This is a genomic window from Williamsia muralis (assembly GCF_051487485.1).
GTDB lineage: Bacteria > Actinomycetota > Actinomycetes > Mycobacteriales > Mycobacteriaceae > Williamsia > Williamsia muralis_B.
Genome location: NZ_JAHVCV010000001.1, coordinates 570,566 through 684,319, shown reverse-complemented (window position 1 = coordinate 684,319; position 113,754 = coordinate 570,566). Strand labels below are relative to the sequence as shown.

The following is a 113,754-nucleotide window of genomic DNA, read 5'->3' as shown; positions in this document are numbered from 1 at the left end:
CGGAGGAACTGGCGACCCGGCGACCACCAAGGCCCGAATCCCGCCGACACCCTCCGACTTCGGCCACAACCTCCGGTTGCAACCGGAGGAAGTGAGTGAAACCGGAGGAACTGGCGAACCGGCGACCACCAAGACCCGGTCCCGCCGACACCCTCCGACTTCGACGGAGGAACTGGCGACCCGGCGACCACCAAGGCCCGAATCCCGCCGACACCCTCCGACTTCGGCCACAACCTCCGGTTGCAACCGGAGGAAGTGAGTGAAACCGGAGGAACTGGCGAACCGGCGACCACCAAGGCCCGGTTCCCCACCGACCCCCTCCGACTCCGGCCACACCCTCCGACTGCAACCGGAGGAAGTGACAGCAGCAGGAGGACCTGCGGCGTCGCGGGGCGGCTGTGTGCAACGGTATGAGGATGGGAACGGTCGGGTCCACGCCAGTTGTACTACGCCTCTGGCGCACAACGTGGTTGCGGGCCGCCGTCATCGGTCTGGGCTTCGGATTCGTCGCGGTGCTCGGCTGGTATTTCATCACTCCCGGGATCACGGAGTCGTCGACCAAGGTGCACCTCCCGTCCGGCCGCGACCTCGCCCTCCACGTGCCGGGGTGGGTCTGGCTGATCCCCGCTGCCTTCGCGATCTGCGCGGGGCTGCTCGGCTGGGCCACAGAGCATTTCACCGCGCGACTCGGTGCGGGCACCCGCAGCGAGGTGCGCAGCCTCATGATGGTGGCGGGTTGCACGCTCGGTGGCGCAGCCATCCTGGCGACGATACGGCTGGTCCCTCACAAGGCCGTACTCGTCTCGGGTGACGGTCAGCTGCCCGACATCGGCTTCGGGTGGGCGTATGCGTTCCCCGTGGCAGGGTTTGCCATCGGGGTGATGCTCGCGGGTGGCATCCGGCATCCCGACGAGGACGACGACGTGTGAAGACCGTTCAACCCGCAGGTACCGGCGTGGGTTCGAGTGAGTTGCCGGGCGGTATGTCCGCGCACTTGTCGGGCGCTTGCACGCCTCGGAACCGTTCCAGCAGGAACACCGCCGCATCGCGCTGGAACTTGACGTACGCCTCCCGGTGGTCGTCGCCGTCGTAGACCCGGTAGTCCACCGACACACCCCGCGCGCAGTATTCGTGAGCAAGGCCCCGCACGTCTGCGGTGACCATCACCTGGTCACCGGTGTCGTCGGCCTGTCCCACCGCGATGAACATCGGCGCCCGCGGCGTGCCCGAGCTGCCCATGATGTTGTCGTTGCTCGCCTCCACCATCGACGGGATCTGGAGCAGGGAGGTGTTCGGGGTCTTCACCATTGCGGCGTCGGTCAGGCCCGGGTAGTTGTGCGCGAAATCGGCGATGCACAAGTCCGACACCGTGTTGACCAGGCGAGCACCATATGGCGAGAGGAACGAGTCGGTGTCGAGGTCATAAGTGCGGCTGTACGCACCGACCAGAGCCGGGATGACCCCAGCCCAGTCGGCGCCCCCGCTGACGTAGGTGAGGTTGTGCGCCATGTTCACCGGCAGGCCACCCGCGGCGGCCGACACAATGTTCAGTTCCGGCGAGTAGGCCGGCGCCACCTCGGCTCCCCACTGGGTGGGCACCGACCCACCCGAGTAGCCGATGAGTCCGACCGGTGTATCCGGCGCGAGCCCGAAGACCGACTCGGTCGCCCGGATCCCGTCCAGAGCGTTGTATCCGGACTGCCTGCCGACAGTCCACCCCTCTTGCAGGCCTTCGTAATCCGGCACGCTGACGATGTGGCCGGTGGCAAGGTAGCCCGCGATCACGGTCTCGGCGACCTCGGAAAGCATGTTGGGTTCGTTGCCACGCAGCGTGTACGAGGGATCGCACTCATCACCGAGGGCGTCATAGGCGACGTGATAGGAGATGATCCGCGCATCGGGTTGGGCTTCGATCGGGCGGAACATGGTGGTCACGGCCGTGCTGGGTTCGCCGTACTGATCGGTGGAGCGGTACAGCGCCTGGGTTCCCGAAATCGGGGTCCGCACCTTGCCGACAGCGAGTTTGATCTCACGCGTGCGCAGAACCGTGCCGGGGCGCAGATCGTCCAACGACTTGGTCCAGCTGTAGAACGCGTCGTCGGACGGCGACGAATTACCACCGCCTCTGACCGAATCCGACACCACGACGCCGGCGAACAGCAGCACCATCACCCCGAGCACAAGGCTCACGGGGGATTGCCGACCGGGCTCCCCACGATCTGAATGCAATCGCATGTGGGGGACTCCTTTGCCGGCACGTGCATACGCCGGCTAAGAGTTAACCAGATCACCGCCCGTCACCTGGGAACAGCTCTCCGTTCCGCCGCGGGTGGACCGCAGGTCAGATCGGCATCAGGAAGTGCTTACGCGGCGACCGCAGGATGTGCTTGTCCTTCAGCTGCGCCAACGCTTTTCGCAGTTGCAACCGAGTGCTCGACGGATCGATCACGGCGTCGATGTAGCCCCGCTCGGCGGCGAGGTACGGGGTCGCCATCATGGTGTTGTAGAAGTCGACGAAGTCCTTCCGGATCTTCGAAGCCTCTTCCGGCGTCGCGTTCTCGGTCTGCCGCCGGGTCAGGATGGTGGCCGCGGACTCCGCACCCATCACCGCGATCTTGGCCGTCGGCCACGCGAAGTTGATGTCGGCGCCGAGCTGCTTGCAACCCATCACCGCGTAGGCGCCGCCATATGCCTTGCGCAGCACCACGGTGATCTTCGGGACGTCGGCCTCCACGTAAGCGAACAGGAACTTGCCCGATCGCCGGATGGTGCCCTTCTTCTCTTCCTCGACGCCCGGGAGGATGCCCGGGGTGTCGACCAGGAAGATCAGGGGGATGTTGTACGCGTTGCAGATTCGGACGAAACGAGTGGCTTTCTCCGACGAATCGGTGTCGAGCACACCGGCCATCACGCTCGGCTGATTGGCCACCACACCCACCGAGATACCGTCCACCCGCGCGTAACCCGTGATGATGTTGGGCGCGAACAATTCGGCGACCTCATGGAACGCACCATCGTCGAACACGCGCAGGATGATGTCGCGCATGTCGTAGCCGGTGTTGTCGTTGTTCGGCATGAACGTGTCGAGTGAGAGGTCACTTGCGGTGATCTCCGGTTCCAGCCCGGGATTGATCACCGGCGCCTTCTCATGGCACGAGGACGGCATGTACTCGAGATAGTCACGCACCCATTCGAATGCGCTCTTCTCGTCATCGGCCAGGTGATGGATGTTGCCCCATTTGGACTGGTTGTACGAGCCACCGAGCTCCTCGGCCGTGACGTCCTCACCGTTCACCTCACGGAGGATGTCCGGCCCGGTGACGAACATGTAGCTCTCGTCCTTCACGCCGACGAGGATGTCGGTGTTCGCGGGGGTGTACACCGCGCCACCCGCACACTTGCCGAGAATGATCGAGACCTGGGGCGCCAGCCCCGACAACAAGTCGTTGCGACGGCCCATCTCGGCGTACCAGGCCAGCGAGGTGACCGCGTCCTGGATACGGGCGCCTGCGGAGTCGTTGATGCCGACCATGGGGCAGCCGATCTTGCCTGCCCACTCCATGATGGCCGAGACCTTGCGGCCGAACATCTCACCGACCGTGCCGCCGAACACCGTCTGGTCGTGCGAGAACGCTGCGACCGGACGGCCGTTGACCAGGCCGTGCCCGGTCACCACGCCATCGCCGTAGCCGCTGTCCGCGGCGCCGGGCATCTTGGCGAGTCGGCCGAACTCGACAAAGGTGCCGGGGTCGAACAACATGTCCAGTCGTTCACGAGGCGACGCGATGCCTTTGGCAGCCCTCTTCGCGACCGCCCGCTCGCCGCCGGGTTCTTTTGCCGCCTCGAGCTTCTCGCGAAGTTCCTTGAGCTTGCCGGCGGTGGTGTCAGTCAATCTGGGTCACTTTCTTGCGAGCTCTTCCAACCGTGCGGTCAGATCGGCACCGATTTTTCCGATGTAGGGTTCGTCGATGATCGCCAGGTGATCGCCTCCGACGTGGATGATCTCGAGATCGTCGACCACCTCTCCCCATCTTCCGTCTTCATCGATCTTGGCCCACTGCGGTTCGAGTTCGATTGCGCCATCATGCATCTTGTCGGCCCGGTAGAGGACCACCTTGCCGTCGAAGCGCGTCGGTTCCACCGTCGACAACGCGCGGTTGTCGAGGAAGCTGGTGCGCTGATGTTCGATGATGCCACCAGGGATCTTGGCGTCACTCATCGCCAGCATCTCCATGATGATCTTGAACTGGCCGTCGTCGTCGGCCTCCACCAGGCGGTCCATCGGGATCGGCACATCGTCGAGACCGTAGGTGCGCTTGGCGAAGTCCAGGTACCGCTCGAGGCGGGCCCTCTTGGTCTCTGGGGTGTCCTCGACCGGTTCGGCCGGGCGCACCACATCGATCAGGCCGACAAACGAGACCTCTTCCCCGGCTTCGACGAGTACCTGCGCGCATCCGTATGCCAGGGCGCCGCCGAGAGACCAGCCGACCAGCACGTACGGGCCGGTGGGTTGGATCTCGCGCAGCTTCGGGTAGTACTGCCGGACCCGTTCTTCGATGGTCCCCTCGACGCGGTCGAATCCGATGACCGGGACGTCCTCGGGCAGTCGCTTGAGCAGTGGCTCGTACGCGGCGGTGGAGCCACCGGCCGGGTGGAACACCAGTACCGGTGTGCGGTCTGAGTTCTCGGGGGTCCGGAGGTAGCGGACGAAGCCGTCCACCAGCCCACCCTCGAGATGCTCGCGCACGTAGTTCGACATCGTCTCGATGTTGTCGGCATCGATGACGTCTTCGATGTCGAGCTCGCCGCCCGCACGTTCGGACAACCGGGCCGTCAACTTCTCTGCGGTCTCGTCGTCGAGCACCGGGAGGGGGTTGAAGATGCCGCCGGCCGACTTTCCGGTGACCACGGCCCACACGCCGAAGGTGAGACGCTCGGCGGCATCTCGCGGTGGGACGTCCGCACCGGCCGCGGCAGCGACCGCGGCCGCGTTCTGCAGGTTGGCCTTCGGCTTGTCGGCCTGGGCTTGTGCCGGTGCCGGCTGAGCCGGAGCGGGCGCCGAATCCGCGGCGGCGACAGCCTCTGCGGGTGCGGGTGTGTCGAGAGACGCTTCCGCTCGGGGCTCGACGGCCTGGGGCTCGTCGGTCTGGGGCTTGTCGGTTTTGGTTCCCTCGGAGTTGATCAGTTCGGCCAATGCGGCGGTGTCCAATTCACCCTTGCCCGCTGCATCGGCGGCCAGCGCCTCCACCTCGTCGCGGTGCTCCACGGCGTAGGTGACGAACTTGACCACATCTTGGAGGTTGGCGTCGCGCATCGCCTGCAGTTGCAGCTGCGGGATGTCGAACTCCCACTCCGCACGGTTCTTGATGCGCATGGCCATCAGCGAATCCAGGCCCAGCTCGATCAGCGGGATCTCACGAGGCAGATCTTCGGCCTCGTAACCCATCGACTCTGCGACGATCTGTGCCAGCCGGTCATCGATGGTCTCGCCGGAGGCCGGATCCCACCGGGCGCCGATCTCATCGCTGATCTCTGGTTCGGTCACCAGCGTGTTGTCGACGAACCCGGACTGTTCGGCCGTCACAGGAGTGGCGGGGGCCGTCTGAACGGCTGCGGGAGCCGCTCCGTCGGAGACCACCACGGCGTCGAGCAGCAGCCGGAACGAATTGCCTTCGGCAGCATGCACTTGCAGCGCACCGCCGCCCGGGTGAGGTGCCAAGGTGGTGGTCAGCGTCGAGGCGCCCACCGGCTCACCGTGCGGGAGCACCGCCGTCACCTGCACATCGGAGAGCACCTGCGACGCAGCAACTCTGACGAGCTCGGTGAGGTCGGATGCCGCCGAGGCAGCGACCTGCCAGACGTGGCGACCGTCGGGGAGGGCCACATGCGATCCCGGAATCCTGGAATCACCCGATCCGGCCGAGATGTTTGCGGTCAGCCAGTACGGCTTGCGTTCGAACCGGGTCCGCGGGATCTCGGCGAAATCGCCCTTGCCGAACAGCGATCCGACGTCGACGGCATGACCGTGAACGTAGAGCTTCATCAGCGCGTTGATCACGCCGTGACTCTCGTCTTCCTTGCGGCGCAACGTCTCGATCAGTTCGGCGTTGTGGATGCCGACCGAGAAGGTCACGGCGGCAACGGAAATCAGTACCGCGGGGTTCGGCGACAGTTCGAGGAACGTGGTGTGCCCGTTCTCGACGGCCTTGGCGACGGCCTGGGAGAACCACACGCTGTGCCGCAGGCCCTTGGTCCAGTACTCCACGGCGTGCACCGGCTCGCTGCCCGGCCGGTAGAAGGTCTCGCGGTCGACCGAGCTGTAGAAGCCGATCTTCGGCGATCGGGGCTCGATGCCGGTGAGCTCGTAGGCGAGTTCACCGAGCAACGGGTCGGTCTGAGACGTGTGGCTGGCACCCTTCGTGGCGAGTTTTCGCCCGAGTTTGCCCTCGCTCTCGGCCCGCGCCACGATGGCGTCGACCTGCGGTTCAGGACCGCCGATGACGGTGTGGGTGGGTGCTGCGTACACGCAGATCTCGAGATCGGGGTAGTCGGCGAGCACACCGGTGATGTCATCGGCGCTGTACTCCACCAGCGCCATCAGCCGGATGTCGTCGCCGGTCAGCTGCGCCTCGGCCTCGCCCATCAGTCGCGACCGCTGGCAGATGACCCGGACGGCGTCCTCGAGGGACAGACCACCCGTGATGTAGGCGCCTGCCGCCTCCCCCATCGAGTGTCCGACGACCACACCGGCATCCGCACCATGGTGGCGGAGCAACTCGGCCAGGCCGATCTGGATGGTGAAGATTCCAATCTGAGACGTCTCGATCTCGTAGGCCACCGAATCGTCCAGGAACTGCTCGACGATCGAATAGCCGAGCTCCTCGACGATCAGCTTGTCGACCTTGTCCACCGCCGCGGCGAACACCGGATTCTCGGTGTAGAGCTGCTTGCCCATCTTGCGGTGCTGCGAACCGAAACCCGACAGCAGCCACACCGGCGACGCCGAATCCGGTGAGTCACAGGTGAATACGAGCGGACTGTTCTTGTTGTCCGCGACCGCCCGCATGCCCTTGAGCGCATCCTCGTGGGTGCGGGCCATCACCACCGACCGGGTACGTCCGTGGTTTCGGTGTGCCAGGGCCCGCCCGATGTCGGCAAGCGGCGTGTTCTTAGCAGCGTCGGTCTCGAGCCAGTCTGCGAGGTCGGCGGCGGTCTTGCGACGGCGCGACGGGAGGAACCCCGAAACCACCAGCGGGACAACCGAACCCTCGGCTCGGCACGGCGCGAAGCCTTCTGCCGGGTCCTCCTCGGATTGCGGCTCTTCGGTTTTCGCCGGTGTGGCCGCGAGCTGGCCCAGCGCCGCGCGTTCGGCCTCGGTGAGGAACTCGTCGAGGTCATCGTCCTCGTCGAGGAAGTCGGCGACCGTAGCCTGGGCGGCAACCGGCTCGTCGATGACCTCGGTGGCGGGTTCCCTCAGGTCTTCTGGCGTGACCTCTCGGACCACCACGTGGGCGTTGGTGCCGCCGAACCCGAATCCCGAGACACCCGCGATGGCGCGGCCGGAGTACCTGGGCCAATCAGCGGGCTCGGTGACAACACTGAGCCGCAGCGCGTCGAACTGGATGTACGGGTTGGGGCCCGCGTAGTGCAGCGACGGCGGGAGCTTGTCCTCTTGAAGAGCAAGGATCAGCTTGATCAGGCCTGCGGCACCGGCACCGGCTTCGAGGTGGCCGAAGTTGGTCTTCGCCGAACCGAGCAGTGTCGGCTTGGCCGCATCGCGCCCCTTGCCGAGCACACGACCGAGCGCGTCTGCCTCGATGGGATCGCCCAGAATCGTTCCCGTGCCGTGCGCCTCGATGTAGTCGACGTCGCGCGGATTGATGGCGGCGTCAATGTAGGCGCTGCGCAGCACCTGAACCTGAGCTTCGGGATTGGGGGCGGGCAGACCGTTGGAGCGCCCGTCGGAGTTGACGGCCGATCCCGCGACCACCGCGAGCACGTTGTCACCGTCGCGGCGGGCATCGGAAAGTCGTTTCAGCACAACGAGTCCGCCGCCCTCGGCACGGATCATGCCGTCGGCATCGGACGAGAACGCCTTGATGTAACCGTCTTTGGACTGCACACCCACGGAGTCGAACCCCAGCGTCGCGGCCGGGGTGATCAGCATGTTGACGCCGCCCGCGAGAGCGACATCGGATTCGCCGCTGCGCAGGCTGCGCACTGCCTGGTGCACCGCGACCAGCGACGAGGAGCATGCGGTGTCGAGTGCGATGGACGGCCCGCGGAAGTCGAAATAGTACGAAACCCGTCCCGCCACAATGGAAGTGGAGGTGCCCGTCAGCGCATACGCGGCGGTTTCGCCGGCACCTTCGGGATCGGAGACCGCCAGCATCTGGTAGTCGTTGGTGGAACTGCCGATGAACACACCGACCTGGCCGCCCTTGAGGTCACTGGCCGGGATGTGCGCGTGTTCCAGTGCCTCCCAGGTCAATTCGAGTGCGAGGCGTTGCTGCGGGTCCACCATCTCGACCTCGCGCGGCGACATCTGGAAGAAGTCGGCGTCGAAGCCCTTGACGTCGTCGAGGTAGCCGCCCTTGAGGTTGGCCTCGTCGAGCACCTTGGCGATCCGCGGATCCGACTTGAACTCTGTCCAGCGATCCTCGGGCAGGTCACTGATGCCGTCGCCGCCGTTGATCAGCAGGTCCCAGGTGGATTCCGGGGTGTGGCCCGCTTTCGGGAAACGTGTTGCCACACCGACGATCGCGATGTCGTCGTTCGGGTCCCGCGTGCGGTTGTACAGATCGTCGTCGTCATCGTCCTCGCGGCCCGCATCCGGGTCGCCTTCGATGATGCGCTTGGCCAGCGACGCGATCGTCGGATGCTGGTATGCGACGGTGGCAGTGAGGATGATGCCGGTCTTGTCCTCGATGTCGCCCGACAACGCAACCGCGTCGCGCGAGGACAGGCCGAACTCTTCCATCGGCCGGTCGTCGGAGACCTGGTCGACCGGCAGTCCGGTCGTGTCGGAGACCCACTGTCGCAGCCACTCCCGAAGCTCCGAGACCGTCAGGTCACCGGCCTTCTCGTCGTTCTGCCGTTCTTCGCCCGAATCGGTCGACGAACCCACCGGCGACACATCCAACTTGCCGTCGCCACTACTGTCACCCGGACCAAAACTCGACCCCGGCAACTTGTCCTCGGAGTTCAGGGGCTCATTCGTCGAACTGTTCAGTTCAGGCATCGGGTAGTCCAGACTATTGATTCTCGTGTGGCGCATCGGGGAACGCCGTCTGCTGGTAACCACCGCGCAGAGTTCCGTCGATGTACGCCGCCTTACATGCCCGTCGGGCGATCTTGCCGCTGGAGGTACGTGGGATCGAGCCCGCCGGAACCATCAGCACATCGCGTGCCATCACGCCGTGTCGCTGGGCGATCGTCGCGCGCACGGTGTCGGCCACCTCTTGCGGGTCGACCTTCTTGCCCGGTCCACGCTCGGCGACGATCACCAGCTGCTCGGATGCGTCGTCCGCGTCGAACTTGAGTCCGCTGGCGGAGTTCTGGAACACCACCTCGGGCAGTTCGTTGGCAGGCACGGCGAACGCGGCAACGAAGCCGGGCCGCAGAGCCGGGCTGGCTTCCTGCGCCGAGAACTCGAGGTCCTGCGGGTAGTGGTTGCGGCCGTCGACGATCACCAGGTCCTTGACCCGTCCGGTAATGTACAGCTCGTCCTCGAACCACACGCCGTAGTCGCCGGTCTTCATCCACTTGGCGCCCTGGGGCGAACCGGTGCTGTGGCTGCCTTCGGGCAGTGGGGCCGCGAGGGCGTTGTTGAACGTCTCCTCGGTCTCCTCCGGACGACCCCAGTATCCGTGGCCGATGTTCATCCCGTGCAGCCAGATCTCACCCACATGGCCGTCGGCACGCTCGGTGCCGGTCTCGGAGTCGACGATGACGGCCCACTGGCTCACCGAGACCTGCCCACACGACACCTGGGCCACCGCGCCCGGCGCATCCTGGTCGACCAGCTTGAAGTGGCCCTCGTTGAGTGCGGCGCGATCGACGTAGATGACCTTCGCCTCGTTCTCGCGCTTGGTCGACGACACGAACAGCGTGGCCTCTGCCATACCGTACGAGGGCTTGATGGCGGTCTTCGGGAGTCCGTACGGACCGAAGGCCTCGTTGAACTTCTTCATCGAGCTGACCGTCACCGGCTCGCTGCCGTTGATCAGGCCGATGACGTTGCTCAGGTCCAACTTCTCACCGGGCTTCGGGACGCCACGCACAGCGGCGTGCTCGAATGCGAAGTTGGGGGCGGCGGCGAACGTGTCGGCACCATCGGCGATGGCGGCCAGCTCCTTGATCCACCGGCCGGGCCGCCGGACGAACGCCTGCGGACTCATGATGGTGATGTACTTGCCGCCCAGCGCGGGCAGGATGACCGTGAGCAGGCCCATGTCGTGGAACATCGGCAGCCACGTCACGCCGCGCGAGTTGTGGTCGAACTCGATCGCATCGATCATCTGCAGTGCATTGGCGGCCACCGACTCATAGGTGATGACCACGCCGGCGGGCACCCGGGTGGAACCCGAGGTGTACTGCAGATAGGCCGCATCGTGGAGGGCCGGTTTCGGCTTGACCCACGTGTCGCCGACCGAATCGGGGACCGCATCGACGGCGATGACGCGAGGGCGTTCCTTCGCAGGCAGCGGCTTGAAGAAGTCACGGACGGCCTCGGCCGATTTGGTTGCCGTGAGGATCACACTCGGCTTGCAGTCGGCGAGCACCGCGGTGAGCCGGTCGGTGTGACCAGGCTCGTCCGGCGAGAACAGCGGAACCGCGATGTTGCCCGCGAACAGCGACCCGAAGAAGCCGATCACGTACTCCAGCGACTGCGGGGCCAGGATTGCCACCCGGTCGCCCGGCTGCGTGACCTGCTGCAGCCGCGCGGCGATGGCACGAAGCCGCTTGCCGAACTCGGCCCAGGTCAGGTCGATCGGCTCGCCGTCGCGTTCGCGGCTGTAGTCCATGAAGCGGTACGCGAGGGTCTCGGCCTGCTCGATGACATTGCGTTCCACGTAGTCGACCAGCGTCACGTCGTCGTCGAAGAACAGATTTCCGTTCTCGTCCAAGAACTGGTCAAACTCGTTGTTCATTCGTACTCCTGATCGCGACCTCGACGCCCCAGACACAAATCTGGTCACCAGCCCTGCGTGACAGTGTGTCCGCGGGGTGATCCACCTTGTGTTCGGCTTGCGTCACCTGTGAACGGTCGAGCTCAGCGCGCGGCACCATGTGCTTCATCGATGCCACACGCCTCGTCTCCAACAGCGTTCCCTACTTTTCTTGTCAAGCCAAATAGGACTCGCGGTCGCCGCCGACCCGAGCCAAACCTTCCACATCTTACCGGCCAGTACCACTCGCCTTGGGTACGGGTCGTGAGACAACCTACGCTTTCGCGACCACGAATGTGGCTACTCGCCCTTGAGTATCGGAATGATCGGTGCGAAGGCATCCATCTGCGTCGGGAACACCCCGACATACGACATGGACGTTCGCCTGCGCACCTCGCGGATCTGGTCGGCGATCTGCTCGAACGACCCGAAAGCAAGGTACGGCGAGGCCAGGATGTCGTCGACCGACAACTTGACGTCCATGGCGATGTTCGGCGGATAGCCCTGGTCGAGTGCGGCCAGCGCCATCTCCGCGGTCGCCTCGCGATCATCGGTGATCACAATCGTGGCGATGGTCCAGTTGAGTTCGATCTCGTCGAACCTGTCGCCGGCCGCCTGACGGATGCGGTCCACACGTTCGATGGTCTTCTCCATCGTCATGTCGGACAGCCGCAGCCGGCCGTCGGGCGTGGTGCCCGTCGCGACCGAGATGATGTCGGCGTGCTTGGCGGCAAGCGCCAGCATCTTCGGCCCGCCGCCGCCGACCGCGATCGGAGGCCGGGGACCCTGCCGCGGACGGGGACTGCCGACCAGACCCTTGATGTTGTAGAACTCTCCGGAGAAGTTGACTTCTTCGCCGCGCAGGAGTCCGTCGAGGATGGTCAGCGACTCATCGAGCCTGCGAATCCGGACGCCGGGCGACTCGAACTCGATACCGGCCTTGTCGAACTCCTCTTTCATCCAGCCCGCGCCGATCCCCAGCTCCAGGCGACCCTTGGACAGCACGTCGATGGTGGTGGCCTCTTTGGCCAGCAGGGCCGGGTGCCGGTATCCGTTGGCCAGCACCGAGGTGGCAAGCCGGATCCGGTCGGTGGCCTGGCTGAGTGCACCGAGGGCCGCGAGCGGCCCCACCTGGTTGCCCAGATGGTCGGGCACGGCGAACGTGTCGAATCCGTACTCTTCGGCGGTCTGCGCGAGTTTGACGAACTTACGCGCCCCACCCTCGTCACGGTTGCCCTCGCCACCTGCTCCGAACCGGAACTTACGGGGGCCCGGTGCGGCCTCGGCTGAAGTCATCGCAAGTCTCCTGGTTGTCGAACATGCCCGGTGGTCGTCGCCCATGCCTTACGGGCCCGGCTCGGCAGTAGACGATACTTCCGCACCTGATCAGCGCAAAATGCGCTCGATCCGGTCCGGCGGGCTCATTCGTGCTTGGGGAAAGGCGCCTTGTCGATCACGTCACGTGCCCAGTCCGTCATCCACTCCGTGGCCGGCTCACCGTCGTCGCTCCAGTACCGAGTGGTGTTGTACATCGCGTGTACCGGGTTGTTGACGGCACCCATCAACTTGCTGATGCCCTCGATCGGGTTGGCGATGGTGGGTGCATCACAGATCAGATCGCCTGGCGCACAAAGGGAGTACGTGCGGTCGGTGAGCTCGCCGAACCCGCCCGGGCGTGGCCCGGTCAGGTCGATCCCGGGAATCGGGAGGATGTCGAGAGCAATTTCCGCACCGACGCCGGGAGGATTGGGACCTACCGTCTCCACCTGATTCGGCTGACGGCGACCGTCGGCGATCAAACCGACGCCCACCACGAGATCGGCAGCAACCGGCCCTCGACCGTTACCGATCTCACCCGCGATGTCACCTGCGATGACCGCTCCCTGCGAGAAGCCCATCAGGACGAAGCTCGTGAGCGGACACTTCTGGTTGACCTCGGTGATCTTGGCGCGGGCCTTGCTGGTGCCCTCTGTCCGTGAAGTGTTGTAGTCGATCTGTCGGTCGGTCAGCACGGTCGGATTCCGGAACTGGGCCACATACGGCACCGTGTAGACGTCGGCCCGCGAGCTGTCGAACTCCTCTGCGAGCGGCCCGGACACCTTGAGCATCAACGAGTTCGGGTTCGCTGTCGGATTGTAGGGGTCGTCGTTCGATGCCGACTCCCACGTACCGGGCACCACGATCACCTGGACGTCCGGGCAATCGGCGGGCTGCGCGGTGGGTCGAGGCGCAGCCGACGACGGCGGCGCCGGTGAGGGCCCACCCGGTTGGCCCGGGTCGGGCCGAAGCAGGTTGATGATCAGGATGATCACCAGGATCACCGCGATGACGCTGAGGATCCCCAGGCCGAGGACGACGAACAGCAACGTGCGTCCCCGACTTCGCTTCTTACGTGTCATGTCGGCCGCTTTGTGGTTGTCATGTCGGCGACCGTCAGCAGTATTCGGCTTCGGCGGCCTTGATCACCTTGTCGGCGTTGGCCTGCGCCTTGGCCTCGTCGGTGGTGCCCGAGCCCACGAGCGGTACCACGATCACCTTGATGTCGGCCGGGCTGGCGCCCTGCTCCTTGCCCTGGCAGACCGCGGAGGCAGCACTGAGCGCGATGGCGTTGTCGGGGTCGTTGGGGAACTCGACGCCCTGCTTCTTCAATTCCGCGAGGTAGTCCTCGGTCTTGTCGTTCTCGTCGACGCCTTCGGGCACATTCGCCGAAGGCGGACCCGTCTCGGGAAGACCCTCGGTGTCGTCGGGTTGCCCGTCGCTGCTTGCCTCGGTCGACGTGGCCGTCGAGGCGCCCGACGACGGCGCAGCGCTGCTGGTGGCGCTCGCCGTACTACTGGTGGTGCTCACCGAATCAGTCGGCGCCGACGCGGTCGAATCGTCGCCGCAACCGGTGGCGAGCGCTGCGGTGATGAGCAGCGCGGCACCCGCGGTCACAACCCGAATGATGTTGCCTGTCATGTCACTTCCTTGTGTCTTCTCGCCGGGCGACACGGCGGGGTCCGGTGAGCCGGCGGACCGAAAACGCTCCGCCAGGCCGACCCGGACACCCCGCGCTGCGCGCCGGAATTCGCGCTCTGCGCCCTGAATACCTCCGCAAGGCTACAGAAGGCACCTGAGGAATCACTTGGCGGTGACGACCCCGTTCACGACCTCGATGGCGCCGCGTTCGAAGTTCACCCGGTAACCGCCGGTGATGTTCATCTGGTCGCTGACCGGATAGCCGAACTTGCCGTTCTCGAATCCGGCCTTGCCCCACGCGTCATAGATGGGTCCGAGTGGGATGGCGAAAGCACCCTTGGCCGGCGTCCAGTAGATGTTGCCGCCGTCGAATGCGTTGAACCGTCCTCCGTCGCGCAACCCGATCTCGTTGGTCTTCGGGAATCCGAGCCAGCCGCCCTCGAAGTCGAGCGTGGCGTACTTGTCCATGATCTTGCCCTGGACCGAGTGGGCACCGTTTGCCGGAGTCCAGTAGTAGCCGCCGACCTGGAATGCCTGCACCCGACCCTTCTTGTTGGGTGTGTCGATCTCATCCCCGGTCGGGTACTTCAGCGGTCCACGTTCGTAACCGGCCTTGCCCCAGTCGGCCAGGATCGCGCCGCCGACGGCATGCGCGCCGGTCTTCGCGGTCCAGTAGATGTTGCCGTTCTGGAAGCGGTTGAAGCGTCCGATCCGGTCCGGTGTCGCGAGTTCATCGCTGGTCGGGAACCCCAGCCATCCGCCCGGGCCTCCGGCAGCCACGTACGCGCCGCCGATTCCTCCACCGACAACCTTGGCGCCGGTCTTCGCCGACCAGATGATCCGGCCGTTGCGGAAGTCCTGCGCGCGTCCACCCGGCACGTCGTATTCGGGGGTCAGGCACTCTTCGAGCGCCTTCTTGTTGGCCTTGTAGACGGGTGCGATCGCGCCACCGGTCGAGCACGCCGGCCTGTCGACCCCGAGGCCGAGTGCACCTGCGGCCTGCGGCCACGCCTGCTGCATCTCGAACTGCCAGTACGGCCACGTGTGGGTTCCGGACGCGCGGTAGACCGCCTGCGCCGGGACGCCGAGCTGGTTCAGCTTGCTGGCGAACTGCTGCGATGTGACACGGGACAGCACCTCGAGGCCCACGCCCGCGTAGTTCGTCGCGAGGTACGGGATGGTCGACGGGGTGTCGTACTGACCGACCATGCCGTTACCGGACGAGACGTACAGGCTCACGCCCTTGAGCTTGTCGGCCAGCAGGTACGGGTCGTGTTCTTTCCACGCCGGGTTGGTCGGCGGTCCGAACATCTTGCTCGAGTCGTATCCACCGGCGTCGTTCATCGCGAACTGCACCGCCTGCGGCATCCCGAAGGAGCTGAGCTGCAAGATGCCCGAGAACGATGCGGCGAACTTGAAGAAGCCCGGATTGCGGCCGGCGAGCATCATCGCGGCGCTGCCACCCATCGACAGCCCTTCGACCCCGCGCACGTCGGTGGAGCGCCACTGATTCTCGAGCAACGGTGGGAGTTCCTTCGTCAGGAACGTCTCCCACTGGTAGTTCTTGCCGTTGTCCGGCTCGGCCCAATCGGTGTAGAAGCTGGACTCGCCACCAACGGGCAGGACAACGTTGACGTTCTTGTCCTTGTAGAAGTCCTCGATGTTGGTGTTGATGACCCAGCCGTTCTGATCTTCCTGGGCCCGGAGTCCGTCGAGCATGTACATCTGCGGGAACTTGTTCGCCGGACGGTAGTTCCAGTCGCGGGCGAGCAGCAGCTGAACCTGGATGTTGGTGCCCATCGCGGGCGAGTACACCCACATCGCCACGCGGCGGTCGGAGTACCAGAAGGTGTTGGTGATCTTGACCCCTGGCACCGGCGCCGGCGCCTGGAGAGCGGGAGCCTGCACAGCAGGCGCCACCGGACTCTGCGGTGCTGGGGCGGCGACCGCAACGGTCGAGGACATACCCAGCACTGTGCACACGGATACCGCGCCGGCCATCAGTCCCAGTGCGCCGCGCACAAATCTCTGCCGCATGTACCTCTACTCCTCAAGTCACCGTCACCACTGTGGTCTTGCTCTGCTGCCCTTTGTCACCCGGACGAAGCCCGGATCAAGGCGGACCGGCAGACAAAAACAGAACGTCCTACGTGTTTCTTACACGTAGGACGTTCTGTTTTGAGGTTGCCACACCTGTGACAGGTGTGAATTTTGTGACTAGAGGGATGTCACCACGATTATCCGCGGAACCAGCCCTGCTGCAGTGCTCGCCACATCATGTCCTGCCAGTAGCCCCACTTGTGGGTGCCGGTGACCGGGTAGTCGGTGGTGAGGTTCACGCGGTTCACGAAGGCCTGGACCTCGAACGCGCGGGTCTGGGCGAGCGACAGCACCTCGAGCGGCACTCCCTGCACGATGCTGACCGCGTTCTCGTTCTGGTTGTAGCCGCCGGGGATGCCGCTACCCGACGCGACGCGGACCTTCAGACCGTGCATCTTGGTGATCTGCACAAACGGGTCGTTGTCGTACCAGCGCGTGCTCCACGGAGGGCCCCACATGCTGTCCGCGTTCCACGGTCCGCCGTTGGCATCGAGCAGCGCGACGCGGATGGCCGACTTCATGCCCGGTGCCGACAGGTTCAGGTAGCCCGACATCGAGAAGGCGTGCGAGTAGTTCTGCTTGTTGTTGGCGCCGATCACCAGGGCGGCATTGCCACCCATGGAGATGCCGGCGATGGCGTACTTGCCGCCGGGGCCGACGCGGAGGCCGCGTGCGTCCATGCCCTTGACCAGGGTGTTGGTGATGACGCAGTTCCACATGTACTTGTACGGCTGGCCGTTGAAGTTGCTCGGCGCATTCCAGTCGCTGTAGAAGCTGGCGGGTCCGCCGACGGGCATGACCACGTTGACGCCACTGTTGACCATGTTCTGCACATTGGTCTCGTGCTCCCAGCCGCTGACGTCATAGGTGGCGCGCAGGCCGTCGAGCAGCACAACCGTCTTGTAGTTGCCGGCCTTGGACCAGGACCGGACCTTCACGGACGGCATCCCGCAGCCGTCGACGTTCCATTGCTGGAATCCGTTACCGGTGCCCCAGGCGTTGGCTGTGCCGGTGCCGGCAACAACCCCGACTCCGGCAATGGTCGCCAGTGCGGCGAAAGCAGCGATGAGGCGTCTGCCCATCCCCACTCGCCTCGACGGTGTGCTTACGCGCATCGAATACAACTCTCTCTCTGTCCAGCAGCGGGGCCTTGTCTGGTTCCATCTCGAACCACGGCCACGAGGGTCTTGAATCGGCACCAAAATTTTCAGGTGCCACACAGCTTGGCGGTCATCTGGCGATGCCGTCCTGCAACCGAACGGAGCCTATTAGATGCATCCCCTGCTGACAAACCCTGTGACCGGATCCACTCCAGCCTGGGTTGGCCACTTGACCAGGCCAAATCCGTGCTCTCCCTAACTATCGGACATGCGAAACGCCGCGTTACACATTCGAGACCTTGGCTTTTGCGGTTTTGCGGGCTCGGTGAGTTCACCCGCCGTCCGACGTCGATTCTCAGGGAAATCTCAGAATAATGTGGGCGATTGCACAGCATGTGGGATTCCTACCGGGGGTAGAGCGGCGGCGGGATGGGTAATTTGCACCGCTGCAGTTCGTACTCGGGGATCCGATCGATCCGGTAAGAGGTGAAACCGGCCGCCTGACGCAGGTTGTGCTTGAAGCGGGCGAATGACCACGGCTGGGAGTACGAGGCGATGAGGTCCTGGGTGGGTTTGCACGTCAGCGCGACCTTCGCCTGTTGCACGTGGTCGGCATCAAGATTCGCCGGCAACACCGGATACCTCGACCACGCGCCGGACTCGGCGATCACCCATTCGTCCTCGAGGTCTTTGTCGTGTCCGATCCGACCATCCGGAAGCCGGTCCGTGTGCGCCGCGATCGGGTACGACAGGCCCATCGGGTCGGTCACCCGCACATCGAGCGGCGCGTTCATGCTCGTCATACCGAGGTTGAGGTAGAAGACCGTGAGCTGTTTGGGGACTCCGGGCGGTGGCGGGACGGGTAGCGGGTCGAAGTACCACTCGTCGTAGTTCGGCGACGCCAGCAACACCCCACCGGTGTCGCTGTGCTCGGCGATCTCTTCGACCATCGCGCGGATACGCGGGTAGTTGAGGTAGTCGGCAGCCGTGACGGGGTGCTCCACCCCGATGTTCTGTATGTAATAGCGCCGCTCGTCGACAATGCCCTGCCTGCCAATCTCGGTACCGTTCTTCATCCCGGCCACATGGGACGTGGAAGCCGCCCAGACCACCGTGGTGATCCACAGCCCGGCCATCACCACTGTGCCGACCCAACCGGCGAGGTGACCACGTCCGACCCCCGCGGGCAGCGCGATCGGGATCACCATCACCGGGAGCATCAACAAGAAGAGCGGGACCAGCAGCACTCGGGCGTGCATGAAGTCGCCGCCCTGACGTACCCAGTAGAAACTCTCGAGCAATCCGCAGACGAGGATGAGTGCCACCACCGCCGCGGGGCTCTGCAGTCGGCGACTCCAGGCGCCGGCACGATCGCGCCAGCCGGTCTGTGCCGGGTTCTTCGCCAGATCGACTTGGCCTGAACGTGATCCGGAGTCCGGCACCTGCACCCGCTGGGTCTGCAGGTACCAGGCGAGACCCGCCGCGACCACTGCGACCACCAGCGGAAGCAGAAGTACATAAGGACTGAACATGTTGCCCAGGTATTTGAGGCCCTGCTCGTACTTCGACCCCGAGGCGTCTTTGGCCACGGCAGTGTTCGGAACAAGAAGGCCGTAGTAGCCCATCCGGAAGATCTGGTAACCGACCGGAACCACCGCGGCTGCAGCGGCAAATGCGAAGCGCATCCGCCACGTCATCGGCGCACACACCACAAGCAGTAACGCGAGGCCGCCGACGAGGGCGAGTTCGGGACGGATCAGCGGGGCCAGGCCCGCGTTGAAACCGAGCAACAGGGTGGTGACCACCTGTTTGCGTCCCTGAAGGGTGCCGCGATCCGGGAGAGGCCGTTGACTCCAGGCGACCAGCTGGCACCACAGGACCGCTGCCCAGAAGATGCAAAGGGAGACCTCGAGACCGCTGGTGGCGAAGTCACGCGCAGGCGGGAGCGTGATGTAGACCAGCGCTCCAAGAGGCAGCAGCAACATCCAGCCGGGGTTGACCGGGCCGGATCCCTTGCGGATGCGATAGAGCCGACCGGTGCCGTACATGGCGATCGGGACGGCCGAGATGGAGAGGACCAGGGCTATCCACAACACGACGTACTCGGTCTGGGCGTCGGTGATCCAGCTCCAGAACCAGATCAGGTACGTCCACACCGTCGACGTGTTGGCCTCGACACGCTCCCCCTCGTTGAAGACGGGTCCGTTGCCGGCCAACAGGTTGCGGACGGTGCGCAAGACGATGAGACCGTCGTCGGCGATCCACCGGCGCTGCCATGCGCCGTAACCGAAGATCGCGCCGACCACGACAGCACTGATCCACAGTGAAACGGTGGCCGGATTGACGCTGCGGCCGAGCACGCGTGGTTCAGCTACCGGCCGATTCTCAACTGCCGGCCGGTGTTCCGCTGATGGCCGCCGTTCAGCTGATGGCATAGACCGCGACACCCACGCATACTATCCACGCGATTGCCAGCAGCTGGAGAACACGATCGCCGAGCGCAATTTCTTCGGGTTCGCCCGCTTGACCACCGTCGACGTCCACTGCGTATCGCAAGATGGCGATGGTGAAAGGCACCATGGACAGCGCGTACCAGACGTTGTCGTCGTGGCCGCCGTCCGTGTCGAAGGCCCACATGCCGTAGCAGAGCACCACCGCGGTTGCGGACAATGTCCAGACGAAGCGCAGGTAGGTGGTGGTGTAGTACTCGAGGCTCTTGCGGATCTTCGCGCCGGTCCGTTCGGCGAGCTGCAGTTCGGCGTACCGCTTACCGGCCGCCATGAACAGCGAACCGAAGGTCATCACCAGCAGGAACCACTTGGACAGACCGTTGGGTAGATCGGCGGCCACGCCACCCGCGACCGCACGGAGCAAGAAGCCCGACGAGACGATGCAGATGTCGATGACGGGTTCGTGTTTGAGGCCGAAGCAGTAGGCGAGCTGAATGGCCATGTAGATGCCGATGACCACCGCAAGCTGCCAGTTGGCCAGGAACGAGATCCCGATCGACGCGACACCGAGCACGACGGCGAGCACAAACGCCAGCTTGACCGGGACCACCCCGGCCGCGATGGGGCGGAAGCGCTTGGTGGGGTGATTGCGGTCGGCTTCGACGTCCAGGGCGTCGTTGACGAGGTAGATGCACGAGGCGACCAAGCAGAACGCGACGAACGCGATGGCCGTCCGCGCGAGGATGTCGGGTTCGTCGACCGCTCCGGCTGCCACCGGTGCAGCCAGGACCAGGACGTTCTTGACCCATTGCCGCGGGCGGACAGCCCTCACCAGACCGGTCGCCAGATTCTTCGGCGGGCCGCGCACCACGTCGTGCTCGATCGGCTCCTCGCTCACAACATTCCTCGGCTCTCTGTTCTCGTCAGTCTTTCACCGGCACCGACCGCGGCCGCGCAGGCGGCACCGATCAACGCACCCCCGATGACGTCGGTCGGGTAGTGCACGCCGAGCACCAACCGCGACAGCAGCATGGGCGGAACCAACGCAGCGGGGAGGGCGGCAGGAGGCAATCCGGCGGCGCGGCCGATGAGGATGGCCGCGGCGGTGGTCGATGTGGCGTGGCTGGATGGGAAGCTCAGCTTGCTGGGCGTCCCGACCCCGATCTTCACGTCGGCATGATCGGGGCGCTTGCGCCTGACGATGCGTTTGAGCACCACCGAGGCGGCATGGGCGCCGAAGGCTCCGACACCCGCGGCCACCCACAGGTTCCGACCACGGTCGTCGCCGCGGATCTGCGCGATGGCGGCACCTGTGCCCGCGACCGCAAGCCAGCCCAGTGAGTGTTCACCGAAATGCGACAGTGCCCGTGCCGAAGCCACGGCACCCGGCTTGTCCACGAACACATTCTGTACAGCCACAAGGACTTTGGTCTCGCCACTCATCGGCGCGAACGCCGCGGGATACGTATCAGTCGATTCCGAAGACACGTTCCCAGCTCTCTTTGCTGACCAGGTCGGCTTGGGCAGATCGGTACGTCTCCCGCATCTCGGGGAACCGGGCCTTCAGCTCGCGAACCAGGGCAGCTGATTCCTTTGCCAGCGCGACCATCTTGTCGCGGTCACGCTGCCGGTAGACCACTCCCCGACCGTCCGCGGTGGTGACCGTGACCCCGTCGACCCGGCCGAGACTGAACCAACGGGCCTGCAGCGGTGGATAGTTGGCCTGCGGCACCTCGTGATGGCGAGGATCGGCCGGACGCAGATTATTGACGATGCTCGCGCTCAGCGAACGGATCTTCGCCACCGGGTTGAGCGGGATGGTCATGCCGTACGCGGTGGCCTCACCGGTGGTCGGCGGTAGTTCGGTGGCCGAAGGCAGCACCACCGCATCGGGGTACTCCTTGCGCATCGCAGCGATCTTGGGCAGCGCCGTCGGCAACAGGTCCCGTACGTGTTCGGGGCCGGCAAGGAAGTCGCGGATCGCCTCGTTCTGGATGGCGACCGTCGAATACTCAAGGCAGAGCAGGTGTTTGGCGGTTGCCTTCGCCATCGACTTCAGGATCCCGGCGATGGACCCGTCGTGGTGGATGGCCGCGACGACCAGGCGGTTACGCAGATGGAAGTACGCCTGCCAGTCGATGGCGTCGTCTTTGTCGCTCCAGGCCATGTGCCAGATCGCGATGCCCGGGATGGTGGCGGTGGGATATCCCGCCTTGCCCGCGCGGAGGGCGAACTCCCAGTCGTCCCACTTGATGAACAGCGGCATGGGCAAGCCGACCTTCTCGGCGGCCTCCCGCGGGATCATGCACATCCACCAGCCGTTGCCGTCGACATCGATGCGACGGTGCAGGTTCTTGGAGCGGTCGCGGTCGCGCAGCGGGTATTGCGCGAAGTCGTGGTCGTAATCGACGTAGGGCGCGCTGGTCCACATGAAGGTGTCGTGGTTGATCACCTCACCCATGCAGTGCAGATGACTGCGGTCCTGCAGATTGAGCATCTGCCCACCGACGAGCATGGGCGACTTGGCGAATCGGGACATCGCCAGCGCACGCAGGATCGAGTCGGGCTCGATGCTGATGTCGTCGTCCATGTACAGGATGTACGGACTGTCGGTCAGCTTGAGGGCCTCGTACATGATGCGCGAGTAACCGCCCGAGCCGCCGAGATTGCCCTGCTTGAACATGTGCAGCCGGTCGCCCAATGCTGCTGCGGCCTCGGCGAATCCGGCCTCTTCGGTGACCAGTTTGGTTCCCTGGTCCGGCATCATCACCGCATCGATGACCTCGTCGACCAACGGATCGGAGGTCAGGGCCCGCAGGGCATTGACCGCATCGGTGGGGCGGTTGAAGGTGGGGATACCAACCGTGACGCGCTTGGTGTCCGGACCGACGGGAGGATCGATCGGTGCGTACCAGCCGGCCGATGTCACCTCGACGTCGGTGTCCGTGGTGACGTCGAACCAGATCCATCCGCCGTCTTCGAACGGCTCGAGTCCCACCTCGAACTCGATGGCGCCCTTGCCGTTCTCGTCGACGGGCACCAGATTGCCGTCGACCGCGATACGCGAACCGTCGACCTTGGAGCGATAGACGTCCACTCGACACTTGCCGACGAGCTCGATCCGCAGCACCACCGACTTCAGGACAGTCCACCGACGCCAGTACGAGGCGGCGAAGGCGTTGAAGTAGGTCTCGAAGCTCACCTCGGTCTCGGCCCCGAGCACCACCGATGTGCGGGTGGGAGCGTGTGCCCGACGGGCGTTGCTCGTGGCTTCCACCAGGTACAGCGAACGCACGTCGAGTGGCTCGCCCTGGCGCGGCAGGATGACGCGTTGCAGCAGGTTCTTGGCTGCGTCGTACGTCTGCGGATTCTGTGATTGCTCGGCTGCAGTGGTGACTGTCAAGAGTTACCCTTCTCCGGTGGGGTCGAGCCGGCCTTGGTGGAGCCCGGCTCCGCCTCTGGCTGCGTCTCCGCCAGCGGCGCACCGGTTTCGAGATGCGGCGCCAACGTGTTCTCGTACATCGTCAGCGCACTCGCGATGGCCATGTGCATGTCCAGGTACTGATAGGTGCCGAGCCGGCCGCCGAACAGCACCTTGCTCGACGCGGTCTCGCGTTTGGCCCGGGCCCGGTAGGCGTTCAGCTTCTCGCGGTCCTCGGGGGTGTTGATCGGATAGTAGGGCTCGTCGCCACTCTCGGCGAACCGGCTGAACTCCCGCATGATGACCGTCTTGTCGGCCGGGTACTCACGTTCGGGGTGGAAGTGGCGGAACTCGTGGATGCGCGTGTACGGCACGTCGGCGTCGTTGTAGTTCATCACCGGGGTGCCCTGGTAGTCGCCGGTCTCGAGGACCTCGGTCTCGAAATCGAGTGTGCGCCAGCCCAGCTCGCCGTCGACGAAGTCGAAGTAGCGGTCCAGCGGGCCGGTGTACACAACAGGCGCGTCGGGGCTCTGTGCCCGCAGCTCGTCGCGAACATCGAACCAGTCCGTGTTCAGCCGCACCTCGATGTTGTCGTCGGCAGCCATGTTCTCGAGCCACGCGGTGTATCCGTCGACCGGAAGTCCCTCGTAGGTGTCGTTGAAATAGCGGTTGTCGAAGGTGTACCGCACCGGCAAACGCGCGATGTTGGCCGCCGGCAGCTCGGTGGGGTCGGTCTGCCACTGCTTTGCCGTGTAGTGCTTGACGAAGGCCTCATAGAGCGGACGGCCGATGAGGCTGATGGCCTTCTCTTCGAGGTTTGCGGCCTTGTCGGTCTCGATCTCGCTGGACTGCTCGGCGATCAGGGCTCGCGCCTCGTCCGGCGTGAAGTACCGCCCGAAGAACTGCGACACCAGGCCGAGCCCCATCGGGAACTGGTAGGCCTGCCCCTGGTACATCGCGAAGACGCGGTGCTGGTACCCGGTGAAGTCGGTGAACTTGTTGACGTAGTCCCACACCTTCTTGTTCGAGGTGTGGAACAGGTGGGCACCGTATTTGTGGATTTCGATACCGGTGGTGGGCTCGGGCTCGGAGTACGCGTTGCCACCGATGTGCGAGCGGCGGTCGAGAACCAGGACGCGTTTGCCCAGCTGGGTCGCGGCACGCTCGGCGATGGTCAGTCCGTAGAAGCCCGATCCGACGATGATGAGGTCGTAGCCTGAGGTGGTATCGGAACTGGAGCTGTCGGGGGTCACGGGTGTTCAGCGTAACGGACCGGCCCCGCAGCTCCGACCCGCCACGGGCCATGCACGGACAACAAAGCGGGTGTTCTGGGGAACATTCCGGGGTCCACGGCACTCCTATCACCGACCAACATGCCGCGCGCCGCCCGCGCAGCGGCACCCACGACCGAGGAGAAGTACCGTGACCAGCCCAAACGACCCGCTCAGCGACATCTTTTCGCAGATCGCCGCCGACGACGCGGTTGACCCGGCGGTCTTCGACCAGAGTCTCGAAGCCGCCTTCGATTACGACGGTTCCGGTTTCGACGAACTGGTGCCCGACAACGACGACAGCTCCACCGAGGGTGATGTCGCTGTCGGTATCGATGGCGGGGATGTCGACTCCCAAGGAGATGTCTTCGAGACCGACGACGCCGACCTCGACGGCGATGCGACCGACTTCTCCCTCGGCCCCGACCTCACCGACGACTACTCCACGGGCGACGACCTCGCCCTGTGAACCCCATGTTGTGCCCTTCTGGCGACCAAAACCCCAGGTCGAGTCCGCCATAAGGGCACAACATCGGGGAGGGGGTGGGGCTAGCGCAGGTGGTCGATGAGGACGTCAGGGTTGCCCTGCGACCACACGGTGACGATGGTGAGGCGCTTGATCCGCCAGATGTCGCCGTCGCGGACAAGCTCGGCGTCGTATTTGTTGCCCATCATCACCTGGTCGGTGGTGTGCCGAGATGGCCCTTCACCCGGGCGGAAATGCTGGGCCATCGCGTAGCAGTTCAGGGCGGCACGGTCACCGTCGACGCGAACCCGGAAGTTCGACAGTGCGTGCATGGTGTCGAGAGGTCCCATCGACATCAGCAACATCCCGACCACCGACTCGCGACCCTCGATCGGCGGGAATCCACTGTCCTCGTCGCCGACCTGGCTGACGTCGAACAAGACGTCGTCGGTGAATGCCGACTCGAGCAGACCTCGATCGGCGGCGTCGAGGCCGAATGCGAAGCGATTGAGGGCATCCTCGGGCTCGGCGGTGGCAGGAATGGTGTCGATCGTGGCGGGGATTGCCTCAGGCATCTTGCAGAATCTCCAGCAGTTTGGCGCGAGCCCGGTTGATCCGGCTCTTCACAGTCTGCACGCCCACCCCCTGCTGGTCGGCTATTTCCTGATATGAGAGATCGCCGAACTCACGCAGCACGATCGCCTCACGGAACTCGAGCGGCAGCGCGGCCAACGCGGTGCGAACCCGGTCGACGTCGGTCACCTGGGCATCGATCCGGGGCGCAGCCGACTCGAACTCCGGCGGACCGTCTGCGGAGGTGTCGAGACGCTTGCGGATCACCGCGAGTGCGGCGTTCGCAGCGATCCGGTACATCCAGCTGGTGAACTTCGAATCGCCACGGAACTTGCCGATGTTCTGCCAGGCAGCGATCAGCGCGTCCTGCAGGGCGTCCTCGGCATCGTGACGGTTGGCGGTGATCCGTAGGCAGACGGCCCAGATCTGGTCGCGGTTGCGGGTAACGAGTTCGCCGAAAGCCGCCTGGTCGCCTTCTTGACTGCGTAGTACCAGGTCACGCTCGCTCATGTCGGTCACTTGATAAATGTCGCAGACACCCCGGGATACGGCAGAGTTATCGGCAGCGAAACCGATCCATCGACTGACCCTTGTACTCGATCGAATCTGGAGTGACCGTGAATGCAGGTGCCACCGCCCACGCGGCCGAAGCCCTGTCCGCTGCGACCGAGACGCTGCGCAAGTACGGACAGACAAAGGCCGCCGAGTTGGCGAAGGCCCGCTTCCACGCCGCGGACTCGGCAGCTGCGGTGGTGTTCGTCGGCGAGGTGAAGCGCGGCAAGAGCACCCTGGTGAACTCGCTCATCGGCCGGGCCGACCTCGCACCCGTCGGTGTCGACATCACCACCAGCGCCAGCGTGTGGTTCTCGCCACCCGACGACACGCTGGCGGCCGGCACCGCCCGCCTGGTCTTCGGCGATTCCGATCAGGTGATCCCGGTCGACCAGCTCCCGGAATGGGTGACGATGGGTGGCCGCCACGTGCTCGACCCCACGATCGAGGCGTTGCCCACCGAGGCCGTGGTTGCCGTCGACCCGTTGCACCTTCCCGGCCTCACCCTCGTCGACACACCCGGCGCCGGCGGCCTGGACCCACGCCACGCACGCCTGGCACTGACCGCCGCCCGCCGCGCCGGGGCAATTGTCATGGTGTGTGACAGCGCCGCTCCCCTGACGGCACCGGAGATCGAGTTCCTCAGGACCGCTACCGAGACTTCCGGGTCGGTGGTGGTGGCGATGACGAAGATCGACAAGAACCGCCGCAACTGGCGAACCATCGCCGAGGAGAACAGGACGATAGTCCGCAGCCGACTCGGTCGCGATGTCCAGGTGATCGGGGTGTCCGGGGTACGTGCGCTCGCGGCATTGACCGAACCTGCGGACACCCGCGAGGAGATCCTCACGGCCTCGGGCATACCTGCGCTGCGCGACGCCATCACCGACTTGCTGGACAACGCCGAGATCGCGCCACAACTCGACGGACTGCAGGTCTGCCTGAGCGGCATGCATCGGATGAAAACCCGCCTCGACACCGAGATCGCTGTGGTGCAAGGCAATTCGAGCGCACTCGACGACCTGAACGAGAAAAAGGCACAGCTCAAGGCTCTTCGCGAGCACGGCACCGAGTGGGACCAGCACCTCTCCCGCGACATCACCCTCGCCCGTCAGCGGGCGGTGGCCGTGCTCGACGCCGATTTCAACAAGATCAAGGAGGACTGGAGCGCGCGGATCAACGGCGAGGGGTGGCGCATCCTGCGCAAGCAACCACAGGTGTTCACCGCCGCCATCATGTCCGACGTCCAAGCCGCGTCGGCTCGGGCGTTCGACACCTTCGCGACATCGCTGCACCACATCGTCTCCCAGCTGTTCGGCAACGACGAGCACTGGGAAGACATCATGGACACCGTTGCGAGCACGCTGGTCGCCGAGGACATCAATTCCCCAGAGGTGCAACGGAAGTGGAAAGACGTCGTCGACCCCAGCGCCATGATGATGGGCTTCATGGGCGCCAACCTGCTGACCGGCGGAATGGTCGGCGGCGCGATCTTCGGCAGCCTCGCGATGGCGGCCGTGCTGCCGATCGGGCTCGTGGCCGGAGGCGTCTGGTTGTCGGTGAACCTGGGCTACCGCGCCATGCGCAACGGACGCCAGCACCTCATCACCTGGCTCCGCGAAACACTGTCGCTCGCCAACAAGTCGACCCTGCGTGTCATCGACCGAACCGTCGCCACCGCGCGCCCCGAGATCGTGGTGGCCTACCGCCGTCACCTGCGAGCCCAGACCGATGAGATCACCGAACAGATCAACGCCGGAGCCGAGGCGGCAAAGGAAGACAAGGCCACCCGCGACAAGAGGGTGCGCGGCCTGACCCGCCGACTCACCGAGATCGTCTCTCTCATCGAGCAATTGGATGCGGCCATCGCCGGGCTCAAAGCCGATGCCCGACGCAGCGATGTGGACCTGGGCGAGCATGTGGCTCTCGAGAAGGATCCGGTACTCGGCACAGAGCCGGCCTCCATCGGTGACACCCCGTGAGCCGGCCCCACGAAGGGCGGCGGACCCGTCCGCATGCTCTCCGTGATCAGCTGACCGCGGCACTGGCAGAGATCGCGCGTATCGACCGTCCCCTGGCTCGCAGCACCGCTCAGATCCGCGACACCCTCTGGGCGCCCCCGCGTGTGGTGGTCGTCGGACGGGTGAAGGCCGGCAAGTCCACACTCGTCAATGCCCTGATCGGCGACCTGGTGGCCGACACCGCGGCCACCGAGTGCACCAAGGTTGTTGCGGTGTACCAGGACGGGGCGCCGGCGCGCGCCGAGGCGGTGAAGATCGGCGGTGCTCGGCACCCCGTCCGGCTGGTCGACGGCAGACCCACCGAGTTGGGTTGTCCGACAGATCAGGTCGCCTATCTCGATCGCTTCCTGCCGAGCCGGCTGCTGCGCAGCATGGTACTGATCGACACCCCCGGACTGGCGACCATCACCACCGGTAACGAGCAGGCCACCCGCCGCGCACTGATCGACGGGTTCGGGCAGACCCGCGACGCGTCGGTGAACGCTGATGCGGCGATCTTTTTGTTCGATGCGACGCCGCGCGCCGACGAAGTGCAGTTCCTGCGCGAGTTGGGTTTCTCGGCGGTCAACACGATCGGGGCCCTGGCCAAGGCAGATACCCTGGGCGAGGGCGCATTCGGCGATGTCGATCCCATCGACGCGGCACGAGCACAGTCCGCCGTGATCGCCGAATCGATGTCGGCGAGCCTGCTGACGGTGCAGCCGGTCGCCGGGCTGTTGGCGCAGACGGCGCAGACCGGCCAGTTCACCGAATCCGACGCCGATGCACTGGCAGCTCTGGCCGGGCTCTCCGACACGGCACTCGAGCTCTGGCTGGAAGCAGAAACCCCGCCCATCGGCACCGACGCCGAGCGCGACCGACTGCTGGACCTGCTGGGCGAGTACGGTTTACGGCACGCCAGAAAGCTCGCGCCGCGCGGCGCCCACGCGGTCAACTCATGGCTGCAGCAGCGTTCGGGCGTCGATGAACTCCGGGCGAACATCGAACTCGATCTCACCCGGTCGGTACTCATCACGCGAGCTGTGCGGGCGTGCACCGAGATCGAGCATCTGGCATTGACGCATCCTGCAGGCGGGCAGATCCGGTCGTACCTGCGTCAGGTTCGTCAGACCCCCCAGGCACACACCATGGCCGAGTTCAAGGCGATGCACGCCCTGACCCGATCGGACCCCGAGTCGCCTTGGGTCGGCGAGTTACGGCAGATCCTGATCGGCTCGGGTATCGCGGGGCGGATCGGCCTGCCGCCCACTGCTGACCGCAATACCGTTGCTGCCGAGCTGGATCGACGCCTTCGCCAGGTTCATGAGGCCGGCCTCATGGGCGGGTCTGCGGCCGAGGAGCAGGCGGTGGCCGTGCTCTTGCGCACCTACTCGATGATGCGTCGCGCGATCTGACCGGACCCCCAGCCGGACTACTCGGCCCCGCGAGACGACGGAGCCAGCCACATCCCCACGATGGCATCGAGCAGATCGGCAGAGAAGTCGTCCCAGCCCAGCGACTCGTCGTCGGGTGCATCCACGAGACGCCGTTCACGCTCGGCCGTCATGTGCACCGACAACTGCCGTGCCATGTCGGCACGGAACCATCGGACCTCGGCAGGCAGCTCGGGCAGTCGATTGCCGATGCCGCGCAACGTCTCCTGAAGCGATGGCGAGGTGAGCGAATCGTTGTAGACGATGTCGCGCAATGTCGGATCGGTGAGCACTTGCGCACTGAACCGCGCGTACCAGGTGGGGCTTCCGAGGGAGGCGAGGTGGTCGATCGGCGGCTGGATCAGACAGGCGATCCAATCCCGGACATCGGGTGAGTCCCCTGCCTCGTTGAGTAACCGTGCGCGATGCTGTTCGATGCCGACCCCGTGTTTGTGCACGATGGCGCGAACGAGGTCGGTCTTGGTGCCGAAGTGATACCCCACCGCAGCGTTGTTTCCTTGGCCTGCGGCTTCACTCACCTGCCGGTTCGAGACCGCGAACACCCCATGCTCGGCGAAGAGCCGTTCCGCGGCGGAGAGGATCAGTTCGCGCGTCTCCGCTGCCCGGGCCGACTTGGTGCCGGTGTTGCCACTCGCCATTCGTTTCCTCGAGTCCTCGGGTGAAGGGCCGCCCGCGGTTCATCGATGACTGCATCGCGGCGTCTTCCACCATGTACGCAGCGACCAAGTAAGTCAAGTGATTGAAACTTTCATGCCTCGGCGAAATCTCGGACCCCGCCCGACGCCGCAGATCTGCCGCCGAGCGCGTCGGCACCGAAAGCAACTCCGCGACAGAACAACTGGGTTCTCACGCTGCTGGCAGCCACGAACATGGAGTGCTAAGAATGATGGCGCGACGTCGATGCCGAGGCCGCCGCCGCTGCCCGCTTTCGGCCGTATGTCGCGCGTCGCGCCAACGCACAGAACGCACCTGGAAGGAGTAGTACATGCCGCCGTCCACCGGAGTGGGCCAAGCACCACAGCCTGTTCCCGCGATCGCATCCAGTCGAACAAACTGCTCGCTCCGCACCGGCCTCACAACATGGCCGTCCTTACGTCCTCCGCTGGGTCCGGAACGCTGGGCGATCACCGTTTCCGTGGTGGCCAACGTGCTGTTCCTGGTTGTCCTGTGCCTGATGATCACCGACGTCCAGGCTCTGTCGGTGGCAGTGTTGTCCATCATCGCTCTGTCCGCGATGGGCTTGGCGCTTCGGACGATCAGAGTTCTGGACGGGTCGAACCGGCCGTGAGGCCTCGGGGTGCTGCGGTGTCCCCGTCAGCGCCCCGTCACACCGCCAGCGCGGCAAGCATCTCCCGGACCGCCCGCGGCCACCCGAAGTCTTCGGCGCGCCGCCGGGCGGCCTCGCGGCGGGGGACCTCGGGCCGGGACAACACATCGCCGATGCCATGGGCGAAACCCTCGGGCGAATTTTCTGCCACGAACCCGCACTCTCGATCCAGGACCTCGGCGAGCGCCGACGTGGCGGAGACGACTGCCGGTGTCCCTGAGGCAAGGGATTCGAGCGCCGACAATCCGAAGGTCTCGTGCGGTCCCGGGGCCAGGGCCACATCCGCGGACGCCAGCAGCCGGGCGAGGGCCAGCTGGTCGGTGATGAACCCTGCGAATTCGACGGGCAGACCGGCGGCGCGGCGCTCGAGCCGACCTCGCATCGGCCCGTCCCCCGCGATCACCAACCGGGCGTCGACTCCGTTGTCGCGCAACACAGCAAGCGCGTCGATGCTCCCGTCCACGTGCTTCTCGACCGACAATCGGCCGCAGTGGACCAACAGCGGCTGATCCGTCCTCGCCCACCGGGCACGAGTGCCGGCGTCGCGACGATCGGGATGAAAGGTCCGGAGATCCACGCCCAGCGGGACCCGCCTGACGTTGCTCGCGCCGATTCGGTCGAACTCTTCGCGGGCGAACTCGGTGGTGCACACCACCGTGTCGTACGACTGCGCGGTGCGGCGGTTGGCCACGTCGGCCAGCCGTCGCGCGGCCTGCGCAGGCATCACCTGACCGAGCATGCGGTCGAGGCGTTCGTGGGAGATCATCGTGCTCGCGACATCTCGGCGCCTAGCCCAATGCCCGAGGCCACGCAGCGTCAACCGGTCGGACACCTCGATGGCGTCGGGTCGCATGGCGGCGGCGACATCGACCACGGGCCGCATGCGCGCCACCCGATATCCTCCCGTGAACGCAACCCTGGGAGCGGGGACGGTGATCCGCACGACCCCGGACGCCAACATCTCCTCGGTGTGCAGCGGCCCCGGAACGATCAGCGTCACGTCGTGCCCCGCCGCGCAGTACCCGGCCCCGAGCTGATCGACCGCAGTCCGGAGGCCCCCGGACCGGGGGCCGTAGAAGTTCGCGACCTGCACCACTCGCATCCTCGGACTGTGTCGCGAGCAGAAGAGCTTGATGCATCTGCCGATCGAACGCGGACTCAACAGAACGTGAACTCTGATCACCTCGATACAACCCGTGGGACAGAAGCCGTCGCCGGACCGGCGGGTTTTGGCCCCCCGCAGGCCGGGTATTCCGCCGGGAGCCGCCCGACACCACATCGGCAGGAGATGCCCGAATCATGACCTCAACCATCGAAAACGGCCAGGACGCAATCGATTTCCTCGTCGCCCAGCACAGCCGGATCCGCCGCCTGTTCGAAACCATCGTCTCGGTGGACAGCGTGGCCGCTCGCGAAGAGGCCTTCGTCGAACTCCGCCGACTCCTGGCGGTGCACGAGACGGCCGAGGAGCAGATCGTCCATCCACGGGCTCGACGAGAGATCGAGGACGGCGATCGGATCGTCGGCGAACGGCTCGAAGAAGAGAATTCGGCCAAGAAGATGCTCGCCGACCTGGAAGACACCGACATGTCGTCCGACGAGTTCATCACCAAGATCGAGAGACTCCGACAGGCAGTGCTCGAGCACGCCGAGCGCGAGGAGGCCCACGAGTTCCCGGCGCTGGCAACCGAACTCAGTGACGATGAGCTGAAGAAGATGCGGGGCATGATCAAGAAGGCCGAGGCGATGGCCCCCACCCGACCGCATCCCGGTGTCGAATCGGCGACCGCCAACACTCTCGCAGGCCCCTTCGCCTCGATGCTCGACCGTGCGCGAGACGCCCTGAAGAACCACTTCTGATCGGAGCAGCACTGTGCTGAGCAAAGATGTAGCCCCGGGCATCCACATGTTGACCTACGCCTTCACGAATCTGTATCTCGTGGAGTACGACGATCGGGTGCTGATCGTGGACTCCGGGTTGCCCCGGGTGTGGCCGCACCTGATCTCAGCCCTCGACGAACTGGGCCGCAAGCCCGACTCGGTCGAAGGGATTGTGCTCACCCATGCGCACTTCGACCACGTGGGCACCGCACGGCGGGCGCAGAAAGAGTGGAATGTGCCGGTGTGGGTGCACACCGACGACGAACGGCTCGCTCGACATCCCTACCGCTACCAGCACGAGAAGTCGCGGCTGCTCTATCCACTTCGGTATCCGGCATCCATCCCCGCGCTCGGGCGGATGACCGTGGCCGGGGCACTGATGGTTCGCGGGGTACTCGATCCGAGTCCGATGACCACCGACCAGGTGCTACCCGGGGCGCCGGTGGTCATCCCGACGCCGGGCCACACCGTCGGTCACATCGCTCTGCACTTCCCCGACCGCGACGCCCTGATCGCCGGCGACGCACTGGTCACACTCGATCCGTACACCGCCCAGACCGGACCACAGATCGTTGCCGGTGCCGCGACAGCAGACAGTGGTCGCGCCCTGGACTCGGTCAAAAGACTAGCCGATACGCACGCATCGGTGGTGCTGCCAGGACACGGCGAACCCTGGAACGACGGCATCGAGGCGGCCGCTGACTTCGCCCTGTCGCGCGGCCCGCACTGAGTTCTCCCGGCTCCACCCACCGGGCTGCAAAATTCTTCTGAGATTTTTCTCCGATCAGCCGGAACATTTACGCCACCGGGTTTCTCCTATTCACAACACAGCAAAGCCACCACGGCCTGCACCCGCCCCGCATACAAGGAGAACCCGATGTCCGACAACAGCATCCCCGAAATCGCCGAAGACGCCACCGTCCTGGAGGTCTTCGACATCGACGGCGACGGAGTCGTCGAGTCAGCCCTGATCGATGTGGACGCCGACGGTTCCGGCGACGCACTCATCCAGGACTACGACCAGAACGGCGAGCCAGAGACCATCGCCTTCGACACCGACGGCGACGAGCACCACGAGACGGCTGTCTCCGACACCGACGAGGACGGCGAGGTCGACACGGTCTTCGTCGACGAGGACGTCGACGGTGTCCACGACGTGGCCTTTGTCGACGAGAACCAGGACGGTGAGGTCGACGCCGCGTACACCCACGACATCACCACCGACGAGTGGACCGAGGTGGACCCCGCCACCGTCGAAACGCCGGACACCAGCGCTCTTTAGATCCGCGAACGATCACAGGAGCTGTGAACCATGTCTGATTCGGTCCACCCCGAGCCGTCCCCGCAGGATCCCCCGGCCGAGCACGGTGGCAACTCCGACGTCGTCGAGCCGCCCTACGTCGACGAACCGCCTTATGTCGTCGAAACAGCGGACTTCGACGGGAACGGTTACTCCGAGTCCGCGCTGCTCGACACCGACGGCGACAACGTCGGCGACACGATCGTCCAGGACTTCACCGAAGACGGGGAAGCCGAGACCATCGCCTACGACACCGACGGTGACGGGTTCAGCGAGACCAGCCTGTCCGACCTCGACCAGGACGGGACGGCGGACACCGTCTTCGCCGACCTGGACCAAGACGGTGTGCACGACCTGTCGGTCACCGACTCCGATCAAAACGGTATCCCCGACGGGTTCACGGTTCTCTGACGAGCGCCCAACGCCCGCCTCACCACGGACCGCATTCGTCGGTCATTCGACAGCAGGACAATCGGCCGCCGTCAGCCCGTGATCAACTAGGTTGATGGTGGCCGAGTCCGCTGTCCCAAACGTCATTTCCCACACCGAATCCTGAAACCGGAAGGACCCATCACCGATGTCGAACCAATGGTGGCTGGCAATCGACTTCGGCACGTCCAACACCGCGGCGGCCGCCTACGAGCCCGGGCACGGCACGCCGCAGGTGGTGCCGCTCTCGCACAACAGCGACATCATGTCGTCGTCGGTCTACGCGGACTCCTACCGCAACATCGTGGTCGGCGAGGCCGCGGTCAATCAGGCCGGCAACAACCCGGCGGCGTTCATCACCCATCCCAAGCGGCACATCAACGCCGGAACCGTTCCGGTCGGCAATCTTGACCTGCCGTTGGAGAATCTCATTGCGGCCGTGCTCAATTCGGCTCTGACACGCGCGTCGGAGAGGCGCGGTGGCACCAGGCCGACGCGATTGATCCTCACCCACCCCGTGGCGTGGTCGCCCGAGGAGATCGACATCCTCACCCGCGCTGCCGAATTGATCGGCTTCGATCGATCCGCGGTCACCCTGATCTCCGAGCCGCGCGCAGCCATCGCCCACTACACCAGCGCGATCGGCGACGCCGCGAACGCGGGCTCGACCACGGTTGTGGTCGTCGACTACGGCGGCGGGACATGCGATGTGGCGGTGGTCAAGCTCGGGGCGGGAGCCGCGGGCGGCGCCGGGCCCATCGACCTCGTTGCCCACGACGGCAACAACGGTCTGGGTGGCAAGAACCTCGACGCGATGATCCGGCGTTGGGTGGACAAGCAACTCACCTCACGGAACCCCGAACTGCTGGAGTACCTGCGCACGGGTGCCAATCTGTCCACCAAGCGAGCGGTCGACGACAACATCCGGCGGGCCAAGGAATTGCTCTCGGAGTCACCTCGGGCCGTCATCAACATCAGCGCCGGTGGCCACGATGCCACCCTCGAACTCACCAGGGGTGAGTTCGAACAGCTCATCTCACAGAACGTCGATGCCGTGGTGGAGTTGACCTCCCGCACGCTGGCCCGCGCCGGAGCCGGCCGCGACGTCCGGATCTATCTCACCGGCGGATCATCCCGGGTGCCGCTGGTGCACCAACGAATCGGCGAGCTCGGCACCGTCGCCACACTCGACAACCCGAAGACCGTCGTGGCCCTCGGTGCCCTGGAATCAGTTGTCGGACAACAAGAGGGATCGGCTTCAGCTTTGCCCGGCGCACCGATACCGCCCATTGTCCCGGTGCCCCTGTCGAAAACACCCGAGCCTCCCCGGCCGGCCCAGTCCACCCCATCGGCCCCGGAGTTCCCACCCACCCAACAGGCACCGATTCCTACGGGAATCGAACCGCCGCCGTCGTGGGGCGCTCCGGCCGGGCAGTCCGGTGGTTACGCCCAGAACCCCTACGACGGTGCAGGAGCCGGCCCCTACGCGGCCGGGCAGGCCGGTACCTACGGCCAAGAAGCCGCCTACGGACAGGCCCCGTTCGGCCAGGGGTCGCCGTACGGTCCTGCCGTCCAGCATAACTCGGGTCCGTTGTACGGTTCCGGTGGTCAGCCCCCGTACGGCGGGGCTACGCCGGCCACTCCACCGAATCCCAACCGCAACCGGAACATCGCCATCGCCGCCATCGCAGCCGTGGTTGTTGTCCTGGTGGTGGTCATCCTCGGTGTGGCCCTGGCGAGTTCCGGAGGCGACGACGACCCGAAAGCACAACCGGGCCAGTCCTCCACAACCTCGACGACAACAACCACAACAACCACGCGACGCACACAGCCGACCACCGAGACCTCCACCGCCGCAACGTCACTCGACACGGACGATCAGGCGCTGGCCGATGCGAACACCGATCTCGTCGACATCACCACATGTGGTGAGAAGTCGCGACCGGACTACGCGTTGGCCGCGATCGTCTGCGAACCGGCGCCCGCGGTCGTGGCCGACGGAACCGGGGCGGTGCGCGCCGAGAGCATCGTCATCATCGAGTCGTCGGACTCGAACATCAAGGCAATAGCCGACAAGGAGTACGCCGAAGGCAACTCGTCGGAGTTGTTCTCCCGGCCTTTTGATGGCGGCACCACGTATGCGTACTTCGCCGCGATGGACAACGGCGGCACCGGGTACTTCGTGTACTCCGAGGCCAACTCGACGGTGACCTGGTGGGTAACCACCAGTCCTGATCAGGCGGCCTTCACAGCGTGGCTGCAGTCGGCCGGCATCTGTCTCTGCTGAGTCGGCTCTCCGGTACCGAGTCCAACAAAGGCAGTCCAACAAAAAGCAATCCGCCCGTCGGCACATGCCGGCGGGCGGACTGCTTGGTCGAAAAGAAAAATGTGGGGGTTCAGTCGACTTCCTGGAACAGCGAATCGCCGTCGTCGGGAAATGCCTGACCCTGTCCCTGCACTCGCGAACTACCGTCGTGGACGATCAGACCGTCGTCGGTCTCCAGTTCCTGCACTCCGTCGGCGAGGACGTTGTCGTCGGGTCCCTGATCATCGATCACCTCGTCGACCAGCTTCTCGGTCAGTTCGTCGTCGGGAGCGGCGGCGACAGGTACCTCGGGTTGTTCCTCGGGCTGCACGTCCGGGACTTCTTCGGCGATGCGCTCGTCGAGGGACTCGCCTTCGCGTTCCTCACTGTGCGTGGTGCCGAACTTGTCGGCTTCCGCCCAATGCTCCGGGGGATCGACGACATCGTCGTCACCATGGTTCTTGAGGTCGTCGGAGTCAAGGCTCTCGCTTGGGCTCAGGGTGTCGCCAGGACCGTCTTCAATACTCATGGACACCGAATGCCCGTTTGCGCGGCTGCCGAAACGCGGTGCCGCGGGCGAACACCTACTTGCGAGAGGCCTGGCCGGTGGCGGGATCGACTTCGAGGATGCCACCGGCGAACTTGCTCTGGAAGACCTGGGTGACCGGCCCGAGCAGGGTGCTCAACGAGTCCTCGAGCGGTAGCCCGAGCACGCTCTCGCCGCCCTGTAGTGCAAAGTTCAGCAGGGCCAGGCCGCCGAGAGCATGTGCACCGGTGTCGGGACCGAAGAACACCGAGCCGTTCTGGAACTGCTGAACCGCTCCGGTTCCCGACGTGGTCGGCAGAATCGGCCCGAGCGCTTCCCCGAGCACACCTGAGCTGCCGCCCAGTTCGGTGAACTTGCCACCGATGGCTGCCTCGGCGAGTGCCAGCAGTTCGCTGACGAGATCTCCGGTTCCCGTCCCGGTACCCGGCGTTGCCGGCAGTTCTCCGGTGGGCACCGGGGTTCCGCCCGGCGCCGGGATGGCCGGCACACCACCTGTGGGCGTGGAACCGACGCCGGAGGGAGGGGCGACGATCGCGGGCGGAGTGGTCTGACCCTGGACTGAGAAGAACGACGAACGTAGCTGCAGCTTGGTGCGCACCTCCTGCGCCGGGACATCGACAGTGCCGCCGGTACCGCTGATCCGAACCGTCGCCGCGCGGCCGTTCTCCGCGCCCATGCCGTAGGCCTCGATCACCTCGAAACCGGTGAGCGACCCGACTCCGAAGGTGGAGGCGATGCTGTCCGAGCTCACCGTGGCGGTCCAGTCGCGGTAGGGCGAGATGGTGTCACCTTCGTCGAGCACCGCCGGGAAGTCCCGACCGTCGGTGGCACCACCTGTTGAGGAGGAGAACTCGGTGAAGGCCGGCTTCCCGTCCTTCATGAGGACCACACCGGCGGTGGCGTCGACAGCGGCGTTCGTTCGTGGGTCTTCGGCACCGAAACCGCCGTAGACCTGCGAGTTCTGGGTGTCGTCGATGGGCTTGCTGATGTCCATGGACGCAAGTGCGTAGGTACGGGCGGCCACCGCCTGGGCCTTGAGCGCCTCGGCGCCGCCCTCATCCGCCCAGCTGACGATGATCTCCTTGGGGACGACACCCTTCACGTAGTCGTCCAGCGGCACGACGTTGATCACGCGGTCCCCGTCGAATCCGAGTGAGCCCCGGAAGGTTTCGTTCGAACCACACATCTTCAGCAGTTCGGGCACCGGACGGCCTGGACCCGCGGTTATGGGCGACACCAGCGATCGAGGCAGCTCGACCGTCTGAACCACACCGCCACCGCATCCATCAGTGATGGTGGCGGTGGACCCGGACAAACTGACTGCTTGTCCGGGCGCCACCGCCACCTCACCGACCTTCAGGCCGGCATCCGCGAAGACATTGACCGACGACTCGCCTGTGAGAATTACCGAGACGTCGACGTTGTCCACCTTCCCCGCGGAGGTGCCGCCGTAGTAGTGACTCAGGATCTGAGTCGAGGACCAACCTTGCTTGGCGTAGCCGAACGCACCCCACTGACCCATTCCGCGTCCGTGGCCGTTGCCGTGTCCGATCAGCGTCACCTCGCCACCGACGGTGAGATCGACATTCGATTTCACCGTCTGCGGCACTGCCCACATGGTCACGCCGGCGGCGAGCAACAGTGACACCCCGGCCGCAGCCGTCCGCCGCAGACCGGTGCCGAACACATCGCGGCCCCCGATGGGGCGGGTTGTGTACAGCCCTGGAATGCGCGGCATAGATGTCCTCTCGTCACTCGCCCACGGTCGCGGTCCAACGCACGCGACAGCCGCGAGCATGTGACTAGTGGGACTGTTGTGACAGTAGTGAAGAAACAGCGGCCACAAAAGGCACATCGAGTAACAACAGCATCACGAGTTTCACGCCACGCCGAGAGTGGTCGTGGACTTCGGTGTCCGTAGAAGACACGATTTGGCCGTCTGGCAAGTCGATGGGGAAGTCGACGTCGCCCACGAGACGCCAGTTTGGCGTGCGTGGCGGCGCCGGTGAAAAGACTGTCGATCAGTTACGACAATCAAGGGAGAACCACGTGCGCTACCGCCGACCGAAGCCGTCGATCGTCCTGGGGACGGTGGCCGCCGTCGTTGTGGCCAGCCCGGTTGCAGTCCTGGTCGGGGGAAGCGCGCCGAACTTCGCCGTCGACCCGACCGAGCCGCCCGCCATCACCGCGACCACGATCAACCAGATCAACCTCAACGAGGTTCCGACGATCGTGCTGAACCTGGTCAAGTCCGGGCTCGCCGACGCCGGGGTGACCTTGCCCCCGATCGATGTCTCGGGCATCAAACTGCCCGACATCCCGCTGCAGATCCCACCCGGCCTTCTGCCGACCGACCTGCTCCCCTCGACCACCGCACCGGGAACCATCACCACCTCCCCCTCGGCGCCATCGTCGACAGATGCGTCCAGCAGTGCCCCAGCCCCGGCCCCGGCGACCGGGGACGACGTCCCCGAGGGCGCGATCGTGAAAGAGGTGGGTCAAGAGGACCCGTTCTCCATGGTCGGCCTGACCTGGCAGGGCGTCGCCAACACCACCGCGTACGTGCGCGCCAAACAGATCGACGGCAGCTGGGGGCCCTGGGTCTCGGCCGATCGGGTCGACGGCGTGAGTGCAAAAGACCCGAACAAGCAAGGCACCGAACCGGTATGGGTCGGCAAGACCAACCTGGTACAGATCGCGGTCACCGACGACGGCGTTGCTGCCCCCGGCACCGGCACCGGGCCGGCCGCAGGGTCGGCGACGAGTTCGCCGGGTGGATCAGCGCCGGCCACCACAACCGATCCCGCCGGGAGCGCGCCGACCACAACCTCCACGACGTTCACCACTCCCCCGGTTCCCAAACGCACCGACACCTCGATCCCCACTTCGACGGCGATGCCGGGTGAGGTGGTGCCCCAGGCATTCACGCCCAAACAGGAACCGCTTCTCACCACCACCGGTGCACCCGGACAAAATGCTCTGCAGCAAGCGATCTCGACCATCAGCGCCGCACTGATCACACCCGGCACCGGTGCGGTCCTGGGATCGCAGCCCTTGGCGGCTGATCCCGCCGCACCCGCAGCGGCGCCCGCTCCGCCCGTTGTGGCGGCGCCGTCGGCCACCCCCCAGGTGATCACCCGAGCGCAATGGGGCGCCGACGAATCCATCCGGTGCTCCGAGCCGACGTACGACGACACCCTCAAAGAGACTGTTGTGCACCACACTGCGGGGACGAACGACTACACCCGCGAGCAGTCCGCCGAGATCGTGCGCGGTATCTACGCCTACCACGCGCAGACGCTGGGCTGGTGCGACATCGGCTACAACGTGCTGGTCGACAAGTACGGTCAGATCTTCGAAGGCACCGCGGGCGGGTTGGACAAGAACGTCCAGGGCACCCACACCGGCGGCTTCAACAAGGACACGATGGGCCTGTCGCTGATGGGAAATCTCAACGAGATGGCTCCCTCACCCGAGATGCTGGCTGCTGCAGGGTCTTTCCTGGGCTGGCGTCTACGACTGGCGGGCCTGGATCCCCGCGGCACGGGCTCGGTGGTGTCGCAGGGCTTCGACGGAGCCTTGTTCGCGGCCGGTGAGACGGCGACGCTGCCGATCATCAGCGGGCACCGCGACTTCTACTCCACCGAATGCCCGGGCAACCTCGCATATGAGGCGCTGCCGCAGATCCGCGAGATCGCCGCTTCCGGTGCGGCCGTCGTGGCGCCTCCGGCCGCTCCCGCTCCGGTGGACGCGGCGCCGGTGGAGAGTCCGGTGTCGGGTACCGAGAATCCTCAGGTGCTGTCCACCACCGATACCGGCGCCATCGCCCAGCAGTGGATGGCGACCGGCGGTCCCACCGGTGATCTCGGCAACGCCGTGACCACCGAGCAGACCACCCCGGACGGCAGCGCAAAATTCGTGGACTTCGAGAACGGCAAGATCTACTGGTCGGAGTCCACCGGCGCGCAGATCATCAAGGGCGCCATCGCAAAAGCGTGGGCCACCATGGGCTTCGAAAGCAGCCCGCTGGGCCTGCCCACCTCATCGGAGGCGACGGGACCCGACGGCGTCACGCAGAGTTTCCAGGGCGGGACGTTGGTGTGGAACCTGGTCACCGGCATCGTGCGGGTGCTGCGCACCTACATCGACACGTTCAACGACACCTACGACGCGCAGCGCGAGGCGGCCGCGGTACCGACCGCACCGCCGGCAGGCTGACACCCGACGCACGGTTCCGGCTGTCGCGCAACGGTTCACACCAGTGCGCGACGCTCGGGGCCGCGCGCGGTCGGGTTCGCCGCTAGAACCAGCGGGCCAGTACCTGGCCCACCCCGCCGGAGTTGTTGTCGGGCGCGATCTCGTCTGCCGCGGCGATGGCGGCGGGATGGCCACCGGCCATCGCAAAACCTCGGGTGACCCAACGCAACATCTCGACATCGTTGGGCATGTCGCCGAACGCGATCGACGCTCCGGTCGGTAGGTCCTTCAGCTCGGCCAGCGTGCGCAACCCGCTGGCCTTGCTGACGCCGGGTGCCGAGAGTTCGATGAGCCCGTTGTCGGTGGAGAACGTGACGTCGGCGAGGTCGCCCACCACCGCCTCCAGACGCCGCGCCATCTCGTCGCTGCTGAGTTCGGGACGCCGGACCAACATCTTCACCGCGTTCTCCGACAGCACGTCCGCTTCACTCATCTCGATGTGGTCGGGGTTGAGCCACGCGTGCTGATAACCAGCGGTCGCGACAAACGGGGGCGTCGCCGCATCGTGTGCACTCTTGCCCACCCGCTCGACCGCCAGACCGCACCCCGGGATCTGCTCGTAGGCGAGCGCGGCGAGCTGCTCGAGCACCGGAGCTCCGAGCGTCGCCGAATGCAGCACCTGGTCGGTGGCGACGTCATAGACGATCGCCCCGTTTGCGCACACGGCAAGCGGCTCGACCTCGAGTTGGTCGGTGATCTCGGCTATCCACCGCGGCGGACGGCCGGTCGCGATGACAAACGTCGCACCCGCCGCCGTCGCCTTGGTGATCATCGTTCGCACGAGCTCGGGAACGGTGTTCTGGTTGTCGATGAGGGTTCCATCGACGTCGCTGGCGATCAGCGTGGGAGGCCCGGCGAACTCTGACGGCGATTCATCCAATTGGGGCATTTCATCCATTTTGCCGCTTGTCGCGCCGGGCGGCCGAATCGGCTGCGTCCAGTGCGTCCGCCTCGGCCATCGTGGGCGCGCCGCCGCCGAGCCGGGCCGGCACCCAATACGCACCCGCGGGGTGTTCGCCGTAGCGTTCCTGGACGTCCGCGAGCATGCCTTGCATCGTCGACCGCAGATGGTCGGCCAGTCGACGGGCCTCGATCGCATCCCCTCCACCCGGCGCGATCGGGTCACCGAACTGCACGATGATCGGTGTGCGGCTACGACCGAGATTCCTCGGTCCACCCTTGGTGGCGATCCGCTGAGCGCCCCAGACGATGACAGGCACGATCGGCACCTCGGCATCCATCGCCATCCGCGCGACGCCCGACTTGAAGGTCTTGATCTCGAAACTCCGACTGATCGTGGCCTCCGGATACACACCCACCACCTCACCATCGCGCAGGGCCTGCACTGCGAGTTCGTACGCCTGCGCGCCAGCGGACCGGTCCACCGGCACCGTCCTGGTGTGTTTGATGAGGAACCGCATGATCGCGATCTGCTGCATCTCCGACTTGATCATGAAACGCACGCGGCGGCCCCGGTGGTGGACGCCAGTGCTGCGGGCAGAAAGTCCACGTAAGCGGTGTGGTTGATCGCGAGAACCACTCCGCCGGCGGCGGGCAACCTGTCGAGATCAAGAAACGTGAGCTTCAGGCCCTGCACCTTTACCAGGGTCTTCGCGGTGATCTCGAGCGCCCGGAATACCGGTTCCATGGGCTCAGGGTAACGGCCCTAAGGTGGCGCGACCTCTGCACGCGGGTGTGAGCGAGCTGCCGGACGGGTATGCGGCCGGCACGGAGAGTGATTCACGCACCACAGGGAGAGCCATGTCAGCAACGGTCGGCGATGTCGTCCTGAAACGTCTACGGCAGTGGAACATCGGGCAGGTCTTCGGCTATCCGGGCGACGGCATCAACGGGTTGCTGGCCGCCTGGGGTCGGGCCGACAATTCTCCCCAGTTCGTCCAGTCCCGCCACGAGGAGATGTCGGCTTTTCAGGCGGTCGGTTATGCGAAGTTCTCCGGACAGATCGGATTGTGCACGGCCACAAGTGGTCCCGGCGGTATACACCTGCTCAATGGACTCTACGACGCGAAGCTCGACCACGTGCCGGTACTGGCACTGGTCGGGCAGACCGAACGCAGCGCCATGGGCGGGTCATACCAGCAGGAGATCGACATGCTCTCGCTGTTCAAGGACGTCTGCAGTGATTACGTCCAGATGTGCACCGTGCCAGAGCAGATACCCAATCTCATCGACCGCGCGATCCGGATCGCCCTGTCCGAGCGGGCACCCACGGCGCTGATATTCCCGTCGGATGTGTTCGAACTCGAACACACGCCGCCACAGCACGAGTTCAAGCACGTGCCGTCGAGCCTGGGGCTCTCACCCGGCGCGCCCGCCGCCGATCCGGCCGCGGTGCAGCAGGCCGCGGACCTCCTCAACGCCGGCGAGCGTGTTGCCATCCTGATCGGTCAGGGCGCGCGCGACTGCGTCGGGGAACTCACCGAGGTGGCCGACCTCCTGGGCGCGGGATGCGCGAAGGCACTGCTCGGGAAAGATGTTCTGCCGGATGATCTTCCGTGGGTCACCGGATCGGTCGGACTGCTGGGCACCACAGCCAGCTACCAGATGATGAACGACTGCGACACGCTGCTGACGGTGGGGTCGAACTTTCCCTACAGCCAGTTCCTGCCCGAACTCGACCAGGCCAGGGCCGTTCAGATCGACCGATCCGGAAAGTGGATCGGAATGCGCTACCCCTACGAATTGAACATTGTCGGTGACGCGAAGACCACGCTGCGACAACTCATTCCGTTGCTCCATCGCAAGGAAGACCGCAGCTGGCGGGAGACCATCGAGTCGAACGTCGACCAGTGGTGGACGATGGCCGAGAGCCAGGCCACCACCGACGCCGAACCGACCAATCCGATCAGGATGTTCCACGAGCTGTCGGAGCGGATGCCGGACAACGCCATCATCACCGCCGACTCAGGAAGCGCCGCCAATTGGTATGCGCGCCACCTCAAGTTCCGCGGTTCGGTACGCGGCTCACTGTCGGGGACACTGGCAACGATGGGGCCTGCGGTGCCGTACGTCATCGGGGCGAAATGGGCCCATCCCGACCGGCCCGGAATCGCATTCGAAGGCGATGGCGCGATGCAGATGAACGGTCTCGCCGAGATGCTCACCATCGCCCGGTACTGGAAGCAGTGGGCCGACCCACGGTTGATCGTGGTGGTGCTGCACAACAACGACCTCAACCAGGTCACGTGGGAACAACGCGCGATGGAGGGAACCCCCAAGTTCGTCGAGTCGCAGTCGCTGCCCGACATGGACTATGCCGAATTCGCCCGCGGCATCGGGCTTCTCGGTATCAATGTCGACACCACCGAGGAGATCGGGCCTGCCTGGGACGCCGCCCTCGCGGCCGACCGACCGGCACTGCTCGACGTCCGATGCGACCCGAACGTCCCACCCATACCGCCGCCCGCAACGCTCGAGCAGGCAAAGTCACTGGGCAGCGCGCTCATCAAGGGTGACCAGGACGCGTGGCAGGTGGTGAAGAACACCGCAAAACAGAAGCTGGCGCAGGTCAGGCCGTCCGACGACACATGAGAGCGATCGGGGGTGTGAACGCTTCAGGCGCCGGTCTCATCATGCGGCGCGGCAACAGGTTTGGATTCCGGCGAAGATCGCTGCCGGAAGTACACCGACAGACCCACAATTGCCGCCACGGCGATGAACTCGCTCTGCCAGTTCTGCATCGACTCGAACCAGAACTGCGAGGTGGCCAGATACTCCCACACCGAGACGGCGGGCTGCCCGTGCTGTTCGAGCTCTGAACTGTGTGCGCGGGCACCGCCGAGGGCGTGCAGAGCAAGTGAAGCGAAGAAAAGCACAAAGAACACGATGGCCAGGGAGTTCTGGCACAGCGACAACGTCCAACCACCGCGACGGACCGGCCATGGCGCCCGGAGGCCGTCGGCCGCGTCACGCGGATCGGCATCCTGCGGCGCCGACCCATCGGTGGGCTTCGATTCGGACGAACCCTTTTGGTACAGAAATGCTGTGAGCACCACGTACATGCCCATCTGCAGGAACTCAGACTCCCAGTTCTCGAATGTGGCCTCGACGAAATCTCCGGTGGTGAGGTACTCGAGCGTGCCTTCTCGTCAGCTCCGCACCCAACGATTGCGCTCGTTGTCGAACACGACCAGTCCGAGTTCGGCGAAGCCATCCAGCCAACCGTTCATCGGCCACCATCCCCAGCGGCGGTGGAAGATGTCGGCGTTGAGCAAGATGTCGTCGAGGTGCTCCACCGGCGGGTTCGAGACGGGGTGGAACTGGTGATAGGCATGGGCACCACCTACCCAGGCGATCTCGAATCGCTGGGATGCCGCCATCTGGGCGAAGTCGGTGTCCTCCCCGCCGTAACCGGTGTACCCGTCAAAGAAGCCGCCGATCCGTGTCCAGTTGGCTGCGGTGACAGCAAAGGACAACGACCAGAACAGATTCATGTCGGTGCCGAGCTCCACGGACCCGGCTGGTGGGTTCGGCCGCGCGCGGTGGGGCGCCGTCAGCGACGCGAGGTCACCCCCGCCACGTGCCACTTCGGAAGCCCGGTCGTCGAGATACGTGACCGGCCCACAGAACAGCAGGCGTTCTCCAGCCCGGCGCTGGACGGCGGCCTTGTATCGGGACACGAGATCGGGCGCGGGGATGCAGTCGACATCGAGGAAGACCAGCAGGTCGGCGCCGCGGTCACGGGCGATCGCCGCGGCAGTGTTGCGCGCGAGCGCGAGCGGCAGCCTGCCGTCGACGCGTGCGACGTGTGCGACCACTGCCTCACCCAGGTCGACCTTTTCAGCGATGTCGGGATCGTCCATGGCGACCACCACGTGAAGGTCGGGTCGCTCGGAAGTGGCCGCGAGAGCGCATAATTGGGCCCGTAGATGCCGGTGCCGGCCACTCACGATCGTGAGCACGGCGACGGTCATGTCCATCTCAGGGCGACGTCCTCGATCACATCTGCGGCGCGCCCAGCGGCACCTTCTGTCTCCCACCGGGACCAGCGGTGCGAGGGTGTCTGCGCCGCAGCCGCGCACAACGCCGGCCATGCCGAGGTCTCTGGCCACGCCGATGCCACCGTGGCCAACTGCAGCACCCGCTGCATCTCGGCGACGGCCCGCTGTTCTCCGAAGGGCCGGTCTTCGGCGATGACGATGGCCGGCCTGGCAGCGACCGCCAGGTCGGCGACGGTGTTCTGGCCGGAGTTGCCCACTATTACCCCGGCGTTGCACATGGCGGGCCAAGGATCGGCCAGCCAACTGTCGGGTCCGCCGGCGAAACGCCACGCCATGTCCGGATACGCAGACCGGCAGGCATCGACTGCTTGAGCCGAGATGCGGGTTCCGCCGGACCCGGTCATCACGAGGACATCAGACCGTTCGGCGTCCTCAGGACACCGGGCGCGGCCGGCGAACCTGCTGATGCCGCCGGTGAAGGTGGTCTTGTGCAGGTGCGGTCGCAACCAGTCCGGCGCATGGACCGCTTCCGGCCACGGCGCGATGATCGCATCAGCCATCCCATAGGCCAGCTGGTGTGGCGAATCGTCGCGAGCGCCGGGCATCGCCACCACGATCACCGGAACACCGAGCAGCCGGGCGAACACCGCGACCTCTACCGACACGTCCACGACGAGTGCAGCCGGGTCTGTCTCCTCCACCCAGGCGGCCAGCTGAGCCATCCGGCCTCGCATCCCCGGATCTCGGATCGGCGCCCAGTGCACCATTCCGGATGCGGTCACATCGCGACGCTCCCCGAGGTCGTCGCGGTCCAACTCGACAACGTGCTGGAACACACCGGGTTCGATTGGAGCCGACGACAAAGCGGTGACGGGTGTTCGCATCGCCCGGGCGATAGACGCTGCCCGATTGCGGTGGCCGTGGCCCTGGTGGTGGACGTAGTAGCCGATCATGCGGCCAGATGGGTGTGACCGGCCAGCCGTCGGTACAGCGACATGTACTGATCCACCATGGCGCCCTCGGCACAGTGACTCTCGGCTCGGGCGCGCACGACCTGTCGATCCAAAGTCATCGCCTGGCGTGCCGCGACTGCCAGCGAGTCGACGTCATAGGAGTCCGCCAGCACCCCGCCGTCATCGCCGACGATCTCCGGGATGCCCCCGCGCCGAAAGCTCGCGACCGGGGTCCCGCACGCGAGCGACTCCGCCACCACCAGGCCGTAGGGCTCGTCCCACAGGGGTGTCACCAGGGTGGCGGCCGATGAGCCGACCACCGTCGCCAATGCGCTCTGGTCGAGGTGGCCGACGTACCGGATGCGATCGGTGAGCAACGGGCTGATCTCACGGTCGAAGTACTCCCGGTCGCTGATGGGCCCGGCCAGCCGGAGTCCGAGACCGGCCCGGTCGGCGGCGAGGGCAGCGAGGTGTGCGCCCTTCTCCGGTACGAACCTGCCGATCCACACGAGGTCGTCGCCGCCGGTACCCGCAGGCCAGAGACTCAGATCAACCCCGTTGCTGATTACCTCGATGTCCTGCGCAACGTGGCCCCACGACCGGGCGGTGTGCTCGCTGACCGCGGCGAACCGGGTGTTCTCGGTGTTCACCTCGATCGCGGATTCCAGCCACGGCGTCGGCGGGGTGTGCAGGGTTGTCAGGACCGGCGCTGTCGCGGTGCGGGCCAATGCGATGGGCAGATAGTGGAGGCTGTGGTTGTGGATGACGTCGAACTCGGCATCGCGGCCCAGGCGCATCATCAGTTCCAGATAGGCGTGATGTGCAGCCATGAAGCCTGGCTCCGGCATCGACGTGTCGCGTTGTGCCGCCGGGCTCGGGTCGAACTCGCTCACATCGAGCAGCGAGTGGTCGATGCCCAGATCCGATCCCGCAGCTGCGAACAGCGCCACATGGTGACCGCGACTCGACAGGGCCCTGGCCAGGTGCCACACGTGGGCTTCGAGCCCGCCCGCAAATGGTTCTGCGATCGGATAGCGATGCGATGCGATCAGTGCGATGGACAGCGATTCTTCGTTCATCGCCGGTGCCGTCTCGGTAGTGCACCTTCTGAACACAGTGTTCGGACAGCGGTCATTGACGCTCCATGCTCCTGACTCTTGGCGATGGCCCGCGGTCGGACCTCGATCGTGCCGCGCCTTCTCTAGGTCTGATCGACCCGTCGCCGCACAGCCACACAACGTGATACCCCGACCAACACGACACGAAACGCCGCCGTCCGCTGCGGGTTGCGAACATGGGTTCGGCGAATGCGGCAACCAATTGGTTGCCGTGTGGTCAAGCTGTGCAAATATGGACTAGTCGGTTCAGCTAGAAGCCGGGGGTGCGTGCTGTCTGGACTTCCTGGATCGCGCGCACGGTAGAAGACACCATTGAGCAAGGGGAATCGATGGAATCGATCGACGGGCAAGCGCAAGTCGCCCGCGAAGGTCACGAGTTGCCGGGCACCGGACTGACCATCGCCGCAGACCGAAAAGGCGGACTGGTGGTGTTGACCGTGCGCGGAAGTATCGACATCCTCACCGTTCCGCAGCTGGCAGACGCCGTTCGCGAGGCGATCAGTGGTGTGCCGGCCGGACTCATCATCGACATCACCGAAGTCGATTTCCTGTCGTCGGCGGGCATGGCCGCCCTGGTCACCGCCCACGAGAACATCGCGCCGACGGGCAAATTCGGCGTTGTTGCCGATGGCCCGGCCACCGAGCGGCCCATGCGTCTGGTCGGTTTGGACGAGACGATTCTCATGTATGCGACCGTCGAGGCCGCAGCTGCGGACTTCGCCGCAGAGAGCAACGATCCTTATACCGCTTAAAAGCGGTGCTGCTTGGGTAACAGTGAGCTGTGGGTGCCGATCAAGTCATGACGAACTCGCCGACCGAGGGCGTACGGCTCATGTATACCGATGTGGCCGCCGAACCGGCGGCCGCGACCTCGCTACGCCAGTTGCTCGCTGAATGGCTTGCCGAGCATGTACCCGATGTCGGCGACCTCTCCGACTCGATCACGTTGGCGGTTTACGAAGCGCTCGCCAATGCCGTCGAGCACGCCTACTCCGGGCGTGAGCCGGGCACGATGAGTCTGCGTGCCACCTACCATCCGCATGATCAGCAGTTGAACGTCACCGTTCAGGACCACGGGAACTGGCGCGAACCGGACCCGACAACTCACCGACTGCGCGGTCGCGGCATTCCTCTGATGCAAGCGCTGGCCGACCATCCGCGCATCAACCCCAGTCCTCAGGGCACCACGGTGAACCTGGAATGGAATCTCGGCGCCGAGCGCGACAAGTAGGTCAGACGCCGCCGTCGCGCTTGGCCGCCCGGGCGGCCAGGTCCTCGGCATCCATCCGGTTGGCCTCTTCCAGTGTGGGCGCCGAACCCCCCAGTCGAGCGGGCACCCAGAACTCCCCTTGCGGATGGGGCCCGTAATTCTGCTGCAAGGTCAGCAGTTCCTCACTCATCGTCTTGTGCAGACGCTCGGTCAGTGAGGCCGGATCACCATCCGGCGCGATCAGTTCTCCGACACCTATCGAGATGGGGATGTTCGTCCGGCCCAGCCGCTTGGGATGGCCCTTGGTCCAGACCCGCTGAGCGCCCCAGATGACGGTCGGCAGGATCGGCACACCCGCTTCGAGCGCCATCCGCGCAGCACCGGACTTGAAGTCCTTGATCTCGAAACTCCGGCTGATCGTCGCTTCGGGGTAGACACCGACGAGCTCTCCTCGTTGCAGGTATTCCACCGCGGCGCGGTAGCTGTCCGCGCCGGCCGAGCGGTCCACCGGGATGTGTTTGAGGCTGCGCATGATCGGCCCGCTGATGCGGTGGTCGAAGACCTCCTTTTTGGCCATGAACCGTACTTTGCGTTTACCCTGCAGAAACGCAGGCAAGCCGGCGTAGGTGAAGTCGAGGTAGCCGGTGTGGTTGATAGCAACCACCGCGCCGCCCGTCTTCGGTACGTTCTCGACCCCGGTCACGGTGAACTTCAGGCCCTCGGCGGCCCAGAGTGATCTGGCGATGGCGATGACTGTGTCGTAGACCGGTTCCATGCGGCGAGCATAGCGTTGGCCAAAGAGGGGCCACCCGGAACTGGTCGATACTCTGGTTCTCATTGCGACGAACCAGAAGTTGAAGCAATAACCACGATTTTGGAGGCAGCACGTGCAGGTCACGAGCATTGGGCACGCCGGATTCCACATCCAGACTGATGCCGGGTCGATCTTGTGTGACCCATGGGTGAACCCCGCGTACTTCGCCTCATGGGTGCCGTTCCCCGACAACAGTGAGCTGGATTGGAAGGCGCTGGGTAACTGCGACTACCTGTACGTCAGCCACCTCCATCGGGACCACTTCGACGAGCAGAACCTGCGCGACAACGTCAGCAAAGACGCGACCGTGCTGCTTCCGGACTACCCGGTGCCGGACCTGCGCCGCGAACTGGAGAAGCTCGGGTTCACGAAGTTCGTGGAGACCGAGGACTCGGTGAAGACCACCGTGACGAACGACAAGGGCAGTCTCGACGTGATGATCGTCGCACTGCGGGCGCCGGCTGACGGTCCCATCGGCGACAGCGGGCTCGTGGTCAGCGATGGTGAGACCACCGTCTTCAACATGAACGATGCACGGCCTGTGGATCTCGACGTAATCGCTGAACAGTTCGGTCACATCGACCTGCACCTGCTTCAGTACTCGGGCGCGATCTGGTACCCGATGGTGTACGACATCCCGAAACGCTCAAAGGCCAATTTCGCTGCCCAGAAGCGCCAGCGCGGTATGGACAGGGCCCGGTCGTACATCGAGCAGGTCGGTGCCACCTGGGTTGTCCCGTCGGCAGGGCCGCCCATGTTCCTCGATGAAGAGCTGCGCTACCTCAACGACATCGAGAACGACCCCACGAGCATCTTCCCGGACCAGGAGACCTTTCTGGACCAGATGAAGGAGAAGGGCACCGACGACGGGGAGAAGCACCGTGGCCTGATGATGGTGTCGGGCTCCACCGTCGACATCACCGGCTCACAGCTCAACGAGTTGTCGCATCCGTACCCGCCGGAGCAGGTCTTCGGTCCCAACAAGGCCGCGTACCTCGATCGGATGGCCGAGAAGTTCGCTCCGGTGATCGCTGCGCAGAAGGCCACGTGGGCCCCTGCCGGCGGCGACCCCTTGCTGCCCGCCCTCAAGGAGCTCTTCGAGCCGATCATGGCCCAGAGCGACCTGATCTGCGACGGCATCGGATACCCGGTCGGATTGGTGATGGGCGAGGAGACCGTTGTCCTCGACTTCCCCAACCGCACGGTTCGGGAACCGAAAGAAAAAGAAGGCAAATACCGGTACGGATTCCGGATTGCGCCTGAATTGGTCAGAACGGTCCTGCGTGACAACGAACCCGACTGGGTCAACACAATTTTCCTCTCGACGCGTTTCACCACCTGGCGCATCGGTGGATACAACGAATTCCTGTACACGTTTTTCAAGTGTCTGACCGATGAGCGAATTGCCTACGCTGACGGGTGGTTCGCCGAGGCACACGACGACTCGTCTTCCATCGAGAAGGACGGCTGGAAGTTGCAGCGCCGCTGCCCGCACCTCAAAGCCGATCTGACGAAATTCGGTGTCATCGAGGGCGACAAGTTGACCTGCAATCTCCACGGCTGGTCATGGGACCTGCCCAGCGGACGGTGCCTCACGAGCAAAGGGCATGAATTGCGAAGCGCTCGAATCGAGTCCTGAAGCCGCTCGTTTCGAGACCGGTTGACCTCAAAGTAGTACGGGGGTTATATTTTCCCGGCGTTTGAGGTGACGATTCCCTTCGGCGTGGGAGACTCAAAAAGCGAGTCTCCCCTCAAACTTTCTTGATTTTCTTCGCAGCCATTCCGTTCCGCCGGTTCAATTGATGCCGGCGGAACGGTGTTTCGCGGGAGCAGTTTGAACTGCGGACACCGCGGGTATCAGAGCGCTGTGTCCTCACTGTGGATGAAGAGCGTTCATGTCGACCCGCCTGTCCGGAGTATCGCCGACTCGCGCTTCGACTACGTCGTTGTCGGCGGTGGCATCACCGGCGTGACCACTGCCCTGCTCCTGGGTCGATCCGGTGCCGACGTCGCCCTGGTCGAAGCCCGGCTTGTCGGCGCTGTGGCCACGGGCAACACCACCGCGAAAGTCAGTGTGCTCCAAGGCACCCGACTGTCCTCCATTTCGAGCAAGCACTCGACCGCAGCGTTGCGCGGTTATGCCGACGCCAACCTCGAGGCGCAGCAATGGCTGCTGGCGTTCTGTCGGCAGCACGAGGTGCCGTTCGAGATCGAGACGGCGTACACCTACGCGCAGTCGGACAAGGGCCTCGACAGCATCCGCAAGGAGTTCCAAGCCGGCCAGAAAGCGGGCCTCGACGTCCGCTGGGTCGACGATCCCGGGACACCGTTTCCATCGGTGGCGGCAGTGGCCCTCGACGACCAGGCCCAGTTCCACCCGCTCGACGCCCTCGAAGCCCTCGTTGCCGAAGCCCAGCGGCACGGCGTGCAGGTCTACGAGAACACCAGGGTCGTATCTGCGCACAGCAAAGACGGCGACCAGATACTTCGCACGGACCAGGTGGACCCCGTCACCGGAGACGACGTCACCGTTCGTGGCAGGAAGATCGTATTGGCCACCGGTACACCGATTCTCGACCGCGGCGGCTTTTTTGCCCGCGTCCATCCCGAGCGCTCGTACGCTGCCGCCTTTTCGGTCTCAGAGCCGATCATGGCAGGCATGTACCTTGCCGCCGACCAGCCGTCGAGGTCGGTCCGGTGGGTTCCGGGACCCAACGGCGAGCCGCTGCTTCTCACCGGCGGAAGCGGCCATCCCGTGGGGCGGGCCAAATCGGAGCAGGAACACGTCGACGAGCTGATCGACTGGACCACAACGTATTTCCCGACAGCTCAGCTGACCCACCAGTGGTCGGCGCAGGACTACATCACGATCGATGAGCTGCCTTACGTGGGACCGATCCTTCCCGGGCACGACAGCATCTACGTGGCCACCGGATTTGCCAAGTGGGGCATGACAAATGGGGTTGCTGCCGCGTTGGCGCTTGCCGGCCGGCTCCTCGGCGGTGGTCCGGCGTGGGCGGAGTACCTGGACTCGTCCCGCCCCGCGCAGGTTGTGGGCGTCCCGTCTGCCGCGGTGATCAACGCCGAGGTCGGGCTGCACATGGCCAGGGGGTGGGCGGGGGCCGCGATCAAGCCCGGCTCCTCAACCGACACCGATGAGACTGTTCCTGAGGGCGGTGGGGTGCTGCGTCGCAACGGTGCCCGGCCGGTGGGGGTGTGCACCGTGGAAGGACTGACGCACAAGGTGTCGGCGGTGTGCCCTCACCTTGCGGGTGTACTCAACTGGAATGACGCCGAGAAGTCGTGGGACTGCCCGCTGCACGGATCGCGTTTTGCGGCCGACGGAGCGGTCCTCGAGGGGCCGGCCACCCGGCCGCTCACCAAGCTCGACTGAAGCCGAGCTGAAGTGATTGTCGCCGTCGGCCGGCGACAATGATCTGCTACTTCACCAGTTCGATGGCTACCAGACGGCCACCATCGTTGTCTGCCTCGCCCTCATGGACGGTCACCGACTCGGTCAGCGTTTGCAGCACGTGCCATCCAAAACCGGTCTGGGGCAGGGAGTTCGAACTCGGGAGCCACGACTGGACCACGCCGTTGAAGTGGTGCTCCGATGTGGTGAAGGCGACCGTCAATTCGGCACCCGGTCCGGCATGCCCGATGATCGTCATGGCGGCCTCGTCTACAGCCAGTTTGATGTCGGCAACCTCGTCCAGGGAGAAATCGGCCAGCACCGCCAAGGTCTCGGCGATGGCCCTGACCATCGCAACTTGCGACTTGTCGGCGGGCACCCGGATATTCACCGGAGCCACTGCCGTTTCGTCGATACGCATGACGTCACCCACTACCACTTCGATCCCCCTTTACCGGGCAGGTTACCCCGGCCAACGGTGTTGATCACGATCGACATTTGCACTACTCCTACTACGGTCTCACCCCGTATACCCCGACGATGGCTGCCCTAAGCACTCTCGCGAAACAAATAGTCAGGGTGCCCGCGACGCCTCAACGATCGCACATCCCACACGGTCGGCCCGGCGCCGCGTCACCTCGTGAAGCCGGACGCCATCACCGTTGGGACTCCGCAACATCATCGGGGGTCGACACGACTCCACTCCATGGAGGTGGCATCACGAGCAGCCTCCAGCGATGGGAAGCACTCGACCAGATCACCAAGGAGCTCCAACGGTCTGCTGACCGATCGTTCACAGGCAACACCGAACCAACGATCCTCAGCCGCGGCGGTTTCCGCCATGTCGATGAGCAACTCGAGGCAAGGCACGGGAGCGAACCCGACACCCATCAGGTCCACGACGAGCGCACAGGATTTCGGCATCAGATGCTCCAGGTAGTCGCGCAGGAGTAACACCGTGTCCAGATCCATCTCGCCGTCCACCCGGACCACCAGGGGATGCGCACGCGTACACGAGAACGTGATCTTCCTGGGGCACAGGGAACGCAGATCAGCCGCCGCCGGAAGGTCTTTGAAGTCGGGGTAGAAGTAGGTCTCCGATGCTGACATGAAAGTCTCCAGCCGCCAGAAGATGACTGTCCCGAGCCGAGATCGCCGAAGCGAACTGGTCAGGAACTCGGCTGTCTGCCCAACCTGATCAACAATCTACAATTCGATGTTTAGTTCAGGAAGGAATTCGGGCCGCCCAGTGCCCCGTCTTCGTCTGAACCGAGCTCGTCTCGCAACTTGGCGAGGGTGCTGGAGAGGATGCGCGACACGTGCATCTGCGAGATCCCCAATTGTTTTGCGATCTCCGTCTGGGTCTGGGATCCGAAGAACCGCAGTACAAGAATTCGCCGCTCCCGCTCGGAGAGCTTGGCGAGAGCCGGCCGGATCGCGACGTAGCTTTCGACGTGCTCGTACTCGGGATCCTCGGAGCCCAGCGTTTCCAGCAACGGTGCGCCGAGTTCGTCATCGGCCGCACCGGAATCGGTGGACAGTGCCTGATACGCCCCACGGGCCAACAGTCCTTCGGTCACCTCCGCGACACTGAGGTCGAGCTCAGCGGCGATCTCGCTGGGCGACGGTGCCCGCCCGAGGCGCTGGGACAGGTTTTCCGAGGCGTCGCTGATCGACTTGTGCAGTTCCTTCAGCCGACGTGGGACACGGGTGGCCCACGCCGCATCCCGGAAATGTCGGCGCACTTCGCCCATGATCGTGGGCACGGCAAAAGACACGAACTCCGAACCGTGTTGAGGGTCGAACCGATCCACTGCATTGACGAGGCCCAGGCGGGCAACCTGGACGAGGTCGTCGTGATTCTCGCCGCGGCCACTGAAGCGGCGGGCGATGTTCTCTGCGAGCGGGAGGCAGCGGGTGATGACCTGGTCGCGAAGACGGTCAGCAGCGGGAGTGCCCTTTTCTTTCTCCCGTAGCCGCGCGATCAATTCCACGACGTCGGCATAGTCGTCTGAGACCCGCGCCTTCGGTTGAGTTCGCTCCAACACGGTCCCATCTACGCTTGCTGATTCAACTCGTCTGGGTTACCCCGTCGAGTTCGTCTTCAATCAACCTGTCATGCGGCCCTGTTCTCGAGCAGCGCTTGGGTTCACCACGGCACTCCATGGGTATCCGACCCGCGTGCCCGAGGAACGAAACGGGCGGACCCAACCAGGAGGACTCATGAGAGCAGTGACGTGGCAGGGCAAGCGGGACGTGCGTGTCGAAACGGTACCGGACCCGAAGATCCAGGAGCCGACCGATGCCATCATCGAGCTGACGACCACGAACATCTGCGGCTCGGACCTCCACCTCTACGAAGTGCTGGGCCCCTTCATGAGCCCCGGCGACATCCTCGGCCACGAGCCCATGGGACGTGTGGTCGAGGTGGGTGCCGAAGTGAAGAATCTGGCCGTGGGCGACCGGGTGGTGATCCCCTTCCAGATCTGCTGCGGTAGTTGTTTCATGTGCGACAACGGTCTGCACAGTCAGTGCGAGACCAGCCAGGTGACCTCTGAGGGCCGTGGCGCAGCGCTGTTCGGATACTCGCAGCTGTACGGCCAGGTGCCGGGCGGCCAGGCTGAGTACCTGCGGGTTCCGCTCGCCGACGCCACCCATATCAAGGTGCCCGAGGGCCCGGCGGACTCGCGATTCGTGTACCTCTCGGACGTGCTTCCCACCGCATGGCAAGCGGTCGAGTACGCGAACGTGCCCGACGGTGGAACGGTCACGGTCTTGGGATTGGGGCCGATCGGCGACATGTGTGCACGCATCGCGGCTCATCGCGGCTACGACGTGGTTGCGGTAGACCTCGTGCCCGAGCGTCTCGACCGGGCCAAGGCGCGGGGCATCGACACCATCGACATGAGGTCGGACAAGAACATCGGCGAGATCGTGCGCGACCGCACCTCGGGACGCGGAACCGACGCGGTGATCGACGCGGTCGGCATGGAGGCACACGGCGCTCCCGGGGCCAAGCTCGTCCAGACCGCGGCCGGCTTCCTGCCGGACGCCGTTGCCCAGCCTGTGTTCAAGACGGCCGGCGTCGACCGACTCGCTGCGGTGAACACGGCCATCGACGCGGTCAGGCGCGGCGGGACGGTGTCACTGATCGGTGTCTACGGCGGCGAGATGGACCCGCTGCCGCTGGGCACCATGTTCGACAAGCAGATCAATCTCCGCATGGGTCAGGCGAACGTGAAGCGCTGGGAGAAGGACCTCATGCCGCTGCTCACCGACGACGACCCGTTGGGCGTGGACACCTTCGCCACTCACGAGCTGAGCCTCGAGGAGGCACCCCACGCCTACGAGATCTTTCAGAAGAAGCAGGACGGTGCGGTCAAGATCCTGCTTCGTCCCTGACCCCCGAGGGCCTCACGGCCACCCAGGAGAAGACTGCTCGAGAACCCTCACCGGTTCTTGGCAGTCTTCTTTCTGTTCGCCTTCTTGATTGCGGAGACGAGTTCCTTCTTCTTCATGGAAGAGCGGCCTTTGATGTCGAGTCGCTTCGCCACCTTGACCAGGTGATCCTTGCTGGCGTTGGCGTCCACACCCTCGGCAGACTTTCCTGAGGGATTGGGGCCACCACTCTTTGCGCGGCTGTCAGAGGGGCCCTTCTTCTTCTTGGGTTCCCAACGGTCGCCGACCTTTTCGAAGCTGTGCTTGAGGGCGGAGAATGCCGTGCGGTGCGCACGTTTCTCGTCGCCGTATTCGTCCATCGCCGAGTCGTAGGTCTTGGTGAACGTGCGTTGTGCCTTCTTGCCCGATTTGATCAACGTACTGGGCAGCTCACTCTTCTTCGGCGCACCCGATTTTTTGGTCTTCGGCATGTGCTTCCTCCTTCTCGAGATGTTCGATCGGTCCTGGAGGTTACCCGTCAGCAGGACCGTCAAACTCGAGGTTTCACCCGGTCACAGCCGGGTAAGCAGCGGTGGAACAGAAAGGTGCAGACCATGAGCGAACATCCAGCCGAGAACATCGAGTACCCGGGACGCACCGGGGACATGAGCGAGCAACCGCACGACGAAATGCGGTCGTACCAGGGCCGCGGACTCCTGGAGGGCAAGAAGGCTCTCATCACCGGCGGCGATTCCGGCATCGGACGGGCAGTCGCCGTGGCCTATGCCAAAGAGGGCGCAGACGTCGCCATCGCGTATCTCGACGAGTCCGACGATGCCGCACATACCAAGGGTCTCGTCGAAGCAGAAGGACGCCGATGCACCACGTACGCAGGTGATCTGGCCGATCCCACGCACTGCCGTCAGATCGTCGGCCGAACGGTCGAGGACTTGGGCGGCCTCGACATCCTCGTGAACAACGTTGCCTACCAACACGTTGTGGAGGACTTCTCTGAGATCACCCCCGAGCAGTGGAAGCGAACGTTCGACGTGAACATCCACAGCTTCTACCACGTGACCCACGCCGCCCTCGAGCACCTCGGTGAGGGTTCGGCAATCATCAACACCGGCTCCATCAACGGGTTGCGCGGCAACAAGTCACTGATCGACTATTCGGCCACCAAGGGCGCTGTCATCGCGCTCACGTACTCGCTTGCGCAAAGTCTTGTCGACCGCGGGATCCGGGTGAACTGTGTTGCGCCGGGACCTGTCTGGACACCGCTGATCCCCGCGACGATGCCCGCCGACAAAGTCGCGGACTTCGGCAAGCAGGTCCCCATGGGCCGCGCCGCACAGCCGGACGAGATCGCGCCGTCGTATGTTTTCTTTGCATCGCAGACCATGTCTTCGTACTACAGCGGCGAGGTGCTGGCCCCGATCGGCGGCGAGACTCTGCCCGGCTGAGATCGGCGGGGCGACAACCCAGATGGCCGAAGGGACCTTCGGGCCGGGCAGGACAACCGTTTACGGGTTCTTGGCCGCCGTGATCGCCTCGCGGATCGCCTCCGCGCATTCGGCTCCCGCAGGTTCGGGGCCGAGACCGATGTAGAAGGTGCCGGCTTGGCCGTGCTCTCCCGGAAAGCCGCCCAGTGTGATCCCCGAGTCCTCCACCGCCGCAAAGGTGTCTTCGAGCGCGCTGCCCACCCGAGCCGACGCCTGGGACATCGGGACCGACAGCACGGCCGTGCCCCGCTTCTCACCCGCTGTCACCACGATCAGATGCGTGGAGTGGATGACGACAAGCACCTCGTGCGCCGCATCCGGATCGGTCCAGTTGGCCTTGCGGCGGAACACCTTTCCGAGAAGCGAATTGGAGGGCAGGTTCTGGCTGGAGGTGAGCCAGGCCGGCATGTCATCGCTGAGAACCAACTGGTGGCTTTGTGCATGTTCTGACAGGGCTGCCGTCATCTCCATGGACAGTTCGTCGAAGCGGACCATTCGGGTGGACCGCTTGTACATCGTGGTGCTCATGCTGGTGCCTTCTCTGCTCCGGGCTCGGCCTGTGCGCTGGCTTCCACCGCGCCCGACCACGCCACTGTGACCGCGCCGACGACGGCGAAGATGAAGCCGAGAACAGCCAACCATGTCCGGCCCGGAAGTGCGTTGTCGCCCAGCCAGATGATGCCGACCAGACCGGGCACCACCGTCTCGCCCACCACCAGTGCGGCCGTCGCCCCGTTGACCGAACCGAGCTGCAGCGCGACCGTGTGCAGGTAGTAGCCACCGATTCCGGCAACCGCGAGCGCGTAGGCGGCGGGGTCGGTGAGGATGTCGACCACGTCGAAGTCGGAGATGCCGTGCAGGATGCGCACTGCGATGGCCACGGCACCGAACATCGCGCCGGCACACAGCCCGGCGGCAATCGCCGCCCGGGACCCCAGCCACCTGATCAAACCGATCGAACCGGCGAACAACACCAAAGTGACGGCGAGCAGGCCCCAGTGGAACCAGGCGGCGTCGTGCCCGTGGCCTTCGGAGTCCGCCGAGATACCCAGCGCGAACAACGCCACGATCACGACGGCGATCGCCAGCCAGTCCCTCTTGTGGAGGTTGATACCGAGCACGAAGATGCCGAGGATCGCTGTCACCACCAAGTTGGCACTGACGATCGTCTGTGACAGGAAGAGCGGGATGAGACGGGCCGACACCGCGCTGCAGCCGAACCCGACGACATCGAGAACGGTTCCGACGATGAACGCGGTAGTCAACACCGCGGCCATCGTCGACCGCATGGTAGGTGCGCCTTTGTCGGTCTCGAAACCGCTCTCGCCGCGCGCGGCCGCCGCCTGCTTCGCCGAGCGCGCGCCGTAAGCCTGCATCACGGAGGACACCCCGTATGCGATGCACGCGAACAACGCCGCGAGAATCCCGATGATCATGAGGGAATTATGTCGGGGCTCGACCGCTTCCGCGCATGAACGCGCCAGCAGGGCGGAATAGTTCGGCACCGCTGCCGGTTACAGATACCGACGGTGTTCGTATCACTGCCCCGGGTACCACCCCAAAGTTGCTGCGAGCAACCACTTGCCGAGAGGCGCACTGGCGAACATCGTCCCGTCTGAAACGAAGGCCGCGACACCCATGGGTGTCGCGGCCTTCGTGCGCGGCGCTCGGTGCTCGGCGTGCAGCCTCGTCGACGCGTAAACCCACGTCGCTGACGTGGTCGCCAACCGAATCAGCACCTTGTGGCCTGCAATGTGGCGGAATCGGTTGCGTTGCGGTGAAGTCTTCGTCACCGACGACCAGGCAAGTAGCATGAATCACAGGCGCGTAGCTCGTGCGCCATCTCGCCATCTGTCTGAGAATGCGCAGTCACTTTCAGCGAGTGCATCACTCGCTCGGCGATTTCCACTCCGGCGATCTCCATTCGGCCACTGACTTCAGACAGAGAGACACTCTCATGCGCAGCACGTTCCGCGACCAGTTACGCGACCTCAACACGACGCTCAGCACGATGGCCACCTTCGCAGGCAATGCCGTCGAGCGAGCCAGTCATGCCGTTCTGTGCGCAGACCTCGCAGCGGCGGAGGAAGTCGTCAGTTCGCACGACGATCTACGGGCGCTGTCGGCGACGGCTGAGTCGCAGGCTTTCCTGCTCCTGGCCCGGCAGGCTCCCGTGGCCTGTGACCTACGGACGGTGGTCGCCGCGACGCACATCATCGCCGATATAGACCGCATGGGTGGTCTCGCCGTCCACATCGCCGAAGCAGCGAGAAGGCGTCATCCCGCGAGCGTTGTCCCGGACGAAGTGGCCCCCTACTTCTCGGAGATGGCACAGGTCGCCGTGACGATGTCGCACACGGTCGGCGATGTGCTGCTCACTCACGACCCGGCCGACGCGCGCCGTCTCCACGACGATGACGACATCATGGACGACCTGCACCACCGATTGACAGACACTCTCGACGACAGCTCGTGGCCGCACGGGGTCGCGGCAGCGATAGACGTAACTCTCCTTGGTCGTTTTTACGAAAGATTCGCCGATCACGCTGTGCTGATCGGCCGTCGTATCGTCTTCCAGGTCACCGGCGAACTACCTCAGCCGGCGTCCTGATTTTCTTCGGAACGATTGCTGATGATCTGCCGGGCTATCTCGGCAACTCGAACATTCGATTCCTGCGACAGCTTGGTCAATTGTTTGAACGCCTGGGTGGCGTCGATGGAGAATCGCTCCATGATCATGCCTTTGGCCTGGCCGATGATGTCTCGCGATGCCAGGGCGCTCTCGAACTGCTGCTGTCGTAATGCAGCGTCGAAAATCAACGCCGCGTGCGCTGCCAGTGCGTAGCCCGCTTCGACCGCATCGTCGGTGATGGCATGGGCGCGGTCCGAATAGAGGTTGAGTGCGCCCATTCCCTCGGCGTGGGTGAACAATTCATACGACACAGATGACCTGACCGGCGACTGGTCTCGTGCTGCCTCCACCAATCGCGGCCAACGTTTCTCCGACAGCAGGTCATCCACCCTTACTGTGCGATGTTCCCATGCCGCGTCCAGGCACGGGCCTTGCCCGGCTTGCTGTTGCAGTTGGTCGAATTGCTCGGCCACTTGATGGGTGGGAGCCATCGTGTCGAGGACGTTCTCGCCCCTGGTCAGGGTGATGCCGGCGAAGGCGATGCCTTCGATGACGTCGACCGCATTCGCGGTGATCTCGGTGAGAACCGCTTCAGGCCCCTCGGGCGCCTTGGCGTGTGCGGTGCGGGCGAGGTCGGCAAGCACGGTGTGCAACTGAGCGTTGGACTCATTCGGCATCGATTAGGGACTCCAATGTCGACATCGGTGCGCGCCATCCCATCACAGGGAATGTGGTTGGCACCGACAATACGAATACAGCAGGCGCCGCTACCTTCTGAGCTCGAACACCCGGCGCGCGACGTTCCGTTTCGGGAGACGTCGCGCGTTACGACATTACTTCATCGTCGCCGGTAGAACTGTCATGAGTGGCCGTCGAACCGACTTCCTCGCGGTCCAACTTCTGCCTATTCTGCGGACTTGCTGTGCCCGATGATTTCCCGAGCGATCTCGGTCAGCGACTTGTTGCGTGTCTGAGACAGCAGTTGCAGATACGCGGTTGCCACGGTCGCATCGAATTCTTCGCGTTGCATGATCATCCCGGTGGCCTGACCGATGATGTCGCGGCTCGGCAGATCAATTTCGAAGAGGTTTCCCCGGTGCGAGGCCGCCCAGATCATGGCCGTATGCGATGCGAATACATAGCCCAGCTCCCTTGATCTCGAAGTCATCGCTTCAGGCTTGTCGGAATAGAGATTGAGGGCACCGACATGGTCACGTGTGGTGAAAAGCTGGTATGAGCCGATTGACGAAATAGGGGTTTGTTCGAGCGCATCGCGCTGAAAATCGGGCCACCGGTTGTCGAGCCGTAAGTCATCGATGAAGAAGGTCTCGTGCTGTACCGCAGCCATGAGGCAAGGGCCTTCTTGATACTTCTGCTGAATCCGGTCGAGAGCGCGCGGGTGGGCATGAGTGGCGGCCGGAGTCGAAACCGCGCCGTTCTGCCGGGACACCACCGTTATGCCTGCGTAGTCGATATTGGGGATGTGCTGGACTGCGCTATGGACAAGCTCATCAAGGGCACCATCGGTGATTCCGACCAGCTGCTGCCGCACACTTTGCGTGATCTCGGCGACGCGCTTGTACACCTCGGTTTCGGGAACAGCCACTCGATGACCTCTCTCGGATTTCCACCGAGCAGACCGCACGACTTGCTTTCGACGCTACGCGCTGAGGCTGATTCAAGTAAGGGGCTCACCAAGGTTCAGCGGGACGAGAGGTCTTACTTCACCTCGTGGTCGTGCGACTCGACCAGTTGTCTGGCGACCTTCGACCGGCACGTTCGAGTCCTGCGAGAGTTTGGTCATCAGGTTGAAAGCCTGGGCTGCATTGACCCTGAATCGCTCCATGATCATGCCCTTGGCCTGCCCGATGATGTCGCGGGACGCGAGCGCGCTCTCGAATTGATCTCGACGTTGAGCCGCGTCGAAGCTGAGCGCCGCGTGGGCCGCCAGCGCATATCCGACCTCAACCGCATCACTGGTGAAGGCATGCGGCTGATCTGCATACAGATTGAGCGCACCCATGCCATCGGCCTGGGTGAAGAGTTCGAACGACACCGAAGACCGCACCGGCGACTCTTCGCCGACGGTCTTGGCCAGCTTCGGCCAGCGTGGGTCGTTCAGCATGTCGTCGACTAGAACGGTGCGATGCTGCCACGCGGAATCGAGGCATGGGCCCTGTCCGGTTTGCGCTTGGAGGTAGTCGAATTGCTTCGCCACCTCGTCGGTGGGCGCAACGGTCCGGTCGATCTTGCGTCGCTTGACCAATGTGATGCCTGCGGAGACAACACCTTCGACCACTTCGACAGACCGGTTCGTGATCTCCTGTAACACCGCATCGGGCCCCAAGGCGGATTTGCCGTGCATCTCGCGGGCGAGATCGGCAAGCACCACGTGCATGCGTTCGGCTTCAGCTTGACTTCGTGTCGACAACGCCATCTCCTAGCCACTCGTGCGGGACGCTGACCGAATTGGCAAGCCACGCGACAACGCAGTGAGAGAAACACTTACGTGTCACTGCCGACTGACGCTACTACTGCGTGCGGCCAGGTGCACCGCCTATGGCCAGTGACGCGGGCGGTCAGCGAGCCGGCGCGAGGATCTCCGAACCCACAAAAGGCACCAGCGCTTCCGGCACCCGCACGCTGCCGTCGGGCTGCTGGTGATTCTCCAGGATCGCCACGATCCAGCGGGTGGTGGCCAGGGTGCCGTTGAGGGTCGCGGCCACCTGCGGCTTGCCGTTGTCCCCGCGGTAACGCACCTGGAGCCTTCTGGCCTGGTACGTCGTGCAGTTGGATGTCGAGGTGAGTTCGCGGTAGGTGTTCTGCGTCGGAACCCATGCCTCACAGTCGAACTTGCGCGCTGCCGATGAACCGAGGTCGCCGCCGGCAACGTCGATGACGCGGTACGGCACATCGATCGCCGCCAGCATGTCCTTCTGCCAGCCGAGGAGCTTCTCGTGTTCGGTCTCGGCGTCTTCGGGCTTGCAGTAGATGAAGGCCTCGACCTTGTCGAACTGATGCACCCGGATGATGCCGCGGGTGTCCTTGCCGTAGCTGCCCGCCTCACGACGGAAACAACTGGACCAACCCGCGTACCGCTTGGGTCCGGCGGACAGGTCGAGGATCTCACCCATGTGGTAGCCGGCCAGCGGAACCTCGGAAGTGCCGACGAGATACAGGTCATCTTCAGCAAGGTGGTAGACCTCGGCCGAGTGGGCACCGAGGAATCCGGTGCCGTCCATCACCTCGGGCCGAACCAGCACCGGAGGGATCATCACGGTGAAGCCGTTGGCCGTCGCCTTCTGTGCTGCGAGCTGCAACAGGCCCAACTGCAGCATGGCTCCCGGCCCGGTCAGGAAGTAGAAGCGTGAGCCCGAAACCTTCGCGCCGCGCTCCATGTCGAGCAGACCGAGGCTCTCACCGAGTTCCAGGTGGTCCTTGGGGTCCTCGATCGGGGTGGGCTCGCCCACGGTCTCCACGAGGACGAAGTCCTCTTCGCCACCGGCAGGTGCCTCCGGCGCGACGATGTTGTTGATGGCGCGGTGAGCGGCAGCCATCTTCTCGTCGGCCGCAGACTCGCGGGCGTGAGCGGCTTTGACCTGGTCGGCGAGGTGCTTACCCCGAGCGAGCAGTTCCTGCTTCTCCTCGGCGGGCGCCTTCCCGATGAGCTTGCCTAGGTCCTTCTGTTCCGAGCGCAGCTGATCGGCCTCGGCGATGGCGGCCCGACGCTCGGAGTCGGCGGCGAGCAGCACATCCACGAGGCCGGGATCCTCACCGCGGGTGCGTTGAGATGCCCGGACGAGGTCGGGGTTGTCGCGCAAAATCTTCAGGTCGATCACTCTGGAAACCCTACTGGTCGAGCAGCCCCAGGTAATCTTCGCGCCCGAACATGGAAGCGGCATCACGTGCGGTGGGATGCCCTGTGTCCGGATCGGCGCCCGCGGCGATGAGCGCTCGCACCACGTCGTCATGCGATTTGAAGACAGCGCCGGCGAGCGGCGTCTGCCCCTTGTCGTTGACCCGATTGACGTCGGCGCCCGATTCGATCAGCCCGGACACCACGTCGTGGTGCCCGTGGTAGGCCGCCAGCATCAGCAGGGTGTCGTCCGCGCCGTTTGTCAGATTGACCGGCACACCGGCTTTCACATAGTGGACTACGGCCGTGTCACCGGACCGTGCCATGTCGAACAGCCGTCCGGCCAGCTCGGCCACGTCCTCGCTCGGCGTCACGGCGTCGGATTCATCGCCTCGCGCGTCTGATTCCATCCTCCGACGATAACGCGGCCATGCACCCGAGGGTTTCGTCTCGCGGCTCAAGCCGCTCAGTACATAACGCGGACCATGCGCACGAGGGTTTCGTCTCGCGGCTCGAGCCGCTCAGTGCATGATGGACACCGATGGTTGACAGAGACGGCCGACGGGATCGACTGGGTCACGTGCTTCGACACCCGGTCAGGGTGCTGCTTGCCGCCATCCTCGTGGGTGCGGTGATCTGCGCGGGCGTGGTGGCTGTGCTGGGTGGATTCGACGATGCCGGCAAGGTCGACGGAGAAGAGATCGGCGACGCCAAGACGTCGGCGCGGTCGAGCCCGTTCTCGGAGTCGGTTGCCGGCGACTGCCTGACCTGGCCGGTGGACCTACCGGCCAAACAGTCCAAGGTCGACTGCACCGCCGAGCACATGTTCGAGGTCGCCGGATCCGTGGACACCGCGGCTTACCCGGGTGTCCAGTTCGGTGAGGACGCGCCGTGGCCCACCGCAGAGCAGTTCACCGCAATCCGCGACGAACACTGCCCGGTGGTGGTGAACAACTACCTCGGCGGGCAGCTCGACCCGGCCGGGCGGTTCTCGGTCGGGCTGATGTACCCCTCCCAACTGCAGTGGGCAGACGGAGAGCGCAGTTTGCGTTGTGGGCTGCAGTTGTCGGGCACCACCGGCACGTTGAAGCCGTTCGCCGGTCTGGTGCGCGACCAGGACCAGTCACAGCAGTGGCCCGAGGGCACCTGCATCGGGATCGACCCGGCCACCCGCAAGCCCACCGACCCGGTGGATTGCGCTGAGCCCCACGCCTTTCAGGTCACCTCTGTGGTCGACCTCTCGGCGAGGTTCGACCCCACGGGGGCGGGCGCGCCGTATCCCCCTGTGGTCGAACAGGACAACTACCTCAAGACCACCTGCCCCGACGTCACCAGTCAGTTCCTCGGCGGCCCCGACAAGCTGACACAGACCACCCTCAACTTGCAGTGGTCCACTCTCGCCGAGCCGAGCTGGCTGGCCGGTAGCCGAAAAGTGGTGTGCTACATCGGCTTACCTGACCAGGGCGGATTCGCCACGCTGGTCGGCGACGCCGCCGCCGGAAACCTGCTCATCAACGGCAAGGTACCCACCCCACCACCCGTCGAGCCCCCTGGACGCCTCATCCCATCACCGGTACCACTGCCGCCCGGTATCGAACCCAATCCGATCGAAACCCCGGCGCCGGCCGGCGGCGGTGGTGGCTGATAGATGCCGGTTGTCATGTCGGACAATGCGTTCGACGAATTGGTCTCCGATGCGCTCGACACCATCCCCGAGGAACTCGCCGCTGCGATGAACAACGTAGTGGTCCTGGTCGAACCGCACCATCCCGAGGAACCCGACCTTCTCGGGCTGTACTACGGAATCGCACTGACTGAACGCGACAGCCACTACGGCGGCACCCTTCCGGACACCATCACCATCTACCGCGAGCCCATCCTCGACATGTGCGACAGCGAGGACGAGGTGATCTCAGAGGTCGCGATCACGGTGGTCCACGAGATCGCACATCACTTCGGGATCTCCGACGACTGGCTCCACGCCAACGGGTGGGGTTGAGACCGGAGCGCAACCACCCCGACCAGCCAAACCGCCACGGCTAGCCCATCGGGTCGCGGGCGAGTTCTGGTTCGTCGTCACGCCGGAACGGCGGCAGTTCACTACCCCACCGCAGGCATGTCCACCCGTCGGCGGTCCGGGTCAGTTCGATCGATCCTGTGTTACCCAGGTGGTGGGCGAGCGCGAACTCGGTCGGCATGTTCACCAGGCGGGCTGCGACGAGCCGGATGGCTGCGCCGTGACTCACCAGATGCACATCGGGACCGGAGTCGTCGGCCTGCAGGTACCGATCGGCGATGTCCTCGATGACGGGCAGAAATCGTTCGTAGACGTCGTTCAGTGACTCACCGCCGGGCAACCGGGCACTGAGGTCACCGGCGAACCAGCTGCGGACCGTGGTGGAGAACACCTTGTGTGCGTCTTCGGACGTCTGGTCTTCGAGATCGCCGACCTGCACCTCGTGTAAGCCGTCGAGTACCTGGTTCTCCACTTCCCACACCGAACCGATCAGGTCGGCCGTCTGGCGAGCTCGAAGTGCCCGCGACGAGAACAGCACCGGGTTCGCGACGTCAGGTCGTTCGAGCGCATACCTGGCGGCCTGGCGTGCGCCGAAGTCGGTGAGAGCCGCGCCTGGCAATGCGGTGTCGAGTCGTTGGAGCACATTCGAGGTGGTCTCGCCGTGCCGCACGAGATGCAAGGAGCTCATCGGTCCAGACCCTGCCTGATGGATTTGAGCCACTGATCGCTCTGTTCATGGCTGGGGGGCGGGGTGCCGTTGGCCCGGGCAGACGGCCACGAGCCGAGAAAGTGCATCGCCGTGGCCCGTCGGTGGAGTGCACCGAGCGCTTCGGCGATGGGCGGATCGTCGAGATGGCCCACCACATCGAGATTGAAGAAGAAGCCGCCGGGCTCCCGCCTGGGTCGCGACTCGATACGCGTCAGGTCGATGCCGCGCGTCGCGAACTCGTACATGGCAGCCATCAGCGAACCCGGGACGTTGGGCAGGTCCAGGGTCACCGACGTGCGGTCGCGGCCGGTGCGGGCGGGGACCGGACCGGGCCGGCCCACCAGCACGAAACGGGTGTTGGCCTCGTCCGAATCGGCGACGCCCGTCGCCAGCGTGTGCAGGCCGTAGAGCCGGACCGACAGCGGCGTGGTGATCGCGGCATCGGCCCGTCCTTCCACCACGTCCTGTGCGGCCGCCGAATTGGACCCGCTGGTGACGAGTCGCGCCCCCGGGTAGTCGCGCTCGAGCGTCTCGCGAACCTGCGCCGAGGCCACCGGGTAGGCGGCGATCGTCGTGATGTCCGAGGAGTCCATCGGACCACGGGTGGCCAAGGTGAAGGCGATGTCCAGGACGGTTTCGGCAAAGATCTGCACCCGGGAGCCCTTGATCAGCGCGTCCAGGGTCGCCGGAACGGACCCTTCCACCGAGCTCTCGATCGGGACGCATCCGTAGGCGACCTCACCTTGACGGACGAGATCGATCACTCGGCCCGGGCTCGTGGCGCTGACTCGTTCGACATCGCCGTCATCCCCGAACGACGGATTCTCGGTGAGCAGTTGCTCCAGAGCCATCTCGGTGAACGTTCCGGAGGGTCCGAAGTAGGCGATCGCAGGCACGATTTGAAGATTACGGCAGTGAACGGGAGTCGCCGGAAAGCTTGCGGGACGAGACAACCCGTGATTAGGTTAGGGTTACCTACACCGAGCAGACAGGGTGACACCCTTCCGCCGACCATCGAGGACAGCAGATGTCGAAAATCGCCACCGCACGACCATCAGACGCCGAGCTGATCCGTACCGCCTGCATGCGCGTCACCGAAGCAATGCTCGCGATCGAGGGCAGCGAACCCTCGCCGGTGACGATGGTGCACCTGTACGACTCGCAGGCGTTTGTCCTCGTACCCTCCGACTCCGCCGCGTGCGCTCTGGCCTGGCAGGCCGGTTCAGCGGGACTGCCTGCGATGGTCGAGGTGACCGACCTCGCCCCCATCGAGCTACGGGAACAGGTCCGTTCCTTGATCTGGCTCAACGGGGCACTGCACTCGGTGCCCTCGGATCTCGAACGGGACCTGGCCTGTGAGATTGCCACCGACCACCCGTCGGCGGGCCTGCTCGACATCGGTCACGGCTACTCGCTGCTCCGCCTGAACCTCTCGTCCGCGGTTCTTGCCAATTCATCGGGAGCCGCCTCGGTGTCCACGCCTGAGTTGGCCGCAGCCGCACCGGACCCCTTCTGGGAGCTAGAGGCCGATTGGGTCGCCCACCTCGACGAGGATCACGCCGATCTGGTCGCCGCGCTGAGCGGCCGGTTGCCGGCAGAACTGCGCGAAGGCCAGGTGCGTCCGTTGGGTATCGACCGCTTCGGCGTCCGGCTCCGTATCGAGGGACCTGAGAGCGATTCCGATGTTCGACTGTCGTTCCCACGGCCGGTTCACGACGTCTTCGAGTTGTCGCGTGCCCTGCGCGCACTGGCCGGCTGCCCCTACATCAACAGCCTGCCCGGCCAGAGCTGACGCCGCTGCGCAGAAAGCGCCAGTAATCTCGACCGGGTGAACCTGCGCCCGTGGCTACAGCCGACACGACCGGCGCAGCCGGAGGTGATCACCGATCCCCGTCAGAGACGCGCGATCGGTATCGAGATCACGATCGTCCTCGTCCTCACCTTCGGGTTGTCGGGAGCAAAATCTCTGGTCTCGATCATCGAGACCGCCATGTCCGAGCGCGGGGTGGGCGGCAGTGCCGTCGCACTGAACAACAGCGCATCCGATCTCGGTCTCATCGACTTCTTCTACCAACTGCTCGATGCCTGCAAACTGTTCGGTATCGCCGCACTGGCGGTGTATCTGATCTGGCGTGCCGGGGTTCCCTTGGCACGCATCGGTTTTCCGCGCATCAAGGCGCGGTTCGATCTGCCACTGGGGATCGGGCTGGCCGCACTGATCGGGATACCCGGCCTGGGTCTCTACGTTGTCGCAAGGGCTTTGGACCTCAACGTCCAGGTTCTCCCGTCGAATCTCGACGAGACATTCTGGAGATTGCCGATGTTGGTGTTCGCGGCGATCGGCAACGCGGCCGCCGAAGAGTTCCTCGTGGTGGCCTACATCATCACCCGGCTGCGACAACTCGGATGGAGCGAGAACCGCAGCCTTCTTTTCTCTGCCGTGCTGCGCGGTAGCTATCACCTCTACCAAGGTGTCGGCGGTGGAGTCGGCAACGTCGTCATGGGCCTCGTCTACGGCCGCATATTCCAGCGGACCAATCGAGTGTGGCCGCTGGTCATCGGGCATGCGCTCATCGATACCGTCGCCTTTGTCGGGTACGCGCTGTTGAAGGACCACCTCGGGTGGCTGGAAGCGAATTGAGTCGCGTTCTGCTCTGCGTTCTTCAGTAGAGTCTGTGCAATGACTGACCAGGACGAGCCGTTCATCCGCCGCCCAGGCGGCGCGGGACGTCCCCGTCAGGGACAACCGCCTCAGCCCGGTGGGCCTACGCGGCGGATGGTCCCGGGCCCCGGTGATGGCCAACCCAGCGGAAGGCCTGGGCCGGTTCCCGGGCGCCCACCACAGCAGGACCCATTCCGCGGACGTGTCCCAGGGCAGGGTCCGCCGCGTCAGGCCCCACCTCCCGCCGGACCACCGCGGTCGCCTCAGGGTCCACCACCCCAACGCCCGCAGGACAACTATCAGCCCGCCCGCGCGTGGTCGGAGTCCGGCGCCCCCGAGACCCGAACGTCACGACCTGCTCAGGGACCACCCCCGGTGGTCGCCTACAACCGGCCACGGCAACCTCCGCGCGATCCGGGGCATCGTCGTCCCGACCGTGCGGTCCCGCCACCACCGCCCCGCCGCCGCAGACGGCTGCCGATCGTGCGCACCGCCCTGGTCCTGCTGCTGGTGATGGTGCTGGGCACCGTCGGCCTGCTCGTCTACTTCGACACCAAACTCAATCGCGTCGACGCCCTGTCCAACTACGAGGGTCGGGTCGCGAGCAGCGCCGGCACCAACTGGCTGCTGGTCGGCTCTGATTCCCGCGCCGACCTCAGTGAGGCCGAGCGTCAGGCCCTCTCGACAGGTGACAGCGAGGGCTCTCGCACAGACACGATCATGCTGGTCCATTTCGGCTCCGGCGGTAAGCCGATGATCGTCTCCATCCCCCGTGACCTCTATGTCGACATCCCCGGTCAGGGTTCACACAAGGTGAACGCTGCCTTCAACCTGGGCGGCCCGAAGTTGTTGGTACAGACCATCGAGACCAACACAGGTCTGCGGATCGACCACTATGCGGAGATCGGCTTCGGCGGATTCGACAAGATGGTGGACGCAGTTGGCGGTATCGAGATGTGTCTCGACGCCCCGATCAACGACCCGCTCGCCGGTATCGATCTCAAGGCCGGTTGCCAGACACTCAACGGCCGCGAGGCCCTGGGGTTCGTCCGCACCCGCGCATTCGCGAACGCCGACCTCGAGCGTGTGGTGAACCAGCGAAAGTTCATGGCAGCGCTGATGAAAAAGGCAACCAGCGCCTCGACGATCCTGAACCCATTCCGCTTTTGGCCCTTGGTGAACGGGACCGTGAGCTCACTGACGGTCGACAACGGCGACCACATATGGCATCTCGCACGGCTCGCGTGGGCGCTGCGCAGCGACCCGGTCACGGTGACCACTCCCAACGGTGGGTCGGTCTTCACCGATGACGGTGACTCACTTGCCTGGGGCGACAACACCACGGCGTTCTTCGCGGCCATCGCAGACGGCAAAGAGGTTCCGCCCGAACTGATCCAGACAGGCTGATCCTCGACATGGATCAATCCGATTATCGAAAGGGCGTTTCTGCCATGACATCGACATCAGATGGGTCCGCCGCCACAGGACGTCCGAGCCGTATGTCGCATGACCGGGTCAGGGAGTTGATCGGTGAGCCCGCCGGCCTGGCGGTGACAAAAGTGCAGCGCACCATCGACCCCAACTTCCGCCGGTTCATCGCGCGTTCGCCGTTCCTGTGCATGGCCACCTCCAACAGCGACGGATCCGCCGACTGCTCTCCACGCGGCGACCAGCCAGGATTTGTGAAGGTTCTCGACGACACCACCATCGCCATCCCCGACCGCATCGGCAACAAGCGGATCGATTCGTTCGAGAACATCTTGTCGCGCCCCGGCATCGGTCTCATCTTTCTTGTGCCCGGACATCGCGAGACCCTGCGTATCAACGGGAATGGCTACCTGACCGAGGATCCCGACGTCCTGCCTCAACTCGCGGCCAGAGACAAAACCCCCGAACTCGCTCTCATCGTCGAGGTCGACGAGGCATATCTGCACTGTGGCAGGGCCATTCTGCGATCCAAGTTGTGGGACCCCGCGAGTCTTGCGTCACCGGGAGAGGTACCGACCACCGGCGAGATCATGGCCGCTCAGTTGCATCGCGATGAGGCCACCGCGCACCGCATCGACGAGGACATCGAGGTCGCCTACCAGACCCTGTACTGACGTCCCGGGATCGTCGCCGATGAGTTCGGACGAGTTGCAGTGTCTACCCTTCGTCGGCCAGATCACTTCATCGGGAGTACACCATGGGCAAGATATACCTGGAATTGTTCGCAACCCTCGACCTCGTCGGGCAGGCCCCCGGCGGACCCGACGAGGACCCGATCGGGTTCCCGTTCGGTGGCTGGCAGGCGCCACTGTTCGACGAGGTCGCAGGGGGACAGGTCGGCGCTGCTTACGAGGGCACCGACGCCCTTCTTCTCGGCCGACGGACCTACGACATCTTCGCTGCACATTGGCCTCATCAGGAGGAAGGCCCCGACAACGAGATCGCCACGTTGTTCAACCGCATCCCCAAGTACGTCGCCTCACGCGGCAAGCCGGACCTCTCGTGGGCAGGCTCTTCTCAACTCGGGCCGAATCTGTCCGATGCGGTGAACGAGATCCGTGAGCGGCACGAGAACATCAAGGTCGTCGGAAGCCTGAACCTGGTACAGACCCTGTTGCGCGACAGACTCTTCGACCGGATCGATCTGTGGCTGCACCCCATCATGCTCGGAGTCGGGAAGAAGATCTTCGACGGCGGTGCCGTTCCCACCAATCTCACCCTCGTCGAACCACCGGCAGCGGGGCCTCGCGGCACCGTCTATCTGCGCTATGAACTCGCCGATGGAACTCCCGGAACCGGTGACATGGCCGCGGATCGCAGTGCCTGACAATGGGTTTGACACGCACCCTGAGAGACATTTCGCTGCTGCAGTGGTCATTCACCGGCGGTCACCGAGTCGAGCACGCTGAAGTTCCCCCGGATGACCCGCTCGGGATCGCGCTGCGTCTTCAGTAGCCTGAGGCGCTCGATCGATGCGGCCGGAAGAGCGTCGGTCAGGTCTTCGGACGGGTTGAGAAATGTGACCGGTTTGCGTCCGCTGATGGGCAGCGAGTTCGCCACAGCCGCTTGCTTGTTCGCTATGGATTCCGAGACCTCAGCGGTTGCGGGAACGCCGAACATGTAGACGGCGTACGGCTCCACCAGTGGTCCGTGCGGACTGTCGCTCGGTTGTGCCAACGCTCCCCCGAGATGCCGGACCTGCACGCTCATGAGTGGAGCAATCGGTTCAGCGAGCAGGGCATCGAGCGCGTTGTCGTCGAGCGCCATGAGGAGTTCGGCACGTGACCGTCCGGGACCCGGATCGGTCGGTTCCGCCGTGATCGACCCCAGGTTTGCCGCGCTCATCACTGCGCGGGTGTCCGACAGAGGTGCCGGCAGATCATCCGTCTGGCTCATCAGACTGCGCGCGGTGGCCTCGTCACCCAAGAAGGTGGAATCAATCGCGATCAACGGGTCCGCACCGGGAAAGCTCAGCAGCTCCAGCCACAGACTCAGCGCATCCGGCGCCTTCTCTGTCATCTCGCGGTAGACCTCGGCGACCTGGCGGGCGTGGGTCGCAGGCCAGAGTTGGCGTCCGCCGAATACCCGTGGCGCGGGATGCAGTTGCAGCTCCAGGGCCGTGACGATCGCGAGATCGCCTCCACCCCCCCGCAGCGCCCAGAACAGGTCAGGGTCTGCGGACGGCGTGACACGGCGCGCGTTGCCGTCGGCCTCCACCACGTCGAAGGCGCGCACGCTGTCGGCCATCCAGCCGAACGACCGACCGAACCAGCTCAGTCCGCCTCCGAGCGCCGCGCCCGTCACGGTCACCACGGGTGAACTACCGGGCAGAGCGGTGAGGCCGTGCGCCGCGGCCGCTCGTTGCAGGTCGCCTGAGCGCACACCGGCACCGATTCGGGCAATCATGGTGGTCGGGTCGATGTCGATCGAGTTCAGATGGCCGGTTCGGAGCAGGATGGATCCCGCTGTGCGGCCGGTCGCGCCGTGACCGCTCGGCTGGGTGGCGATCGACAGCTTCCTCGAACTCGCAAGTCGCACAAGGGCAACGACATCAGCGGCATCCGCCGCTTCGACAACGGCGGAGACGTCCTGGTCGACGGCCAGGTTCCATGGGCGTCGAACGTCATCGAATCCGGAATCGGTGGGGACCCAGACACGCCCACGGATGTTTGATCGCAACTCTTCGGTGATCGGTGAGGGAAGTATGGTCACGGTGGCTCCTTCAGCGAGGTGATCCTGGCGGTACCGAGCAGGCATCAGCACCTGTCTCACCTCCCAGTCGAGCGAGCCGAACAAAACGTGACACGCAGCCGGCAAAAGGAGCCCCGTGGTGCCTGATCAGTCTCAGCACACCCTCGATGCCGTGGCCGAGCAGTTCGTCGTCCATCGGCCCAAGCTGTATGCCATCGCCTACCGGACACTGGGTTCGCCCTGGAGCGCCGACGACGCGGTGCAGGAAGCCTGGCTGCGGCTGCAGCGCAGCGACGTGACTGCCATCGACAATCTCGGGGCCTGGCTCACGACCGTCATCTCCCGGGTGTGCATCGACATGATCCGGCAGCGGGTGGCGTGGCGCGAAGACCTCGACAATGAACACGCCTGGGACAACGAGACCTCCGACCACGCGCCGGTCACCGGTGATCCTGCGGGCAGCGCAATGCGGTCCGAGGAGCTAGCGGTGGCCATGCAGGCGGTTCTCGACACACTCGGCCCACTCGAGCGGCTCGCGCTGGTACTCCACGACGTTTTCGCGCTGACCTACGACGACATCGCGCCCATCGTCGAACGCACCCCCACCAATGCCCGCCAACTCGCGTCGCGCGCACGAGCCCGCCTCAGAGCGCTGGATCTCGACAGTCTGCGCGACCGCCAGGAAACAGCCATCGACGCGTTCCTCTCGGCCGCACGCAGCGGAGAGTTCGGAGACCTCCTGCAACTGCTCGACCCGGACATCGAACTCCGAAGCGACGATGCCGCCGTCGACCTCGCTGCCGACGGCGCAGAGTTCGGTGCCCCGCTGCTCACCAAGAGCGTTCGCGGTGGGGACGCCGTGGCACGAGTGTTCGCCGGCCGTGCCGAACTGACCAGATTGGTCTACGTCGACGGCGTTCCGGCTGCGGCCTACGTGGCAGACGGCGTCGTCCAGGCGGTGTACCTCATCACATTCCACTCGGACCGCATCGCCCGACTGGACGTCCTCGCACGTGCCGGCCGTCTGGCCGACCTGCAGGTCAGTCTCTGACTTAGGCAATATCGCCTGTTTCGCAGCTGCCGGGCTGATGCCGCGGCTGCGGCCGACACGCGCACATATCGTCGGCGTATCGATTTCCTCATACGCTCTGGCAACACCCGCCTGTCTTGACTGTGGGCATGCCCTACAGCAAATCAGTAGAACAAGCGGTCCGCCGGCCGACGCCGGTGGGTTCGTCTACGAAGGCTGCGCCGTGCGTCGAAATCACGGTGTACGGCTGTGAGCACGACGAAGCACGCCTCTTCGAAGAGATGGCGCTCGAGCTGGGTGTGGCCATGACCGTCACGGCAGCAACGGTTTCCACCTCCAACGCAGCACTGGCAGAGGGGACTCGCTGCATCAGCATCGGGCACAAGACACCGGTGTCGAACCCCACCTTGGTGACACTCAGCCAGGCCGGTGTGGAGTACATCTCCACCCGGAGCATCGGTTACAACCATCTGGACGTCGAATACGCTCGGCGACTAGGCATCTCGGTCGGTAATGTCAGCTACTCCCCCGACAGCGTCGCGGACTACGCCGTGATGCTGATGTTGATGTCCGTGCGGGATGCGAAGTCGGTCATCAGACGCACAGACGTCAGCGACTACCGATTGAGTGAGGTTCGCGGTCGAGAACTGCGCGACATGACCGTGGGGGTGATCGGCACCGGCCGCATCGGCAGCGCCGTCATGAATCGACTGCGAGGCTTCGGTAGCCGCATCCTGGCCTACGACACCCGGCCCACGGTTGGCTTCGATTACGTCGACCTCGACGAACTGGTGCAGCAGAGCGACATCATCACCCTGCACACACCGCTCGACGCGGGAACACACCACCTCCTCGATCGCGAACGAATCGGCCGGATGAAGCGCGGCGCGTACATCGTGAACACCGGCCGCGGTTCGCTCATCGACACCGAGGCGCTCGTTGGTGCGCTGGAGAGGGGCGACCTCGGTGGCGCGGCCCTCGATGTGGTGGAGGGTGAGGAGGGGATCTTCTACGCGGACTGCAGAACTCGATCGCTCGGGCGCACCATGCTATCGCGTCTGCAGAGGATGCCGAACGTGATAGTCAGCCCGCACACCGCCTACTACACCGACCACGCGCTGCGCGACACGGTCGAGAACTCCATCGTCAACTGCTTGAGATTCGAGAGGGAACATCGTGCCTAGGTTGCGGATCGGAATCATCTTCGGCGGATGTTCCGAGGAACACCCCGTCTCCGTCAAGTCCGCGCAGGAGGTGGCCAAGCACATGGACCTGGCAAATTATGAGCCCTTCTACATCGGCATCACCAGAAGTGGCGCCTGGCGACTGTGCGATAGCCCTGAGCATGCTTGGGAGACCCGCGATTCCCGACCGGCGCTGCTGTCGCCCGACCGAGGCGTCCACGGGTTGCTGGTCCTGAACAACGGACGCTACGAGATCGTGGGTCTGGATTTGGTGCTTCCCGTTCTGCACGGCACGCTCGGCGAGGACGGGGCCATCCAAGGACTGCTCGAACTATCCGGTATTCCCTACCTTGGCTGCGACATCCAGAGCTCAGCCCTCTGTATGGACAAATCACTCGCGTACACGGTCGCGAGAAGCGCGGGAATCGCCACGCCGAACTTCTGGGTTGTCGGTGCGGGGGAAGACGTCGACGCCGATCAACTCCCCTACCCTGTCTTCGTCAAACCGGCGCGCTCCGGGTCGTCGTTCGGCGTCACCAAAGTGCGACGTCCAGCCGAACTCGCCGATGCCATTGACGCTGCACGCCAATATGATTCGAAGACTCTCATCGAGGAGGCAGTTCTCGGCAGCGAGGTCGGCTGCGCCATGCTGGGTACCGGCGCCGACGTGATCGTCGGTGAGGTCGACCAGATCACGTTGTCGGACGGCTTCTTTCGAATACACCAAGAGGCGAATCCGGAAAGTAGGTCGGAAAACTCGACGGTCACCGTTCCCGCGAACATATCCGCCGAGTCGCGAGCACGTGTGCAAGAGACAGCGAAGTCCATCTACTGCGCCTTGGGCTGCCGGGGGCTGTCCCGCGTCGACATGTTCCTCACCGATGGTGGTCAGGTGATCCTCAACGAGGTCAACACCCTGCCCGGCCTGACCTCATACAGCCGCTACCCGAGAATGATGGCCGCTGCCGGCATGCCGTTGTCCGACGTGATCGACCACATGGTCTCCACAACGATGGCCGGTGCGCTCTCATGAACGCCGATTTCGTCTACGTCGATGAGTTCGTGTCCGGCATACGTTGGGACGCCAAATACGCAACGTGGGACAACTTCACCGGCAAGCCCGTGGACGGGTACCTCGCCAATCGGATAGTCGGCACGCGAGCCCTGTGCTCGGCCCTCGAGCAGGTGAGGGACAAGGCCGCATCCCTCGGGTTCGGCCTGCTGCTCTGGGACGGCTACCGCCCTCAGTGCGCCGTCGACTGCTTCGTCCGCTGGGCACAGCAGCCGGATGACGCGGAGACGAAATCGCGGTACCACCCCAACATCAGCAGAACCGAGATGTTCGAAAACGGTTATGTGGCCTACAAATCGGGCCACAGCCGCGGTAGCACCACCGACCTGACGCTGTACCACCTGGACACCGGCGAACTGGCTGCCATGGGTGGCGGGCATGACCTGATGGATCCCATCTCGCATCATGGCGCGCCCGGGACCACAGCCGCCGCGGCCAGGAATCGCGAGTGTTTGCGCGCCCTCATGGAGGCGTGCGACTTCGCCTCGTACGACAGTGAGTGGTGGCATTACACACTGAGGGACGAGCCCTACCCCGACACCTACTTCGACTTCCCCATCACGTGACGAACGGCTCGGTGCCCAGACCGCATGTTGTTGTGGCCGGCGGACATTCAGCCGGTCACATCGAGCCGATGTTGAACTTCGCCGACGCGCTCCGCCGCCTGGAACCCACTGCCGACATCACGTCGCTCGGTACAACTCGCGGACTCGACACAACCCTGATCCCGTCACGCGGATACCCGCTAGAACTCATCCCGCCGGTTCCGCTACCCCGCCGAGTGAACCGCGCGCTGCTGAACCTGCCGGCAAGGCTGTGCGCGTCGGTACGGTCTACGGGAGCGGTCCTCGACAGGGTCCACGCGGAGGTTCTTGTGGGTTTCGGCGGATACGTCTCCGCCCCGGCATACCTGGCCGCACGCATGCGTGGTCTCGCGATCGTTGTGCACGAGGCGAACGCCCAGCCCGGCACGGCCAACCGGTTGGGCGCCCGCCTCACGACACATGTGTTCACCGCCGCGCCCGGTGTTCGCCTACCACACGCCAAGGTCATCGGAATACCGCTGCGTCCGGCCATATCTCAACTCGATCGTCTCAGTCTGCGCGACACGGCCCGTCGCCGATTCGGCCTGCGAACCGACCTGCCGGTCCTGATGGTGACCGGCGGATCCCAAGGTGCCGACACCATCAATGCGGCGATCTCCGGTGCGGCCCCCTCACTCCGGGCACACGGTGTGCAGGTACTGCACATCACAGGACCTCAGCGTCGGGTCGATATTCCCGGTGGCGACTCCGAGGGCGCACCCTATGTCGTTGTTCCGTATGTCGATGACATGCAATATGCCTATGCTGCGGCTGATTTCGTGATCTGCCGTTCAGGCGCCATGACATGCGCAGAGTTGGGCGCCGTCGGCCTACCAGCAGCGTACGGACCGCTGCCGTTGCGCGGGGGCGAGCAGCGGTTGAACGCAGCGCCGGTTGTGTCGGCCGGCGGCGCGATAGAGGTCAAAGACGCGCGCCTCGACGCGACCTGGATCGAGACCACGTTGATCCCGGTGCTCACGAATCCCGTCCGACTCAAGGCGATGTCGGACCAGGCATCGGCATCAGGCGTACCAGATGCCGACGTGGTGCTCGCCCGCCATGTGCTGCATATCGTCGCCGACCGACGCACCTCGACGATGTGAAAGGAGCACCTCACTTGGTGACGCGCTCACCTGCCGCGGGCAATCGGACAATGACGCGCAGGCCTCCGGCCGGCCGCGGCGTCAGGGTCAGCGTTCCGTCGTGTGCATGGGCGATGCTCTTGACGATGGCCAGACCGAGGCCGACCCCCGCGTGGCCGTCCCGAACACGGGCGGTGCCCCGCTGGAATGGCTCGGTGATCGTGGAAACCGCTTGGGCGGTGAGCTTGTCGCCGGTGTTGTCCACCGTGAGCACAACCGCGTCGGGCCCGACACTCGTGCTGACCCACACCGTGCCCGCATCGGACAGGTTGTGAACGATCGCGTTGTGAACCAGGTTGGTCACCATCTGGAGCAGAAGTGCGTGTGAACCGGTGGTGGTAGCGATGTCGCCGACGGTCTCGATGGTCAGTCCACGTTCTTCTGCAAGGGGGAGAAGGGTTTCGACGGCTTCCTCGGCGATGAGGGACAAGTCGACGTGGTCCCGGCTGAACACGCGCTGGTCGGCACGGCTGAGCAGAAGAAGCGCTTCGGTGAGATCTATCGCCCTCGAGTTGACAAAATAGAGGCGGTCGATCAGTTCTGCGGTGTCACGGTTCGGGTCGCTGCGTGCCACATCGAGAAGGGTCTGTGTGATCGCCAGCGGAGTGCGCAGCTCATGAGAAGCGTTGGCGGCGAACCGTTGCTGTTCCGCGACGTGTGCTTCGAGTCGGGCGAGCATTGCGTCGAAGCTGTCGGCGAGTTCGCGGAACTCATCGTTGCGGCCCTCGAGGGCAACCCGGTGGGACAGTGACCCACCCGCGGTCAGTCGGGTGGCGGTGGTGATCCGCGTCAGCGGTGCCAACATGTGTCCGGCGAGGATCCAGCCTCCCACGAGGCCGAACACGAGCAGGAACGCCATCGCGGCGGCCGCCTTGGGTATGAAAGCGTCCTCCAGGTCGGAGCGGTCGGGGCCGGACCCCGGCATCCTCGGCATGCCGCCCGGATTCACATCGGTCACCTCCGGTACGTAGCGCAGCAGGAACACCCGCACTGCACCGAGCAGCAGAACTCCCGCCAGCATGAGGAACCCGGCATAGCTGAGAGTGAGTTTGAGTCGGACACTCAACCCGGGCTTCCTATCCACGTCCTTCTCCTACGTCGTCCGTGCCGGCCGCCGTGTCTATCCGATATCCGACTCCTGGCACGGTGGCGACGAGCCAGGGTTCACCAAGCCGCTTCCGTAGTCCCGAGACCGTGATCCGCACGGCATTGGTGAAGGGGTCGGCATTCTCGTCCCATGCCCGCTCCAGAAGTTCTTCGGCGCTGACCACACCTCCTTCAGCGGTCACGAGCACTTCGAGCACAGCAAATTGCTTGCGGGTCAACGCCACATATCGGCCGTCGCGGTAGACCTCACGGCGGAATGCGTCCACGCGCAACCCGGCGATCTCCCGTACGGGTGGCCTGTTACGTGTCCTCCTGCGGTCGAGCGCTCGGAGCCGGAGCACGAGCTCCTTCAATTCGAACGGCTTGGTGAGGTAGTCGTCGGCGCCCAGTTCGAACCCGGTTGTCTTGTCGTCGAGCCGGTCAGCCGCCGTCAGCATCAAGATCGGCATCCCGCTGCCGGAAGCGACGATGCTCTCGGCGATCTCATCGCCGGACGGCCCGGGGATGTCGCGGTCGAGCACAGCGATGTCATAGGAGTTGATGCTCAACAACTCGAGAGCGGTGTCGCCATCGCCGGCAGTATCGGCGGCAATCGCCTCCAGGCGCAGCCCATCCCGGATGGCCTCTGCCATCAACGGTTCGTCCTCGACCACCAAAACACGCATCCGTTGATGCTACGAGCCGGCGCATATCGTGGGCATACCGAAAAGTACATACACGCTGGCAACACGGCAGTTTCTTCACTGGGAGCATGACCCGCACCGCACCGGCACTTACCAGCGCGACGACCGGCCACCGCGTCCTGTCCGAGGATGACGGAGTCCTGCCCCCAGGCACCTCCGTGTTCGACGACCACCTCCCGGGTGTGGCCAACGTCCACCGCGCACTCCTCCTTGCTGTTCGCAGAGCGGCCGTCGACGCGGCAGCCGAGGGCATCGACTTCCGGGTCAACAGCGGTTGGCGTTCTCCGGCCTATCAGGCGCAGCTCCTTCGGGACGCGGTCTCGAAGTCCGGCTCGCGCGCGAAGGCAGCACGGTGGGTCGCCACGCCGGAGAGGTCGGCGCATGTCTCCGGAGACGCCATCGACATCGGACCCCCGCGCGGGCCGCGGCGTGGCTGTCCACACACGGTGCACGGTATGGATTGTGCCAAATCTATCGGAACGAGCCGTGGCACTTCGAATTGCGCCTCGACGCAATTGAGAACGGCTCCCCCGCAATGTATCCGGACCCCACGTACGACCCGCGGTTGAACGCTTGACATCCCTAATACGGACACGTCGGTTTGATCTGAAATTACGTGGGTACTAGAGGACTGACCGGTTGCTCCGAATGCGGTGGGCGAATACAAAGACGCCGTTGCCGCCCGCTTTGAGTCGGTGAACAAATGCATTCTGTCTATGTTTTCCGGTCGTTTCACCGAAATAATCTTGAGGAGAAATCGTGTACTTGCACACACAGCAGTTGATCAATGAAATCGCCATCGACGAGCCCGATCCCGCAGCCGCGAACGCGCTGCAAGAGGGTCTGGGTGGTCAGTTCGGCGAGATGCGCACGATGATGCAGTACCTCTTCCAGTCCATGAACTTCCGCGGCGATGCGTCGTCCAAGGCGTACAAAGACCTGCTCCAAGGTGTGGGGACCGAGGAGATCAGCCACGTAGAGCTGATCGGAACCACCATTTCTCGTCTTCTGGACGGTTCGCCCGAGTACAACGGCAAGAAGACCGACCCCGTCGACAAGCCCGGCGCCAAGGGCGCGACGCCGCTGAAGATCGCTCTCGACACCAGCAATATCCACCATTACCTGGTGGGCGCACAGGGTGCGCTTCCGGTGGACGCCGCAGGCAACCCGTGGTTGGGGTCGTACGTCTACAACAGCGGAAACCTGGTCCTCGACCTGCTGTACAACCTGATGTTGGAGTCGACCGGTCGACTGCAGAAATGCCGGATCTACGAGATGACCGACAACAAAGCGGCGCGTTCGACGATTTCTTATCTGATCGTGCGCGATCAGGCCCACGAGAACGCTTTCGCCAAGGCGCTGGAAAGTCTCGGCGTGAACTGGGGCAAGGTGCTGCCGATCCCCAAGACGAACGCGGAATCGTTCCCGGAGGTCAAGAAGCTCCTCGACAAGGGTTTGCAGAGCATCCAGTACACCTTCAGCGCTGACGACCAGAGCGAAGCCGCCAAGCTCTACCGCGGCGCGTCGCCGTCGAACGACGGAACCGAACTGTCGACAGCCGTGATGCCCGAGGGCTTCCCCATGACCATCGCGCCGGAACGCAAGGAAGAGTTTGCACCCGGCCTCGACAAAGAACTGCTGGCGCTGATCCAGGCCACAGCCGAAGTCGAGATCGCTGCGGCGGACTCCCCCAAAATCAAGTAACCAGCACGACAAGACAGAGGCGACGCGGTGTTCACCGCGTCGCCTTTTGTCGTTGGGGGTGGGGTACTGGTCGACGCTCGGTCTGCAGACCGCGCGGAAGCGAGTTTCGCGAGCGGGCCTCGAGCTTCGCTCGCGGTACTGGCAGAAGCTCGGCCTGCAGACCGAGCGCACACGAGTTTCGCTACCGAGCCGCGAGCTCCGCTCGCGATACCGGCCAACGCTCGGTCTGCAGATAACGCATCGCCAAGTTTCCCGAGCTGGCCGCCGAGAGCGCTCGCCGTACCGGCAGAAGCTCGGCCTGCAGACGACGCGAGAGCGAGTTTCGCGAGCGGGCCGCCGAGAGCGCTCGCGGTACTGGCAGAAGCTCGGCCTACAGACCGAGCGCACACGAGTTTCATGACCGGGCCATCGAGCTCCGCTCGCGATACCGGCAGAATCTCGGCCTACAGACCGAGCATCGGCCGGTTTCCTGAGCTTCTTTGAAGGCGCGCCCGCGGTGGCGACACAAGCCCCGCCTACGAACAAAACAGTCACAAATTGCCAAACCAGCAAAATTACTTGCCGAATCCCCAAACCCTGAGTCACCCTGAAACCGTGCCCGTTGATAGGCGATGAGCACCTCAAGGAGGATTCATGAACTCGACTGACAACTTCTACGACGTGGTCGTCATCGGCGGCGGACCGGCTGGGCTGGGCGCAGCGACGACGCTGGCGCGGTCCCTTCGCACGGTCCTGGTCATCGACGGCGGCGAACCGCGCAACGCCAAGGCCGACGGGGCACACAATCTGCTCGGCAACGAGGGCATCTCACCACTCGAGCTGCTGGCCAAGGGACGAGGCGAAGCTGAGCACTACGGTGCGCAGATCAAGAGCGGCAGCGTGGCGGCGGTCCGACGTGACTCCGACGGTTTCGAGGTCGACTTCACCGACGGCCACACCGTCAACTGCCGCCGGCTCCTTCTGGCCACGGGCCTCATCGACGAACTCCCCGACATTCCCGGCGTGGCCGAGCTGTGGGGATCGAGTGTGCTGCACTGCCCGTACTGCCACGGCTGGGAAGTGCGCGGACGCAAGCTCGGGGTGCTCGGCACCGGAGCCATGAGCGTGCACCAGACGATGTTGTTCCGACAGCTCAGCGACAACGTCACCTTGTTCTTGCACGAGATGCCCGAGCCGAGCGAGAGCGAATGGTTGCAGCTCGCGGCCCTGAATGTGTCTGTGGTGCAGGGGAAAGTCACGCAGCTTGTCATCGAAGAAGGCACGTTGCGCGGAGTGGAGGTCGCCGGCGGACGACGTTTTGATGTCGAGGCCGTCACGGTCATGCCGCGGATGGTCGCACGAGCCGACGTCTACGAGCTGCTCGGCGGCAAGCTGTCCGACCACATGTCCGGTGGCCTCTACGTGGCGACCGACGAGATGGGTCGCACCGACATCGAAGGTGTCTGGGCTGCAGGCAATGTCACCGACCTCTCGGCAACGGTTGGGTCGTCGGCCGCCGGTGGGATGAAGGCCGCGGCCGCCATCAACTTCGACCTCATCTCCAGCGATGCGCAGGCAGCGGTCAAGGCCAGGGCGGCGTCGTTCTCACGGGAGATCGAGGCAGCGGTGACCACCAGGATCCTCGGCGATCGGCGCCACGGTGTGCACTGAACCCCACGGTGGGCGTCGTGCATACTCGCGAGGTGGCAGGCATTGAGAAGAGCACCAGCTCCACACCGGTGAGCGACATCGGCCCGCTGGCGGACCCAGTCGGCGAATCACTGCGACATCGTCACGCCCATCTCGCCCGCAGGTTCGGCCGGGCCAGCGCATACCTTTCTGGCGTCGCCACCTTTGCGGCCGTGGACAGCGAGCAAGACCCGCGCAGATGGGACGATCTCGCACAGCTACTCGGCCCAGGTGAGCTCGCCGACATGTTCAGTTCCACCGCCGCGCCGCCTAAAGATTGGGAGCCGGTGTTCGATCTCGACGGCTTCCAGATGATCTACGCGAAAGACGAGCCTAGAGCGCGCACAAGCGTCGACGTGGTCGAGTTGGGTTCGAAGGACGTGCCCGACATGCTCGACCTCGTCGCGCTGACCCGCCCGGGTCCTTTCTTCTCGCAGACCCCAGACATGGGCACCTACATCGGAATTCGTGAGAACGGCGCTTTGGTGGCAATGGCCGGCGAACGGCTGCGGCCACCGGGTTGGACTGAGATCAGTGCAGTCTGCACCGCCCCCGGGGCTCAAGGACGCGGCTACGCTTCTCAGCTCGTCACCGCGCTTGTCGCCGGCATCATGGCTCGCGGTGATCGGCCGTTCCTGCATGTGATCAAATCGAATACCGCTGCGGTCTCACTCTATGAACGACTCGGTTTCCGCATACGTGAACAGGTCACATTCCGGGGCTATCGGATACCGCCCGCACCGCACCCTCACGAGCAGTGACTCTCGGCAGTCCACCCGTTGCAAAGCGGATCAGAACTCAGGCCGAGGCTCGCAGTTGAATGTGCCCGATCACGGTCACCAGGACGGACAACCCCGCGGCGACAGCCAGCGCGACACCCACGGCGCTCACCGCCAGTAGCAGCGCGCCGATCAGAGCCCCGACGAAAATCGTTGCGATGGCACCAAATCGGCGGTTCCACAGAGCGGTTCGACCACCGCGAGTCCACGTCTCGGCGGCCAGCGATGTCAGGGTGGAGGTCACCACCACCGTTGTCATGTCGGCGATGGCAACCTTGCGGGCCACGCACGCCTGGATGCCCATTGCGGCGGCCGTTGCCGCGGCAACGCAGATCTGAGCCGACACAGAGTGTTCGGTGTCGGTGAGGGCGGCAGCTGTCGCCGCGGCGGCGAGAATCACCGAACCTGCGGCAAGACAACCTGTCACGGCCGTTGTCCAGCCCTTCGGTCTGCGTCGCAACACCATTCCCGCGGCGAAGGCCCCGATCACGAAGGTGCCGAGGGCGATGGCGGGTCCGAGGATGGGGAGGTCGTCGGCGCCGGCGACACCCATTCCGAGGATGACGATGTTTCCCGTCATGTTACCCACGAACACACGGTCCAGCCCCAGGTAGCCGACCGCGTCGACCACTCCCGTGACAAACGTCAGTACCAACATCAGGACCAGGCCCCGCCTTTCGACGCGATCGCGAAGTGCCGGTTCTTTCGGGGATGTCATCGGGTGCTCCAACTGGTAGGGGCGGGCGGAGTTCGGTAGCGGGCGGTGGCTCAACCGGCGGCGAAACCCATTCGCTCACTGTGGACGTCGAATGCCGGGTCGTACGACATCGTAGGTCGCCTGACAGCCGAGTCGGCGATGACACCTTGCCGTCGCCAGTGCTCCTTGCGGATCGCGATGCTGGTGCCCGGCTGGGTCTCGTAGGAGATCAGCGAGGCCACGGAGTCGATCATCCGCTGTGCACCCACGAGGTCGCCCGACTCGATACGCCTGACTGCCTGCGCCAGCGCCTCGGGACGCGAGATCCCGGCAGCAGCCCACTGGGCTCCGGCCAGGAAGTCGTCGACCACGCCGATGCCACCGTTACCGGAGACGACCACGGTGCCCACGTCTTCCCGAAGCCTGCGTATTCTCGAGAATGTCGGCGGCGCTTCGGCTTTGACCGCCATCAACGACGATCCCAGACCTGCGAGTGAACCGACGAGGTCGTCGATGTCGATGCGAACACCCGTGGCCGACGGTAGATCTTGCAGCATCACCGGCAGATTGCTGAGGCCGTGGGTATCAACAATCGAACGTCTGACGACATCGGCGTCGCGTGATCGAACGGGGATCATCACTCCTGCCAGCGACGTCCCGAACGTTGTCACAAACGCTGTCACCTCGTCCGCCGCGACCGCCGGATCCAGCGACATGACCGTAGCGATGACGGGAGCGCCTTCCGATGCGCTGATCACGACGTCGAGCACCGTCATCTTCTCGTCGAGCGAGAGCGAGGCCGGTTCGGCGATGACCCCCAGCACGATCGATCCCGTACATCCTCGTCCGAGCATCTCGCGGGTCAGCGCCCGGAGGGACTGCTCGCAGATGCGTTCGCCAGCTGGTTCGAAGGGCGTGGGTACCATTGCCCACACCGCACCGGCCGAGTCAGTAGCATTCATCTGGATCCAATCTTCGAGACGTCTGCGGAAGGAAATCGATGGCACAGAACGGCGGCGGTGAGCCTGCCGGAGCCACCTCGCCGCTGGTCCAGCAGCTCGTGGACACGATCGCGGAGCGAATCAGCCGCGGCGAGTACAACTTCGGGACCTGGATTCGCCAGGAGTCGCTTGCCAGAGAACTCGGCGTGAGCCGGATGCCGATCCGCGAAGCGCTCGGCCAACTGCAGGCCTTGGGCGTCGTCGAGATCGTCCCCAACCGCGGAGCCCGGCCCCGTCAGCCGTCGTTGCGCGAGTTGACCGAGGTCTTCGAGGTCCGGGCGTTGCTCGAGGGGCACGCCGCCCACGAGGCAGCCCGGTTGATCACCCACTCTCAACTGCAGGTTCTCTACACGGCCGTCGATGATTTCCGTGCCGTCGTGCAGGCTGCTCTCGACGGGGAGGCCACCCCGGCAGAGCTCCGCAAGCGCTGGGTCAAGGCCAACTCCACCTTTCACGACACGATCCTGGACGCGGGCGGGAACACTCAGCTCACCGCGACGGTGTCGTCGCTGCATCACCGGATCCCCCGCAATCTCACATGGACGGCTCTGGATGCCGACCCACGCTTGCTGGCCGAGAACGCCGACGCGCACGCACGCATCGTCGAGGCCATCGACCGTCGCGACGGCGACGCTGCCCGGGACCTGATGATCGAACACTCCCGCCGGGCTCGCGAACTCATCACCAGCCGATCACAAGAGACCTTCACACCCTGACCGTCACAGATCCCACCGTCCGCGCCGATCATCGCCCGACTGCATAACCCTGTGCCCCACGGGGATTGGCAGCCGACCCGAGGACCCCGGAGGACGGGTCGCGGGTGACCACACTCAGCCGGCCCAGTGCCCAATCACCGGCGCGGGTGATGTGGTGCCCACGAGCGACGAGTTCTCCGATCACTTTCTCCCCCAGCCGATCCTCGACCACTGCCCCTCCCGGCTCCCAGGTACGTGGCCAGAACGAGCCCGGCATCGACGTGGTGTGCAGTGTCGGGGCATCGATCGCCTGCTGAGGTGTGTAGCCGCCGATGAGCGTTCGCAGGAGGTAACTGAGTTGCCATTGGTCTTGCTGGTCGCCACCGGGCGTGCCCAGCGCCGCAACCGCCCATCCATCGCGCATCACCATCGTGGGGGTCAGCGTGGTCCGCGGCCTCTTCCCTGGGCGAAGGGCAGATGGGCTGGCGGGGTCGAGCCACGTCATCTGAAGTCGTGTTCCCAGAGCAAAACCCAACGACGGAATGGTCGGCGACGACTGAAGCCACCCGCCCGAGGGAGTCGCAGAGATCGCGTTGCCCCACCGGTCGATGACATCGATGTGGCAGGTGTCGCCGCGCGTCTCGCCGGTGATGGTGACGGTCGGTTCGCCGGTCGCGCCGCCCGACGCCTGGCCGGCCGCTTCCACCAGCGGGGGCACGTAGGGATCGATGCCGCACACCCCGGGCCGGAACTCGGTGGACGCATGCCACGCAATCTCTTTGCGGCGGACGGCGGCGTACTCCCGTGACAGCAACACCGCGAGCTGCGACCTGTCGAGGCCGTCGCCGTAGTACGCCTCTCGATCGGCCATGGCCAGCTTGAGCGCCTCGAGGACATTGTGTGCACCGACCGCGGTCGACGGATCGACATCCTCCTCGGGCAGTTCGTCGAGGATGGCCAGCGCCTGCAGCAACACCGGCCCCTGCCCCCAGGCATCGGACTTCAGGATGGTCGATCCACGGAAGTCGAAGGCCACCGGACGCTCCCAGCAGGCGCTGAACTCCGCCATGTCCGCGAGCGCCAGTACCCCTCGATGGTCCCGTCCGGATGAATGCCGATGCGGTTGTCGCACAAACGCATCGATCTCAGCCGCTATCGACCCCGCCCCCCACTCCGTGCGCGCGGCATCTATCCGCTCCGATCGCGAACGTCGGTCCCGGCCGGCGGCGATCAGCCGTCGAAGAGTCGCCGCATACGCCGGATTCTTGAACAATTGGTCGGCGAGTGGCACGCGACCGTCGGGCATCCACAGCGCTGCCGATGTCGGCCAGTGTTCGAAGAAGAGGTCGGCGACGGTGCCGATCACCGCGCACGCTCGTCCTGACAGGCAGTGGCCGTTGTCGGCATAGCCGATCGCATAGTCGAGGATGTCGCTCAGCTCCCAGGTGCCATGGTCGCGGAGGAGCAACAACCACGCATCCACTGCACCCGGCACCGCGGCGGCGAGTGCACCAGACGCCGGCACCATGTCCAGACCGAGTCGACGCATGTGAGCGATGGAGGCCGCGGCCGGCGCCGGGCCCTGGCCCATCAGCACCTGCGGCGCTCGGCCCACCGGGGAGACGATGCCGACCATGTCGCCACCCGGGCCGTTCAGATGCGGTTCGACAACGTGCAACACAAACGCGGCAGCCGCGGCTGCGTCGAAGGCGTTGCCACCGCGTTCCAGCACCGACTGTGCCGCACCCGACGCCAGCCAGTGCGTCGAAGCCGACATCCCGAAGGTTCCCTTGAGGTCTGGGCGGGTGAGGAACTCACTCGGGGGCGTGAAGGGCATCGTCAACCTCGCTGGCACTTGTTATTGGATCCTATCTACCCGAATAGTAGCCATACTCGGCCGTCACCGTGCTCGCTACGTAGGCAACTTCCGACATCCATCCGGCAATCGCACACCGCGAATCAAGCGCTGTAACGTCGATGAAACATCATCTACCTGCGTAGATACCCGGCTCACCTATTGACGGGCTGTTCGCGAAGTGGCAAGGTCGCCGTTGCATCCTGTTTCAATTTCTTGGATCCAACTACGAACTGCGTTCAGATCAGCAACACTGGATACAGCACTTCACCACCCGCTAGGAGCAACTCACATGGCCGACACCCCGACCCGTCCCGGCACCGCCATTCCCCCGACGCCCGGTGACACCCTCATCTTCGAAAACGATCGAGTGCGCGTGTGGTCGATGACGCTCGAACCCGGGGGGATGTTCGATTTTCATCAGCACCACCATGATCACGTCGTCATCTGGCCTGCAGCGGGCAACGCCCAGGGGCAGGAACTGGGTGACGACGAATGGGGCATCACGCAGCACGCGGAGCCCGGCTTTGTCCTCTACAAGACCGTGGGATCGGCGAAGCCGCTCAATCCTCACCGCATCCGCAATCTGGGTGACGAGACCGTCACCCACTACGTCGTAGAACTGCTCGAGACCTCGCCCAGCGGGGTCGAATTACCTTGGCAGCACAACGATCGCGGGTCGTTCACCACACCCGCCGATCGCTGAGTCCTACACCATCTGAACATCGGCGCCCAGCGGCGCCACCGCAAGACACCACCACGGGGCGGCGATGCCCGACCGCGATTCCGTGCGCCCTGATTCCCCCACAGACAGACCCCTCACCAGGAGAAGAAGAGATGGCCGTCCCCAACGACGAGCTCACGAGCCCGGTAGAAACACATCAACTCAAGAAGAACACCATCGGCGTAGCCGGCATGGTGTTCATGGTCGTCGCCGCGACCGCCCCCCTGACCGCAATGGCGTCGAACCTCTCGATCGGCCTGGCCTTCGGAGTCGGTGAAGGACTTGTCGGACTGCTTGTCCTGGTCGGCATCCTGCTCGCCATCTTCACGGCCGGTTACGTGGTGCTCAGTCGGCGGGTCATCAACGCCGGCGCCTACTACGCGTTCATCGGCTACGGTCTCGGCAAGGCGTCCGGGGCCGGTTCGGCATTCGTGGCGACGGTCGCCTACAACCTCGCTGCCGCTGGAATGATCGCAGCCACAGGCTATTTCGCCGACATCGCAGTGGGAACGATGACCGACATCGACCTGCCATGGTACGTCTACGGCGCAATCGCACTGGTGATCACCGCAGTCCTCGGACTGGTGGGTGTGGAGATCACAAAACAGGTGACCTCATTGGTCTCCATCGCCCAGTTCGGCATCATCATCTGGCTGGGCATTGCAATCCTCGTCCAGCGCCCAGAGGGTTTCTCCCTCAACGTGTTCGCCCCGGACCGGATGTTCGAAGGCAACCTCGCGCTGTCGCTGGTGTTCTGCGTGCTGTCATTTGCAGGCTTCGAGGCCACCGCAATCTACGGCGAGGAGGCTCGCGCACCTCGACGCAGCATCAAGGTCGCGACGTACTGCGCTCTGGCGCTTCTTGTTCTGGTCTTCATGGGTTCGACGTGGTCGATCGTGGCAGCATTTCCTGACGTCCAGACCGTGGCCGCCGAGGATCCGGGAAGCCTGATCTTCGCCACCGCAAGCGAATACCTCGGCGGATGGTCCGATGAGATGCTCAGCCTGCTCGTCGCTTTCAGCTTCCTGGCCGCAGCGGTTGCTTTCCACAACATGGCCGCGCGCTACATGTTCGCGCTCGGCAGGTCGCGGCTGTTGCCGGAGCGATGCGCTGACGTCCATCCCCGTTTCGGCACGCCACAGGTGTCGTGTGCCGTTCAGATCGCCATCTCCCTGATCGTTCTCGTACCGTTTGTCATCGCCAAGTCCGACCCCATCATCAATCTCTTCCCGGCGGTCTCCGGCATCACGTCACTGTCGATCATCGGCCTGATGATCGGTTGTTCCCTCAGTGTTGTCGTCGCCTCGATGCGTGGTCGGCTCGACGGAGAGACCGCATGGTCGTCGAAGATTGCACCTGCCATCTCCGGCCTGTTGCTCACCGCCATCGGGGTCATCGTCGTGATCAACTACCAGGACGTCACCGGCAGCGATTCCTGGATCGTCGCCGCCATGCCGGCGATCCCCATCATCGGCGCGATCTACGGGGCCGTCATCTACCGGCGCCGTGGCCATGGCCACGACCTGGAGGAGCACCTCACCGACTGAGATCAGCCACCGCAGAAGGGGGTGCCTCCGCTCGGAGGCACCCCCTTTGTGTGGCTTGACCAACCCGGATCACGGCTCGATCATCGGCCTTCGACCAATGCCGCCACCCTCCCGGACAACTCGTCGCCGTACTCGAACGCGGTGGCGTGCCGCGCCTTCGGGATCTCCCAGAACGCGGACCCAGGAATGTGATCGGCCAGCTCCCGACCTGCGGCGATCGGGATCACCGGGTCGTCGGCGCCGTGCACGACCAGAGTGGGCACACCGATCCGGTGAAGCTGCTGCCTAGAGTCGTGATCCTTCAATGCGTTCATCCGCCGGGCGTGCTGCTCAGCTGTCCGGTCCACCAAGGCCGCCCGGATACGGTCCACAAGCGATGGATCGGCCGCTCGTGCGTCTGGGCTGACCGCGGCGTCGAGCATGGTCTGGGCCCTCGCGGCGGCCGACATCTCCTTCGACTTCTCCGCGAATCCGGCCAGCCATGAGTACGCACCGGTGGTCGACACCAACGACAGTGTTCTGACCCGCTCCGGATGCCGGATCGCCAGCAACTGGGCGACCACGCCACCGTACGAGGTTCCGAGGACGTGCACTTTCGACCATTGCAGTGCCTCGATCACCTCGGCGGCGTCGTCTGCCATGGCGTCCATCGTGTAGTGCTCATCTGGGCTGACCTGGTCGCCGGTGTCGCGCTGATCGTAGGCGACTGCCTGCAGGCCGGCCGGGAGCCGTGTCATCAGGTCGGCGAACTGCGTCCGATCACTCTCGGCTCCATGGATCAGCAACAGTGTTGCGCCAGAACCATTTACGATGCATGGCACCGATCTGCCGTCTCGGAGCGTGACCACGATGTCTGACATGTCGATCTTCTTTCTCGATGGGAGGAAAACATCGTCGCAATCGAGTGCGAGAACACGCACACAATGCTAGATTGGATCCTATTGTAGCCGAATTGCATACGATCGGATGCGGGCTCAGATCTGAAGGAGGCGACCATGGCTGTATTGGTTTCGGGAGCGAGCGTCGCCGGTCTCTCGGTTGCATTCTGGCTCGAGAAGGCCGGTCACGACGTCACAGTGGTCGAGCGTGCACCGGCACTGCGGGTTGCCGGGTCACCGATCGACATCCGTGGCGACGCACTCGCTGTCGCTGACGCGATGGGAATCCTCGGCGACATCCGCGACAGCAGAGTTCCGACGTCCGGCCGTGAGGCCTTCACCACCTGGGTCGACGACCAGGGCCACCCGATTGCCGTGCTCCCCAACGAGTTCGCCACCGACTCGGCCGACGACGTCGAGATCGCCAGAGACAGCTTGATCGGCATCCTGCACGGCGCCATCGGCCCGAATGTCGAGTTCGTCTACGACGACTCGATCGCGGACGTGACCGACACCGGTGCTGCCGTCGACGTGGCGCTGGCATCCGGCCGCACAGGCGCCTTCGACTTCGTCATCGGTGCCGACGGTATCCATTCGACGGTCCGAGAAGCCGTGTTCGGACCCGAGACCACCTTCCGCCGGCACCTCGACACCTATACCGCTTTTGTCGACCTTCCCCTGGGTTCGGGAACCCCGGGCGAGAGCGTCACCTACAACACCCCCGGCCGCATGTTCTGCATCACCGACTTCGGCTCGCGCACAATCGGGTTCATGGCGGTTCGCACCCCCGAGGTCGACTACGACAACCGTGACCTCGGCGACCAGAAGCGGGTGCTGATCGACCTGATGAAGGGCGAGCAGGGTTGGGAGTCCCCGTTTTTGCTGCAGGCTGTCGCCGAGGCCGACAGGCTGTACTTCGATTCGGTCAGCCAGGTGCACATGCCTCGGTGGTCGAGCGGGCGGGTGGTCCTGATCGGCGATGCCGCACACGCTGCATCACTCTTTTCCGGACGAGGCACCTCACTGGCGATGATCGGTGCTCACACCCTGGTGTCGGAGATGACAAAGGCCGGCGCCGCCCACGACATCGCGTTCACCCGCTACGAGCAGTTGCTGCGCCCGCGGGTGGCCACCGCGCAAGAAGGCGTTCACGAAGCCCGCGACTTCATGGTTCCGGCCACCGAGTCCGAACTGCGGGCACGCAATCAGCGGTTCGCGATCAACGCCGCGCGCTGACCGGCTCCCGGGTGTCCCACCGGCGGTTCTGCACACGGTCGCCGGTGGACGTGTTCTGCGTCGTGAACTGGCGGCGATAGCTGGTCGGGCTGGTCGCCAGAATGGCGACGAAGTTCTGCCGGAAAGTGACGGTGCTGCCGAACCCGCACGCGTCGGCGATCTGATCCATCCCCCAGTCGGTGCTCTCGAGGAGTGCCCGGGCAGCGCCGATGCGTTGTCGCAGAACCCATCTGGCAGGACTCGATCCGGTGTCTTGGGTGAACTTCCGGATGAAACTGCGCCGGCTCATCCTGGCGTGTGCAGCCAGGCGATCCACACCGAGCGGTTCATCGAGGTGCTCGAGTGCCCAATGCTGGACTTCCGCGATGGCGCCGTTGATCCGGGGAAGCGCCTCAGGCCGATCGATGTACTGGGCCTGTCCACCCTCCCGGTGCGGAGCCACGACCAGACTTCGCGCCACGCGGGCGGCGACTGCCGCGCCGATGTGGTTGCGGATGAGGTGTAGGCACGCGTCTATTGCGGCTGCGGTGCCCGCTGAGGTCAGCACATCGCCGTGGTCGACATAGAGGACCGAATCGTCCAGCACGATGTCCGGATGCCGGAGCGAGAGTTGCGGCATCGCCTCCCAATGGGTCACGGCGCTGCGCCCGTGCAGGATCCCGGTATCGGCAACGGCGAAAGCACCGAGACACAACCCGACGATGATGGCGCCCGCATCATGGGTACGAATCAGACTCTGTTTCAGGGAATCACCGATCACCGGCGCGTCAACGGGCCAGGACGGCACAACGATGATGTCGGCCCCGTCGGCGAGTTCCGGTCCGCCGACCGGATCGACCGTGTATCCCTCGAGCGTTCTGATACTCCCCGGCGAATCGGACCACAGAAACGTCTCCCATGCAGCGTCGATGCCCAGCCGAGCCACTTCGCCGAACACCATCTGAGGAGTGGCCAGATGAAACGACGTGATTCCGTCGAAGACGTAGATGCCGATGCGCATCAGATTGGCACGATCTCATCGAAAGAGTGCATATGGGCCACTGTCGCAGTGTACGTCCGTTCCGAAGAATGGCGAATACAAGCACGCACCTGACCAGAAGGAGTCATCCATGTCGTCCCCTCGACGCGCACTCATCGTCATCGACGTCCAGCAGGAATACTTCGACGGCCCGCTGGAGATCCAGTACCCACCTCGTGAGGACTCGCTGGCCAACGTCGTACGGGCCATCGAAGTCGCCACAACGCAGTCGATTCCCGTCGTGGTCGTTCAGCATCTCCTTCCGGCAGGTGCACCCGTGTTCGCCTCCGGCTCGCCGAGCAGTGAATTGCACCCCGCGGTCGCCGAACTGGTCCAACCCGAGTGGAAGCGTGTCGAGAAGGTGTACGGGAGCGTCTTCGCCGGCACCGATGCAGCAGAGTGGTTGCGCGACAACGGTATCGACACCATCTCCATCGTCGGTTTCATGACCAACAACTGCGACATCGCAACCGCCGCCCACGCCGAGTCGCTCGGGTTCACAACCGAGGTGCTCTCCGACGCCACCGGAGCCATAGCGTTGTCGAACGAGGCCGGCAGGGTATCTGCCCAGCAGCTACACGAGACGATCATGGTTCTGCTGAACTCCAACTTCGCGGCCGTGGCGACAACCGAGCAGTGGGCTGCGGCAGTCGACAAGGGCGAACCGCTTGCGGCGAGCAACCTGGTGGCCTCCGCACTCGACGGGAGAGGTGCCACCGTCTAGCGAAGATGGGTGGGGCTCAGCCGTGACTGTGCAACGGCAGCCCCGCCAACGCCATGTGCGCCTCACCCAGCGCTTCGGACTGGGTAGGGTGCGCATGGACCAGCGCGGCGACGTCATCCGGGTAGGCGCCCCACCCCACGGTCAGTTGTGCCTCGCCGATCAGTTCGCCGACGCGTTCACCCACCATGTGGATGCCGACCACCGGTCCCGAATCCTTCTGCGCACGAATCACTTTGATTCCGCCACCGGTTCCGAGTATCTGACTCTTCCCGTTTCCGGCCAGATCGTAGACCACCGTTGACACCTCACCGTACTTCTCACGCGCCTGCGCCTCGGTGAGCCCGACAGATGCGACTTCCGGATTGCAGTACGCGACTCGCGGAATGGAGGAGTCCTCGACGAGAACCCGATCGCGTCCGGCGATCACCTCGGCCACGTGGATGCCATGCGCAAAACCGCGATGGGCGAGTTGTGGCCCCGCGACGATGTCGCCCACCGCGTATACCCCGTCCTGAGATGTACCCAGCGCACCGTCCACGCGCACGAATCCCCGCTCGTCGAGCTCGATGCCGCCTTCTGCAAAGCCATTTCCAGACGTCCGCGGACCACGACCCACCGATACGAGCACAACGTCCGCCTCGAGAAGGTCGCCGCCTGCCAGTGCCACGGTCACCCCGTCGGTCTGTTGCGTGACAGCCTCGCACCGCGCATCCGTCCTGACGGTCACGCCGCGCTTCTTGAGAGCCCTGGTGAGTTGTTTGGACGACCACTCGTCCTCGGTGGCGATCAATCGTGGCAGCGCTTCGACGATGGTGACCTGGGCACCCAAAGATGTCCAGACGCTTGCGAACTCGACGCCGATCACCCCGCCGCCGAGAACCACCACCCGCTCGGGAAGCGTGGGCAGTTCAAGGGCGTCATCACTCGTCAGGACGCGACCACCGCGGTCGACACCCGGCAGCGTCCGGGCTGCCGAACCCGTCGCGAGCACCAGTGATCGTCCGGTGAACGTGGTTCCCCCGACTTCGACGCTGCGTCCCCCGACATAGCGGCCGGTGCCGTTCACGATGTCGACCCGGTGGGCTTTCACCAGTCCTTGCAGGCCTCGGTACAAGCGGTCGACCACCGAGTTCTTGTACGCATGGATTCCCGCCACGTCGACCTTGGTGAGCTCGGCGCCGATCCCGACCTTGGATGCGTGGGCAACCGTGTCGGCGACCTCGGCTGCGTGGAGCAACGCCTTGGTGGGGATACAGCCGCGATGCAAGCAGGTCCCTCCCACCTTGTCTTCCTCGATGAGGGTGACGGTCTTGCCGAGTTGGGCGGCGCGGAAGGCCGCAGCGTACCCACCCGACCCGCCTCCCAAGATCAGGACGTCAGGGATGTCGGCCATGGCTTTTCCTCCGGGTGCGCTCAGCTCAGCGCGATCAGGGTGACGGGATCGGACAGGATGTCGGCAATGGTTGCGAGAAAACGAGATCCCTGCTCGCCGTCGACCAGCCGGTGGTCGAACGAGAGACTGAGCGTGGTCACCGATCTCAGGGCGATCTCGCCTCGGTGTTCCCACGGCTGTCGGCGAATTGCGCCGAAGCACAGGATGGCCGCCTCGCCGGGGTTGAGGATCGGCGTTCCCGAATCCACCCCGAATACACCGACATTGGTGATCGTGATGGTGCCCGCGGACAGGTCTTGTGGTCCGGTGCGCCCTTCCTTCGCCGTTGTCGTCAATGTGGTGAGCGCTTCGGCGAGGTCACGCAGGCTCAACGTGTGGGCGTTCTTGATGTTGGGCACCATGAGGCCGCGTGGGGTGGCCGCTGCGATTCCCAGGTTGACGTAGCGCTTGGTGACGATCTCCTGGTTCGCCTCGTCCCACGCAGAGTTGAGGGACGGATTGGACCGCAGTGCCACGAGCAGCGCCTTGGCCACCAACGCCAGCGGCGTGATGCGTACCGACCGGAAGTGCTTGGACTCCCTGAGTTGTGCGAGCAGGTCGACGGCCGGGGTGACGTCCACGGTGATGAACTCGGTGACATGCGGTGCGGTGAAGGCGCTGCGGACCATGGCGTCGGCGGTGTGTTTGCGGACCCCTTTGATCGGGGTGCGTTCTTCGTCGAGCACCGCCGCTCCGGGTCGGGCGGAGCCACCCGAAGCTGCGGCGGGCTCGGGATCGGCAGCCGACCGAGCCAGGTACTGCTCGAGGTCGTCGCGGGTGACCTGCCCCCGACCGCCGGTGGCGGGCACGTCGGCCAGATCGACACCGTTCTGCTTGGCTGCGAACCGGACCGGCGGCGCGGCCAGCGGGCGCTCCTGTTCTGTCACAACAGGATCTACCGCCGATACGGTGGCGTTCGTCCGCCGTCGACGCCGTCCCGTGCTCTCCTCGGCGACGCCGTACCCGACAAGAACCGGGGTGCGTTCCTTGCTCGCGGGCCGTGACTCCGACAGGACAGAGTTTGATGGGCCCGGGTCCTGCGGGGCAGTCGGCGTGTGGTCCTGAGTGGAGGCGCCCTCGACGGCGATGTCGATGAACGGCCGGCCCACCTCGATGGTGGCGCCCTCGTCTGCGTACAGCGCCACAACAGTTCCCGCGTAGGGAGAGGGCAGTTCGACCGAGGCCTTGGCCGTCTCCACCTCGGCGATGTTCTGATTGAGTTCGACGGTGTCGCCGACCGCGACGAGCCAGGTGAGCAGTTCGGCCTCGGTGAGCCCCTCGCCGAGGTCGGGGAGCAAGAAGGTCTGGGTTGTCGACATGAGCTGGCTCCTACGATGCGAACGTGCGGTCGACGGCGTCGAGAATGCGGTCGACGTCGGGAAGGAAATGTTCTTCGAGTTTGGCCGGCGGGTACGGCAGGGTGAACCCGCCCACGCGGGCGATCGGGGCCTCGAGATGGAAGAAGCAGCGCTCGCCGATGCGCGCCGCGAGTTCCGCGCCGATACCCAGGAACACCGGGGCCTCATGGGTGATCACCAGGCGGCCGGTGCGGCGAACCGAGTCCGCAACGGTGTCGACGTCGAGCGGGGAGATCGAGCGTAGATCGATCACCTCGATCGAACGGCCCTCTCCTGCTGCGATCTTCGCCGCCTGCATCGCGGTGGTGACGAGGGGACCGTAGGCGACCAGGGTGACATCCGAGCCGGGCGTGACGACGCGGGCCTTGTGCAGCGGGTAGGCATCCCCGGCCTCGGCGAGCGGCCCCTTCTCCCAATAACGGCGTTTGGGTTCGAAGTACAGCACCGGGTCGTCGGACTCGATTGCCTGCTGGATCATCTGGTGGGCGTCCGCGGAGGTACCGCAGGTGACCACACGCAGACCAGCGGTCGCGGCGAAGTAGCCCTCAGGCGACTCCGAGTGGTGTTCGATCGCACCGATCCCGCCGCCGTAGGGAACCCGGATCGTGATGGGCATCTTCACGTTGCCGCCGGTGCGGTAGTGCAACTTTGCGACCTGCGAGACGATCTGGTCGAACGCCGGATAGATGAATCCGTCGAACTGGATCTCACACACGGGCCGGTAGCCGCGCATCGCCAGACCCACTGCCGTGCCGATGATCCCGGATTCGGCCAAGGGCGTGTCGATGACCCGCTGCGGTCCGAAGTCCTTCTGCAGACCATCGGTCACCCGGAAGACACCTCCGAGCTTGCCGATGTCCTCGCCGAGGAGCACCACCTTCGGATCCTTCTCCATCGCTTTGCGCAGGCCGGAGTTGATGGCCTTGCCGATCGGCATGACCGAGGGGGTGATGGCCGGGGCGCTCATCGGGCGTCTCCTTCGAATCCTTCGAGGTACGAGGCGAACTCGCGTCGTTCCTCATCGATCAGGGGGTGTTGTTCGGCATAGACCTCGTCGAACATCGACAGCGGCGTCGGTTCCACGGTCTCGAGGCAGCCACGTCGCAGTTCGGCTGCGGTTGTGTCCGATTGGTACCGGATCCGTTCGAGGACTTCGTCGGTGAGGACGCCTGCCGCGTCTAGCAGCGCTCGAACCCGGTCGAGAGGGTCCTTGGCGCGCCATTCGTCGTCCAGCGCCGCGGGTCGATATCGCGTCGGGTCGTCGGACGTGGTGTGCGGTCCCATCCGATAGGTCACCGCCTCGATCAGTGTCGGGCCACTGCCTTCTCGGGCCCGCGCCAACGCCGCGCGGGTGACCGCGATGACGGCGAGTACGTCGTTGCCGTCCACCCGCACACTCGGAACCCCGAAACCCCGGCCACGTTCGGCGATGGTCACACGCGACTGCAACGAGACCGGCTCGGAGATCGCCCACTGGTTGTTCTGGCAGAAGAAGACAACGGGCGCATGGAAACTCGCGGCGAAACCGAAGGCTTCGGAGATGTCGCCCTGGCTGGTGGCCCCGTCACCGAAGTAGGTGATCGCGGCGCCGTCCACGCCGTCGAACTGCATACCGAGTGCGTATCCCGTGGCGTGCAACGCCTGTGCGCCCACGATGATCGCCGGCGTGGTCATCCGGTACTCATAAGGGTTCCAGCCCGAATGGGTGGATCCTCGCCAGAACCGGAGCATGTGCGCCGGATCCACGTCACGGCAGTAGGCGACCGCGTGCTCGCGGTAACTGGCGAAGACGAAGTCCTGGGGATCGAGCGCCCGCGCCGAGCCGACCTGCGCGGCCTCCTGCCCGAGCAGGGGCGCCCACAGACCGAGCTCGCCCTGGCGCTGCAGAGCGGTTGCTTCGGCGTCGATGCGCCGCACCACCACCAGGTCCTCGTAGAGACGCAGCAACGTGTCCACGTCGATGTCGGAGACGAGGTCGGAGTACTCGGGGTGCTCGAGTCGCTCGCCCGTCGGGCTGATCAGTTGGACCAGATCGTCGTTGTCGATCACCGGGGCCTCCACTCGCGATGGTTGACGTGGACATTCGCCCACGGTTCATTCGGTGCACGTCAGGCAACCAGTGAGCGCCACACTGCACAAGAGCTGCGGACTAACTTGCGCATTTTGACCAACATCGCAGCGATGAGACGTGCGACACTGTGCGACATGACGAAGTTCGACCGCTCCGACGCCCGCCTTCTGCTCGCCCTCTGCGAGACCCCGCGCGCCACCGGGGTGCAGCTGGCGGCCGCCCTCCAGATGGCCAGGAACACCGTCCAATCCCGGTTGGCCCGATGGGAAGAGCGACGTGTTCTGGCGCCGATGGACCGACTCATCTCCACCAGAGACCTCGGATACACGCTGCGCGCCTACATCAGCGCGGTCGTCGACCAACACCGACTCGAACCGATCATCGCCCTCTTCGGCGACATCCCGGAGGTGATCGAGGTGATCGGGATCTCCGGGGACGCAGACCTTCTCATCGCGGTCGCTGCGCTGGACGCCGACGACCTCTACCGCGTGGCCGGGCTGATCCTGGCGGTACCCGGTGTCGAACGGACCACCATGTCGGTGGCCATGCGCGATGCGATCCCTTACCGGACCCGCCCCCTACTGGAGCGGCTCGCATACGGTCGGTGAGGCCAGACCACGTGGTCGCAGAGGCCGCAATTTGAGCAACGTGACAGCCGGCACACGCGCCAGAATGTGCACATTGCGCAAATATCTAGTTCACTGTTGACCACTTCGCCGCTCCGGGACAACATTCGTGCAGCTGGATGCACACTCAACCCTCGACCACCTACCCGGAGGTTTCCATGTCCGTCACCGCCACCCCTCTGTCCGCAGAGTCGGCCACAAGCCACGTGTTCGGTCGATCAGACTTCCCCATCGACGAGCCCGCGCACGAGCAGGTGGTGTTCTGTCAGGACAGCGCAAGCGGTCTCCAAGCCATCATCGCCCTGCACTCCACCTCGCTGGGACCCGCCCTCGGCGGCACCCGGTTTCATCCCTACGTTGACGAAAGTGCTGCGCTCACAGATGTTTTGCGGCTATCGCGCGGGATGACCTACAAGGCCGCAGCAGCCGGACTCGACCTCGGCGGAGGCAAGGCCGTCATCCTCGGTGATCCGCGGGCCATCAAGACACCGGAATTGTTGCGCGCCTACGGCCGATTCGTCGAAAGACTCGACGGTCTGTATGTCACGGCCGGCGATGTGGGCACCAACAGCGACGATCTCGACATCATCGGCGAATCGACCGCACACGTCGTCGGCCGCAACACGGATGCCGGCGGATCGGGTGACAGCGGGCCCAACACCGCCCTCGGGGTGTTCCAGGCCATGCGCGCAGCGGCAGTGCAGGTTTGGGGGGAACGTGAACTCGTCGGACGCACGGTGGGCGTGGAGGGTGCGGGAAAGGTGGGCTTCGAACTGGTGTCGCTCCTGACCGATGCCGGCGCCGAGGTGCTGGTCTCCGACGTCTATCAGCCCTCACTAGACCGCCTGCTGGATGCTTTCCCCCGCACGAAGGTGTCGGCCGACGTCCGCGCCGAGCGCCTCGACGTCTATGCCCCGTGTGCGCTCGGTGGCACGTTGGACACAGCCACCAGTGAGACGCTGAACACATCAATCGTCTGCGGCGCCGCCAACAACCAGTTGCTCACCCCTGAGGCCGAGAGGACACTCGTCAACCGCGGAATCGTGTGGGTACCGGACTATGTGGCCAACTCCGGTGGGCTCATCCAGGTCGAGGGCGAGCTCCGCGGGCGCACCCGCGAAGAGGTACGCAACCGCGTCGAATCCGTCTTCGACACAATGACATTCATTCTCCAGACCGCGGCCCGCGAGAACATCGCGGCCGGTGTCGCCGCCGACCGGATCGCGCGTCGCCGGCTCGACGATGCAGCGTGAGGCACCGGCAGCGCGCACCCACCGATCGCACACATAGAGCCCTGAAGTTGTTGTCAGCCAAGGTAAACCTTCCCTGAGACAAGTTCGGCAATGCCACCCTTAGTAAGGATGAGCTTGGATGACAACGGCTTTCACCTGGCCCTAACCTGGTCGTCATGAGCACAATCCGAACCCGCTTCCATGAGCTCCTGCACGACCAGATTCGTCAAGAATTCTCTGCGTCACAGCAGTACATCGCCATTGCGACCTACTACGACAACGAAGACCTGCCGCAGTTGGCCAAGCACTTCTACGCCCAGGCCGTCGAAGAGCGCAACCACGCGATGATGATCGTGCAGTACTTCCTCGACCGCGACATGGTGGTGCACACCCCGGGCATCGATCAGCCGGAGAACTCGTTCGCCGACTACCGCGCCCCGATCAAGGTGGCACTCTCGCAAGAGCAGCGTGTCACCGACCAGATCGTCGAACTGGCCAAGACGGCCCGCGACGAAGGTGACTACCTGGGCGAGCAGTTCATGCAGTGGTTCCTCAAGGAGCAGATCGAAGAGGTCGCGGTGATGCGCACCCTGCAGACCGTCGCCGATCGGTGCGAAGGCAATCTCTTCGACCTCGAGAACTTCGTCGCCCGAGAGGTCGGCACCGCGGCCAAGACGGATGCCACTGCACCCGGTGTCGCCGGCGGCAGCCTGTAGAAACCGCTCGACAGCACGTCAACACGCACAAAGGGCGCGGCCGGATCTCTCCGGCCGCGCCCTTTGTTGTCGTGTTGTTTCGGGCGAACTGCCCGTCACCTCAGCGCAGGGTGACCTGGCGGGCCCGGATACCGTCGCGTGAGCGCCGCTCGTCGCTGGTCAGCTCGGCGTCCGAGGCCAGCGCCTCGTTGAGCCGGTTGTTGAACATCTCCACGCCCGCAGTCCACTCGGTGGGGTGCAACTCGCGGTCCAGGTCGAACACCGGAACCAGCAGCCCGTGTGTACGGAATGAGCCCGCGAAGCGTGATCCCTCGCCGAGTGTCAGGCCACCCGATGCATGCACGCGCGCCAGCGCCGCCATCACGTCGTCTTCGGGTTCGGGTCGAATCCACCGCAGGTGTGCACGCTCACCGGCGTCGACCCACCACGGCGCTCCGACGAAGTCCCCGGCCAACCGGGCCGTCGGCATGATGGCCGCGTTGGCCTGCTCGATCATCGCGGTGATCTGGGGGGCGGGGCTGTCCTGACCCTCGATCCACCAGTTGAAGTCGTTGTGCACGGTGATGTCGAGCGCAGCGGTGGGATCGAGCACGTCCTCGAGTGCGCCGGCCTCGGCGGTGTCGACCTCCGAAAGACTTTCTCCCGCAGCACTTTCGGTTGCCCACCGAATCGCGGCAGCCAATGCGGCGCCGGGCTCTTCGTGCTCGGGCTGGGTCTGTAGCGCAACCAGACCCACAGCTGCGCCGGACTCCTCACGCACCAGTGCCGGTCCGGCACCGGGCAGAACCGTCACCAGTCGCACGGGGTTGGTGCCCGGGGTGGTCAGCGGCAACTCGGCGGTGGCCGAGGCGACAAACGCCCTCAAGGCCACCAGGTCACATTCGGCGGCGATCCCGGCGAACGGCCGGAAGAGCGGCGCCGCTGCCTGTGCCTGCCGTTCCTTGCGTGCCGCCACCCGTTCGGCGCGATTGCTTCCGGGTCGGGGTCCGCTGCCACGTTTACTCTTCTTAGCCACGTGAGAAGAACTTACGCAGCGAGCCAGCCCCGCACCCGGTCGGGGTAGTTGGTGGCGATCCAGCCGACGCCGAGATCGGCACAGAATGTCGCATCCCGCCGCTCGTCGACCGTCCAGCAGTAGGTGGCCCGACCAGCGGCAGCAGCGCGATCCACCGCATCGGGGTGCTCCCGAAGGCTGAAGATCGACGGTCCGATGGCCGTGGCGCCGACGGCGGTGGCGGCGCTGCCCCCGAGAAACCGGGCGGTGTCGCCGAGTAGCACGGTGGGCAGCATCGGCGCGTTGCGTCGGATGCGCCACACACCGGCGGTGGAGAACGAGATCACCACGGCGCGGCTGTGATCCGCCGACGCCGGCGTCGCGACGCCGAACCGCTGCAGCTCCGCGAGGAGTAACTGTTCCACCAGACCACCGAAGCGCACCGGGTGTTTGGTCTCGATGAACAGGCGGACCGGGCGTTTCCAGTCCAGCGTCAGCTCCATCAGTTCGCGGAGCGTGAGGACCTTCGAGGTGAGACCGGACGTGTGCCAACTCGCGAAGTCGAACTCCCGGAGCTGAGCGAGGGTGAGTTCACTGACCGCACCGCTGCCGTCGGAAGTGCGGTCGATGGTGCGGTCGTGGACACACACCAGTTCGTGATCCGCGGTGAGCCGGACGTCGCACTCGAGTCCGTCGGCGCCCTGCTCGAGGGCGAGCTCGTACGCCATCAGTGTGTGTTCGGGTTTGTGACCCGATGCCCCCCGGTGAGCCACCACCGCAGGCGTTTCCGTGCGCAGCACCCGATGGGTGTCGGTCATACCGCGACCAGCCATCGGGTGGGGGTCGCCGTCTCGGCCTCCCGGTCGAGCAGCCGCGTGATCGTCCACCACACCGCAACCGCGAACCCGGCGCTGGCCAGGTCGGACACGATGACAAGGAGCACCGCATTCGACTGCCACAGCAGGGACTCGGCGAATATTCGCAGCACGATGCACCCGACCACCAGCAAGTTCACCAGCACCCAGCCGGCCCACAACCACCACAATCGCTTGCGGATGTGGTCGCGCGGCAGGTCGTCGCGGAGTTCGAGTACCTCGCGCATGAAGGCCACAGGACGGAAGACGTTGATCAACGGGACCCAGCACCCGATGAAGATCTCCCGGCGGGTTCGCGGGTCGTATTGACCGTGCTCGCCGTATGACCTCCGGCGCTCCTCGATCAACCATCCGGCGGCGCCGGCCAGGCACGCGAGCATCATCGCCACCGACGCCAGACCGGTGATCCACACCGCGGCCTCGGCCGCGACCTGCATACCGCGGCTGACCGGTTCTTCCAGGTTGACCACGAGCAATGCGTAGATCCACGCCTCGGCGGCGGCCGCCGCGACGAGTACGCCCGCTGTGATCAGCAACAGCTGCGGAAGCCTTGTTGTCGCCTGTTCGATCAGGTTCTGCTCACGCGTCTCGGGTTCGGTTGCCGGGCTGTCCTGCAGCCCCCACTGCGGGACGCTTCGGTAGCGAGGCGTGGGTGTTTCGTGCCGCTCGATCCGGGCCCGCGGACGCGGCCGGGCCTCCGGCGGACGCAGCGCCACCCAGCGCACCATCCGCCGTGCTGTCGGCGACATCTGACGCGGCGCACCGCCGGACACCGATTGATGACGCTGACTGCGCGGCGGTACGTACATGTTGTTCGGCCGCGGCTGTGGGCCGGGCGGAGGGGGTGCGGGAACATTTCCCGGGGCAGGCACAGGCCGATGCTGTGGCGGCGGACGGAACACCACGGCGCGGCCGTAGGCGTCGAGCGGGGTCAGCGGACCCGAACATCGTGGGCAGCGTGGCCGACGGGGATCGTGCGGTCCAGCGATCCGGCAGTGCGGGCAGTAGTCCCGGACCGGGCCAGAAGGCGGAACTGTCACTGCCCGGTCTCCGAGGACGCCGCTCCCCCGGATCCACCTGCGCCTGTCTCCAGGGGCCTGCCGGCCTGCGCCCACGCCAGGATTCCGCCCCCGACGTTCGCGCCCTCGTACCCGCGCTGCGAGAGGTACCCGAGCACGCGGGCCGAGCGGCCACCCGAGTGACAGATGACAAACAGCTCGGCGTCGGGGTCGATTTCGTCGACCCGAGCGGGCACTTCGGCGAGAGGGATGTGGAGGGCTCCGGGAACGTGCCCGTTAGCCCACTCGTCGTCTTCTCGAACGTCCAGCAGGATCCTGTTCGTCTCTGCCGTGAAATCGACCGGTAGGTCGGTGACGGGCACCGACGGAACATCCGACATAGTCACCCGTCCATGGTGGCACGCTGTCTCGGCGTGCGCCGCCACCCCGCAGTTTTCAACAGGTTATCCACAGGCCCCCGCATTCAACTCAGCGTCGCTCAAATATCGAGATAATTAACAATCCGAAAGATAATCCTTCGAGCAGCAACTTGTTTTGTGACGAGGTTCACTAACAATTCACTCAAAACGCCGAGTTCTCCACAGTTTCCACAGCCTCATCCACAGGTTGAGTGTTTGCTGGCAGGCTCTGAACCAGCGCGTTAGGCGACGCCTGTGGATAACTTCACGTCAACCGGAGACGACAACTCACAGGGTCCGATTTGCGGCCGACACCCCTTCGGTGCATCGCCGGCTCGGTCAGTACACCGACCACTCCGACTGCGAGTACTCGAGGATCCGCGGCTGCATCAGGGTGGACGAGGGCATCTCCAAGGGCGGACGGTCGGGCGGGAAGGTACGGGCAGCGTCCAGTTCGTCTGCCGACAGGAAGCGGCGGTCCACCGCAGGGTCCACCGTCACTGCCGGTGCTACGTCACCCGCTGCCCCCAGAAAGAAACCCCAGTCGCCGAACGAGGGCACGTCGACGTGATAGGCCGCGGTTGTCACCCCTGCCTCGGCGATGCTCTGGCCGATGCACCAGAACGAGCGGGGCGCGAAGTAGGGAGAGCCCGCCTGCACGACCATTCGGGCACCGGGCGCCAGGTGCCCGCGGATCAGGCCGTAGAACTCCACCGAGTACAGCTTGGCGGTTGCCGTCTCGTCAGGGTCCGGCATGTCGACGATGACGGCCTCGAACAGCCCCGGGTCCTCACGCAACCAGTTGAACGCGTCGGCCGTCACCACCGAGACCCGGTCGTCGGCGAAGGCGTTGCCGTTGAGCTCCGTGAGTCTCGGATCTGTGCGCGCCAAATCGACCATCCGAGGGTCGAGTTCGACGAGATGCACCGACTGCACATCGCGGTACTTCAGCACCTCGCGTAGTGCCAGACCGTCGCCACCGCCCAGGATCAGGACGTTGTCCCGCTTCTGCGCCAGCGCCGGGTGCACCAGCGCCTCGTGGTATCGGTACTCGTCCACGCTGGAGAACTGCAGATCGCCGTTGAGGAACAGCCGGGTGTCCTCGCCGTCCGGGAGGCCGCGATTGGTGATCACGATGTCCTGGATCGGGGTTCGGTCGGCCAGCACGATCGGGTCGCGATACAGCGCCTGCCGTGCGTTGACCTCGAAGGTGTCGGCATAGAACATCGCAGCCACCAACACCGCGACCACACCGACCGATCCGGCGCCCAATGCCAGCATGCGGGCACGACCGAGGTCCCGGCGGAACACGATGAGCACAAGAGCGGCTCCGGCAACGGCGTTGATCATGCCGACCACGAGCGCGCCGCGGATCTGGCCGAGCAGTGGTAGCAACAGGAATGGGAACGCCAGGCCACCGAGCAACGCGCCCACGTAGTCGGCCGCGAACAGATCGGCCACCGCAGACCCTGCCGACTGCTTCCTGATGTGCTGGAGCAACACCATCAGCAGGGGTATCTCGGCGCCGATCAGCATTCCGAGCACAAAGGCAACCACCACGAGCGACTGTGTGTACAGCGACAGATAAGCGAACGCCCCGTACAGCGCCAGCACCGAGAGACCGCCGAGCAAAGCCAGCACCAATTCGATGACCGCGAAGCTGACGGCGGCCCGGTTCTGCAGAGGTTTGGCGGCCAGTGAGCCGATGCCCATCGCAAACACCATCACCGACAACACGATTGCGGCCTGCGTGGCCGTGTTGCCGATCAGGTACGACCCCAGCGTGACGAGCGCGAGCTCGTAGACCAGTCCGCAGGCGGCGCAGATGAACACCACCGCCAGCAGTGCTGACCGTGCTGCCCGGCGTAGCGGCGGCGGCGCGGTGGTGTCGGGTGGGGCGGTGGACGTGGCCAATGGAGCGGACTACAGCAGTGACGCGGCGATGATCAGTCCGGCACCCACGTGCACCGTTGCCGAGACCCACACGGCGGGGTGCGGTCGATCATCCAACAACACCTGGCCCAGGTCTCCGGGCGAGAGCGCGTCGACGAGGATGAAGGTCAACGCCATCACGAAGATCCCGATCACCGTGTAGATGAGGGTGTAGAGCAGGCCCTCACCGAGGTCGCCTTCGCTGGCGGTGATCGCCGCGACGATGATGATCGCCACCGCCAGGGTGTTGCTCGCCACCAGGATGCACGCGTTCCGGTTGCGGTCCACCCAGACCTGTTGTCGCAGTTTGCCCGGCGTCACCAGGTCGACGGCGACGAACCCGAGGATCATCAGCAACACGCCTACGCAGCTGTACGCCGCAGCCGATACGACGTTGTCGCGCAAGATCTCCCACTCCACTTTGTCTCCCACCTGTTGTTTTCTGCGCTACTTGCCGGAACCGCCGCCGCCACCCCGATAGTCGGAGCCGCCACCGGAAAAATTGGGACGTGAGACCCAGAACCCACCGATGAACCCGCCGTAATGGCGGTACCCGGATTCGTAGTCGTCGCTGAGCATCACGCGGGTGTTGTTGTCTTCGTAGGGAAAGAGGCCCACGAGGTAGTCGGGATACTGCATGAACAAACCACTCGTGGGCACCCCGGCGACGGTCTGGGTCGCCTGACGCTGATCGGCCGGCCTCTGGGCACCGCGGATCTGGCCGGCGACTTGCTCGGGAGTGCCGTCGGCGATGTACGCATCCACCGATCCTTCGTCCAGGTTCGGCGCCCGTTCATAGTTCTGCTGGATGTAGCTGCGCGCGCTGGTGGATGCCACCCCACCGGACACGCATGAAAAGGCAAGCAGCGCAACGGCCACCAGGACGATGGCGGCGATGATGCCGTTGCGGATGCGGTTGAGGGGCTTGCGGTTGTAGCCGCCGGCATCGTGGTTGTAGGTCATCAACGCACCTGCACGAGACTCGAGGTGATCACCACGTCACCCGTCTGGGGATAGGCGTGCCAGGTGTCCCAGCGGATCCGGTCGCCGAGGTCGGCGGCGATGATCGCGGTGAAGGCATCGGGGCTGCCGGGGTAATGCCCGATCAGCGCATGCGGTCCTGTCGCGCGATCCGAGATCTGGGCGCCGAGCACGGAGAGGGACCGTGCGCTGTGGCGTTCGGTTCGCGCCCGGAACGAGACGGTGGGCGTCTGCAACGTCGACGGGAGTTTTCGGTGCTGCCCGGGGAGGCACGCCAGGGTTTCGACGGTCTCTCCGAGGGCGGTCACCGCGCTGACCTGGTGGCTTGCGCCCAACAACCGCAATGTGAGGTCTGCGTTGTCGAACTGGCAGCGAACGGTGGACAGAGCGGGCAGCAACGGCTCATCGAAGGACAAGGCCAGCTGGTCGGCGCTGGTGTCCGAGTACGGCACCGCGAGAATCGCCTGCATGCTCAGCTCGGACCGGTGTCTGCGGTAAAGATGCGGTACTCGGCGCGAGCCAGGACCTGTCCCCGCGCGCATTCCCACCCCGAACCGAAGTCCTCGAAGGACAACCGGGCGTCGCCGGCCGAATAGTCGTGATACGACATGTTTCCGGTGGCCAGGCCGGTGGTTCCAGCGCTGGTGAACCTTGCCGACCCGGTCTCGTCCGACGAGTACCGGCGGCCGTCTACCTCGATCGACTCGGGCCCGGGGGAAACGGCGACACCCTCGAGTTCCTCCCACAGCACCACCTCGAGATCGGGGTCCTCCTCCACCGACACCCACGCCTTGCGGCCGGTCCCGGTGTCGAGGAAGTTCTCGGTCCACGAGAAGCCACTCTGCGAGAGGGTCAGGGTGCCCCGGACCGCGAACATCTCCCCGCGGATCTCCACCATGTCGCCGGGCTTGAGCGCCCGAGGATCTCCACGGACGGCATCGTCGTCGGCACTCGAGAACGGATCCCGCGGAGCGTACGCACGGTCACGAACCGCCTTGGTCTCGGCTGCCTGGCGCTCGCGACGTTTCGCGATTGTGTTGAACAGCATGATCACCGCGATGATGGCCAGTATCGCGACGATGATGATCAGCAGCGACTCCATGCGATGAACCTATCCAATTCGGACAGGTCCCGTGCCGCCAGGACCACCCGAGCGACGCCTAGAGGCCGATCCGCATCCAGTGCGCTCGACGTTCGGCGGCCGCCATCACACCGGTGACCACGCCATCGAAGGTCTCGGCAGCCATCGCCGCCATCCGACCTTCGCTGCGCGACACACCCCCGGTCAGCCGCGTCAGCAGCGGTTTAGGTGAGGCGATGATCTCGAGTTCGGCGTCAGGGAAGCGTTCGGCCAGTACCGACCGCAACACTCCGATTCCGTCGACGAGGCCCACGTCGGCAGCGGCGCGGCCCACCCAGACGTCGCCGCTGAACAGCTCGGCGTCGGACCCGACGAGTTTGGCGCCACGGCGCTGACGCACCCAGGTGATGAATGCGGCGTGCAGGTCGTTCTGGAGACCGTGGAGCCAGGCGACGTCTTCGGGCTTCTCCGCCGAGAACGGATCAAGACGCGACTTGTTCTCGCCTGCGGTGTAGACCCGCCGTTCCACTCCCACCCTGCCCAGCAACTCCGGAGCGCCGAAACCCGACGACACCACACCGATCGAACCGACGATCGACGTGTGCGCGGCGTAGATCTCGTCGGCCGCACAGGCGATCCAGTAGCCGCCGGATGCTGCCGCGTCCTCACAGAACGCGATCACCCGAATGCCCTTCTCTGAGGACAACTGGCGGATGCGTTCAGCGATGTACTCCGACTGTGCGGGCGAACCACCTGGGGAATTGATGACCAGAACGACTGCTTTGAGCCGCTCGGTCTCGAACGCGCGCCTGAGTTTCGGTTCCAGGTTGTCGGCGGTCAAGCCACCACGTGCCATCCCGACCGAGCCGATCGGACCCTCCAGGCGCACCACTGCAACCTTGTCGGCGTGTGCCTTGGCCATCTTCTTGGCGAGCTGCTTGATCGGACCCATCCCTCAACAATATGCGCGTGTACGCCGGTGGCAGCCGAACATCGACTCAGCCGGAACGACAAAGGCGCGCGACCGGTGCCGGACACACGGCGGTCGATGTCAGACTGTCGTCATGGGACACCGCTTCGGAGTGAGTGATCGATGACGATCCGCTGGCTCAGCGCCTTTCTCGACTTTCCTGCCGACAGCTTCAGCAACGAGGTGACGTTCTGGCGAGCTATCGCCGGGAGTACGGTGTCGCCCGCCCGAGGACCGGACCGCCAGTTCGCATCTCTGGAGCCTTTCAACGGCGACCCGCACCTGCGTGTTCAGCGGGTGAAGGACGGGCCCGGCGGTGTCCATCTCGATCTGCACGTCGACGACATCAAGCCGGCCACCGCCCACGCCAAGTCGCTCGGCGCCCACATCGTCTCTGCAGCAAGCGACTTGGTGGTGTTGACCTCGCCAGCCGGATTCGGGTTCTGCCTGGTTCCGTGGAACGGCGAACACGAACGTTCCCGGCCCATCCGGTGGCCCGGCGACACCATCAGCATCATCGATCAGCTCTGCATCGACATCCCGGCGAAACTGTATGACGCCGAGTGCGACTTCTGGGCCACGCTCACCGGCTGGCCGTGGCGTCAGGGCGTGATGCCCGAATTCCGTAATCTGCGACGTCCGAAGGAGATGCCGCTACGGGTGCTGCTCCAACGGATCGGCTCATCCACGATCGGTGGTCATCTCGACCTCGCCAGCACCCACCCCGACGAGGAGGTCGCCCGACACGAGGGGTGGGGCGCCAAAGTGGAGCAGCACCACCGGTTCTGGACCGTGATGTCGGACCCGATCGGTCGCCGCTACTGCATCACCCATCGCAACCCGCGGTCAGGCGACCTGACACACTAGCCGCCGGTCGGTCCAGACGGCCACGAAGGAGACGCGCACCGTGGAGCAACCTGGGTACGACGCAGTGGCGGACCTGTATGCCGCAACGTTTCCTCATCCCTTCCTGACTCCCTTCGAAGAGCACGCCGTCGCGGCGTTCGCCGACACGGTCCGAGACCGTCACGCCGATGGACCGGTTGTTGATGTCGGGTGCGGGCTGGGACAGGTCACCGCATTTCTGGCCGAACGGGGTCTGGTGTCGATCGGCATCGACCCCAGCGAGCAGATGCTCGCATGGGCGACGCGCGAGTTCCCACATCTCGATTTCGTCCGAGGTGATGCCACGCTTGATCAACTCGATGGCGACCTGCCGATCGCTGCCATCCTGGCGCGTTTCAGCCTGATCCACATACCGCCCGAGGACATCCCGGATGTACTGCGCTGCTGGGCCTCTCGGACCTCTGCGGGCGCGCCGATCCTGCTGGCGTGCCAGATCAGTTCGCACGCCGGACAAGTCGAGCAGTTCGACCACAAAGTGGCGCCCGCCTGGCGATGGCACCCCGATCGATTGGCAGCGGCCTTGTCCGACGCCGGATTCGACGAGGTGTGGCGGGCGGTGAGCCAACCCGACGATCAACACCGATTCGCTGACGTCCACATGCTCGCCACACGGCGATGAGACCACGACGTGGCCCCGGGTCACGTTGTGCGGCGCCGCCGCTCTGCATCTGCCGCAAGACGTCGCGTTTGCTGGGCCGCTGCGGCCTTGTCGAGGCCGTTACCGCGCTCACGTAGGTTGCCGGTGACCTTTTCACGGTGCTCCACCGGCTTGTTGTCGTCGTACTTGAACTTCGCCTCGACCCGCAGAACAGCCAGCCGAATACCGCGGATACCGGGCAACATTCGGCCGTAGGGGGCCTCACCAGGAGT

106 protein-coding genes and 2 pseudogenes (1 of these 108 running past the window's edge) are annotated in these 113,754 nt (G+C 64.9%); 45 read left to right on the top strand and 63 right to left on the bottom strand.

The window, feature by feature from the left end:
* Window positions 1–416 precede the first annotated feature (416 nt).
* Window positions 417–929, top strand: a complete 513-nt coding sequence (locus tag KXR83_RS03355; RefSeq protein WP_437423582.1) for a hypothetical protein — start codon at window positions 417–419, stop codon at window positions 927–929.
* A gap of 7 nt (window positions 930–936) precedes the next feature.
* Here KXR83_RS03355 and KXR83_RS03350 read toward each other — a convergent pair whose 3' ends face one another.
* The 14 genes from KXR83_RS03350 to glf all read right to left on the bottom strand — a co-directional run bounded on the left by KXR83_RS03350 (window position 937) and on the right by glf (window position 24,453).
* Window positions 937–2,235 (bottom strand): lipase family protein, encoded by a 1,299-nt coding sequence (locus KXR83_RS03350; protein ID WP_437423581.1) that lies wholly within the window; start codon window positions 2,233–2,235, stop codon window positions 937–939.
* Window positions 2,236–2,341: 106 nt separating this feature from the next.
* Window positions 2,342–3,892 carry an acyl-CoA carboxylase subunit beta gene (locus tag KXR83_RS03345; RefSeq protein WP_437423580.1) on the bottom strand — a complete coding sequence of 517 codons (1,551 nt, stop codon included), beginning with the start codon at window positions 3,890–3,892 and terminating at the stop codon, window positions 2,342–2,344.
* Window positions 3,893–3,898: 6 nt separating this feature from the next.
* Window positions 3,899–9,241, bottom strand: coding sequence for a polyketide synthase Pks13 (gene pks13 / locus KXR83_RS03340; RefSeq protein WP_437423579.1), 5,343 nt, complete (start codon window positions 9,239–9,241; stop codon window positions 3,899–3,901).
* A gap of 13 nt (window positions 9,242–9,254) precedes the next feature.
* Window positions 9,255–11,153: a long-chain-fatty-acid--AMP ligase FadD32 gene (gene fadD32, locus KXR83_RS03335; RefSeq protein WP_437423578.1), complete on the bottom strand. Its 1,899-nt coding sequence runs from the start codon at window positions 11,151–11,153 to the stop codon at window positions 9,255–9,257.
* 318 nt (window positions 11,154–11,471) lie between these two features.
* Window positions 11,472–12,467 (bottom strand): LLM class F420-dependent oxidoreductase, encoded by a 996-nt coding sequence (locus KXR83_RS03330; protein ID WP_023954845.1) that lies wholly within the window; start codon window positions 12,465–12,467, stop codon window positions 11,472–11,474.
* Window positions 12,468–12,592: 125 nt separating this feature from the next.
* Entirely contained in the window at window positions 12,593–13,570 is a 978-nt protein-coding gene (locus KXR83_RS03325; RefSeq protein WP_437423577.1) for a cutinase family protein, read from the bottom strand.
* 34 nt (window positions 13,571–13,604) lie between these two features.
* Window positions 13,605–14,129, bottom strand: a complete 525-nt coding sequence (locus tag KXR83_RS03320) for a DUF732 domain-containing protein (protein ID WP_437423576.1) — start codon at window positions 14,127–14,129, stop codon at window positions 13,605–13,607.
* A gap of 162 nt (window positions 14,130–14,291) precedes the next feature.
* Window positions 14,292–16,166, bottom strand: coding sequence for an alpha/beta hydrolase-fold protein (locus KXR83_RS03315; protein ID WP_437423575.1), 1,875 nt, complete (start codon window positions 16,164–16,166; stop codon window positions 14,292–14,294).
* Between the two features lie 200 nt (window positions 16,167–16,366).
* Entirely contained in the window at window positions 16,367–17,311 is a 945-nt protein-coding gene (locus KXR83_RS03310; RefSeq protein ID WP_437423574.1) for an alpha/beta hydrolase, read from the bottom strand.
* A 422-nt stretch (window positions 17,312–17,733) separates the two neighbouring features.
* Entirely contained in the window at window positions 17,734–19,764 is a 2,031-nt protein-coding gene (gene zomB / locus KXR83_RS03305) for a flagellar motor control protein ZomB (RefSeq protein ID WP_437423573.1), read from the bottom strand.
* On the bottom strand, window positions 19,751–20,677 hold the full coding sequence (locus KXR83_RS03300; protein WP_437423572.1) for a decaprenyl-phosphate phosphoribosyltransferase: 927 nt from the start codon (window positions 20,675–20,677) through the stop codon (window positions 19,751–19,753). The genes zomB and KXR83_RS03300 overlap by 14 nt, the downstream gene beginning before the upstream one ends.
* Complete coding sequence (locus KXR83_RS03295; RefSeq protein ID WP_437423571.1) at window positions 20,674–21,267, bottom strand: phosphatase PAP2 family protein; 594 nt, start codon at window positions 21,265–21,267, stop codon at window positions 20,674–20,676. The genes KXR83_RS03300 and KXR83_RS03295 overlap by 4 nt, the downstream gene beginning before the upstream one ends.
* Complete coding sequence (locus tag KXR83_RS03290; RefSeq protein WP_437423570.1) at window positions 21,248–23,182, bottom strand: glycosyltransferase; 1,935 nt, start codon at window positions 23,180–23,182, stop codon at window positions 21,248–21,250. The genes KXR83_RS03295 and KXR83_RS03290 overlap by 20 nt, the downstream gene beginning before the upstream one ends.
* Window positions 23,179–24,453 carry a UDP-galactopyranose mutase gene (gene glf / locus KXR83_RS03285; RefSeq protein ID WP_437423569.1) on the bottom strand — a complete coding sequence of 425 codons (1,275 nt, stop codon included), beginning with the start codon at window positions 24,451–24,453 and terminating at the stop codon, window positions 23,179–23,181. Before glf ends, KXR83_RS03290 begins: the two co-directional genes overlap by 4 nt.
* A 169-nt stretch (window positions 24,454–24,622) precedes the next feature.
* Here glf and KXR83_RS03280 point away from each other — a divergent pair, with 169 nt between their 5' ends.
* Window positions 24,623–24,940: a hypothetical protein gene (locus tag KXR83_RS03280; RefSeq protein WP_437423568.1), complete on the top strand. Its 318-nt coding sequence runs from the start codon at window positions 24,623–24,625 to the stop codon at window positions 24,938–24,940.
* An 80-nt stretch (window positions 24,941–25,020) separates the two neighbouring features.
* Here KXR83_RS03280 and KXR83_RS03275 read toward each other — a convergent pair whose 3' ends face one another.
* Both KXR83_RS03275 and KXR83_RS03270 read right to left on the bottom strand, forming a co-directional pair.
* On the bottom strand, window positions 25,021–25,512 hold the full coding sequence (locus tag KXR83_RS03275) for a nuclear transport factor 2 family protein (RefSeq protein ID WP_437423567.1): 492 nt from the start codon (window positions 25,510–25,512) through the stop codon (window positions 25,021–25,023).
* The gene (locus KXR83_RS03270) at window positions 25,505–26,020 is read right to left on the bottom strand and encodes an RNA polymerase sigma factor (protein WP_062794739.1); all 516 of its coding nucleotides are present in this window, start codon (window positions 26,018–26,020) and stop codon (window positions 25,505–25,507) included. Before KXR83_RS03270 ends, KXR83_RS03275 begins: the two co-directional genes overlap by 8 nt.
* 107 nt (window positions 26,021–26,127) lie before the next feature.
* Here KXR83_RS03270 and KXR83_RS03265 point away from each other — a divergent pair, with 107 nt between their 5' ends.
* Window positions 26,128–28,044, top strand: a complete 1,917-nt coding sequence (locus KXR83_RS03265) for a dynamin family protein (RefSeq protein ID WP_437423566.1) — start codon at window positions 26,128–26,130, stop codon at window positions 28,042–28,044.
* Entirely contained in the window at window positions 28,041–29,477 is a 1,437-nt protein-coding gene (locus KXR83_RS03260; RefSeq protein ID WP_437423565.1) for a GTPase, read from the top strand. The genes KXR83_RS03265 and KXR83_RS03260 overlap by 4 nt, the downstream gene beginning before the upstream one ends.
* A gap of 17 nt (window positions 29,478–29,494) precedes the next feature.
* On the opposite strand, the gene KXR83_RS03255 is transcribed toward KXR83_RS03260, so the two are convergent.
* Window positions 29,495–30,154, bottom strand: a complete 660-nt coding sequence (locus KXR83_RS03255) for a TetR/AcrR family transcriptional regulator (protein WP_437423564.1) — start codon at window positions 30,152–30,154, stop codon at window positions 29,495–29,497.
* Between the two features lie 347 nt (window positions 30,155–30,501).
* On the opposite strand from KXR83_RS03255, the gene KXR83_RS03250 reads away from it, so the two are divergent.
* Entirely contained in the window at window positions 30,502–30,804 is a 303-nt protein-coding gene (locus tag KXR83_RS03250) for a hypothetical protein (protein WP_437423563.1), read from the top strand.
* A gap of 37 nt (window positions 30,805–30,841) precedes the next feature.
* Here KXR83_RS03250 and KXR83_RS03245 read toward each other — a convergent pair whose 3' ends face one another.
* Entirely contained in the window at window positions 30,842–31,945 is a 1,104-nt protein-coding gene (locus tag KXR83_RS03245; RefSeq protein ID WP_437423562.1) for a glycosyltransferase, read from the bottom strand.
* A 194-nt stretch (window positions 31,946–32,139) separates the two neighbouring features.
* Here KXR83_RS03245 and KXR83_RS03240 point away from each other — a divergent pair, with 194 nt between their 5' ends.
* The 5 genes from KXR83_RS03240 to KXR83_RS03220 all read left to right on the top strand — a co-directional run bounded on the left by KXR83_RS03240 (window position 32,140) and on the right by KXR83_RS03220 (window position 36,740).
* The gene (locus tag KXR83_RS03240) at window positions 32,140–32,703 is read left to right on the top strand and encodes a hemerythrin domain-containing protein (protein WP_437423605.1); all 564 of its coding nucleotides are present in this window, start codon (window positions 32,140–32,142) and stop codon (window positions 32,701–32,703) included.
* Window positions 32,704–32,716: 13 nt separating this feature from the next.
* A complete protein-coding gene (locus KXR83_RS03235; RefSeq protein WP_437423561.1) occupies window positions 32,717–33,454 on the top strand; it encodes an MBL fold metallo-hydrolase in 738 nt (245 codons plus the stop codon).
* 147 nt (window positions 33,455–33,601) lie between these two features.
* Window positions 33,602–34,006, top strand: coding sequence for a hypothetical protein (locus tag KXR83_RS03230; RefSeq protein WP_437423560.1), 405 nt, complete (start codon window positions 33,602–33,604; stop codon window positions 34,004–34,006).
* Between the two features lie 30 nt (window positions 34,007–34,036).
* Window positions 34,037–34,435, top strand: coding sequence for a hypothetical protein (locus KXR83_RS03225; RefSeq protein WP_437423559.1), 399 nt, complete (start codon window positions 34,037–34,039; stop codon window positions 34,433–34,435).
* Between the two features lie 166 nt (window positions 34,436–34,601).
* Complete coding sequence (locus KXR83_RS03220) at window positions 34,602–36,740, top strand: Hsp70 family protein (protein ID WP_437423558.1); 2,139 nt, start codon at window positions 34,602–34,604, stop codon at window positions 36,738–36,740.
* A 109-nt stretch (window positions 36,741–36,849) separates the two neighbouring features.
* Here the strand turns inward: KXR83_RS03220 and KXR83_RS03215 are convergent, their stop codons facing one another.
* Together KXR83_RS03215 and KXR83_RS03210 are read right to left on the bottom strand one after the other, a co-directional pair.
* Complete coding sequence (locus KXR83_RS03215) at window positions 36,850–37,287, bottom strand: hypothetical protein (protein WP_099382989.1); 438 nt, start codon at window positions 37,285–37,287, stop codon at window positions 36,850–36,852.
* Between the two features lie 55 nt (window positions 37,288–37,342).
* Window positions 37,343–39,043, bottom strand: a complete 1,701-nt coding sequence (locus KXR83_RS03210; RefSeq protein WP_437423557.1) for a SpoIID/LytB domain-containing protein — start codon at window positions 39,041–39,043, stop codon at window positions 37,343–37,345.
* Between the two features lie 311 nt (window positions 39,044–39,354).
* On the opposite strand from KXR83_RS03210, the gene KXR83_RS03205 reads away from it, so the two are divergent.
* Window positions 39,355–41,523 carry an N-acetylmuramoyl-L-alanine amidase gene (locus tag KXR83_RS03205; protein WP_437423556.1) on the top strand — a complete coding sequence of 723 codons (2,169 nt, stop codon included), beginning with the start codon at window positions 39,355–39,357 and terminating at the stop codon, window positions 41,521–41,523.
* A gap of 82 nt (window positions 41,524–41,605) precedes the next feature.
* On the opposite strand, the gene KXR83_RS03200 is transcribed toward KXR83_RS03205, so the two are convergent.
* Together KXR83_RS03200 and KXR83_RS03195 are read right to left on the bottom strand one after the other, a co-directional pair.
* On the bottom strand, window positions 41,606–42,451 hold the full coding sequence (locus KXR83_RS03200; RefSeq protein WP_437423555.1) for an HAD family hydrolase: 846 nt from the start codon (window positions 42,449–42,451) through the stop codon (window positions 41,606–41,608).
* 1 nt (window position 42,452) lies between these two features.
* A pseudogene (locus KXR83_RS03195) lies at window positions 42,453–43,210 on the bottom strand (lysophospholipid acyltransferase family protein).
* Window positions 43,211–43,323: 113 nt separating this feature from the next.
* Between KXR83_RS03195 and KXR83_RS03190 the strand changes: the two are divergent.
* Window positions 43,324–45,114, top strand: coding sequence for a thiamine pyrophosphate-requiring protein (locus tag KXR83_RS03190; RefSeq protein WP_437423554.1), 1,791 nt, complete (start codon window positions 43,324–43,326; stop codon window positions 45,112–45,114).
* A gap of 23 nt (window positions 45,115–45,137) precedes the next feature.
* Here the strand turns inward: KXR83_RS03190 and KXR83_RS03185 are convergent.
* From KXR83_RS03185 to KXR83_RS03170, 4 genes and pseudogenes are all read right to left on the bottom strand, one after another.
* Window positions 45,138–45,650 (bottom strand): annotated as a pseudogene (locus tag KXR83_RS03185) (DUF6766 family protein); the annotation flags it as partial.
* Window positions 45,651–45,671: 21 nt separating this feature from the next.
* Window positions 45,672–46,496 (bottom strand): glycosyltransferase family 2 protein, encoded by an 825-nt coding sequence (locus KXR83_RS03180; protein ID WP_437423604.1) that lies wholly within the window; start codon window positions 46,494–46,496, stop codon window positions 45,672–45,674.
* Entirely contained in the window at window positions 46,493–47,476 is a 984-nt protein-coding gene (locus KXR83_RS03175) for a hypothetical protein (RefSeq protein ID WP_437423553.1), read from the bottom strand. The genes KXR83_RS03180 and KXR83_RS03175 overlap by 4 nt, the downstream gene beginning before the upstream one ends.
* Window positions 47,473–48,555, bottom strand: a complete 1,083-nt coding sequence (locus tag KXR83_RS03170) for a glycosyltransferase family 4 protein (RefSeq protein WP_437423552.1) — start codon at window positions 48,553–48,555, stop codon at window positions 47,473–47,475. Before KXR83_RS03170 ends, KXR83_RS03175 begins: the two co-directional genes overlap by 4 nt.
* Before the next feature lie 368 nt (window positions 48,556–48,923).
* Here KXR83_RS03170 and KXR83_RS03165 point away from each other — a divergent pair, with 368 nt between their 5' ends.
* Together KXR83_RS03165 and KXR83_RS03160 are read left to right on the top strand one after the other, a co-directional pair.
* Window positions 48,924–49,346, top strand: coding sequence for an STAS domain-containing protein (locus KXR83_RS03165; protein ID WP_437423551.1), 423 nt, complete (start codon window positions 48,924–48,926; stop codon window positions 49,344–49,346).
* 47 nt (window positions 49,347–49,393) lie between these two features.
* On the top strand, window positions 49,394–49,825 hold the full coding sequence (locus KXR83_RS03160; protein ID WP_099382969.1) for an ATP-binding protein: 432 nt from the start codon (window positions 49,394–49,396) through the stop codon (window positions 49,823–49,825).
* Window position 49,826: 1 nt separating this feature from the next.
* Here the strand turns inward: KXR83_RS03160 and KXR83_RS03155 are convergent, their stop codons facing one another.
* Entirely contained in the window at window positions 49,827–50,579 is a 753-nt protein-coding gene (locus KXR83_RS03155; protein ID WP_023954931.1) for a lysophospholipid acyltransferase family protein, read from the bottom strand.
* A 112-nt stretch (window positions 50,580–50,691) separates the two neighbouring features.
* Here KXR83_RS03155 and KXR83_RS03150 point away from each other — a divergent pair, with 112 nt between their 5' ends.
* On the top strand, window positions 50,692–52,257 hold the full coding sequence (locus KXR83_RS03150) for a Rieske 2Fe-2S domain-containing protein (RefSeq protein WP_437423550.1): 1,566 nt from the start codon (window positions 50,692–50,694) through the stop codon (window positions 52,255–52,257).
* A gap of 243 nt (window positions 52,258–52,500) precedes the next feature.
* Complete coding sequence (locus KXR83_RS03145) at window positions 52,501–54,012, top strand: FAD-dependent oxidoreductase (RefSeq protein WP_437423549.1); 1,512 nt, start codon at window positions 52,501–52,503, stop codon at window positions 54,010–54,012.
* Between the two features lie 46 nt (window positions 54,013–54,058).
* On the opposite strand, the gene KXR83_RS03140 is transcribed toward KXR83_RS03145, so the two are convergent.
* From KXR83_RS03140 to KXR83_RS03130, 3 genes are all read right to left on the bottom strand, one after another.
* The gene (locus tag KXR83_RS03140; RefSeq protein ID WP_437423548.1) at window positions 54,059–54,451 is read right to left on the bottom strand and encodes an ATP-binding protein; all 393 of its coding nucleotides are present in this window, start codon (window positions 54,449–54,451) and stop codon (window positions 54,059–54,061) included.
* Window positions 54,452–54,708: 257 nt separating this feature from the next.
* Entirely contained in the window at window positions 54,709–55,140 is a 432-nt protein-coding gene (locus KXR83_RS03135) for an STAS domain-containing protein (RefSeq protein WP_437423547.1), read from the bottom strand.
* Window positions 55,141–55,250: 110 nt separating this feature from the next.
* The gene (locus KXR83_RS03130) at window positions 55,251–56,078 is read right to left on the bottom strand and encodes a SigB/SigF/SigG family RNA polymerase sigma factor (protein WP_437423546.1); all 828 of its coding nucleotides are present in this window, start codon (window positions 56,076–56,078) and stop codon (window positions 55,251–55,253) included.
* 175 nt (window positions 56,079–56,253) lie between these two features.
* Between KXR83_RS03130 and KXR83_RS03125 the strand changes: the two genes are divergently transcribed.
* Complete coding sequence (locus tag KXR83_RS03125) at window positions 56,254–57,432, top strand: zinc-dependent alcohol dehydrogenase (protein WP_437423545.1); 1,179 nt, start codon at window positions 56,254–56,256, stop codon at window positions 57,430–57,432.
* A 47-nt stretch (window positions 57,433–57,479) separates the two neighbouring features.
* Here KXR83_RS03125 and KXR83_RS03120 read toward each other — a convergent pair whose 3' ends face one another.
* Entirely contained in the window at window positions 57,480–57,899 is a 420-nt protein-coding gene (locus KXR83_RS03120; RefSeq protein ID WP_437423544.1) for a ChaB family protein, read from the bottom strand.
* Between the two features lie 123 nt (window positions 57,900–58,022).
* Here KXR83_RS03120 and KXR83_RS03115 point away from each other — a divergent pair, with 123 nt between their 5' ends.
* Window positions 58,023–58,871 carry an SDR family oxidoreductase gene (locus KXR83_RS03115; protein WP_437423543.1) on the top strand — a complete coding sequence of 283 codons (849 nt, stop codon included), beginning with the start codon at window positions 58,023–58,025 and terminating at the stop codon, window positions 58,869–58,871.
* Window positions 58,872–58,931: 60 nt separating this feature from the next.
* On the opposite strand, the gene KXR83_RS03110 is transcribed toward KXR83_RS03115, so the two are convergent.
* Both KXR83_RS03110 and KXR83_RS03105 read right to left on the bottom strand, forming a co-directional pair.
* Entirely contained in the window at window positions 58,932–59,438 is a 507-nt protein-coding gene (locus tag KXR83_RS03110) for a hypothetical protein (protein ID WP_437423542.1), read from the bottom strand.
* Window positions 59,435–60,346 (bottom strand): hypothetical protein, encoded by a 912-nt coding sequence (locus KXR83_RS03105; protein WP_437423541.1) that lies wholly within the window; start codon window positions 60,344–60,346, stop codon window positions 59,435–59,437. The genes KXR83_RS03110 and KXR83_RS03105 overlap by 4 nt, the downstream gene beginning before the upstream one ends.
* A gap of 521 nt (window positions 60,347–60,867) precedes the next feature.
* On the opposite strand from KXR83_RS03105, the gene phoU reads away from it, so the two are divergent.
* Entirely contained in the window at window positions 60,868–61,521 is a 654-nt protein-coding gene (gene phoU / locus KXR83_RS03100) for a phosphate signaling complex protein PhoU (RefSeq protein WP_437423540.1), read from the top strand.
* On the opposite strand, the gene KXR83_RS03095 is transcribed toward phoU, so the two are convergent.
* The 5 genes from KXR83_RS03095 to KXR83_RS03075 form a co-directional block, all read right to left on the bottom strand.
* Window positions 61,506–62,219, bottom strand: coding sequence for an ANTAR domain-containing protein (locus tag KXR83_RS03095; RefSeq protein ID WP_437423539.1), 714 nt, complete (start codon window positions 62,217–62,219; stop codon window positions 61,506–61,508). The genes phoU and KXR83_RS03095 overlap by 16 nt on opposite strands.
* 227 nt (window positions 62,220–62,446) lie before the next feature.
* Window positions 62,447–63,148: a GAF and ANTAR domain-containing protein gene (locus KXR83_RS03090; RefSeq protein WP_437423538.1), complete on the bottom strand. Its 702-nt coding sequence runs from the start codon at window positions 63,146–63,148 to the stop codon at window positions 62,447–62,449.
* 72 nt (window positions 63,149–63,220) lie between these two features.
* A complete protein-coding gene (locus KXR83_RS03085; RefSeq protein WP_437423537.1) occupies window positions 63,221–63,973 on the bottom strand; it encodes a GAF and ANTAR domain-containing protein in 753 nt (250 codons plus the stop codon).
* A 148-nt stretch (window positions 63,974–64,121) separates the two neighbouring features.
* Window positions 64,122–65,381: a serine--tRNA ligase gene (gene serS, locus KXR83_RS03080; protein WP_062794719.1), complete on the bottom strand. Its 1,260-nt coding sequence runs from the start codon at window positions 65,379–65,381 to the stop codon at window positions 64,122–64,124.
* Between the two features lie 10 nt (window positions 65,382–65,391).
* Window positions 65,392–65,808: an ankyrin repeat domain-containing protein gene (locus KXR83_RS03075; protein ID WP_437423536.1), complete on the bottom strand. Its 417-nt coding sequence runs from the start codon at window positions 65,806–65,808 to the stop codon at window positions 65,392–65,394.
* Window positions 65,809–65,939: 131 nt separating this feature from the next.
* On the opposite strand from KXR83_RS03075, the gene KXR83_RS03070 reads away from it, so the two are divergent.
* The gene (locus KXR83_RS03070) at window positions 65,940–67,043 is read left to right on the top strand and encodes a septum formation family protein (protein ID WP_437423535.1); all 1,104 of its coding nucleotides are present in this window, start codon (window positions 65,940–65,942) and stop codon (window positions 67,041–67,043) included.
* 3 nt (window positions 67,044–67,046) lie between these two features.
* Window positions 67,047–67,397: a metallopeptidase family protein gene (locus tag KXR83_RS03065; RefSeq protein WP_437423534.1), complete on the top strand. Its 351-nt coding sequence runs from the start codon at window positions 67,047–67,049 to the stop codon at window positions 67,395–67,397.
* Between the two features lie 40 nt (window positions 67,398–67,437).
* Here KXR83_RS03065 and KXR83_RS03060 read toward each other — a convergent pair whose 3' ends face one another.
* On the bottom strand, window positions 67,438–68,103 hold the full coding sequence (locus KXR83_RS03060; protein ID WP_437423533.1) for a histidine phosphatase family protein: 666 nt from the start codon (window positions 68,101–68,103) through the stop codon (window positions 67,438–67,440).
* On the bottom strand, window positions 68,100–69,020 hold the full coding sequence (gene pheA, locus KXR83_RS03055) for a prephenate dehydratase (RefSeq protein ID WP_437423532.1): 921 nt from the start codon (window positions 69,018–69,020) through the stop codon (window positions 68,100–68,102). The genes KXR83_RS03060 and pheA overlap by 4 nt, the downstream gene beginning before the upstream one ends.
* Window positions 69,021–69,151: 131 nt before the next feature.
* Between pheA and KXR83_RS03050 the strand changes: the two genes are divergently transcribed.
* The 5 genes from KXR83_RS03050 (at window position 69,152) to KXR83_RS03030 (ending at window position 73,601) form a co-directional block, all read left to right on the top strand.
* On the top strand, window positions 69,152–69,916 hold the full coding sequence (locus KXR83_RS03050) for a DUF2470 domain-containing protein (RefSeq protein ID WP_023954961.1): 765 nt from the start codon (window positions 69,152–69,154) through the stop codon (window positions 69,914–69,916).
* A 36-nt stretch (window positions 69,917–69,952) separates the two neighbouring features.
* A complete protein-coding gene (locus KXR83_RS03045) occupies window positions 69,953–70,765 on the top strand; it encodes a CPBP family intramembrane glutamic endopeptidase (protein WP_437423531.1) in 813 nt (270 codons plus the stop codon).
* Between the two features lie 39 nt (window positions 70,766–70,804).
* On the top strand, window positions 70,805–72,193 hold the full coding sequence (locus tag KXR83_RS03040; RefSeq protein ID WP_437423530.1) for an LCP family protein: 1,389 nt from the start codon (window positions 70,805–70,807) through the stop codon (window positions 72,191–72,193).
* A gap of 44 nt (window positions 72,194–72,237) precedes the next feature.
* Entirely contained in the window at window positions 72,238–72,888 is a 651-nt protein-coding gene (locus KXR83_RS03035) for an MSMEG_1061 family FMN-dependent PPOX-type flavoprotein (RefSeq protein ID WP_437423529.1), read from the top strand.
* Between the two features lie 83 nt (window positions 72,889–72,971).
* On the top strand, window positions 72,972–73,601 hold the full coding sequence (locus KXR83_RS03030) for a dihydrofolate reductase family protein (RefSeq protein WP_437423528.1): 630 nt from the start codon (window positions 72,972–72,974) through the stop codon (window positions 73,599–73,601).
* A 47-nt stretch (window positions 73,602–73,648) separates the two neighbouring features.
* Here the strand turns inward: KXR83_RS03030 and KXR83_RS03025 are convergent, their stop codons facing one another.
* Window positions 73,649–74,986 carry an FAD-binding oxidoreductase gene (locus KXR83_RS03025; protein ID WP_437423527.1) on the bottom strand — a complete coding sequence of 446 codons (1,338 nt, stop codon included), beginning with the start codon at window positions 74,984–74,986 and terminating at the stop codon, window positions 73,649–73,651.
* 118 nt (window positions 74,987–75,104) lie between these two features.
* Between KXR83_RS03025 and KXR83_RS03020 the strand changes: the two genes are divergently transcribed.
* The 5 genes from KXR83_RS03020 (at window position 75,105) to KXR83_RS03000 (ending at window position 79,938) form a co-directional block, all read left to right on the top strand.
* Window positions 75,105–76,016 (top strand): sigma-70 family RNA polymerase sigma factor, encoded by a 912-nt coding sequence (locus KXR83_RS03020; protein ID WP_437423526.1) that lies wholly within the window; start codon window positions 75,105–75,107, stop codon window positions 76,014–76,016.
* Window positions 76,017–76,144: 128 nt separating this feature from the next.
* The gene (locus KXR83_RS03015) at window positions 76,145–77,179 is read left to right on the top strand and encodes a D-isomer specific 2-hydroxyacid dehydrogenase family protein (protein WP_437423525.1); all 1,035 of its coding nucleotides are present in this window, start codon (window positions 76,145–76,147) and stop codon (window positions 77,177–77,179) included.
* Complete coding sequence (gene vanA, locus KXR83_RS03010) at window positions 77,172–78,212, top strand: D-alanine--(R)-lactate ligase (protein WP_437423524.1); 1,041 nt, start codon at window positions 77,172–77,174, stop codon at window positions 78,210–78,212. Before KXR83_RS03015 ends, vanA begins: the two co-directional genes overlap by 8 nt.
* Window positions 78,209–78,817 (top strand): D-Ala-D-Ala dipeptidase VanX, encoded by a 609-nt coding sequence (gene vanX / locus KXR83_RS03005; RefSeq protein WP_437423523.1) that lies wholly within the window; start codon window positions 78,209–78,211, stop codon window positions 78,815–78,817. The genes vanA and vanX overlap by 4 nt, the downstream gene beginning before the upstream one ends.
* Window positions 78,818–78,828: 11 nt before the next feature.
* Window positions 78,829–79,938, top strand: a complete 1,110-nt coding sequence (locus KXR83_RS03000; protein WP_437423522.1) for a UDP-N-acetylglucosamine--N-acetylmuramyl-(pentapeptide) pyrophosphoryl-undecaprenol N-acetylglucosamine transferase — start codon at window positions 78,829–78,831, stop codon at window positions 79,936–79,938.
* Between the two features lie 10 nt (window positions 79,939–79,948).
* On the opposite strand, the gene KXR83_RS02995 is transcribed toward KXR83_RS03000, so the two are convergent.
* Both KXR83_RS02995 and KXR83_RS02990 read right to left on the bottom strand, forming a co-directional pair.
* Window positions 79,949–81,061: a sensor histidine kinase gene (locus tag KXR83_RS02995; RefSeq protein WP_437423521.1), complete on the bottom strand. Its 1,113-nt coding sequence runs from the start codon at window positions 81,059–81,061 to the stop codon at window positions 79,949–79,951.
* A complete protein-coding gene (locus tag KXR83_RS02990) occupies window positions 81,054–81,749 on the bottom strand; it encodes a response regulator transcription factor (RefSeq protein ID WP_437423520.1) in 696 nt (231 codons plus the stop codon). Before KXR83_RS02990 ends, KXR83_RS02995 begins: the two co-directional genes overlap by 8 nt.
* Window positions 81,750–81,835: 86 nt before the next feature.
* On the opposite strand from KXR83_RS02990, the gene KXR83_RS02985 reads away from it, so the two are divergent.
* The 4 genes from KXR83_RS02985 (at window position 81,836) to KXR83_RS02970 (ending at window position 85,900) form a co-directional block, all read left to right on the top strand.
* The gene (locus KXR83_RS02985) at window positions 81,836–82,336 is read left to right on the top strand and encodes a D-alanyl-D-alanine carboxypeptidase family protein (RefSeq protein ID WP_437423519.1); all 501 of its coding nucleotides are present in this window, start codon (window positions 81,836–81,838) and stop codon (window positions 82,334–82,336) included.
* A gap of 190 nt (window positions 82,337–82,526) precedes the next feature.
* The gene (locus tag KXR83_RS02980; RefSeq protein ID WP_437423518.1) at window positions 82,527–83,471 is read left to right on the top strand and encodes a manganese catalase family protein; all 945 of its coding nucleotides are present in this window, start codon (window positions 82,527–82,529) and stop codon (window positions 83,469–83,471) included.
* Window positions 83,472–84,104: 633 nt separating this feature from the next.
* Window positions 84,105–85,121, top strand: coding sequence for an NAD(P)/FAD-dependent oxidoreductase (locus KXR83_RS02975; RefSeq protein WP_437423517.1), 1,017 nt, complete (start codon window positions 84,105–84,107; stop codon window positions 85,119–85,121).
* Window positions 85,122–85,153: 32 nt separating this feature from the next.
* A complete protein-coding gene (locus KXR83_RS02970) occupies window positions 85,154–85,900 on the top strand; it encodes a GNAT family N-acetyltransferase (protein WP_437423516.1) in 747 nt (248 codons plus the stop codon).
* Window positions 85,901–85,937: 37 nt separating this feature from the next.
* On the opposite strand, the gene KXR83_RS02965 is transcribed toward KXR83_RS02970, so the two are convergent.
* A complete protein-coding gene (locus KXR83_RS02965; protein WP_437423515.1) occupies window positions 85,938–86,636 on the bottom strand; it encodes a YoaK family protein in 699 nt (232 codons plus the stop codon).
* Between the two features lie 50 nt (window positions 86,637–86,686).
* Window positions 86,687–87,577 (bottom strand): dihydrodipicolinate synthase family protein, encoded by an 891-nt coding sequence (locus KXR83_RS02960; protein WP_437423514.1) that lies wholly within the window; start codon window positions 87,575–87,577, stop codon window positions 86,687–86,689.
* Between the two features lie 38 nt (window positions 87,578–87,615).
* Between KXR83_RS02960 and KXR83_RS02955 the strand changes: the two genes are divergently transcribed.
* Window positions 87,616–88,332, top strand: coding sequence for a GntR family transcriptional regulator (locus KXR83_RS02955; protein WP_437423513.1), 717 nt, complete (start codon window positions 87,616–87,618; stop codon window positions 88,330–88,332).
* Window positions 88,333–88,360: 28 nt separating this feature from the next.
* Here the strand turns inward: KXR83_RS02955 and KXR83_RS02950 are convergent, their stop codons facing one another.
* Entirely contained in the window at window positions 88,361–90,148 is a 1,788-nt protein-coding gene (locus tag KXR83_RS02950; RefSeq protein WP_437423512.1) for a gamma-glutamyltransferase family protein, read from the bottom strand.
* 310 nt (window positions 90,149–90,458) lie between these two features.
* Here KXR83_RS02950 and KXR83_RS02945 point away from each other — a divergent pair, with 310 nt between their 5' ends.
* Window positions 90,459–90,872, top strand: a complete 414-nt coding sequence (locus KXR83_RS02945) for a hypothetical protein (RefSeq protein WP_437423511.1) — start codon at window positions 90,459–90,461, stop codon at window positions 90,870–90,872.
* 131 nt (window positions 90,873–91,003) lie between these two features.
* Window positions 91,004–92,437 carry an APC family permease gene (locus KXR83_RS02940; protein ID WP_317712710.1) on the top strand — a complete coding sequence of 478 codons (1,434 nt, stop codon included), beginning with the start codon at window positions 91,004–91,006 and terminating at the stop codon, window positions 92,435–92,437.
* An 80-nt stretch (window positions 92,438–92,517) separates the two neighbouring features.
* Here KXR83_RS02940 and KXR83_RS02935 read toward each other — a convergent pair whose 3' ends face one another.
* On the bottom strand, window positions 92,518–93,297 hold the full coding sequence (locus KXR83_RS02935; RefSeq protein WP_437423510.1) for an alpha/beta fold hydrolase: 780 nt from the start codon (window positions 93,295–93,297) through the stop codon (window positions 92,518–92,520).
* A gap of 135 nt (window positions 93,298–93,432) precedes the next feature.
* Between KXR83_RS02935 and KXR83_RS02930 the strand changes: the two genes are divergently transcribed.
* Window positions 93,433–94,551: an FAD-dependent monooxygenase gene (locus tag KXR83_RS02930; RefSeq protein ID WP_437423509.1), complete on the top strand. Its 1,119-nt coding sequence runs from the start codon at window positions 93,433–93,435 to the stop codon at window positions 94,549–94,551.
* Here KXR83_RS02930 and KXR83_RS02925 read toward each other — a convergent pair.
* Window positions 94,535–95,551: a GlxA family transcriptional regulator gene (locus tag KXR83_RS02925; protein WP_437423508.1), complete on the bottom strand. Its 1,017-nt coding sequence runs from the start codon at window positions 95,549–95,551 to the stop codon at window positions 94,535–94,537. The two genes, KXR83_RS02930 and KXR83_RS02925, sit on opposite strands and share 17 nt — an antisense overlap.
* A gap of 109 nt (window positions 95,552–95,660) precedes the next feature.
* On the opposite strand from KXR83_RS02925, the gene KXR83_RS02920 reads away from it, so the two are divergent.
* Window positions 95,661–96,293 (top strand): cysteine hydrolase family protein, encoded by a 633-nt coding sequence (locus tag KXR83_RS02920; protein WP_437423507.1) that lies wholly within the window; start codon window positions 95,661–95,663, stop codon window positions 96,291–96,293.
* A 16-nt stretch (window positions 96,294–96,309) separates the two neighbouring features.
* On the opposite strand, the gene lpdA is transcribed toward KXR83_RS02920, so the two are convergent.
* From lpdA to pdhA, 4 genes are read right to left on the bottom strand one after another with little or no spacing between them, the layout of a single operon-like run.
* Window positions 96,310–97,686 carry a dihydrolipoyl dehydrogenase gene (gene lpdA, locus KXR83_RS02915; protein WP_437423506.1) on the bottom strand — a complete coding sequence of 459 codons (1,377 nt, stop codon included), beginning with the start codon at window positions 97,684–97,686 and terminating at the stop codon, window positions 96,310–96,312.
* Between the two features lie 20 nt (window positions 97,687–97,706).
* A complete protein-coding gene (locus KXR83_RS02910; RefSeq protein WP_437423505.1) occupies window positions 97,707–99,044 on the bottom strand; it encodes a dihydrolipoamide acetyltransferase family protein in 1,338 nt (445 codons plus the stop codon).
* A 10-nt stretch (window positions 99,045–99,054) separates the two neighbouring features.
* The gene (locus KXR83_RS02905; RefSeq protein WP_437423504.1) at window positions 99,055–100,050 is read right to left on the bottom strand and encodes an alpha-ketoacid dehydrogenase subunit beta; all 996 of its coding nucleotides are present in this window, start codon (window positions 100,048–100,050) and stop codon (window positions 99,055–99,057) included.
* Window positions 100,047–101,132 carry a pyruvate dehydrogenase (acetyl-transferring) E1 component subunit alpha gene (gene pdhA, locus KXR83_RS02900; protein ID WP_437423503.1) on the bottom strand — a complete coding sequence of 362 codons (1,086 nt, stop codon included), beginning with the start codon at window positions 101,130–101,132 and terminating at the stop codon, window positions 100,047–100,049. The genes KXR83_RS02905 and pdhA overlap by 4 nt, the downstream gene beginning before the upstream one ends.
* A 156-nt stretch (window positions 101,133–101,288) precedes the next feature.
* On the opposite strand from pdhA, the gene KXR83_RS02895 reads away from it, so the two are divergent.
* The 3 genes from KXR83_RS02895 (at window position 101,289) to KXR83_RS02885 (ending at window position 103,728) form a co-directional block, all read left to right on the top strand.
* The gene (locus KXR83_RS02895; RefSeq protein ID WP_437423502.1) at window positions 101,289–101,762 is read left to right on the top strand and encodes an Lrp/AsnC family transcriptional regulator; all 474 of its coding nucleotides are present in this window, start codon (window positions 101,289–101,291) and stop codon (window positions 101,760–101,762) included.
* Window positions 101,763–101,938: 176 nt separating this feature from the next.
* Window positions 101,939–103,033: a Glu/Leu/Phe/Val family dehydrogenase gene (locus KXR83_RS02890; protein ID WP_437423501.1), complete on the top strand. Its 1,095-nt coding sequence runs from the start codon at window positions 101,939–101,941 to the stop codon at window positions 103,031–103,033.
* A 155-nt stretch (window positions 103,034–103,188) separates the two neighbouring features.
* Entirely contained in the window at window positions 103,189–103,728 is a 540-nt protein-coding gene (locus KXR83_RS02885) for a ferritin (RefSeq protein WP_062794691.1), read from the top strand.
* Window positions 103,729–103,828: 100 nt separating this feature from the next.
* Here KXR83_RS02885 and KXR83_RS02880 read toward each other — a convergent pair whose 3' ends face one another.
* The 10 genes from KXR83_RS02880 to KXR83_RS02835 form a co-directional block, all read right to left on the bottom strand.
* Complete coding sequence (locus KXR83_RS02880) at window positions 103,829–104,743, bottom strand: DUF5926 family protein (protein WP_437423500.1); 915 nt, start codon at window positions 104,741–104,743, stop codon at window positions 103,829–103,831.
* 11 nt (window positions 104,744–104,754) lie between these two features.
* Window positions 104,755–105,540 (bottom strand): glycerophosphodiester phosphodiesterase, encoded by a 786-nt coding sequence (locus KXR83_RS02875; protein ID WP_437423499.1) that lies wholly within the window; start codon window positions 105,538–105,540, stop codon window positions 104,755–104,757.
* Window positions 105,537–106,469 (bottom strand): DUF4328 domain-containing protein, encoded by a 933-nt coding sequence (locus tag KXR83_RS02870; protein WP_437423498.1) that lies wholly within the window; start codon window positions 106,467–106,469, stop codon window positions 105,537–105,539. The genes KXR83_RS02875 and KXR83_RS02870 overlap by 4 nt, the downstream gene beginning before the upstream one ends.
* 164 nt (window positions 106,470–106,633) lie before the next feature.
* The gene (locus KXR83_RS02865; RefSeq protein ID WP_437423603.1) at window positions 106,634–106,996 is read right to left on the bottom strand and encodes a rhodanese-like domain-containing protein; all 363 of its coding nucleotides are present in this window, start codon (window positions 106,994–106,996) and stop codon (window positions 106,634–106,636) included.
* Between the two features lie 357 nt (window positions 106,997–107,353).
* Complete coding sequence (locus KXR83_RS02860) at window positions 107,354–108,928, bottom strand: polyamine aminopropyltransferase (protein ID WP_437423497.1); 1,575 nt, start codon at window positions 108,926–108,928, stop codon at window positions 107,354–107,356.
* A 9-nt stretch (window positions 108,929–108,937) separates the two neighbouring features.
* A complete protein-coding gene (locus tag KXR83_RS02855; protein WP_317712697.1) occupies window positions 108,938–109,378 on the bottom strand; it encodes a DUF350 domain-containing protein in 441 nt (146 codons plus the stop codon).
* Window positions 109,379–109,393: 15 nt separating this feature from the next.
* Window positions 109,394–109,909 (bottom strand): DUF4247 domain-containing protein, encoded by a 516-nt coding sequence (locus KXR83_RS02850; RefSeq protein WP_317712696.1) that lies wholly within the window; start codon window positions 109,907–109,909, stop codon window positions 109,394–109,396.
* Window positions 109,909–110,397 carry a DUF2617 family protein gene (locus KXR83_RS02845; protein WP_437423496.1) on the bottom strand — a complete coding sequence of 163 codons (489 nt, stop codon included), beginning with the start codon at window positions 110,395–110,397 and terminating at the stop codon, window positions 109,909–109,911. The genes KXR83_RS02850 and KXR83_RS02845 overlap by 1 nt, the downstream gene beginning before the upstream one ends.
* Before the next feature lie 2 nt (window positions 110,398–110,399).
* Window positions 110,400–111,029, bottom strand: a complete 630-nt coding sequence (locus KXR83_RS02840; protein ID WP_437423495.1) for a DUF4178 domain-containing protein — start codon at window positions 111,027–111,029, stop codon at window positions 110,400–110,402.
* Window positions 111,030–111,087: 58 nt separating this feature from the next.
* Window positions 111,088–111,960, bottom strand: a complete 873-nt coding sequence (locus KXR83_RS02835) for a S49 family peptidase (RefSeq protein ID WP_317712693.1) — start codon at window positions 111,958–111,960, stop codon at window positions 111,088–111,090.
* A gap of 141 nt (window positions 111,961–112,101) precedes the next feature.
* Here KXR83_RS02835 and KXR83_RS02830 point away from each other — a divergent pair, with 141 nt between their 5' ends.
* Window positions 112,102–112,845: a VOC family protein gene (locus tag KXR83_RS02830; protein ID WP_247206860.1), complete on the top strand. Its 744-nt coding sequence runs from the start codon at window positions 112,102–112,104 to the stop codon at window positions 112,843–112,845.
* 40 nt (window positions 112,846–112,885) lie between these two features.
* On the top strand, window positions 112,886–113,503 hold the full coding sequence (locus tag KXR83_RS02825) for a class I SAM-dependent methyltransferase (RefSeq protein WP_437423494.1): 618 nt from the start codon (window positions 112,886–112,888) through the stop codon (window positions 113,501–113,503).
* 20 nt (window positions 113,504–113,523) lie between these two features.
* Here the strand turns inward: KXR83_RS02825 and KXR83_RS02820 are convergent, their stop codons facing one another.
* On the bottom strand, window positions 113,524–113,754 hold the 3' end of the coding sequence (locus tag KXR83_RS02820) for an FMN-binding negative transcriptional regulator (RefSeq protein ID WP_437423493.1). 432 nt of this gene lie beyond the right edge of the window; the window shows 231 of its 663 coding nt (coding positions 433–663); the start codon falls outside the window, past its right edge; its stop codon occupies window positions 113,524–113,526.

Bases quoted from the DNA above. Each gene is read 5' to 3' on its own strand.
- KXR83_RS03320 (WP_437423576.1), bottom strand. From the start codon at position 14,129: ATGACAGGCAACATCATTCGGGTTGTGACCGCGGGTGCCGCGCTGCTC.
- phoU (WP_437423540.1), top strand. From the start codon at position 60,868: ATGCGCAGCACGTTCCGCGACCAGTTACGCGACCTCAACACGACGCTC.
- KXR83_RS02940 (WP_317712710.1), top strand. From the start codon at position 91,004: ATGGCCGTCCCCAACGACGAGCTCACGAGCCCGGTAGAAACACATCAA.
- KXR83_RS02920 (WP_437423507.1), top strand. From the start codon at position 95,661: ATGTCGTCCCCTCGACGCGCACTCATCGTCATCGACGTCCAGCAGGAA.
- KXR83_RS02845 (WP_437423496.1), bottom strand. From the start codon at position 110,397: ATGCAGGCGATTCTCGCGGTGCCGTACTCGGACACCAGCGCCGACCAG.
- KXR83_RS02935 (WP_437423510.1), bottom strand. From the start codon at position 93,297: ATGTCAGACATCGTGGTCACGCTCCGAGACGGCAGATCGGTGCCATGC.
- KXR83_RS03315 (WP_437423575.1), bottom strand. From the start codon at position 16,166: ATGCGGCAGAGATTTGTGCGCGGCGCACTGGGACTGATGGCCGGCGCG.
- KXR83_RS03140 (WP_437423548.1), bottom strand. From the start codon at position 54,451: ATGCGTATCGACGAAACGGCAGTGGCTCCGGTGAATATCCGGGTGCCC.
- KXR83_RS03065 (WP_437423534.1), top strand. From the start codon at position 67,047: ATGCCGGTTGTCATGTCGGACAATGCGTTCGACGAATTGGTCTCCGAT.
- KXR83_RS03255 (WP_437423564.1), bottom strand. From the start codon at position 30,154: ATGGCGAGTGGCAACACCGGCACCAAGTCGGCCCGGGCAGCGGAGACG.
- KXR83_RS03075 (WP_437423536.1), bottom strand. From the start codon at position 65,808: ATGGAATCAGACGCGCGAGGCGATGAATCCGACGCCGTGACGCCGAGC.
- KXR83_RS03110 (WP_437423542.1), bottom strand. From the start codon at position 59,438: ATGAGCACCACGATGTACAAGCGGTCCACCCGAATGGTCCGCTTCGAC.
- KXR83_RS03035 (WP_437423529.1), top strand. From the start codon at position 72,238: ATGACATCGACATCAGATGGGTCCGCCGCCACAGGACGTCCGAGCCGT.
- KXR83_RS03270 (WP_062794739.1), bottom strand. From the start codon at position 26,020: ATGAGCGAGCGTGACCTGGTACTACGCAGTCAAGAAGGCGACCAGGCG.
- KXR83_RS02865 (WP_437423603.1), bottom strand. From the start codon at position 106,996: ATGTCGGATGTTCCGTCGGTGCCCGTCACCGACCTACCGGTCGATTTC.
- KXR83_RS02835 (WP_317712693.1), bottom strand. From the start codon at position 111,960: ATGGGTCCGATCAAGCAGCTCGCCAAGAAGATGGCCAAGGCACACGCC.
- KXR83_RS02910 (WP_437423505.1), bottom strand. From the start codon at position 99,044: ATGTCGACAACCCAGACCTTCTTGCTCCCCGACCTCGGCGAGGGGCTC.
- KXR83_RS03030 (WP_437423528.1), top strand. From the start codon at position 72,972: ATGGGCAAGATATACCTGGAATTGTTCGCAACCCTCGACCTCGTCGGG.
- KXR83_RS03170 (WP_437423552.1), bottom strand. From the start codon at position 48,555: ATGAACGAAGAATCGCTGTCCATCGCACTGATCGCATCGCATCGCTAT.
- KXR83_RS03200 (WP_437423555.1), bottom strand. From the start codon at position 42,451: ATGCCCCAATTGGATGAATCGCCGTCAGAGTTCGCCGGGCCTCCCACG.
- KXR83_RS03275 (WP_437423567.1), bottom strand. From the start codon at position 25,512: ATGCCTGAGGCAATCCCCGCCACGATCGACACCATTCCTGCCACCGCC.
- KXR83_RS03015 (WP_437423525.1), top strand. From the start codon at position 76,145: ATGCCCTACAGCAAATCAGTAGAACAAGCGGTCCGCCGGCCGACGCCG.
- KXR83_RS02830 (WP_247206860.1), top strand. From the start codon at position 112,102: ATGACGATCCGCTGGCTCAGCGCCTTTCTCGACTTTCCTGCCGACAGC.
- KXR83_RS03325 (WP_437423577.1), bottom strand. From the start codon at position 13,570: ATGACACGTAAGAAGCGAAGTCGGGGACGCACGTTGCTGTTCGTCGTC.
- KXR83_RS03215 (WP_099382989.1), bottom strand. From the start codon at position 37,287: ATGAGTATTGAAGACGGTCCTGGCGACACCCTGAGCCCAAGCGAGAGC.
- KXR83_RS02890 (WP_437423501.1), top strand. From the start codon at position 101,939: ATGTCCGTCACCGCCACCCCTCTGTCCGCAGAGTCGGCCACAAGCCAC.
- KXR83_RS03165 (WP_437423551.1), top strand. From the start codon at position 48,924: ATGGAATCGATCGACGGGCAAGCGCAAGTCGCCCGCGAAGGTCACGAG.
- KXR83_RS02850 (WP_317712696.1), bottom strand. From the start codon at position 109,909: ATGACCTACAACCACGATGCCGGCGGCTACAACCGCAAGCCCCTCAAC.
- KXR83_RS03190 (WP_437423554.1), top strand. From the start codon at position 43,324: ATGTCAGCAACGGTCGGCGATGTCGTCCTGAAACGTCTACGGCAGTGG.
- KXR83_RS02960 (WP_437423514.1), bottom strand. From the start codon at position 87,577: ATGAATGCTACTGACTCGGCCGGTGCGGTGTGGGCAATGGTACCCACG.
- KXR83_RS03250 (WP_437423563.1), top strand. From the start codon at position 30,502: ATGCCGCCGTCCACCGGAGTGGGCCAAGCACCACAGCCTGTTCCCGCG.
- KXR83_RS03135 (WP_437423547.1), bottom strand. From the start codon at position 55,140: ATGTCAGCATCGGAGACCTACTTCTACCCCGACTTCAAAGACCTTCCG.
- KXR83_RS03330 (WP_023954845.1), bottom strand. From the start codon at position 12,467: ATGACTTCAGCCGAGGCCGCACCGGGCCCCCGTAAGTTCCGGTTCGGA.
- KXR83_RS02950 (WP_437423512.1), bottom strand. From the start codon at position 90,148: ATGCCCTTCACGCCCCCGAGTGAGTTCCTCACCCGCCCAGACCTCAAG.
- KXR83_RS02945 (WP_437423511.1), top strand. From the start codon at position 90,459: ATGGCCGACACCCCGACCCGTCCCGGCACCGCCATTCCCCCGACGCCC.
- KXR83_RS03175 (WP_437423553.1), bottom strand. From the start codon at position 47,476: ATGATCGGCTACTACGTCCACCACCAGGGCCACGGCCACCGCAATCGG.
- KXR83_RS03060 (WP_437423533.1), bottom strand. From the start codon at position 68,103: ATGAGCTCCTTGCATCTCGTGCGGCACGGCGAGACCACCTCGAATGTG.
- KXR83_RS03355 (WP_437423582.1), top strand. From the start codon at position 417: ATGGGAACGGTCGGGTCCACGCCAGTTGTACTACGCCTCTGGCGCACA.
- KXR83_RS03225 (WP_437423559.1), top strand. From the start codon at position 34,037: ATGTCTGATTCGGTCCACCCCGAGCCGTCCCCGCAGGATCCCCCGGCC.
- KXR83_RS02925 (WP_437423508.1), bottom strand. From the start codon at position 95,551: ATGCGCATCGGCATCTACGTCTTCGACGGAATCACGTCGTTTCATCTG.
- lpdA (WP_437423506.1), bottom strand. From the start codon at position 97,686: ATGGCCGACATCCCTGACGTCCTGATCTTGGGAGGCGGGTCGGGTGGG.
- KXR83_RS03350 (WP_437423581.1), bottom strand. From the start codon at position 2,235: ATGCGATTGCATTCAGATCGTGGGGAGCCCGGTCGGCAATCCCCCGTG.
- KXR83_RS03180 (WP_437423604.1), bottom strand. From the start codon at position 46,496: ATGACCGTCGCCGTGCTCACGATCGTGAGTGGCCGGCACCGGCATCTA.
- fadD32 (WP_437423578.1), bottom strand. From the start codon at position 11,153: ATGAACAACGAGTTTGACCAGTTCTTGGACGAGAACGGAAATCTGTTC.
- KXR83_RS02990 (WP_437423520.1), bottom strand. From the start codon at position 81,749: ATGCGTGTTTTGGTGGTCGAGGACGAACCGTTGATGGCAGAGGCCATC.
- KXR83_RS03040 (WP_437423530.1), top strand. From the start codon at position 70,805: ATGACTGACCAGGACGAGCCGTTCATCCGCCGCCCAGGCGGCGCGGGA.
- KXR83_RS02895 (WP_437423502.1), top strand. From the start codon at position 101,289: ATGACGAAGTTCGACCGCTCCGACGCCCGCCTTCTGCTCGCCCTCTGC.
- KXR83_RS03310 (WP_437423574.1), bottom strand. From the start codon at position 17,311: ATGGGCAGACGCCTCATCGCTGCTTTCGCCGCACTGGCGACCATTGCC.
- vanX (WP_437423523.1), top strand. From the start codon at position 78,209: ATGAACGCCGATTTCGTCTACGTCGATGAGTTCGTGTCCGGCATACGT.
- KXR83_RS03120 (WP_437423544.1), bottom strand. From the start codon at position 57,899: ATGCCGAAGACCAAAAAATCGGGTGCGCCGAAGAAGAGTGAGCTGCCC.
- KXR83_RS02985 (WP_437423519.1), top strand. From the start codon at position 81,836: ATGACCCGCACCGCACCGGCACTTACCAGCGCGACGACCGGCCACCGC.
- KXR83_RS03125 (WP_437423545.1), top strand. From the start codon at position 56,254: ATGAGAGCAGTGACGTGGCAGGGCAAGCGGGACGTGCGTGTCGAAACG.
- KXR83_RS03070 (WP_437423535.1), top strand. From the start codon at position 65,940: ATGGTTGACAGAGACGGCCGACGGGATCGACTGGGTCACGTGCTTCGA.
- zomB (WP_437423573.1), bottom strand. From the start codon at position 19,764: ATGCCATCAGCTGAACGGCGGCCATCAGCGGAACACCGGCCGGCAGTT.
- KXR83_RS03145 (WP_437423549.1), top strand. From the start codon at position 52,501: ATGAAGAGCGTTCATGTCGACCCGCCTGTCCGGAGTATCGCCGACTCG.
- KXR83_RS02930 (WP_437423509.1), top strand. From the start codon at position 93,433: ATGGCTGTATTGGTTTCGGGAGCGAGCGTCGCCGGTCTCTCGGTTGCA.
- KXR83_RS02905 (WP_437423504.1), bottom strand. From the start codon at position 100,050: ATGAGCGCCCCGGCCATCACCCCCTCGGTCATGCCGATCGGCAAGGCC.
- KXR83_RS03095 (WP_437423539.1), bottom strand. From the start codon at position 62,219: ATGCCGAATGAGTCCAACGCTCAGTTGCACACCGTGCTTGCCGACCTC.
- KXR83_RS02965 (WP_437423515.1), bottom strand. From the start codon at position 86,636: ATGACATCCCCGAAAGAACCGGCACTTCGCGATCGCGTCGAAAGGCGG.
- KXR83_RS03160 (WP_099382969.1), top strand. From the start codon at position 49,394: ATGACGAACTCGCCGACCGAGGGCGTACGGCTCATGTATACCGATGTG.
- KXR83_RS02955 (WP_437423513.1), top strand. From the start codon at position 87,616: ATGGCACAGAACGGCGGCGGTGAGCCTGCCGGAGCCACCTCGCCGCTG.
- KXR83_RS02975 (WP_437423517.1), top strand. From the start codon at position 84,105: ATGAACTCGACTGACAACTTCTACGACGTGGTCGTCATCGGCGGCGGA.
- KXR83_RS03115 (WP_437423543.1), top strand. From the start codon at position 58,023: ATGAGCGAACATCCAGCCGAGAACATCGAGTACCCGGGACGCACCGGG.
- KXR83_RS03210 (WP_437423557.1), bottom strand. From the start codon at position 39,043: ATGCCGCGCATTCCAGGGCTGTACACAACCCGCCCCATCGGGGGCCGC.
- KXR83_RS03245 (WP_437423562.1), bottom strand. From the start codon at position 31,945: ATGCGAGTGGTGCAGGTCGCGAACTTCTACGGCCCCCGGTCCGGGGGC.
- KXR83_RS03155 (WP_023954931.1), bottom strand. From the start codon at position 50,579: ATGGAACCGGTCTACGACACAGTCATCGCCATCGCCAGATCACTCTGG.
- KXR83_RS03050 (WP_023954961.1), top strand. From the start codon at position 69,152: ATGTCGAAAATCGCCACCGCACGACCATCAGACGCCGAGCTGATCCGT.
- KXR83_RS03105 (WP_437423541.1), bottom strand. From the start codon at position 60,346: ATGATCATCGGGATTCTCGCGGCGTTGTTCGCGTGCATCGCATACGGG.
- KXR83_RS02840 (WP_437423495.1), bottom strand. From the start codon at position 111,029: ATGGAGTCGCTGCTGATCATCATCGTCGCGATACTGGCCATCATCGCG.
- KXR83_RS03230 (WP_437423560.1), top strand. From the start codon at position 33,602: ATGTCCGACAACAGCATCCCCGAAATCGCCGAAGACGCCACCGTCCTG.
- pks13 (WP_437423579.1), bottom strand. From the start codon at position 9,241: ATGCCTGAACTGAACAGTTCGACGAATGAGCCCCTGAACTCCGAGGAC.
- KXR83_RS03220 (WP_437423558.1), top strand. From the start codon at position 34,602: ATGTCGAACCAATGGTGGCTGGCAATCGACTTCGGCACGTCCAACACC.
- KXR83_RS02875 (WP_437423499.1), bottom strand. From the start codon at position 105,540: ATGACCGACACCCATCGGGTGCTGCGCACGGAAACGCCTGCGGTGGTG.
- KXR83_RS02885 (WP_062794691.1), top strand. From the start codon at position 103,189: ATGAGCACAATCCGAACCCGCTTCCATGAGCTCCTGCACGACCAGATT.